The sequence below is a fragment of the Sphingobium sp. AP49 genome (genome assembly GCF_000281715.2).
Lineage (GTDB): Bacteria > Pseudomonadota > Alphaproteobacteria > Sphingomonadales > Sphingomonadaceae > Sphingobium.
In genome coordinates, this window is the sequence record NZ_CP124576.1 from 3475035 (window position 1) to 3588133 (window position 113099).

The following is a 113099-nucleotide window of genomic DNA, read 5'->3' on the forward strand; positions in this document are numbered from 1 at the left end:
GAAGGCGCCGCGATCTGCTGCGCGGGCATCCCCTCCTCTGGACGGGTCCGGCATAAGCCTTTGCGCTACGGTCGTCAAATCCGGCTCCGACATCATCTGTCCCGAATATCGACGCATATATCGCAGCGATAATCGCCACCCGCTTCCTTGCGGGCGCAACGGGCTTGGTCTAACGCTTGGCTACCACAGCGCATTCGCGCATTTCATCTTGATGTTCCGGGATATGGCATGACTGCAACCATCGCTCTGGTGGATGATGACAAGAATATCCTGACCTCGGTGTCGATCGCGCTCCAGACCGAAGGATTCGTGACGCGCATCTATTCGGATCCGGAAACCGCGCTGAAGGCGTTGATCGACAACCCGGCCGACCTGGCCGTCTTCGATATCAAAATGCCCCGTATGGACGGCCTGGAACTGCTGCGCCGCCTCCGCGAAAAAAGCCAGATGCCGGTCATTTTCCTGACATCCAAGGCGGACGAACTGGACGAAGCGCTGGGCCTCGCCATGGGTGCGGATGATTATATCTCCAAACCCTTCTCGCAACGGCTGCTGATCGCCCGTATCCGCGCCATCCTGCGCAGGGCAGAGGCCAGCCGCATGCCTGAAGCTGCCGACGAACCGCCCTCCGACCCGATCGTGCGTGGCCGTCTCGAAATGGATCCGCCTCGGCACAGGGTCAAATGGGATGGCAGCGACGTGACCTTGACGGTCACCGAATTCCTGATTCTGGAAACCCTCGCCACTCGCCCAGGCGTTGTGAAGAGTCGCAACCAGTTGATGGACGCCGCCTATCAGGACGACGTCTATGTCGACGATCGTACGATCGACAGCCACATCAAGCGCCTGCGGCGCAAGTTCCGCGAGGTAGATTCCAATTTCAACGCAATCGACACATTGTATGGCGCCGGATACCGATTCTCCGAAGAGTGAGGACGCGCCGCTCGCGGTGCGCTGGTCGGGGCGAATAAGCCTCACGCCGCGCATTCTGGCGGTCAACGTCTTCGCCCTCGCCTTGCTGGCGGGCGGCTTCTTCTATCTGGACAGCTACCGTACCCGTATCGTCGACGATCGGCTGGAACAGTCGGCGCGCGAGCTCAAGTTGCTGGCGATCGGCCTCGAAAATGCGCCGACCGATCGGCAGGATGCCCTCATCGCAGCCTATGCGCGACAGACGGGGGACCGGGTGCGCCGCTATGATTCAGGCGGTCGCCTGGTCGCCGACAGCTTCACCATGAATGCGCCACGCTATCGCCTGCGGCTGCCTTCGGAAGAAGAATGGCAGCGCCATGTCGCACGCTTCCTCGACAAGGCTATGGACCGGGTCGTATCTGCCGACCGCCCGCCCAACTTTGAAGAGCCTGCCATCGATCATGCCAGCGCCTGGCCCGAATTGTCGCTCGCGCGCAAGACCGGCCAGCCCCAGGCGATGAACCGCTACGCCCCCGACCGGACCTTCATGATCTCGGCGGCCGTGCCAGTACGGGATGGCACCGACCTGTTCGCCACCGAAAATGCGCGCGACATCACCCGTATCGTGCGCGCCGAACGGTTGCGTCTGGGAATCGTGCTCGCCGCAGCAGCCCTCGCATCCGTCCTGCTGTCCCTGTTTCTGGCCCGCACCATCGTACAGCCGCTCCAGCGACTCGCCCGTGCAGCCGTGCGCGTGCGACTGGGCCGGGCGCGCGAGGTTACGGTGCCGCGCCTGCCCGAACGGCGTGACGAGATCGGCATGCTGGCGCGCGCCCTGTCCGACATGAGCCATGCGCTGCGGCAGCGGATCGACGCGACCGATGCCTTCGCGGCCGATGTCAGCCACGAACTGAAGAATCCGATCGCCTCGCTACGCTCGGCGCTCGATGCCCTCGACCGGGTGGACAAGCCAGAATTGCGCGCGCAATTGATGGACATCGCCCAGGATGACGTTCGCCGCCTAGACCGCCTCGTCACTGACATTGCCGAAGCCTCGCGGATCGACGCGCAACTCTCGCGCACCCGTTTCGAGCCAATCGACCTTGGCCTGCTGATCGAACGCATGGTCCTGGCCCGCGAAGCGCGCGGCGTTCCGCGCGGCATCCGCCTGGCCTTCGCCCGCCCCCGCAAGGAAGTCGCGGTCGTCCTGGGCGAAGAACAGCGGCTCATGCGCGTGCTCGAAAATCTGATCGACAATGCGATCTCCTTCTCTCCTGATGACGGACTGGTCCAGATCATCGCGACCGTCGCGGACAATGAGGTGCTGGTCAGCGTCGAGGACGAAGGCCCGGGCGTGCCTGTATCAGAGCGCGAACATGTCTTTCGCCGTTTCCACAGCGTGCGCCCCGAAGGCGAAGCATTCGGCAAGCATAGCGGCCTCGGGCTCGCCATTGCCCGCTCGATCGTGGAAGGCCATCAGGGCAAGATCCGCATCGCCGATCGCGAGGATTCGCAGAGTGGGGCGCGTTTCATCGTCCGCCTGCCGATGGCGGTGGAGCGCGATCCCGGCATCATGTCGGAATAATCGCAAGGGCTTGTTCATCCCGCGGTGCGACAGTCACCGTCGCCACGACGGAAAAATCGGCGCAAATCGATTTCCACCATGGCGAACAACAGCTAGGAACAAGAGCGGGGGATAATGGTGCGCGCACTTTCATCAGAAACGCTTCACGCAACGACCGTGGCGATCGGGGGACGATCCGTCCTGCTCTATGGCGCCAGCGGCATGGGCAAATCCGATCTGGCGCTGCGACTGATCGATCGCGGCGCAATCCTGGTCAGCGACGATTATACGCTGCTCAAGCGCGTCGATGGCCGTTTGATCGCCACCTCTCCGGCCACCATTTCCGGCCGCATGGAAGTGCGCGGCATCGGCATCATCCCCATGCCCCATGTCAGCGAATCCCCGGTCGCCCTGCTGGTTGATCTGGCCGACGCTGTCGAACGCATGCCGATGACGCCGACCAGCCGCGCCATCGCCGGCGTCGAGGTACCGGTGATCGCCGTCGTCGCACGCGAAGCATCGGCGCCAATCAAGGTCGAACTGGCGCTCAAAGCGCTGAGCATGCGATGACGACCCCGGCACCCAAGACCATCCTTCTGGTGTCGGGCGTATCGGGCGCCGGCAAGACCACTGCGCTCAAGACATTGGAGGATATGGGCTGGGAGGTCGTGGACAACCTCCCGCTCGTCCTGCTCGACCGGTTGCTCGACACGCCTCTGCCCGCCGGCCATGCCGGCGAGGATGACCGGCCATTGGCATTGGGCATAGATGCACGCACCCGCGGCTTTGACGCCAACGCCATTGTCCGCCGGATCAAGGCGCTGCGTGAACGCCATGGCCATGACATCGAAACCCTGTTCCTCGACTGTTCCGGCGCAGAACTGGAACGGCGCTTTGCCGAAACGCGCCGCCGCCACCCGCTGGCACAGGACCGCCCGGCGGCCGACGGCATCGCCCGCGAACGCGAACTGACCGAACCGCTGCGTCGATGGGCGACCCAGTTGATCGACACCACCAGCCTGTCCACCAATGGCCTGCAGCAGGAAATGCGCGCCCTTTTCGCACGCGAACGCCTGTCCGATCCGGTGCTCACGATCCTGTCGTTCGGCTATAGCCGGGGCGTACCACGCAATGTCGACCTGATGTTCGACATGCGGTTCCTGCGCAATCCCTATTGGGACGAAACGCTGCGCGCCAAGACCGGGCTCGATGCGGATGTCTCCGCCTATATCATGGAAGACCCTGCCTATGATGAGGCGCTGGGCAAGATAGAGGATCTTCTCGTCACCCTGTTGCCGCGCTACGCGGAGGCTGGAAAGACCTACATCACCGTGGCCTTCGGCTGCACCGGCGGGCGCCACCGCTCGGTCCATATTGCCGAAACCGTCGCTAGATACTTGCAAGATGCGGGCTTTTCGCCCACCGTCTCGCACCGCAATATGGAATCAGCGCCCCAGGACAGTCTGGAGAAGCGCAGACCGGGAGGCCCGAAAGCAATATCATGACAAAGGTGGGCCGCGGAAGCAGATGATCGGACTCGTACTCGTCACCCATGGGTCGCTTGCGACGGAATTCGTCGTGGCCATGGAACATGTCGTGGGACCGCAACAGCAGATCGAAACGATCTGCATCGGGCCAGAGGATGACATGGAATTGCGCCGCGCGGACATCGCGGCTGCGGTCGCGCGCGTCAATGACGGCGCCGGCGTCATCCTGTTGACCGACCTGTTCGGCGGCACCCCCTCGAACCTGGCAATTTCCCTGCTCAAGGCGGGCGAGATCGAGGTGATCGCCGGCATCAACCTGCCGATGCTGATCCGCCTGGAAAGTGCCCGCAAGGTGATGGACGTGCGCGCTGCCGTCGCCGCCGCGCGCGAAGCCGGTCAGAAATATATCAGCGTGGCGTCGGAATTGCTGGGTAGCACATCATGAACGATATCAGCCGGGAAGTACGGATCAGCAACAAGCGCGGCCTTCATGCCCGTGCCAGCGCAAAATTCGTGACCCTGGCCAGCGGCCTGCCCGCGCAAATCACCGTCAGCAAGGATGGCAGTGCCGTCACCGGTACATCGATCATGGGCCTGATGATGCTGGGTGCCGCCATGGGCGACAGCATCACGATCAGCGCGGCCGGCCCCGACGCGCATGACAGCCTGCATCAGTTGGTCACGCTGGTCGAAGACAAGTTCGGCGAGGAATAGGCCGCTCATCCCGCCCGGCCCGCAGCCTGTCCATTGCGGCTTCCTTTTGCCTGTCCTTCGCAGTAAGCGACCGCTGATCGGAAGGAGCAGGATCCGCTGGAGGATCAGAGGGATAGCCCTATGCGCGACGCAAGACTGACCGACGAACCAGCCCGCATGGCTGCGCTGGAGCGCTATCAGGTGCTCGATACGCCGGCCGAACCCGCCTTTGACCGGATTACCCAGCTCGTCCGCGCCATATTGGGCGTACCCATCTGCGCCGTCTCGCTGATCGACAATGACCGCCAATGGTTCAAGTCGCACCCGGGGCTGGACGTCAGCGAAACACCGCGCGGCGTCGCCTTTTGCGATCATACGATCCGCGATCGCATTCCCATGATCGTCAATGATGCGAGCGCCGATCTGCGGTTCAGCGCCAATCCGCTGGTCACGGGCGATCCCAATATCCGCAGCTATGCCGGCGTGCCTCTTTCGACAGCCGACGGCTATAATATCGGCTCGCTCTGCGCCATCGATACGGTGCCGCGGATGTTCGATCCGGCGCAGATCGCGATCCTGGAAAATCTGGGCGGGCTGGTGGTCGAACAACTGGAACTGCGCCGCATCGCCGATCGCGATCATCTGAGCGGCGCGCTGACGCGGCGCGCCTTCCTGGCGGAGATCGACAAGCAGATCAGCCTGTTTCAGCGCCACCAGCGCCCGGCAAGCCTGTTGCTGCTCGACATCGACCATTTCAAGCAGGTCAACGACACGCATGGCCATCCCGCCGGCGACGTGGTGATCCGTGCCGTCGCCGAACGCTGCCGCCAGTTGAAGCGGCCGAGCGACATGTTCGGTCGACTGGGCGGCGAGGAGTTCGCGCTGCTGATGCCCGAAGCCGGCGCGCAGGAAGCCGGCGCTGCGGCACAGCGTTTCTGCGATGCCATCGCCGCGCTCGATATCCCCCATGCACCGCCCCTGCGCGTCACCGCCAGCTTTGGTATCGCCGACATCGGGCCGGACCGGACCAGCAGCGGCGCCTGGCTCGCCGCTGCCGACGCCGCCCTCTATGCCGCCAAGCATGGCGGCCGCAATCGCGTCGCCATTGCGAAATCCGATGGCGCCCAGCCCGACTGACACCGAAAGGCTGTCCTTTTCCCCATTCCCTCGATAGAGAGGCCGCTTCGTCCGCACTGGTCGCGGACCAGAAGGCAGGACGCAGCACGTGGCACGCGAAATCACCGGTTTTTCCAACCCGCTGGTCAAGCGCGTGCGCTCGCTGCGGGAAAAGAAATATCGCAAGGCCGAAGGGCTGTTCCTCGCCGAAGGGCTGCGCATCCTGACCGAAGCGCGCGAAGAAGGCGTGCTGCCCGAAATGCTCTTCCATGCGGGCTCCACCCATCCGCTCGCGCTCGACCTGATCGACGCGATCGAGGCGGACGGCGGCGACGTGATCGAAACCACGCCCGACATCCTCTCGAAGATCAGCGGCAAGGACAATGCCCAGGCGGTGGTCGGCGTCTATCGCGACCGGCTGACCCCGCTGGAAAAGCTGGATCGCAGCACGGCGGACATCTGGATCGTTGCCCAGTCGCTGCGCGATCCCGGCAATCTGGGCACCATCCTGCGTACCGGCGACGCGGTCGGTGCCGGCGGCCTGATCCTGATCGACGATTGCGTCGACCCCTTCTCGGTCGAATCGGTGCGTGCCAGCATGGGCGCCCTCTTCACCCAGTCGATCACCCAGGCGCGCTGGGGCGAATTCATGCACTGGCTGCGCCAGGGGCCGGGCGACCTCATCGGCACCAGCCTCAAGGCCACCCAGGATTATCAGGAGCCCCGCTATCAGAGCCCCAGCTTCCTGCTGGTCGGCAATGAGGCACAGGGCCTGCCCGAAAGCTATGAAGCCGAATGCGACCAGTTGGTGAAGATGCCCATGCTGGGCAAGGCCGACAGCCTCAATGCCGCCGTCGCCACGGCAGTCATGGCCTATGAGCTGCTGAACCAGAAACGAAAGACATCATAACCGTCATCCCGGCGCAGGCTGGGATCTCACTTTTCTTCAAGCAGACGAAAGAAGAGAGATGCCGACCTTCGCCGGCATGACGCAAAGGGGGCAAGACGACGTGACACAGACGAGCGGCATGGGCGCAATGTGGCGGCACAAGCGGGTGCTGGCGGCCAGCCTGATCGGCACGGCAGTCGAATTCTACGACTTCTACATCTACGCCACCGCCGCCAGCCTGATTTTCCCCTCGCTCTTCTTCCCGTCCTCCTCGCCCTCGGCGCAGTTGATGGCGTCCTATGGCAGCCTGGCCCTGGCCTTTCTCGCCCGGCCCGTCGGCGCTGCGGTGTTCGGGCATTATGGTGATCGCGTCGGGCGCAAGGCAACGCTGGTTGTCTCGTTGATGCTGATGGGCGGGTGCACGCTCCTGATCGGCTTTCTCCCCACCTATGCCATGATCGGCTTTTGGGCGCCGCTCATTCTCTGTCTACTACGCTTCGGCCAGGGCTTCGGCCTTGGCGGCGAATGGGGCGGGGCGGCGCTGCTGGCGGTCGAGAACGCGCCCGAAGGCTGGCGTGCCCGCTTCGGCATGTTCCCGCAACTGGGGGCGCCGGTCGGCTTCATCGCCGCCAATGGCCTGTTCCTGCTGCTGGGTGCCTTCCTCAGTGACGCCGAATTCTTCGCCTGGGGCTGGCGCCTGCCCTTCCTTGGCAGCTCCGTGCTGGTGATCCTCGGCCTCTGGGTGCGCCTGAAGCTTACCGAGACGCCCGAATTTGCCGCCGCACAGAAGGAAGCGCCACCACCCGCCGTACCGCTTGCCACCCTGCTCTCGACCCATCTGGGCGCGGCCATTGCCGGCACCTTCGCCTGCGCGGCCTGCTTTGCCGTCTATTATATCGCGACGGCCTTCGCGCTGGGCTATGGCACCACGGCGCTCAAGATCGACCGCGAGATATTCCTGGCAATCCAGCTCGGCGCGATCCTGTTCATGGCGTTCAGCATCGTGCTGGCCGGCTGGTGGTCCGACAAGACCACGCCAACCCGCGTTCTTGCATGGGGCTGCGCCGGCACGTTGGTCATGGGCGTCGCCTTCGGGCCGCTGATCGGCACCGCCACATTACTGCCGATCTTCGCCGCCCTCAGTTTCGCCCTGTTCGTGATGGGCTTCATCTACGGACCGCTCGGCGCGTATCTGCCCGCGCTCTTCCCGACCCAGCTGCGCTATACCGGCGCCTCCTTCGCTTTCAATCTGGGCGGCATATTGGGCGGCGCATTGGCGCCGATCGTCGCCACCTGGCTGATCGGCGCACAGGGCGTTACTCTGGTCGGCCTCTACATGTCCGCCGCTGCGCTGATCAGCCTTGCGGGCCTCTGGTGGACGAGCCGGCGATGAGTTTCCGCATCAGCACCAGCGGCACGCCGTTGTCCTGAAAGGGTTGGACGTCGACGAAGCCGAAGCTGCGATAGAGTGGTACGCCAGCCATCGTGGCCGATAGTTCCAATGCGCTAAAGCCTTCCGCCCCCGCCGCCTGCTCGCACAGGGACAGGATCAACGTGCCTACGCCTTTGCGGACATGGTCGGGATGGGTGTACATGGCCCGCACCCTGGCCGCTTCGGTCGCCGGGTCGAGCATCCGGTCGTTGCGGCCAGCACTATGATCGCCGCCATAGGCTGTCGCCCGCCGACTCCAGCCGCCGCAGCCTGCGATCGCATCGCCATCCTGGATCAGGAAATAGGTGCCGTCGGCGATCAGGCGACTGTCTAGGCCCATGAAGCCATGGCTGGCCTTGACCTGTTCGGGCGTCAGAAAGTCGTCCTGCAAGTGATCGATCGCCGCCGTCATCACGGCGGAAAGACCCGCTTCATCGTCGCTGGTCGCGATGCGGTGGTTCAGCCGGGATAATATGGTCATCAGCTCGACGATATCTGGTGCGCTATCAAGCGAAAATCAAAAAAAGGGGGACTGCCGGACCAAAGCCCCGCAGTCCCCTCCATTCCATCAGAACTTGAAGCTGACGCGGCCATACCAATAGCCGCCGTTGATGCCATAGGGCGACAGGGTAACCGGCGCGTCGAGCACGGCACCGCCGTCGATCGGCAGCCCGTCGGGACCATTGGGCACGGTATCCGTCTTCTTGTTGAAGAGGTTGTTGGCCCCAACGCTCAGCGTAATGCCCTGGGGCATCTCATAGCTGACTTCCAGATCGGTGATCGCCGCCGCACCGACCCCGACGGTCGGCGTGCCGCCATCATAGATCACGACCTGCGACGCCTTGCCATAGAAGGTTTCGCGCAGGTTGGCGCTGAAGCCGCCCATGGTGAACAGTGCCCCGGCGATGATCTTATATTTGGGCGACGCGTCCTCCAGGATGGAGCGCGCATCCGCCGCATAGAGATCCTCGTCGATCCGCAGCTTCGTGATCTTGGTCTCGTTATAGTTGGCCGACAGCGACCAGAGGATGCTCCCTTCGCCGATCGGCGTCGGATAGCTGGCGGTCACATCGACCCCGCGGGTGCGGGTATCCGCGCCGTTGGTGAAGAGGTTGACGCCGGCATCGCCGACCGAAAGCACATAGGGATCCAGCACATTGCCATGCGCCGCGATCGCGTCGAGCACCGCCTGGTTGGTCACCACGCCGCCAGTCAGACCCACGATCGAGCCGGTACCGACGATCCGGTTCTTCACCTTCACCTGATAGGCATCGATGGTGATGCTCAGCTTGTTGATCGGGCGAATGACCAGGCCGGCGCTGAAGTTGGTCGACGTTTCCGGCTTCAGGTCTTCATAGCCCAGCAGCTTGGCCGCGTCGGAGTTCGGCGGCAACTGCACATAGGCCGTGGTCGGTCCAACGTTGGTCGCGGAATAATAGGATTCGAGCAGCGAGGGCGCACGGAAACCGGTGCTGACCGTCCCGCGGACCGCGAACTGATCCGAAATATCGATGCGGCTGTTGATCTTCCACGTCCATTTGGTGCCGAAATCGCTGTAGTCCTCGTAGCGGACGGCGCCATCGACCTTCCAGATGTCGATCGGGTTGAGCGCGATGTCGGCATAGGCGGCGACATTGTGCCGCTTGTGCTTGCCCGCATCGGTCGCCAGGAAGCCCGGATAGGACTGGCCACCTTCAAAATAGGTCGACTCGAAATTGCCCTGGCCGATCTGGAAGGTGTTTTCGCGATATTCGGCGCCGAATGCCAGGTTCATCGGCGCAGCCAGGCCAAGCTCGATTTCCTTGGCGATGTCGATATTGTTGGTCCATTCCGACGCCTTCAGGAAACCGTCATAGAAGTTGGACGGGGTATAGCCGGTGTTGATGAACAGCGTGCGGTTGGCCGAATCCAGCGTGTAGAGCTTGGCATAATCCTGGCCATAGGTGGTGCTGATATCCCAGCGGAACCCGGCCGTCTCGCCCTTGATGCCACCGGTGTTGGAGAAATCATCCTCCTTGATCGCTTCGCGCGGATTGAAGCCATAGGCGCTGACCAGCAGGTCCTCGCCCGCTTCGCCCAGCGTATTGGACCGCGACACGCGCCAAGGCTGACGATAGTTCTCATAGGCGCTCGCCTCGCGGCGGCCATAGCTGCCAAAGGCATAGAGTTCGACGCCGCCGAAATCATGGCCGGCATTATAGACGATGGTGGTCAGGGTCGACCGCGCATCGCCGACGATCCGATTGGTATAGGGCGCGTTGGGCAGGCCGATCGCCGCCATCGCCTCATGGTCCGCACCCAGATCGTCGCGCAGGCTGCCATCCGCGTTATAGATACGCGAATCCACCCCGCCCCGCTGCGAGAAGCCGTGATAGCGGTGGAACATGGTGAAATTGGCATAGCTATCTTCGCCCAGATCCGGCGCGAAGGTGACGCTGCCCGAATAGGTCGTGCCATCGCCCTTATAATATTGGCCGCCGGTGAAGCTGCCCGAAATGCTGCCCTTGTCTTCCTTGAGGATGATGTTGATGACGCCGGCGATCGCATCCGAACCATATTGGGCGGCCGCGCCGTCTTCCAGCACTTCGATGCGGGCGATCGAACCGGGCGGGATCATGTCGAGATCGGGTGCCACGCCGCCCTGGAAAGGTCCGCCCAGCACATGCAGGTTGGCGGTGCCATGCCGGCGCTTGCCGTTGACCAGCACGAGCGCATGGTTGGGGCTCAGGCCGCGCAGGCGCGCCGACAGCGTCAGGTTGGCGGTATCGCCGCCAAAGGCTTCAGCCGTGAAGGAGGGCACCAGTTGGCCCAGCACCTGGTTCAGGTTGGGCTGCCCGACCTTTTCCAGCATCGCACTGTCGAGAACCTTGATCGGCGCGGCGCTTTCTGCGGCAGTCACGCCGGTCGCGCGCGTACCCGTGACGATGATGGCCGCACCGTTGTCCACGGCAGCGGCTTGCGGCGCACTATCCTGCGCAAAAACGGGAACAGAAGAACAGATTGCAACAGCAATCGCAGCACGAGAAACTAGACCCGTATACTTCATGAAACAGCCCCCTAATTTGTTTTTTTGACGGAGCCTCTCCTAGAAATAATATTGTTTTTACTACCCCTGTTCGATCCAATCATTTGACATAACCGCCCACGCCGCAAAGCCGTTCGGCCGCAACAGAGCAACATTTAGCAATGACTGGAAACGGAAGGCTGACATAAAACCGCCACATGCGAAAACGCATTTTGCGAGGGGCGGCGAAATCCTTTCGCATACGCAAAATGCGGCGACGTCAAAAAAGCGATCAACACATTGCAACACAACGAAAAAGGCGGCGACCCTGGGGGCCGCCGCCTGTTTCTTTTTTACAACTGTCAAGAACAGTTTTTGAAGGATTAACCTTCGGTACGCGTATCGCGACGTTCGGCGATGCGCGCGCGCTTGCCGGTGCGACCACGCAGATAATAGAGCTTCGCACGACGCACGATGCCGCGACGAACGACCGTGATCGAATCGATGTTGGGCGAATAGAGCGGGAACACGCGCTCCACGCCTTCGCCGAACGAAATCTTGCGAACGGTGAAGTTGCTGCCCATGCCCTTGTTGGAGCGGGCAATGCAGACGCCTTCATAGTTCTGAACGCGGCTACGCTCGCCTTCGATGACCTTCACGCCGACACGCAGCGTGTCACCGGGGCGGAAATCGGGGATATCCTTGGCGAGAGCGGCAATGTTTTCCGCCTCGATCTGCTGGATGATGTTCATGTAACGTCAGTCCTCAAGTCTTTTGCTGCGCACCAGAGGGCGACTGGTCCCGAACACCAATATGGCGTTCCCAAAGGTCCGGCCGCCTTAGCCGTGTATCTGCCTCCGCCTGTTGTTTCCGCCAGGCGGCGATCTTCGCATGATCCCCCGATCGCAACACTTGCGGGATCGTGCGCCCCTCCCATTCTACCGGTCGGGTATAATGCGGATATTCGAGCAAACCCGTTTCAAAGGATTCTTCGACACCGCTGGAAGCGGCGCCCATTACACCGGGAAGCAGGCGGATGCAAGCATCGAGCAGCATCAGCGCGCCCATTTCCCCGCCGGACAGAATGATGTCCCCCATCGATATCTGCTCGATCGGCCGGGCCTCGAAAATCCGCTCGTCAAACCCCTCGAACCGACCGCACAGCAGCGTCACGCCCGGGCCGTCGGCCAGCGCCCGCACCCGCGCCTGGGTGATCGGCGCCCCACGCGGCGTCATCGCAATCACCGGCAGGTCCGGCCGCCGTTCCAGCGCATGGTCGATACCACGCGCCAATATATCGGGCTTCAGCACCATGCCGGCCCCACCGCCTGCCGGCGTATCGTCGACAGTGCGATGCTTGTCGGTGGCAAAGCCACGCATCTGGATCGGATCGCACGACCATTTCCCTTCGGCCAGCGCCCGCCCAGCGAGCGACACGCCCAGCGGCCCCGGGAACATCTCGGGATAGAGGGTCAGGATCTGCGCGGCAAAGCTCATCGCCGGCGTGCTCGCAACCGCGCAGCGGACAGCCCGCCAATCAGGCAGAGCGCGCCACAGCCCAACATCACCAGGCCGATCATCCGCAACATGTCGGCAAATGGCCGCTCGGGGTGCAACATACCCGGCAACAGCACCAGAAGCGGCAAGGGGCAGACCAGCCCAATCGCCACCAGCACCTTCACCCAGCGCGGCCAGCTCAGACCGAACAGCCGCCAGCCCCCGGCCAGCATCATCAGCAGATAGATTGCGGTCAATATTTGCGCCATGACAGCGCGCCTAGAGCATTTTCATCGCAGGGGAAACAGCCGATAGCGGTCCGATCAGGGCGCCTTCACCTCCAGTTTCAGCTCCTGTATCTGCGCCGTCGCGGTCGGCGCCAGCAGCAGGCTGCCCGCCACCCTGCCCTTCTCGCAGGGCCAGGTGAACTTGCCCGCCAGATTGCCGGTCGCCGTCACCGGCGCGTCCACCTGGCAGGCTCCCACTTCGTCCTTCAATGCTGCCAGCCGCCTGCTCCAATGCTCGGCATCGACATCCATCAGAACATTCGTGGCCAGAGCCTCCTTTGCCGCCAGCACATCGCCTGTCGCATAGATGCGTCCCGCGCTGGCATAGGCTTGCGCCAGCAGCGGCGTCACCGGCACCGGTCGGGCGATCAGCGCCCCGGCCTTCTGCAATGCCACCGCGGCATCCCAAGCGGCGCTCGCCCCGCCATTATAGGTGCGGTTGGTGAAGACGAAGATGCCGACGCCATAATCGGGCATCAGCATCACATGGCTGCCATAGCCCGGATAACCGCCGCCATGGGCCAGGGTAAGGCCCAGGTCACAATCCTGCGCAATCCGCATGGCAAAGCCATAGGCAGCCGCCTGGCGGCACGCCGTCGGCCCGCTCCTGCCGTTGCGCTGGGCCACGCCCATGAAATTGCTGCCCTCCGCCAGCATCCGCACCGAAGCCCGGGATAGCGGCCCGCTCTCCGCATCGTCGCGCGGCGGCCAGGCCGACAACAGGAAGGCGACCCAGCGCGCATAGTCTTTGGCGCTGGTCTGCAGCCCGCCCATCGCACCGAATGCACCATCGGCCATGTCCGGCTCGCGCTTCCAGCGGCCATCCTCCCAGCGATAGCCCAGCGCCCGCCGCTCGACCGGCCATTCGCTGACCTGATAGCCGCTCGACGCCATGCCCAACGGCCCCAGCAGGCTTTGTTCAACATAGCGGCGATAGGCCATGCCGGATATATTGGCGACGATCCGCCCCAGCACGGCAAAGCCGAAATTGCTATATTCATAATGGGTGCCGGGTGCGCTGCTCATCGGCACGCCCTGCGCCAGCATCCTGGTAAAGTCCGCATCCGGCAGCGGCGTCTGTCGGTCGCCCCAGGGATTGTCGTCGACAAAGCCCGCGCTGTGGGTCAGCAAGTCGCGGATACGGATGCGCGGGCTATCCTTGGTGGCATAGGTCCAGCCGCGCATTTCCGGCACATATTTCTCGGCCAGATCGTCGAGCGAGAGCTTCCCCTCCTCGCGCAGCTTCAGGATCGACAGGGCGGTGAACGCCTTGGTCATTGACGCAATCCGGAACAGGCTGTCGGGCGTCACTGGGCGCTTTTGCACCAAATCTTGCACGCCAAAGCCCTTCACATGGACCAGCTTGCCGTCGGCGACGATGCCATAGACCAGGCCAGGCGCATGGCTGTCGGCCTGGAAATCCGCAAAGAGCCTGTCGATTTCAGGAATGGCAGCATCGATCTGCTTCGTGCCGGCCGCCCTGGCTCCGTCGGTCAGAGGCGCGGCCAGCAGAAGCAGACAGATAACAAGGCGCATCGATGATCCCCCAGCAGTGAAGGGACCAGAATGCCATCCAACCCCTTGATCGCAAGGGGCATCATTTGATTATTCGGTAAAAGCCGCCTCGATGACGGCGCCGTTCTCGTTCAGCACCACCGCGTGCATCGGCGCCATGAAGCGCTTGCCGGGCTTGCCCTCTAGCGACGGCCGCTGCACCTCGATGATGTCGCCGGCGCCGAAATTCTCGACCGCGACGATCTCGCCCAGCATCTCGCCGGTGCTGCTGGTGCAGGGAAGGCCGACCAGGTCGGCATGATAATATTCGCCCTCGGGCAAGGCCGGCAGGGCAGAACGTGGGACGGTCAGCGCCGTGCCGCGCATGGCTTCGGCCGCGCCGCGATCGCCAATCTCGGCAAAGCGGGCCACCGCGCCATTGGGGCCGGCGCGCACCGACTTCAACGTCAGTACGCGCCCGGCCGCATCGAAGCTCTTGTAGCTCTTCAGGGCGTCGGCCCCTTCGCCAAACAGCTTCAGACGGACTTCGCCCGCCACGCCATGGGCACCGATGATCGCGGCCAGGGTGACGGGCTTGTCGGTCAAGAGGATCAGCCCTCGGCCTGTTCGGCAGCAGCTTCCTCGGCGGGAGCCGCTTCTTCAGCCGGTGCTTCGGCAGGCGCCTTGGCAGCTTCTTCAGCGGCGATGCGGGCTTCTTCAGCCTCGGCAGCCTTGGCAGCGCGATCTTCAGCGCGATCCTTGGCCTTCTGACCCGGCTCAGCCTTGTTCGGATTGTTGCGGGCAGCGCGCTCCTTCACGCCGGCGGCGTCCAGGAAGCGGGCAACGCGGTCGGTCGGCTGGGCGCCAGCGGCAACCCAGTGCTTCGCACGCTCGACGTCCAGAACGACGCGCTTCTCGTCGCCCTTGGGCAGGACGGGGTTGTAGCTGCCGATACGCTCGATGAACTTGCCGTCACGCGGGGCGCGGCTGTCAGCCACGACGATGCGGTAATAGGGGCGCTTCTTGGAGCCGCCGCGCGACAGACGAATGGAGGTTGCCATGGAACTAGACCTTTCTACTCAAACCAAATTAGGAAAATTGCTTATTTCTTCATGAAATTCTGAAAGCCGGGGGGGAGCTTGGGCATGTTGCCGCCCAGGCCACCAAGGCCACCCAGACCCGACAGGTCGGGCGGACCGCCCTGCCCATCCGCGCCGCCCGGACCACCCAGGCCGCCAAGACCACCCAGGCCGCCAAGACCACCCATGCCACCGCCGCCGGTGAACATCTTGGCCAGCCCCTTGAGGCCGCCCATCTTGCGGATCTTCTTCATCGCCGTTTCCATTTCCTGATGCATTTTCAGGAGACGGTTGACGTCCTGCACGGTGCGGCCGGCGCCCTTGGCGATACGGATCTTGCGCTTGGCGTTGATCAGCGCGGGCTTCTCGCGCTCCTTGGGGGTCATCGACCCGATCATCGCATCCAGATGCAGCAGCGTCTTGTCGTTGGCGCCGCTATTGGCCATCGCCGCCTGCGCCTTCTTGAGGCCCGGCAGCATGCCTGCCAGTGCGCCCAGCCCGCCCATGCGGCGCATCTGGTTGAGCTGACTGCGCAGGTCGTTCATGTCGAACTGACCCTTGGCCATCTTCTTGGCCAGCTTGTCGGCTTCCTCGGCGTCGATCGTCTCGGCCGCCTTCTCGACCAGGCTGACGACATCGCCCATGCCCAGGATGCGCTGGGCAACGCGGGCCGGATGGAAGGGCTCGAGCGCATCCAGCTTTTCGCCGGTGCCGGCGAACTTGATCGGACGGCCGGTGACCGCGCGCATCGACAGCGCCGCGCCGCCACGGGCATCGCCATCCATACGGGTCAGCACGACGCCGGTCAGCGGCACTTGACTCGTGAAGCTGGTCGCCACGTTCACGGCGTCCTGGCCGGTCAGCGAGTCGACCACCAGCAGGATTTCCGCCGGGTTGGCGACGTCGGCAACCGCCTTCATCTCGTCCATCAGCGCCTGGTCGACATGCAGTCGGCCGGCGGTGTCGAGCATGACGACGTCGAAGCCCTGCAGCTTGGCCGACTGCAGCGCGCGCTTGGCGATGTCCACCGGCTGCTGGCCGGCGATGATCGGCAGGGTCGCGACATCGATCTGGGTACCAAGGACGGCCAGCTGCTCCTGCGCGGCCGGGCGCTGGACGTCGAGCGACGCCATCAGCACCTTCTTGCGCTCCCGATCCTTCAGGCGCTTGGCGATCTTCGCGGTCGAGGTGGTCTTGCCCGACCCCTGCAGGCCGACCATCATGATGACGGCGGGCGGGGTGACGTCGATCAGCAGGTCGCTGGTTTCCGCACCCAGCGTTTCGGTCAGCGTGTCGGAGACGATCTTGACGACCATCTGACCCGGCGTGACCGAGCGCAGCACATCGCTGCCGACGGCCTTTTCGGTCGCCTGGTCGACGAACTGGCGGACGACGGGCAGCGCCACATCGGCTTCCAGAAGCGCGATTCGCACCTCGCGCATCGCGGCACGGACATCGTCCTCCGTAAGCGCACCGCGCCCACGCAGCTTGTCGAATACCCCACCGAGACGATCGCTTAGCGAATCGAACATCATCACCTCAATTCGGGCACAAAACCCGGAAAATCCATGCAAAGACCCAAAACGACAAAATCGCCGGCGGGCGAAACCTCGCCGGCCAGCGTCCATTCAATATCCCTCTTGGATATCCTGGAGTCGTCAGGGTTCCAGAACAAGAGTCCCGGATGCAGGGCGGCCCTTAAGCCAAAGCGCCTCAAAGCGCAAGCCTGCTATCCTGCTGCCAGTGCGGCGGCCGCCCCGCCGATCAGCGCCGTCCGCCCCAGCGCCTCGACCAGCACCAGCCGCCCGGCAATGACGACCAGCCCCCAGCGATAGGCCGGATGCACTGCGCCGCGCAGGCCGATGTCGCCGCGCATCGCGATCGCGACATAAAGCAACTGCATCAGCGTCGCGCAACTGCCCGCCCATGGCCCCAATAGCGGCATCGGCAATATCCGGCCAAAGGCAGGCTCCAGCATGGCGATGGTGCCGCACAGCATCAGCCGCTTGTGCCAGTCACTGCGCCGCCGCAACAATATCCCCGCCAACGTCAGCGCACCAAAGGCCAGCATGTCGAGCGGCCCCAGCACCAGGAAAATGCCGGGCGCGAAGAAGGGCGGCGCGCGCCCCATCTGCACCGCCAGGATCGACGTCGCGACACCCCAGGGAATCATGAAACAGGCCAGCCCCGCCGCAACCCAGCCCAACTGCCGATGGATATCGGTTCGCCGCTGCGCGACCAACAATGCCTGCGCCAGGAATAGCAATGTCCAGGCCAATAGCGACGCGGCATGGACATGCACCCACCAGGGCACCGTCGCGACGTCCACATAGCCCCGCAGCGCAAAGCTGCCAAAGCCGCCGATCACCGTAACCGCGATCAGCACGGCCATGCCGGTGAAGATGCGCCGCTCGCGCGCCTGCCGCTCGATCACACCGATAGCCGTCGCCATTGCGTCAACCTCCCGCTCATTCGCAATATTAGCGCAGCGGTAGCGGCGGATATTGTAAGAAGTCGCCACATCCCGGCTCGACGCTTGCGCCGCCCTCCGCTTTGCGCCAGCAAACGCGCCATAGACCGTATAAAGGGGGAGCCATTTCATGAGTTGGACACGTCGCAAGCCAATGGAGGCGATGACGCCCCAGGGAGGCGGCCACAGCATGGCACGCACCCTGTCCTGGCCGCATCTGCTGGCGCTGGGCGTCGGCGCGATTGTCGGCACCGGCATTCTCACCCTGATCGGCGTCGGCGCCGACCGTGCCGGCCCCGCCGTCCTCGTCTCCTTCGCCATTGCCGGCGCGATCTGCGCCTGCGCTGCGCTTGCTTATGCCGAACTCTCGACCATGATGCCGGCAGCGGGCAGCGCCTACAGCTACTCCTACGTCGTGCTGGGCGAAGGCATTGCCTGGATCGTCGGCTGGAGCCTGATCCTCGAATATTCGCTGGTCGTCTCGACCGTGGCCGTCGGCTGGTCGGGCTATGCCGCCCCGCTCCTCACCCCGCTCGGCTTTCCCGAGGCGCTGACCAAGGGGCCGGAGCTTGGCGGCTTCATCAACATCCCCGCCATCTTCATCATTGGTGTCGTCGCCGCCCTGCTGATGTTCGGCACGCGCGAAAGCGCCCGGCTCAACACGCTGCTGGTGCTTATCAAGATCGCAACCCTCAGCCTGTTCGTCTGGGTCGCCCTGCCCGCCTTCGATGCCCAGCATCTCGAACCCTTCATGCCCTTCGGCTTTGCCAAGCATATGGGGCCTGACGGCATCGAGCGCGGCGTGATGGCGGCGGCCGCGATCATCTTCTTCGCCTTCTACGGCTTCGACGCGATCTCGACCGCGGCGGAGGAAGCCAAGAACCCGGACCGTGACCTCGCCATCGGCATCGTCGGCTCGCTGATCATCTGCACATTGATCTATGTGCTGGTCGCCGCTGCCGCCGTGGGCGCCATGCCCTTCACCCGCTTTGCCGACAGCCCCGAACCACTCGCGCTCATCCTGCGCGAAATGGGCCAGGGGCCGATCGCCCGGATCGTGGCGATCGCCGCCGTCATCGCCCTGCCGACAGTGCTGCTGGGCTTTCTCTACGGCCAGAGCCGCATCTTCCTGGTGATGGCGCGCGACGGCTTCCTGCCGCAATCGCTCGCCCGCATCTCTAAGCGCGGCACGCCCGCCCGCATCACCGCCGTCACCGCGATCCTGGTCGCGATCATCGCCGGCGTGCTGCCGATCGACCAGATCGCCGCGCTCGCCAATGCCGGTACGCTGATCGCCTTCACTGCCGTCGGGGCCTGCCTGCTGATCCTGCGCCGCCGCGCGCCGGACATGAAACGCCCCTTCCGCACCCCGGCGGCGACGCTGGTGGGCCTGGGCGCCGTGCTGGGCTGCACCTATCTGTTCTTCAGCCTGCCGATGAAGACCATCTATGCCTGCCTGATCTGGAACGCGATCGGCCTTGCCGTCTATTTCCTCTACGGCCAGAAACGGGCCACCGCAGTCCGCTGACGCGAAGCATCAACGCAAAGAAAAAGCCGCCCGTTGCGATAGCGACGGGCGGCTTTTTCATGAGCTTCGGCAGCCGCGATCAGTGCGCCGCCGACGTATCCACCGGCCCGCTCGGCTTGGGCGCCAGCCAGACGATCACCGCCGCCGCGAACAGGACCAGAGCCGAGATGAAGAAGACATAGTCGACCGAAATGGCGATCGCCTCCTGCTCGACGATGTTGGAGATGGTCTGGCGGATCTGCTCGGTCGTCATGCCCATGCCCGACAGCGCGCGCTGCGCATCGTCGGGCTGCAAGGTACCCGCCAGTTCGTTGCGCGACACGCGCTGGCTGTCGCTCCACCCGGTCAGCACCAGCGACGTCGCGATCGCGATCGCCATGGTCCGCAGGAAATTCTGCAGCCCGGCGGCCGACGCCGTCTCGCTCGGCGGTACCGACCCCAGGGTCAGCGTCGTCAGCGGGATCATGAAGAAGGGCATGGCAAAGCCCTGCACGAACTGCGGCAGCGCCAGCCCGAAGAAATCGATGCCGCTGGTCCAGTGCGCCCGCCACAGGGTCATGCAGCCCAGCCAGAAGACCGCGCCCGAAATCATGATACGCGGATCGACCTTGCCGGTGAAGCGCGCGGCAAAAGGCGCGCTCATCACCGCCGCCATCGCAGTAAAGGCGGTGACGATGCCGGACCAGGTCGCGGTATAGCCCATCGACATCTGCAACCATTGCGGGATGACGACGATACTGGAAAAATAGGCGCCAAAGGCCAGAGCAAGGGTGAAGACACCCGATGTGAAACCGATATGCCGGAACACCCGCAGATCGACGATCGGATGCTCTTCGGTCAGCTCCCAGATGATGAAGACGATGAAACCAATGCCGGCCAGGATCGCCAGCGTCAGGATCTTGGGATCGGAGAACCAGTCATGGTCACGGCCGATATCGAGCATGACCTGCAGGCAGCCGATCCAGAATACCAGGAGGAACAGGCCCATTTTGTCGATCGGTTGGTGCGCCGTCTCCGTCTCCACCGGCCGCAGCATCGCCATCGCCGCGAACACGCACAGCGCCGCGATCGGCAGGTTGATGAAGAAGATCCAGTGCCAGCTCCAATTGTCGCTGATATAGCCACCGACGATCGGCCCCATGGCTGGCCCCAGCAGCGTCGTCATCGCCCACAGGCCCATGGCACGCGGCCGCAGTTCGGGCGGGAAGATGCGCAGCAACAGCGTCTGCGACATCGGCATGATCGGCCCGCCGCAAATGCCCTGCCCCAGGCGGGCCGCGACGATCATGCCCAACGTGCTCGACAGGCCGCACATCATCGAGAAGAAGCCAAAGCCGATCATCGCCATGATGAAGGTGCGCACCACGCCGAAACGCAGCGCCAGCCAGCCGGTCAGCGGCACGCAGATCGCCTCCGCCACCGCATAGGATGTGATGATCCAGGTGCCCTGGTCGCCCGAAATACCCAGGTTACCGGCGATATGCGGCACCGATACGTTGGCGATGGTCAGGTCGAGCACGACCATGAAGTTGCTCAGCGCCAGCACCAGCCCGGCAAGCGTGCGGGTGCGTGGCGAGAGCAGATTATAGGTTTCGGGGCCGCTCACGCCTCTGCTCCCTTGCTAGGCCGGTTCACTCGCCGGCCAGGTCGATCTCGACTTCGGTGGACAGGCCCACGCGCAGCGGGTGTTCGGCCAGTTCCTTGGGATCGAGCGCAATGCGCACCGGCAGGCGCTGGACCACCTTGATCCAGTTGCCGGTCGCGTTCTGCGCCGGGATCAGCGACAGCGACGAACCGGTGCCGCCGGAGAAGCCGACGACCTTGCCATGATACACCACGTCGCCGCCATAAATGTCGGCCACGACCGTGGCGGGCATGCCCACCTTCACCTGGCGGAGCTGCCGTTCCTTGAAATTGGCGTCGACATAGACCTGCGACAGGGGAACGATGCTCATGATCGGGCTACCCTGTGCGACGCGCTGGCCGATCTGGACCGCGCGCTTGGTCACGACACCATCGATCGGCGCCCGGATAATCGAGCGATCCAGGTCGAGCTTCGCATTTTCCAGCTTTGCCTTGGCGGCCAGGACGGCAGGATCGGTATCCTCGGTCGAACCGCGGATCAGCGCGTCATTCGCCTCCAACTGCCCTTCGGCGGCGCCTTGGGTCGCCTGCGCCGTCTCGACGCCCGCGCGGGCCAGATCGAGTGCGGCCTTGGCGGCGGCATAGCTTTTGCGCGCGGTCGTCAGTTCGTCGCCCGACACGGCACCAGCCGGTGCCAGCGCCTCGCGCCGTTGCAGATCCACACGCGCCTTGTCGAAATCGGCCTGGGCCGTCGCCAGTTGCGCCCGCGCCTGCACGATATCGGCGCCGCGCGCCTTGACCTGCGCCGCCAGCGAACCGCTGGTCGCGCTGGTCTGACGAAAACGGCGACGCGCATCGGCCAGGTCGGCCTCGGCCTGCGCCACGGCGATCCGGGCATTGGTCGGGTCCAGCTTGACCAGGATATCGCCGCGCTTGACCGCCTGGGTGTCGCTGACATTCACCTCGATCGCCTGGGCGGAGATCAACGGCGTGACCTGCGCCACTTCAGCATTCACATAGGCGTTATCGGTGCTGACATGATTGCGGCCGATCAGGAAATAATAGGCGGCCCAGAGCAGGCCGACGATCAGCACGGCAAAGGCGAGACGAGTCAGCCAGGTCTTGCGGGCATTGCCACGCGCCTCGGTAATCTGATCGGCGTCTGCATTGTTCGGGGTGGCGGCTTCAGCCATTGGGACCATCCTTGGAGAGTGCGGCTCCGGCGGCGAAACCGCCACCCAGCGCGCGAATGAGGGCAACGTCGAGCGAGAAGGCACGGCTGTCGAGTTGGGCGACGACCTGACGGGCAGTCAGCAGCCTCTCCTGAACCACCAGCACCTGCAGATAGGTGGAAAGCCCGCCTTCATACCGCTTGCGCGCGATCGCATAGGCTTCTTCCGACGCAGTCAGCGCCGCATGGCTTTCGCGCAATCGATCGTCGAGCGCCTTCTGGCTGGTCACCGTATCGGCGACTTCGCGATAGGCATCGATGACCGTTCCGTCATAGGTCGCCACCGCCTCGTCATAGGTGGCGCGGGCACCGCGATACTGGCCCGACAGCGCACCCCCATGGAAAAGCGGCAGGCTGATCGCCGGACCGACATTGCCGTAGATCGAATCCTTCTTGAACAGATATTCCAGCCCCAGCGACTGGGCGCCGATCAGGCCGGAAATACTGATCGCCGGGAAGAAATCTGCCCGCGCGACCTTGATCCGGCTGGCAGCCGCCTCGACCCGGGCACGCGCAGCGGCCACATCGGGACGGCGCCCGACCAGGTCGGTGGTGATCCCTGCAGGCAGGCCACGCGCATTAAGGCTGGCGATTGCCGGGCGGGCGATGGTCAGGCCGCGATCCGGCCCGGCACCCAGCAGTGCGGCGATCTGGTTGCGGCGCAGCGCTATCTGCTCGTCGGCGGCGGCCAGGTTGGCGCGCGACGTTGCCACTTCCGATTCCGACTGGCGCAGGTCACCGCGCGTGTCCAGGCCGCTGCGCACCCGGTCATCCGTCAGCTTTTGCGTCGCAGTCCGGATGTCCAGCGCCGCTGCACTGGTATCGCGCTCGGCATAGAGGCGGGCCAGGTCGGCATAGGCATCGGCAATACCGGTCGACAGCATCAATCGCGCCTGCGCAACATCGATTTCGGCGGCCTGCCGCTCCGACGTCGCCGCTGCCAGCGCGGCCCGGTTCTTGCCCCATAGATCGATGTCAAAATTCAGCGACGCAGCGACCTGACCGCGATCCTGCCACCCCTTGGGTACGAATTCCTTGGGGAAACCGTTATTATAGCTCTGCTTGTCGAGCGTGGGCGAGCCTTGCGCGTCAAGGCTGGGCAGCAATGCCGCCCCGGCCTGCTGCGCCATGCCGGCCGCCTTGCGCAACCGCGCGGCAGCTGCGGCGACGTCGGGCGAACCGTTCAACCCTTCCTCGATCAATACGCCCAGTTGCGGATCGCCATAGCCTTTCCACCAGCCATCACCCGGCCACGCCGTAGCGGCGGCTGCCAGGCTTTGCTGCGCCGCGACAGCCTGAGGTGTGCGGACCTCGGGCTTGGGGCCTAGATCGGGAATAGAAGCACAGCCGGACAAAAGCAGCGCGGTGGCCGCCAGAACGCCGGTTCGAGCAGAAAAAGTGATGCGACTCACGGACATATCAAACCGTACCATCCAGTATGAAAATCGCGTTTGCCGCGCCGTCCTGCCCTTGTCAATATAAATAGCGTACTCTATGGTACAGTTTCATGACACGCTGTGGAAAGCCCTCTCTTCTCAGCCGCCGCGAGGCGCGCCGCCTTGACCGACGCGAGGCGATACTGGCCGTCGCGGCCCAGCATTTCCTGGAAAATGGCTATGCCGCGACCAGCATGTCGGGCATCGCGGCCATATTGGGGGGGTCCAAGGGCACGTTGTGGAATTATTTCCCTTCCAAGGAGGAATTATTTCGCGCCGTTCTCGAAAATGCGACCAGCGCCTATCGGGCACGTCTTTCGGAAATATTGGATCCGGGCGGAGAACTGGCCCCGACGTTGCGAAGGATCAGTTTCAGCCTGCTGGAGAAGGTGACCTCGCCCCAGGCCATCGCCCTTCACCGGCTGATCGCATCGGAAGGCAGCCGTTTTCCCGAGATCAGCCGCATTTTCTATGACATGGCGCCGCGCCATACCCGGATGCTGCTGGCGCGGTTTCTGGAAGGCGCGATGGACCGTGGACAATTGCGGCGTGCCGATCCGGAGGATGCGGCCCGGGTTCTGATGCGGCTGACCACATCGGGTTGCCACGAGTTGCTGCTGATCGGCCAGATCGACCAGGTCACCACTGCGCAGATGGACGTCGACGCTGAATTTGCAGCGGATATATTCCTGCGTGCCTATCGCCCGGAACAGGCGGCTCAGAACTGATCGTCGGCCGCCGGTCTCGGCTGCAGCAGATAGCCCTGCCCCTTCAACGTTCGCAACATGGGCCATTCAAAATCCCGGTCGAGTTTCGCCCGCAGGCGCGACACATGCACTTCGACGCTATTGGTACCGGGATCGAAATCGATCCGCCAAACCGCCTCGAGCAGACTCCGGCGACTGACGGCTTCGCCGGGGCGACGCGCCAGATATAATAGCAGGGCATATTCGCGGGCCAGGAGTGGAATGGACCGGCCGGCCCGCGCGACGGTACGATCTATCAGTGCGAATTCCAGGTCACCGACCTGCAATCGCGCCGGCTCGAAAGGCGCCATGGCAAGGCGCATAATCCGCGCGGTCGCCTCCTGCGGATCCATCCATGGTCCCACGACATCATGAATGCCGCGTTCAAATGCCAGCACGCGGGCGCCCGGATCATCCACGGCCTGCCACAGGATCACCGCATTGCCGGCCTTGACCAACGCGCCGCGCTCTCCCGCCAATGACGCGATCCGCAGCGCGAGGCCGCGTGCGGCAAGCGCCCGCGCCACCGGCACGAAATCCGCTTCCATTCCATGGCATTCGACCGTTCCCTGCACGCCCTATCTGCCGCCCGCTTGCTCCTGCGATCCGACCGCATCTGCAGGCGCAGAACAATCCATTTCATGTCCATTATGGATATTCTGCAGCGCGGTCCGACTCGCCCGGCGGATTAACGGGCTGCTGCTGCGCGTGCCTTGTTCCAGATGAGCAAGGCGCAGAACCGGGTCCGGCTGCACATCGGCGATCGCAGCCCAGGCCGTGTGACGCATCGCATCCTCATGATGTCGCCGGGCAAAGTCCTCGGCCAGATCGAGGGCGTTCCCCGTTCCGCTGCCGACGGCCAGTTCCAGCAGCATCTGCGAACTGGACAGGGTCATACATTCCGCGATGATGCCCTGGGCGACATCAAACCGATATTGTCGCCGCCATTCCTGCCCCGGCGTTGCGGCGAGGATGTTCAACGAGACCGACAAGGATTGCGCCGGATGCTGGACATGGACGTCGCGATTGGCGCGATAGAGCAGCATTCGCCCTTCCGACAGGCAATCACGCGCGATGAAGCGCAGCGCCACCGGCTCGCCCGCGATGCCGGTCACTGTGTCGCCATCATATTCATAATGGTCCGACGCATAGCCCGGCCCGAGATAGCCTATGGTGAGGAAGTCGAAGCCATGATCATGGGGGACATGATAGAGGAAGGCGGCCGTCCCGCTCGTCCGCACGACATGATCGCATGCCGCCGGCCAGAAGGCGGCACGCAACACATAATGGCGCGACGGCGGACGAAGCAGCAGGACCTGCGCGGAATAGGGATTGTCCCGCCGCTGCGCGATGCAGCGTGACTTGAGTTCGGCTATCGCCATGTCTGCCAGGAAATGCCGATTGCGCGCCAATGCCCGCAACATCACGCCGGCCTGGGCCAGCCCCTCTGCATCGCGCGGATCGAAGTCCGGCCCCTCGCACCAGTCAACCAGCCCATCGAGATCGAGCATCCGATCATCGGCCGGCGGATCGATCACCTGGGGCATGACACCGCCCTGGCCTGGGCCATGGTACGCCGCGCCATATCCCGGACCTTCTCTTCTGGATCACGCAGCGCCATCTTTTCCAGCGATGGCTGCGCGCGGGCCGTATCGAGTGCCAGATATTCACGCATCACGGCCCATCGCTGCCCGCCCAGCGGCGCATCCAGCGCCGCCTCGAACAGAGGCGCAGCATCGGTTCGCCGTTGCAGCCGCAAGAGCGACAGCAGCATGAGCAGGCGGGCATGTCCCTCATCCACCTGCGCGCGGACGGTCGGCATGCCGTCCGCCATGTCATACAGGCCCGCGACAACGGCGCCGGGCGGCGCAACCTGCGCCCGCAACAACAGCACCCTCCCTGATTCCGGCATGATCCTTACGGTCTCGCTCCGCTCATCTCGCTCGAACCAGCTGCCCGCAGCGCAGGCCACGACGCCCGTCGGCACCAGCCTGCCATCCCTCAACTGAAAATCCCGCCCCCGCAAAGGGCGCCCCAACGGCCGACACAGCGTATAACGGCCCGACAGGTGGACGCGATCAGGGTGCGCCGCCTCGTCCCGCGCAGGGTCGATGCAACTGGCGCTCACCCATATCCGCTCCGTCCGCGCCAGCACCAGATGGCGGGCGCCGCCACGCCGGCTGGCCCGCCAAGGCGGCATATGCTGCGGATCGACGGCCAGAGCGGCGCATTCCCGCACCAACAGCCCCTCCAGCCAGCCAATGTCCGCAATAAAGGGACGGATCAGCGCGACAGCCAGATCCAGCGGCGCAGCATCGGCCTGGGCCACCGCACCGGCCAGATCGTCGATCGTCATGATGGCCGGGTGATGATGGCAATGACCACATCCATCAGGCTGATGTCCAGCACATCGCCATCCTCAAGACTGAACAGGCTGGCGCCGTCATCCATGTCGGCGATATCATCTATCGCAAGCGGCACTATGTCCTGCGGCATCGTCATTCCCCTGTCGAAAACGCCTTAGATCCAGGACAGGCTATGGGCGATCCGGGCATGCGGCCAATTAAATCGATTTAATCGCGACGCCCCATATTAACCATTTCTTTGCAGGCTGTTCCTATCCTGACGGCCCGCAGGAGTTGGGACTCAATGCCGTTTTTCAAGCGCAATCGCATCCGTCATGCCGATCAAGACGCACGGGAAAAGGACGCGCAGCCGCCACGTCGGCTGCGTGCCCTGCTGATCGATGAAAATTCCACTGCGCGCGGCGTCATCGCCCGCCGCCTGTCCTATCTTAACTATGACGTCGCCGTGGCCGAAAATGGCTTTGTGGCACTTAATCTGCTGGTCACCCGCCCCGTCGACATCGTGTTGATCGACATGGACCTTGCCGTACTGCCCGCCATCGTGACGATGCAGAAGATCCGAGCCACCGCCCTTGTCCCGCATGCCTGCTTCGTCATGCTGGCCGGTCGCGCCGACGGCCAGTCGGTGGTCGAAGCGCTGGAGGCGGGCGCCGACGACCATATCGTCAAGCCGTTTGATTTCGACATATTGGACGCTCGCTTGCGTCATCTGTGCGCGCGGGCCGAGCGGCTCGGCACGCTCAGTCGCCATAATGCCGGACTGGATGCCCGCATTGCGCGCCGTGCGGTGGAACTGGGCGAAACCCGGGAGGCGCTGCGGGAGATGCAGGTTGATCGTGCCCGGCTCGTCTCCTCGATCCAGGCGCTGCAGGACGAAGTAGCGCGGCTCAATGCGTTGCGGAACTGATCCACAGGGTCAAGCCGGCCTCACGCGCGTCGGGCGCCCCGTCGGCCACAATACGCGCCGCATCGGCGCGCGCCCTGTCGAGGATCGCCGGCGCGACCGACGCATCATGATAGATCCGATCGGCCAGCGCCAGCATCCGGGCATCGCGCACCGTCAGATCATCCGGATCGGCGGACGACAGGCGAATATAATATAGCTCGGCATTGTCCGCCTCCGGACTCTCGGCCAGCCAGAAATCGACATCGGGATCAAATCCCAGCGGATCGATCGCCCCGCCCGGCGCCAGCGCCTTGCCGATCGCCTGCCGCCGCGCACCGGCATCGGGCCATAATTCGCGCAGTTGCCCGCGCGCCGCGAACAGCGCCCGGGCCAAGCCCCCCAGCCCGCTCGGCAACAACGCCTCGATCCGCTGCCGCAACGCTGCCGCCAGCCCCGCCGACGCGCCGCCCGTGCCGATCGCGATCAGCACCGGGTCGCGGTCGACGATCGCAGGCAGGGTAAAATCGCACAGATCGGGCCTGTCGGTCGCGTTGACCAGCACGCCTCGCATGCGCAATCGCGCCACCACGCCCTCGTCGCCATCCGCCACGATGGCGACCCGCGCCTCCCCGTCATCCTCGCCCACGACGCGGGCACCGGCACGCTCCAGCAAACGGCGTTTGGCGTCGGCCGCCTCCCCGCTTCCGGTCAGCATGACCGCCCGTCCTTCCAGACGCAGGAAGACGGGCAGGCTGTGCATCAGCCCGCGACCCAATCCGGAATGATATCGCCGTCGATCAGCGCCTGCACCGGCGGCCGTTCGCGCACGACCGCCCATTTGTCGCCCGATACCAGCACTTCGGGCGTCAGCGGCCGGCTATTATAGGTGCCAGCCATGGTCGCGCCATAAGCGCCGGCCGTCATGAAGGCGACCAGGTCGCCGGCCGCCACCACATCCATGTCGCGGCCCATGGCAAAGGTATCGCCGGTCTCGCACACCGGCCCGACCACGTTCGACGCGATCCGGTTGCCGTCGGGCGCCACCGCCCGGATATCGTGCCACGCATCATAGAGGCTGGGGCGCATCAGGTCGTTCATCGCCGCATCGACGATCACGAACGGCGCCTGCGCGCCCTGCTTGACGCGGATCACCTTCGACAGCAGCACGCCCGCATTGCCCACGATCACCCGCCCCGGCTCGAACATCAGCCGCACCGGCCAATCCCGGGTGATCCGCGTCACCATCGCGCCATAATCGGCCGGGCTCGGCGGCAGCGGCTGCGAAGGATTATAGGGCACGCCCAGGCCGCCGCCTAGGTCGGCGGTGCGGATGTCATGGCCGGCAGCGCGCAGCTGCTCGATCAGCGCGCCGACCTTGACGAAGGCCGCCTCCAGCGGCGCAAGGTCGGTCAGCTGGCTGCCGATATGGACGGCGACGCCCTGGACATCCAGCCCCGGCAGGTCACGCGCGGCGGCATAGCTTTCCAACGCCCGGTCATAGGGGATGCCGAACTTGTTCTCCGACTTGCCGGTCGAAATCTTGGCATGGGTGCCGGCGTCGACGTCGGGGTTGATGCGATAGGCGACAGGCGCCTTCTTCCCCATGGACAGGGCAACCTGCGACAGCATTTCGGCTTCCGGTTCGCTCTCCAGATTGAATTGATAGATGCCCTGTTCCAGCGCGATCCGCATTTCTGCGGCGGTCTTGCCGACGCCCGAAAAGACGATGCGGCCGGCCGGGATGCCCGCCGCCACCGCGCGCAGCAGCTCGCCACCAGACACCACGTCCGCGCCCAGCCCCAGCTTCGCCAGCGTCGCCAGCACGGCCGCATTGGGATTGGCCTTGACCGCAAAGGCGATCAGCGGATTGTCGAGTTGTGCCAAGCCTTCGCGGAACACGCTGACATGGCGTTCCAGCGTCGCGGTAGAATAGACATAGACCGGCGTCCCGACCTGCTGCGCAATCTCCGTCAGCGGCACCTGCTCCACCTGCATGGCGCCGTCTACATAATCAAAATGATCCAAGGTCTGATCCTTGCGGGAATAGGGACTATTATTGCGGCCGGCTTTCCGGCGGCAGATCGAATTCGTCATTGCCGCGCTGACGCGACTGGGTCAGCAATTCCACGTTGCGCTCGGGGCGCGCCTGGGTGCCGGGGTCGGTCAGGTCGGCGGCGGTCGGCGCGGTTGCCGCGCCCACCGGAATGGCGGGCAATTTCTGGCCCGCCACGGGTTTCAGTGATTCACGACCACCGCAGGAGGCGAGCGCCAGCGCCATTGCCCCGATCATCAGCCCGTTGCGGACATGCCGTGCCATCTGCCTCACTCCTGTGTCGCGCGCGCCGCGGCGATCCGCGCGCGCACCTGATCGGGCGCCGTGCCGCCATGGCTCTTGCGGCTGGCGACCGACGCGTCGACCGTCAATACCGCATAGATGCGATCGTCGATACGCGCATCGATAGCTTTCAGCGTATCGAGCGGCAGGTCGGCCAGCTGCACGCCGGCCTCCTCTGCCGCCGCCACGGCACGGCCCGTAATATGATGCGCCTCGCGGAAGGGAATGTCGCCCTCGCGCACCAGCCAGTCGGCCAGGTCCGTCGCGGTGGCGAAACCGCTTTCGGCCAGGCCCCGCATCCGGTCGGTGCGGAAGGTCACCGTCTCGATCATGCCGGTCATCGCCGCGATCGACAGGCCCAGCAGGTCGTGCGCCTCGAACACCGGCGGCTTGTCGTCCTGCATGTCCTTGGAATAGGCGAGCGGCAGGCCCTTCATCGTCACGCACAGCGCGGTCATGCAGCCCATGATGCGGCCGGCATGGCCGCGCACCAGTTCGGCCGCATCGGGATTGCGCTTCTGCGGCATGATCGAGCTGCCGGTCGAATAGGCGTCGGGCAGCTTGACGAAGCCAAAGGGCTGGCTCGCCCAGATGATGAACTCCTCGGCCAGGCGCGACAGATGCAGCGACGCCTGGGTCGCGGCCATCAGATAGTCGAGCGCGAAGTCGCGGTCGCTGACGCTGTCCAGGCTGTTGTCGGTCGGCTTGGCAAAGCCCAGCGCCGCCGCCGTCGCATGGCGATCGATCGGGAAGCCGGTGCCGGCCAGCGCGGCGGCGCCCAGCGGGCATTCGTCAAGGCGCGCGCGCGCATCGGCAAAGCGGCTGCGGTCGCGGCGCACCATTTCATAATAGGCCATCAGATGATGGCCCAGCGTCACCGGCTGCGCCGACTGGAGATGGGTAAAGCCCGGCATCACCGTGTCGGCATGGTCGGCTGCCCGCGCCAGCAGCGCCTGCTGCAACCCGGCCAGGCCCGCCATCACCTCGTCCATCGCGTCGCGGACCCACAGGCGAAAATCGGTCGCCACCTGATCGTTGCGGCTGCGCGCGGTGTGCAGGCGTCCCGCCGCCGGGCCGATCAACTCGGCCAGCCGCGACTCCGTGACCATGTGGATATCTTCCAGGTCCAGATTGACCGGAACGCCATTGGCTTCATATTCCGCCGCGATCCGGTTCAGCCCCTCGGTGATCGCCTGCGCATCCTCGCCATCGACGATGCCCTGCTTGGCCAGCATCGCGACATGCGCCTTGGATCCGGCGATATCCTGTTTCCACAAGCGCTTGTCGAAGGGGATGGAGGCATTTATCTCACGCATGATCGATGCCGGGCCGGCCGCGAACCGGCCACCCCACATGCTGTTGGAGCCTGCTTCCATGAAATCGTCCTTGCGCTCGGTAATGACACTGCTCCTGCTGGCTGGGCTGGCGGCCTGCGATAGGCAATCCCCGCCTGCGGGGCAAGCCAATGCGAGCGCCAGCGGCGAGGTGACGAGCGACGAGGCGCAGCCCGCCACCAAAGGCAGTGCCAAGGGCGAATTCAACTATATGATCGACCGCAGCAAGGCGGGCACCCCCGCCCCCAGCTTCGCCTTTGAAAATCCCGAAGGGGGCAAGGCGACCTTGCAGGACTTTGCCGGCCGGCCACTGCTCGTCAATCTCTGGGCGACCTGGTGCGCGCCCTGCGTCGCGGAGATGCCGACGCTCGATGCCCTCGCCGAGCAAAGTGACAGCGAAGGTGACAAGGGTCTGGCCGTATTGACGATCTCGCAGGACGTGCAGGGCCAGGCCGCGATCAAGCCCTTCTTCGCGAAGCACAAGCTGCCGCACCTCAAGGGCTGGACCGATCCGGAGAACAAGCTGGGCCTGGGCTATGCCACCGGCGTGTTGCCGACGACCGTGCTTTACGACGCCAAGGGCAAGGAAGTCGCCCGCGTCGTCGGCGCCATGGACTGGACCGGCGCGGAAGCACAGAAGCTGCTCGCAACAGCAAAAGGAAACTGAACAAATATAAAATAGTGGACCATGAACAACGAACGAGAATGAAAAATCCTCCATGCCAGTCGATTGCAAAATGCGTCACCAACTGCGCGCGATTGTCATTTGCAGATTCAACCAACGCACAAATAATCTAGAGAATCCCACACCAGAAACGTAGTAGAAATATTTCAAATTACGTCATATTTTTTGCAGTGCAATAGCGGTTATTTCACCAACGCTCGTTTTCCCCCTTGTCACGATAATGCATAACAGGGGGCATAGAATGACAAGATTATCCGCTCTTAAACTATCACTGATCGTCGCTTCGTCCTGGTCCGCTGCTGCAATTGCACAGGAAGCACCGCAGGAACCGCAGACCGACGAAGGCGCCGCCATCATCGTTACCGGTACCCGCGCCGTCGGCATGTCGGCCGCTGAATCCGCCGCACCGATCCAGGTGCTGAGCGAAGACGCGATCAGCCATGTCGGCCAGCCGAACATGAACCAGGTCCTCACCCAGATCGTGCCAAGCTTCACAGCGCAGACGCAGGGCACCGACATGTCCAGCTTCTCGCTGTCGGCCCGCCTGCGCGGCCTGTCGCCCAACCACACGCTTGTCCTGGTCAACGGCAAGCGTCGCCACGGCAACGGCATCCTTCAGGTTCTCGGCGCCTTCTCCGGCTCGGCCGCGCCCAGCATCGACCTCATTCCGCCAGACGCGATCAAGCAGGTCGAAGTGTTCCAGGAAGGCGCCGCCGCCGTCTATGGCACCGACGCGATCGCCGGCGTCATCAACTTCATCCTCAAGGACCAGACCGACGGCGGCACCTTCAAGGTCACCGGTGGTCAATATTATAACAGCGAAGGCGAACTCTTCTCCGCCTCGGGCAATGTCGGCTTCAAACTGGGTGAGGACGGCTATTTCGACCTGACCCTGTTCCACCGTCGCCAGGACTATACCACGACCGGCAAGGGCCAGGTCCAGGTTACCCAGCTCGACGGCACGCTCCAGCCCAACGCCCCGGCGCAATGGTCCAACCTGGCCGGCGACGCGCTGGCCAACATCAATGGCGGCCAGCCCAAGTCGACGCTGAACGTCGCCTTCTTTAACGCCGGCTATGATTTCGGCGGCGTCGAACTCTATGCCTTTGGTGACGTGTCCCGGCGCGAAGGCTGGGCCAAGCAGGGTTACCGCCATCCCAAGCGCGTCTGCTATGAAAGCGGCAATCTGGGCGGCAACGTCACCTCGGCGGCCTATAATCCCAATATCTGCTACAGCGACACCGGCACCTACGGCATGGTTCCGCTGCAGCATGTGATCGAAGACGAATACAGCTTCACCGTCGGCGCCAAGGGCGAACTGGGCAGCGACTGGAACTACGACCTCAGCGGCACCTATGGCTATCAGAAGAACGAGATCTGGACCGAGAAGTCGGCCCATCGCGAAGTCTGGCAGGAAAGCTATGCCGCAGCGCTCGCCGGCATCGGCACGCCCAACACCCCCGACAAGGCCTATGATGGCGGCTTCCGCCTGAGCCAGACCACGATCAACGCCGACATCCGCAAGGAATTCGACGTCGGCATGGCCGCTCCGCTGACCTTCGCCTTCGGCGGCGAATATCGCAAGGACATGTATGAAATCGTCCAGGGCGATTTCTACTCGACCTACAAGACCGGCGTTCAGTCCTTCCCGGGCTACAAGGCGACCGACGCGGGCCGCTTCACCCGCAATTCCAAGGCCGGTTACATCAACTTCATCGCCCAGCCGGTCGATGGCTGGAGCGTCGACCTTGCCGGTCGCTATGAAGATTATAGCGACTTTGGTGACACGCTGATCGGCAAGATCACCACCCGCTATGACTTCAGCAGCGCTTTCGCCATCCGCGGCACGGCCAGCACCGGCTTCCGCGCACCGACACTGGCCGAACAGAAATATTCGACCATCAACGTCGGTCCGACCAGCGCCGTCGCCCAGCTGCCCGCCGGTACCCCGGCTGCCCAGCTGCTCGGCTTCGGTCCGCTCGGCCCGGAAAAGTCGAAGAATTTCTCGGCTGGTTTCGTGGTCCGTCCGGTGCCCAAGCTGGCCGTCACGGTCGACGCCTACATGATCAAGATCAAGAACCGCATCACCGCAACTGCATCGCGTAACGCGGTCCAGGGTGGCGTGGTCCAGCCGGGTGCGGCCGCGATCTTCGACGCCCTGGCGGCGGCGGGCATCGTCCTCGATACCGCGCTTCAGACCGTCGGTGTGCAGAGCTTCACCAACGGCATCAATACCAAGACGACCGGCATCGACTTCTCGGCCTCCTATCCGGTGGCGCTGGACTTCGGCTCGCTCAACCTGTCGCTGAACGCCAACTACAACAAGACGAAGATCACCAACAACAAGGTCGGCTATCCGCTGTTCAACGCGGCATCGGAAAGCAATATCGAAGACTCGACGCCCGACTACAAGATCGTGTTCGGCGCCCTGTTCAAGAGCGGCCCGTTCAGCATGAACCTGCGTGAAACCTATTATGGCAAGACCAGCATGCTGATCCGGCCGGGCTTCACCGCACGCAACAGCAGCGGGGCGATCATCGTCCCCGAAGGCGGCTTCCTGATCCAGGACGGCGCCGGTGGTGCTGACCAGCTCTACTTCAACGGCGTGGTCAAGGCCGCCCCGATCACCGATCTGGAAGTGAGCTACGACTTCACCGATGCGGTCACCTTCTCGCTGGGTGCGAACAATCTGTTCAACCAGAAGCCTGAAGTGCCCAAGCTGCTGAAGGGCGTGACCGTACCGGTCGGCCAGTCGCCGTACATCAATGGCTCGGGCGCCTATGACAGCCCCTATGGCCATGGTCCTTACAGCACGGCGGGCGGCTACTACTACGCCCGTATCGACTTCAGGTTCTAAGCGCGTAAAAATGAAGGGCCGGTCCGCCAAGGACCGGCCCTTTTTTTGTGATCTTCGGGGGAGAAATACAGCATGACCGAGCGTCCGGACAATCTCAGCCGTCGCATGCTGATGCGCGGCGCCATGGGCGCGGCAGCGCTCGCCAGCGCGGCGCCCGCCCTCGCCCAGCGCGACCGCAAGGTGGCGATGAGCGATGATCCCAAGGCGATGGTCGCCACGCTGACCGACGGCATCTTCATCAACAGCAATGAAAATCCGCTCGGCCCCGCCCCCGCCGCGTTGCAGGCGCTGTCCGGGCTCGATCCGCTCGCCGGCCGCTATGGCATGGCCTTCGCATCGAAGCTGGAAAGCCTCTTCGCGCGCCAGAACGGCCTGTCGCCCGATCAGGTTCAGGTCCATCCCGGCTCCTTCATGCCATTGCGGTCGGTCGCGCTGACCTATTCGTCCAAGACCCGCCCGATCGCCTATTTCGAGCCGACCTTCGACCAGGGCTTCCTGGGCAAGGGCAACCAGCCGGTCACCCGCGCCGTCGCCCTGCCGCTGGCCGGCGACTTCACCGCCGACGTCCGCAAGCTGCTCGCCGCCGCGCCCGATGCCGGCGTCTATTATCTCTGCAATCCCAACAACCCGACCGGCCTGCCGATCCCGCGCGCCGACATCGAATGGCTGCTCGCCAACAAGCCGGCCGGCTCCGTGCTGCTCGTCGACGAAGCCTATATCCATTATAGCGATGCCCAGAGCTGCCTCGATCTGGTGGCGAAGGGCGCGGACGTGCTGGTCACCCGCACCTTCTCGAAAATCTACGGCCTGGCTGGCCTGCGCTGCGGCCTGATCGCCGGGCGCAAGGATCTGCTCGACGGCATGGCCGACTATGGCGTCAACATCACGCCGATGCCCGCCGTGGTCGCGGCCGAAGCCAGCCTGCTCGACCCGACCCTGCTCCCCCAGCGCAAGGCCTATAACAAGGCGGTGCGCGATGATCTCTTCGCCTGGCTCGATGCGCGCGGCCTCAAATATCTGCCCTCACAGACCAGTTTCGCGATGATCCATGTCGGTCGCCCCGGCGCCGATGTCACCGCCGCGCTGGCTAGGCAAAAGATCTTCATCGGCGGCCCGCGCAAGCATATGGACGACTGGGTCCGCGTCTCCTTCGGCACGCCGGCGGAGATGCAGGCGTTCAAGACCGCGCTCGCCCGGATCATGGCATGAGCCTCAGCCGGCGTCAGGCGCTGGGCGCAGCGCTTGCGATACCGGTCGCGGCGCAGGCCGCCCGCGCCGTCGCCGCACCGCCGTCGCTCCCTGATAAAGCCAGCTTCGCCGCCACTCCGGTCGCCTATCTCGACAGCGCCTCCACCCATCCGGTGAGCCTGGGCGCCAAAGCCGCCGCCGACGCCTATCTCGCCGGCCGCACGCTCGATCCCGTCGCCGCCGCACGCAAGCCGGTCGACCGCGCCGCGCTGATCGCGAAGTTCGCCGCGCTGATGGGCGCCGACGCGGACGAGATCACCTGGGTCCAGTCCACCACCATGGGCGAGCAGGCGGTGCTGCGCGCACTCGGTTTCCCGCATGATGGCGGCCGCGTCGTCACCGATACGCTCCATTTCTACGCCGCCTTCCCCATGTATCAGGAAATGGCGAAACAGGGCGTCGATGTCGCCTGGGTCCAGGCGCGCGAGGGCCGCATCGCGCCCGAGGACATGGCCCGCGCCATCACGCCGGGGACGAAACTGGTCAGCGTCTCGGCCGTCTCCACCTATAACGGCTTCCAGCATGACCTGAAGGCGATCAGCGCGATGGCGCACAAGGTCGGCGCGCTCGTCTATGCCGACATCATCCATGCCGCCGGCGCGATGCCGATCGACCTGCATGACAGCGGCGTCGATTTCGCCGCCTGCGCCACCTATAAATGGCTGATGGGCGATTTTGGCCTGGGCTTCCTCTATGTCCGGCGCGGCGTCGCGGACCGGCTGCCCCGCACCGAATATGGCTATTATGGCTTTGCCGCGCCCGGTGCGCCGCCCGGCATCGGGCTCTCGCCGCCGCAAACCCATATCTTCCCGCTCGATCCGCCCGGCGATGCGCCGACCAGCTATATCGCCCGGCCCGGCGCGCTGGGCCATTTCGGCACTGGCACCTATGCCCAGGCGATCAGCGCCATGCTCGATCATTCGATCAGCTATATCTCGGCCCTCACCGTCCCGGCGATCCAGGCCCATGCCCAGCGGCTGATCGGCCAGCTGCGCGACGAGCTGCCGCGCAAGGGCTATCGCCTCATCACCCCGTCCGACACCACCAGCCCGCTGCTGAGCTGCGTCCTGCCCAATGCCAAGGGCCTGCTCACCGACCCGCTGGCGCGGGCGCAGGTGCGCCTATCCGTCCACGACAACCATTTCCGCATCTCGCCATCAGTCTTCAACGATGACAAGGATGTCGAACGGCTGATCGCCGCCCTGCCCCGCGTCTGATCCTTTTCGGAGCCCTATGATGAAAAAGCTGCTCGCCCCTGCCCTGCTCGCTGCCCTGATGGTCGCCGCGCCCGCCGCCGCGCAGAAGCCGCTGCCGGCCAAGCTGCCCTTCTCGCCCGCGATCCGGGTCGGCGACATGCTCTATATGTCGGGCCAGATCGGCCAGGTGCCCGACGGCATGGACCCGCACAAGGAAGGGTTCGACGCGGCAGTGAAGAACGCGATGGATTCGATCGGCAAGATATTGAAGGATAATGGCCTCGACTTCGGCCATGTCGTCAAATGCACGGTGATGCTGGACGACATGGCCGACTGGCCGCGCTTCAACACCACCTATGTCAGCTATTTCGAGGGCAAGCGCCTGCCCACCCGCAGCGCCTTCGGCGCCGACGGCCTGGCGCTCGGCGCCCCGCTCGAAGTGGAATGCCTGGCCGCGTTCAAATAAGGCTTTCCCACCGTCTGCTTCGAGCTTTTCGAGAAGCGGAAGCGCGAGACCCGTATTTCTCGCCAAGCTCGAAACGAACGGTGGTAGAAGGCAGCGAACCGACAATACCGATGGCGGCGGGCTTAGGCCATTTTACGCCGCCAGCCTGCCCATTCAAAAATATATCCCGCCACCATCACCCCGATGGCAGCCATCCACAACCAATAACCGACGCCAAAGCCCTCGATGCCGGTGGCTACCCCACCTTCATTTGTCACGATGTCGCTCACCATCAGCGGAATAGAGGCGAAGAGCAACGCTACAAAGGCACTGCTCAGGCCGACCAGCCCATTTCGACGACGGCCATATTTCCAGCTGAGAAGCAGGATCGGATTGGCGAGCCACGACAGGTTCGCCCATCCTGCCAGGAAACCAATCGAACCAAAGACGAGGTACGAAATCCCCAGCCCGCAATGGCCCGCCGTGCAAACGCCGGGCAGCGGCAGGCAAGCGACAAACAGCGCAACGCTTGCCCATTTGAAATAAGCCATGCCCAGCGGCGACATATTGTCAGCCTATAGCCACGGCTTCCCGCACCACCAGCACCGGCACGCCATCACGCACCGGATAGGCAAGGCCGGCCGCATCCGACAGCAGCGCGTGGCGCGCCGCGTCCCAGCGCAGCGGCGTGCGCGTCACCGGGCAGACCAGCTTGGCCAGCAGCCAGGGGTCGATCGGGGTCGCCTCTTCGCTCATAATCTCGCTCACTGCATCGTCGCGCCGCCGTCGCGCTCGGCGCGGCCGACGATCTGCATCAGCTGGATGATCCGGTCGGCCCGCTCGCTCAGCGTGTCGGCCTCCAGCAGGGTCTGCTTGGCCGCCGGGTCGAACGGCGCGATCTGGGCAATGCCATTGACCAGCGCGGTATCGTCCAGCCGCGACACCGCCGTCCAGTCGACCGCATAGCCCAGCGCATCGGCGAAGCGGCGCGATTCCTGTTCCAGCGCCGCCCGCTCGACCATGTGCAGCGCCTCGTCCTCGGGCGGCGCCTGCTCGACCTCCGCCTCGATCTGGCGGAACAGGGTCGACACCTCCAGCTCGCGCACCAGCCGGAACCGGGCCAGCCCGGTCAGGATGATGTTGAACCGGCCATCGTCCAGCGCCTCGATATGGCTGATCCGCCCCAGGCAGCCGACGTCGAACAGCGGCGGCTTCTGCCCCTCGCTGCGCGGCTGGATCATGCCGATGCGCCGGTCGCGCGCCGACGCATCCTGCACCAGCGCGCGGTAGCGCGGCTCGAAGATATGCAGCGGCAGCTCCATGCCCGGCAGCAGCAAGGCACCGGACAGGGGAAAGATCGAGACGCGCGCGCGATTCACCGGCTCACCGATCCGTCAGGAAAACAGGATCTGCGACAGCTTGCGGCGCTGCGCCGACACCCACGGATCTTCCAGCCCGACCGCCTCGAACAGGGTCAGCAACTGGCTGCGCGCCGCGCCATCATTCCAGCCCCGGTCGCGGCGGACGATCTCCAGCAGCTGATCGGCCGCGCCATCGCGGTCGCCATTGCCCATCAGTCCGGTGGCCAGCTCGAAGCGCGCCGCATGATCGTCGGCATCGGCCGCCAGCCGCGCCTCGACCCCCGACAGGTCGGCCACGGGCCTGGCATTGCGGGCCAGCGCCAGCGCTGCCTTCGCGCGCTCGATCGCCTGATCCTTCTGCATCTCGGCGGGCAGTTCGGCGAGCAGCGCATCGGCCTCGTCCAGCTGCCCCAGCGCCACCAGCGCGCGCAGCAGGCCGCTCAGCACCTCGGCATTGTCCGGCGCGATGTCGGCAATCTGCTGGAACACCGACAGAGCGCGCTCCGCCTCGCCGCCGGCCAGCATCTCCTCGCCCATCGCGATCAGCGGCGCGATCTCTTCGGCCTGCGCCTTCTCGTCCGATTCGATCGGCAACTGGCTCAGCAACTGGTCGAGATATTGCTTCAACTGCCCCTCGGTCCGCGCCTGGCTCAGGTCCGCGACCGGCTGGCCCTGGAACACGGCATAGACGGTCGGGATCGACTGGACGCGGAACTGGCTGGCGATGAAGCCATTTTCATCGACATTCACCTTCACCAGCTTGACGCCCTTGCTGGCATAGTCGGCGCACACCTTCTCGATCACCGGCGCCAGCTGCTTGCACGGGCCGCACCATTCGGCCCAGAAGTCGACGATCACCAGGCTCGTGCGCGAAGGCTCCACCACATCCTGGCGAAACGCCTCCACGGCCGCCTTGTCGGCCTCGCTCAGTCCCAGGGTCGCCACGCTTCATTCTCCTGCAATGCGGTTAGTCGCCGCCGTCATACAGCGCCTTATGTGGGGCGTCACCCCTTGCCGACAAGGTCGCGGCCGCCCGCACCGTTACAGGAAATATTTGAGCCTGATCGCCTGCCGCACTGGCGCGCCGCTCACCACAAACTCGGCCGACCGGAAGCTGGGCGCGCCAAAGCGCAGCACCGGATTGCGCGAAAAGCCCACCCCCTCGCGCGGAATGCCGGCAAAGGTATCCAGCTTGCCATTGCCATTTTCGTCATGGATGATCGCGATCGCATAGTCGCCCGGCGCCAGATTGCCGAGCGGGATGGCATTGCCCGTCGTCGCCACGATCAGGTGGCGCTTGTCCGGGTCCTTGCTGCAATCGGGGAAATAATCGGCCGATCGCGCCACGCAGATCAGGATGCGCCCCTTGGCCGATCGCAGCCCCTCGGCCGTCATGCTGATCGGCTGGGCCAGGTCCACCGGCGCCGCCCCCGCCAGCCCTGCCATCACCACCACCGCAAACAATAGCCGACCGATCACGCCCGCTCCTTCCTAAATTCACCTAGCCCCCGGTCGGTGCCGCACAGCCGGTCCCAGACGCGAAAATAGAGGCCATAATTGCACCGATATTGTTCATGATGCCGCTGATGATGGCTGGCGGTGATCAGCCAGCGGCCGATCGGCCCGCGCACCATCCAGCGCGGAAACATCTCCCACCCCATATGGTTGGACACGCCCATGATCGTCATGATCGACAGCACCACGCCCAGCGCGCCGACATGGATCGGGATCAGGAAGACCAAAGCCGGGATCACCACCGCCCCGGTCAGCGCCTCCCAAGGATGAAAGCTCATCGCCGCCCAGGCGGTCGGCGGCCGGCTGGCATGATGGACGGCATGGGCGATGCGGAACAGCCGGGGCGCGTGCATCAACCGGTGCGTCCAGTAGAACCATGTGTCATGCGCGGCGAGATAGAGCAGCACCGACACCGGCAGATACCAGAGCGGATAGCGGCCCATATCCTCATAGATGCGCGTCCACCCCCGCGCCTGCCAGCCCCAGGCGACGACCCCGGCGGGAATGCCATAGATCGCCGCGGACGCCAGCGACCAGCCAATCTCCCGCCCGATCTGCCGCCCCTGCCCGCGATAGAGGCCCGGCTGCCGCACCCGCGTCGCCAGCGCAAAACCGCCACTGGCAATCAGATAGCGCACCCCGACGATCAGCGTCATCGCCAGCGCGGACAAGAGGATCGCAGCGACCATGGCGGGGCTATAGCGGTGATTGCTGGGGAGCGGAAGCGGAGGGGTGTGCGGGCGAGTATGGCGCCTATGCAAGCCGTTCAACTGCGATCTCGCCCATGCCTAAAAGCGGGCATTTCTATGTTGAGCAGGTTTGGGACAAGACTGCCATTCCGAGGGCTTCCTCAAGATGGCTGCTTTCCGCCTCACACCGGAGTTCGGAAAGACAGCGTGTAGCGGCAGGGAGCAAGCATAAATCATCGTTGAGGCAGCACAAGACCCACAGCAATTTGGCCTTCCTAAATAACATAACGGAATAATGAAGCTGCCTAGCAAAATCTCACGGTATAGCAGAGCATTGCGCCTGATGATGGACCGCTATTACGCCGGCGTGATCGTCCTGTAAATGTCGGCTGATAGATGAAAGTGCTAGATCTTCAAAGTGATCTATGCTCACCGCTTTCTTAACCCCCACATTTCGCAGCATCGCTCTGACCAATATCAGAATAGCATGCTGGAAGCAGTGCCCCACCAAATGATGCAACTCAAATACTTTTTGTGGCAGAATTCTTGGCTTGCGCAATCTGGTTTTTACGTTCGCATCAGCTGCCAATTTCATGAGTTCGGCTTGATCGATCTTTGGAAATGCTGTCACCGGATCTGCTTTTATCACACGTCCCGGCGCGTTTCGCGGCAGTACGGATGATCCAGCGCTCAGGGCCAAAAAATCCGACTTGATAGCGCGCTGGACGTCGCTGCAGAGCTTTTCACAACCTGCGACCAGAGCAGCGTCCGCAGTGGCAGGAAGCGTGGTCAAGCGAGCGAGTGATTTCACCATGGAACTGAGAAATTCTGGGCTGAAGGCGTCATTTTCCCAGCTATACCCGTGGGAATAAAGCACCCTACTGTCAGCAATTTCGTGCCCTAACAACCCGTCATAATCACGATCCATTGCAGCGATTGCGTTGGAAATATCATCATCAATGATCTGCCGCGCCAATGCCTCAACGACTGGCTTTCCACCTCTTGGAAGAAAAACAATTTTCAGGTCTGGCCTATATTTTCTTAAAACCCCATCCCAGAATATAGAATCAGCTGACCTATCATGATCCTGATCTCCACCCTCTACGTAACAGGTATAGCTAGCGCCGTAGAACAGCGCACGATTTTGCTGCCCAGCTGTCGTCCGCTCGAACATTTTAATCGACCAAATCTTCCATTCGAAACACATTATCCTGATATACATTTACGATGTCAGGCGAGTGAGTCGCAAAGATGACTTGCGCGTTAGGATTTATCTTTAACAGTGCCGGAACCAAGTCCTCCTGCCACTCGACGTGCATAGAAAGTTCCGGCTCATCCGCCATGAAGATATAATGCCTCTGCTCTTGAAGAAGAGTTTCTGAAAGAAATATCAAAAGCTGCTTCTCACCGCTAGACAACTTACTCAGTTCGAGTGGAGAATCATCTGCCCCATTCACTACTATCTGATTGCTATTATTTGTCAGAAGTTTTTTTCTGAACAACATCTCAGATGCGACTTTTTCGAAATTATATTTTGGTCCGTATATAAGCTCTTTTGAATTTTCCAATATTTGCCACTGCTCAACAAGCGCATGCAGTCGAAGAACATCAATAGCCACTTGATAGTCCCTCACTGGGATGCCGACTTCTGTTGATCTAAAGGCGGACTTCGCCCTGCTCAGTAGCTTAAAATGCCTATCCATCTGAGAATAGTACTCATTTGGCTCCATATTAAAGTCAGAAAATATCGAGTGAAGAGCATCCCTCTCACTTATTTCATCTATCCTAGCCACATCCCGTTCACGGATCTTACGATCAGTAGCCAAGAAGGAAAGAAACCACTCCTTCTGGAATTCCTGTGTTTTTTCGCTTACCTGCCTATCCAGACGAGAGAAGTATCGAGTAAGAGAATTAGAGAGATCGTCTAGTTTACGATCAACATCTGGTCGAGTATCATCCTCCCATTCATCATCTCGTTGAATTTTATCCGCACCTCTTTGCAACGATAGCCAAGTGGTCTGATAAATTGACGAGAGCGTGTCGCGAAGGCTCGCTCTTGGCTTCTCCGCAGCGGGACCGACCCCGTCAGATTTTGCTATGATCGGTCTACGCACTCTTGCTCGCGCAAAAACGTACTCTTCGGGAGCATCGGTAGAATTTTGGGCAACTCTGAAAATGATCTTTGGCTGCCCATCATCAGTTGCTTCTTTAATGATCGTAAGCTTTGGCTTCGCTCTCCGCCGATGCTTTTTGAATGTGTATTCAATGCGATCGAAATTAGATTCCCTCAGGGTCGGCAAATCCATCGCCAGTCCAGCGTGAATCATGTTAATGAGGGTGGTTTTACCAGTCCCATTTCGTCCGATTAAGAAGTTTGCATCTGGCTGAAGGTCAAGTTCGATCGGCCTAACTTGGCCACGAAATCCTCGAATAACGATCCGCTCTAAACGGTACATTTCTGACGAGACCCCTAGTCGTTTTAAAATGTTTGCTATGCTCTCCTAACGATTAGCGCGCGCAAAAAATAGCCTTTTCCGTTTTGACGAACAGCCCGACCGAAGAGGCTTCAATCACTGTTTCCGAGAGGGGATAGCGATAGAAAGTGATCGATATCAGCCCGTCCGCTTCTTCGTAACGGAAAGTAGGCGATAGCCATATGTCGGCAAGACCAGCTTTCCTACTCGCACAATTTCTGATCTATCCTCCACGGTGGAGCAACCAACCCACCCCTGCGCACGCACCCATGCGCCCCCACCCCCGCAAACCAACAGGCGCGCGGCCGTGACCCTGATGGCGCGTCGCCGTGACCCGGATGTGATCCAACAGACGCGTCGGCGGCGCGGGGCAGGCGCGAAAACGGCGAAAAACGCCGATATCGTCGCGTCACGACACTGTGAACTTCGCGATGTGACCCTGGAGCGACCCAGGAGTGACCCTGAAACCGCCCTTGATCGGGCGCGGCGGTCAGGTGCGGGGGCGGGCCTGGCGGTAGCTGCCCAGCACGCGTACCCATTTGGTGTGGAATTCCAGCTCGGCGAGCGCGCGGTCGACCGCCGGGTCGCCCGGCATCCCTTCGATATCGCAGTAGAATTCGGTCGCGGCAAAGCTGGCGCCGCGCTGGTAGCTTTCCAGCTTGGTCATGTTGACGCCATTGGTCGCAAAGCCGCCCATCGCCTTGTAGAGCGCGGCCGGGATATTCTTCACCTCGAACAGGAAGGTGGTCATGACCGGGCCGACGCCCGCCGCCGGTGCCTTGGGCTCGCGCGCCAGCACCAGGAAGCGGGTCATATTGTCGTCGCTATCCTCGATATTCTCGGCGATCAGGCGCAGGCCATAGATTTCGGCGGCCAGATAGGGGGCGATCGCCCCCTCGCCCGGCGCCCGCGTCTCCGCCACCAGCGCGGCGGCGCCGGCGGTGTCGGCATAGGCGACCGGCTGGATGCCGCGCTCGCGCAGATAATGGCGGCACTGGCCCAGCGCCTGCGGATGGCTGATCGCGCTCTTCACCGGCACCGTGTCGGGCGCCATCAGGCAGTGGCGGATGCGCAGGAAATATTCGTCGACGATGTGCAGCCCGGATTCGGGCAGCAGGAAATGCATGTCGGCGACGCGGCCGTGCAGGCTGTTCTCGATCGGAATGATCGCCCGGGCGGCAAGGCCGTTGCGCACCGCGTCGATCGCATCCTCGAACGCAAAGCTGGGCAGCGGCACGCAATCGGGGGCGTAGCCAAGCGCGGCCAGGTGCGAATTGGCACCGGGGGCGCCCTGATAGGCGACGGCGCGCGCCGGATCGGCAGCGGCCTTTTGCGACATGTCGGCGACCAGCGCGCGAGCGGGGGCGGGATAATTTTCCATGCGTGCCTGCGCGCTTAGGCAGTTGGGGGATCGCGCGCAAGCATCGGCGGGGCGGCACCGCTCGAAAAGCGCCACGGCGGGTTGCACCCCGGCCTATCCCCCATTATGGCAAGTGCTTAAGTGGGGGAGCGCACGACAGCCTCCATAACAAAGATGCGAGGGAAATCTGCGGATGGGCGATCGATTCAACACCGTTGCAGGGTGGGCGTTGTTTGCAGGCATCATCGCGCTGGGTGGCGCGATCGTCAGTTCCAAATATTTCCACGATGAACGGCCCGAAAAGATGGGCTATGCGATCGAGGGCGTCGAGGTGGAAGGCGAAGGTGGCGGCGACAGCGGCCCCGGCCTCAACACCCTGCTCGCCAGCGCGGATGTCGCGGCCGGCGAAAAAGTGTTCGCGAAATGCGCCGCCTGCCACACCGTCAACCAGGGCGGCGCCAACGGCATCGGCCCCAATCTCTATGCCACGGTCGGCGAGGCGATCGGCCAGGGCAAGGGCGGTTTCGCCTTCTCCGAAGCGCTCAAGAGCAAGGGCGGCGAATGGAGCTTCGACAATCTCGACCATTGGCTGAAAAGTCCGCGTGAATTTGCCCCCGGCACCAAGATGACCTTTGCGGGCCTTGGCAATCCGGCCGATCGCGCCAACCTGATCGCCTGGCTCAACACCCAGGGGTCCAACCTCCCCCTGCCCGCCGCCGATGCCGCGCCCGCCGCTGCCGACAATGCCGCCCCGGCCGAAGGCGGCGACAATGCCGCCAACGCGACCGAGGCCCCGGCCGAGAACGCGGCGCAGTAAATTTCGGATAGGGCGCAGCCGGTGGCTTCGGCTATCGGCCGCGCACCGCCGTCACGCCGCGCTTTGCATCCAGTGCCACGACCAGATCGGCCCGCCCCGGCATTTCCGCCAATATATGCCGCGTCAGCCGCTCATAATGCTGGATGAAGCGGGCGACCTGCGCATCGTTCATCACCGCACTGCCGCCGCCGGCGGAGCGCAACTCCGCCTCCTGCTGCGTCCGCCAGCCCTGCACCACGTCGAACCCCGGCGCCGCCAGCAGCGCCAGCGCATCGATCCGGCCGAACAGCGTCTGATAGTCCCCCGCCAGCGCATCATTGACGAAGCGCCGCCAGCGCCCGTCGCCATCCTCATCCCGCTCCAGCGCGTTGACCGGAGCGTCCAGTTCACCAGCCGCCTGCGCCCGCGCGCCCACGCACCAGCCCTCCAGGATCAGCAACCGCAGCCCCGCCGCAGCCTCCGGCCACTCTCTTTCGGGCAAGCGATCATCCACCGCCTTGTCGAACCGCGGCAAACGCACCGCCCGCCCCGCCGCCAGCGCGTCCAGAACCCGCAACCCCAGCGCGACATCATGCGTCCCCGGCACGCCCCGCGTCCGCAGCAGCGGATGCACAGTCCCGCCGAGCGCCTCCCGCTCGGCCTTCGTCAGATAGAGATCGTCGATCGAAAGGATCGCGCTCGCCACGCCCCGCGCGCGCATGCGCGCCAGCAGCCCCTGCGCCAATGTGCTCTTGCCACTGCCCTGCGCCCCGCACAGGCCCAGAACGGTCAGCCCATCCTTCTCTTCCAGCAGACGCAGTGCCAGGCGATCGACCGCATCGAGCGCCGACGCCGCCATGGTCAGAGTTGCGCGACCAGCAGCTTGTCGATCTTGCGTCCGTCCATGTCGACAATCTCGAAGCGCCAGCCCTGATTCTCGGCATAGTCGCCGACTTCGGGCAGGCGCTTGAGCAGCCACAGCACATGGCCCGCGACCGTTGCATAATCGCGGTCTTCGGACAGGTCGATGCCGATCTTCTCGGCCAGCTGGTCGATCGGCATCTGGCCCGACACCAGCAGGCTGCCATCCTCGCGCTCGACCACATCGGGTTCGTCATAGACGTCGCGGTCGGACGCGAAATGGCCGGCAATGGCGGACAGCAGGTCGGCCGGGGTCACGATCCCCTCGAAATGCCCATATTCGTCATGCACCATCACCATCGGCACGTCGGACTTGCGCAGCACTTCCAGCGCATCCATCGCGTCAACCTGGTCGGGCACGACCTCCGCCTTCCGCAGCAGCGTCTCGACATGCAGCGCCTCGCCCCGGAATAACGCGGTCATGATGTCGCGCGCCTGGACGATGCCAATAATGTCCTCCACCGACCCGCGCCCCACCGGCAGGCGGGTATGCGGCGTTTCCAGCAGGCGCAGGCGGATCGTCGCTTCATCGGCGTTGATGTCGATCCAGTCGACATCCATGCGCTGGGTCATCACCTCGCGCACCGGCCGGTCGGCCAGCCGCACCACGCCGGAGATGATCGCCCGCTCGCTTTCCTCGATCACGCCCGACCGGCTCGCCTCGGCCACGATCAGGTGCAGTTCCTCGACGGTCACATGATGTTCGGATTCGCGATCGAGGCCCAGCAACCGGAAGATCAGGCTGCTCGACTTGTCGAGCACCCAGACGACCGGCGCGGTCAGCTTCGCCAGCCATAGCATCGGTGTCGCCACCAGCGCGGCAATCGGCTCGGGCTGGCGCAGCGCGAACTGCTTGGGCACCAGTTCGCCGATGATCAGAGAGGCATAGGTGGTGAGGCCGATGACCAGGGCAAAGCCCATATTTTCCGCCATATTGGGCGCCAGGCCCAGCGCCTGCAGCCGCTCGCCGGTCGGCCCGCCCAGGCTGGCGCCCGAATAGGCGCCCGAAATGATGCCGATCAGGGTGATGCCGATCTGCACCGTGGACAGGAATTTGCCCGGGTCCGCCGCCAGCGCCAGCGCCGACTTCGCGCCCCGCTTGCCCGCCTTCTCCATCGCCTGCAGCCGTGGCTTGCGCGCGGACACGATGGCCAGCTCCGACATCGCGAAGACGCCGTTCAGCGCGACCAGCGCCAGGATGATGATGAGGTCTACCCAGGGGAAGGGCGTCGAAGCGGGAGGGGGGATCGTGGCCATGGTGGTCTCCTCCCCTATAACCTTTATTCTTTCGTTTTCACAACCATCGCATCATCTACAGTTCAGTTCACTTGTGGAACAATAGCCGGACTGGGTTATTAGGGAGGCATCCATCCATGACGGATGCCATAGACAAGGGAATAAAATGATGCGGATTTCTCAGCGGATCATGGTCGCGGCCGGCCTCGCCGCGATGCTGGCCACCACCGCCTGCACGACCGATCCGGAAACCGGACAGAAGCGCATGTCGAAGGCAGCCATCGGCGGCATCGGCGGCGCGCTGGGCGGCTATCTGCTGGGCGATCTGGTCGGCGGCCGGCATGATCGCACCGAAAAGATCCTGGGCGCCGGCATCGGCGCGATCGCGGGTGCCGGCATCGGTTCCTATATGGACGAACAGGAACGCAAGCTGCGCCAGGAAACGGCGGGCAGCGGCGTCGACGTGATTCGCCAAGGCGACGACCTGCTGCTGCGCATGCCATCGGGCATCACCTTCGCCTTCAACGACGCCAGCGTCCAGCCGCAATTCCGTCCTACGCTGGACGATGTCGCCTCGGTCCTGGCGCAATATCCCAAGACCTATATCGATGTGTATGGCCATACCGACAGCGATGGCGCCGACGCCTATAACCAGACCTTGTCGGAACGCCGCGCCCAGTCGGTCGCCAACTATCTGAGCAGCCACGGCGTCCAGTCGGCGCGTATTGCGACGCGTGGTTTCGGTGAGACTCAGCCGATCGCCTCCAACGCGACCGAAGAAGGCAAGGCCGCCAACCGCCGCGTCGAAATCAAGATTTCGCCGGTCACCGAATCAGACGTCCGCAGTTGACCGTAAATCGGGCCGTCTTCGGACGGCCCGAACCCCAAGGCCCTGCCTATTCCGCGACGCTCCGCAGCTGATATTTCACGCCCATGGCCTGGGCCAGGTTACGCAGCCGGCGCTCGACCGCCTCGCCATACAGGTCGGCATCCTCATCGCGCAGATACAGGTCGATCCGATCGCCGCTGCGTTCCAGCCGTGACACGGCCAGCGGCCCTTCCACCCCACCGGACAGGCGCTGGGCCAGGCGAATGGCAAGGCCCCAGAGCGTGGCCCGACGCAGCGTGCCCGGATCCGCGATCCGGTCCAACCCCGGCGGCGCGTCCATGCCCCCACCAAAATGGGTATGCAGCGCCTGCCCCAGCATCGCCCGTTCGGTCGCGGTGATCCCTACCCAATTGCTGTGCAACGCGATCTCGACCCCGCGTTCCGCACGAAAGTCGGGATTGGCGCGCCAACCAACATCGGCCAGCAGACAGGCCGCCCGACGAATGCGGCGAGCCGCCGAACCATCATCGGGGAAGAGCGGCGCGATCCAGCGATCGATCCGGTCGCCATGACCGCGAAAGCGCGCCTGGGCCTCGCCTTCGGCCTCCGCTGCGACCAGCAGGGGGTCATGGGCGCGAATATCCTCGGGCAGGTCCTCGTACAGCAACCCCTCGCGCAGGCCATAGGCCGAAACGACAAGGCGTGTGGACCTGAGCTGGCGCACCACCACCGACAGCAGCGCGGCGGCATCGGGCAATGTCGGCACGCGGGAGCCCGTCATCGCCGGAATCTGCTTCAACCGGGCCTTGTCGACATGGGAAACGATGCGGGTCAGTTGCTCGGCCCGTGCCGCGCTCATCTCATATTGATGGACGACCGGCAGGGGAAAATGGGTCAGCTGCATATCGAATCGGGCCAGCGAGCGCCACGATCCGCCGACCAGGTAGAAGGGCAGGTTCGGCTCGGCCCGCCAGCCCGCCTTCTCCAGCATCTTGCGGACCTGCCGCTCCAGCTCGCGCGGTCCCTTGGCCCGGATCTGGGGCAGGCGCAGCACGCCCAGCGGCAGGGATATGGTCTGCTCTACCGTGCCGTTACGCACCCGCGCCAGTTCCAGGCTGCCGCCACCCAGATCGCCGACGATGCCATCTGCATCGGGAATGCCCGACAGCACGCCCATGGCCGCGCCGATCGCCTCCTGCGCGCCGGACAGCAGTTCGACGCTCAGGCCCATCGCCTCGGTCCGGGCGATGAACGCGCTGCCATTGGTTGCATCGCGCACGGCCGCCGTGGCGACGCAGCGCACATCCTTGACCCGCATTTCCTGGCACAAATGGGCAAAGCGGCCGACCGCACGCAGCCCGCGCTCCATGGCTTCCGGCTCGATTGCACCGGTCTTGGCCAGCGACGCGCCAAGGCCGGCCATCACCTTCTCGTTGAAGAGGATGAACGGGATGCGCCGCGGCCCGTCATAGACCACCAGACGCACGCTGTTGGACCCGATGTCGATGATCGCCGATCGTGCAGTGGCGGGTTCGGGCGATGTCGCCATGGTTTCGGCCATGGCGCGCACGCGGCTGAGCATCGAGTTCATATCGCGATCAGACCCGGCCACGCAGGCGCAGCGTCGGAACCGCGCCATGCTCCTGCGCTGCCCCCCGTCCCGACAGCGACGGATTGGTCATGAAATAGCGGTGCAGGTTGAATGGCCGGTCGCCCGGCTCCAGCCGGCTATAGTGGCCTTCGCTGTCGAGCGACCAGCTCTGTTCGGTGTCGATCAGGTTGGCGACCATCACCTGGTCCAGAATCTGGTCATGCACGGTCGGATTTTCGACCGGCAGCAGGAACTCGACCCGGCGGTCGAAATTGCGCGGCATCCAGTCGGCCGAACTGATGAACACCTTCGCGCCATTGTTGGGCAGCGCCTTGCCATTGCCGAACACGGTGATGCGGCTATGCTCCAGGAACCGGCCCACGACCGACTTCACCCTTATATGTTCCGACATGCCCGGTACCCCGGGGCGCAGGCAGCATATGCCGCGCACGATCAGGTCGATCTGCACCCCGGCATTGCTGGCGGCATAGAGCTTCTCGATGATCGCCGGGTCGACCAGGCTGTTCATCTTGGCCCAGATGGTGCCCGGACGGCCGGCACGGACATGATCGATCTCCGCATCGATCAGTTCGCACAAACGGTTGCGCAGGTCGCGCGGGCTCATCACCAGCTTCTCCAACTGGCGCGGCTCGACATAGCCGGTGATATAGTTGAACAGCGCAGCGGCATCGCGGCCATAGGCCGGATCGGCGGTGAAGAAGCTGAGGTCGGTGTAGATACGCGCGGTGATCGGATGATAATTGCCGGTACCGAAATGGCAGTAGGTGCGCACCGCGTCCCCTTCGCGCCGCACGACCATCGACACCTTGGCATGGGTCTTCCAGTCGATGAAGCCATAGACGACCTGCACGCCGGCGCGTTCCAGCGCATCGGCCCACATGAGGTTCTGCTCCTCGTCGAACCGCGCCTTCAGTTCGACCACGGCGGTCACCGACTTGCCGGCTTCGGCCGCGTCGATCAGCGCGCGGATGATCGCCGACTGCTTGCCGGCACGATAGAGGGTCTGCTTGATCGCGACCACGTCCGGGTCGGACGCCGCTTGCTTCAGGAAGGCGATGACGACGTCGAACGCCTCATAGGGATGGTGGACGACGATGTCCTTGGCCCGGATCGCGGCGAAACAGTCGCCGCCATATTCGCGGATACGATCCGGGAAGCGCGCGGCATAGGGCTCGAACTTCAGGTCCGGCCGGTCCTCGTCGACGATGCCGCTCAGGTCGCCGATGCCGACGAACCCCTCGACCTCGACGATGATCGCCTCATGCCCCTGCAGCATGTCCTGCAGCATCTCCTCGACCGGCTCGGGGATGCGCTCCTCTATCTCCATGCGGATGACGCGGCCGCGCCGGCGGCGCTTGATCGCGCTGCGGAAATAGCGGACCAGATCCTCCGCCTCTTCCTCGATCTCGATGTCGCTATCGCGGATGATGCGGAACACGCCGCTGTTGCGGACGCGATAGCCGGGAAACAGATCGCCCGAAAACCGGCGGATCACTGCCTCCAGCGCCATGTAACGCGCCGGATCGCCGGGCAGACGGACGAACCGGGCGAGAGAGGACGGGATCATCACCAGTTCGCGGATCGGCTGCTTGTCCGACAGGCGTTCCAGGTCGAAGACGATCGACAGGCCCTGGTTGGGGATGAAGGGAAAGGGATGCGCCGGATCGAGCGCCTGGGGCGTCAGGATCGGAAAGATCTGGGTCAGGAAATGATCGCGTAGCCATGTTTCGCAATCGTCGCCCAGCGGGCTGGACGGGCCGATCACCTCGATCCCGACCTGCGCCAGTTCACCGTGCAGCGCGCCCCACACCTTCTGCTGCGCCTGCATCAGGCTGGCAGTGGTGTCGGTGATCGCGCTCAACTGCTGCATCGGCGTCAGCCCGTCGGCGGACCGCATGTCCAGCTCCTGCAGTTGCTGCCCCTTGAGGCCAGCTACCCGGACGGAAAAAAACTCGTCCAGATTGGCGCCTGATATCGACAGGAAGCGCAGCCGCTCCAGCAAGGGATGCGCGCGGTTCATCGCCTCTTCGAGCACCCGCTGGTTGAAGGCCAGCCAGGACTGCTCCCGATTGAAATAGCGGTCGCTGGGCAGCGTCATGCTGGCGGTCGGATCAGCTTCGGCCAAGGGTCACTCACGCTGCTCAGGGGAAGGATCAATCGGGACTATAGGCAAAAAGCCGGCCGATTGCAGGACTTCTTTCGCCAGTGCGACGGAAATCTTACGACCCGATGACAAGGCCGCCTCGTCCAGCAACCGTGTCACCCCGACGATCGCGCCATAATTGGGCTCGACCCGGCGCATCAGCCAGTCGGGTACATCGGTCGCATAATTGGCACCGGACGCCGCCAGCAGCCGTTCGATCAGCGCGCGCGCCAGCGCCGGATCGGGCTCCTCGATCGCCACATGCGGCGCGGCGGCCAGGCGCGATCGCAGGTCGGGCAGCGCCACCGTCCACTGGATCGGCGGCGTCCGGCCGATCATCAGCAACGGGCGCTGCTCGGTCTGCGCCTCGTTCCAGGCATGAAACAGCATATGCTCGTCCTGGCCCTGCGCATCGTCGATCACGCTGCCGCCGCTCATCGCGACGAATTGACGGCCCAGGGTCGATCGGCCGGACAGCGGCGGCCCGGTCAGCACGCTCACCGACAAGGGCCAGTCCCGCCAGCGTTCCAGATGGGCGACGGCCAACTGATTGGCCGCGCTCACCAGGAAGTCCTCGCCCCGGCCCCGCCGTTCAAAGGGCAGGCTGATCTGGCTCATGGTTGTCCTGCGGGCGCCTGTCGGCGCGTGATGCGCATCGTGTTGCCTGATACCGCCACATTATAGCCGCGCGCCTGCAACCCGGTACGCAGCGCATCGGCCGCCCCCTCGAAACTGACCTGCATGACCGATGTCCCGCCCAGCGCCAGGCTGCTGGTCGACGCCGACCGCACGCCCGGAATGCCACGTACCGCCGATTCGCCAGCGCTGACCGACCCGACGTCGGGCGTGTCGAACTGGATCGCGAAGCTGGCGACACTGCCCGCGGTCGGCAGCGGCACATCGACCGCCTCGACCGGCGCTTCGATCGCATTCTCGATCGCCAGCGCATTGGGATCGACCGGTTCCTCGATTACCAGCGACGGATCTGGACGCAGACGGCCGTCATTGAGCGCGCGAATATAAAGCTCGTCGATCCGGCGGGCGCCCTCGTCCAGCATCTGGGGAATGCCGCTGTCGTTCGACGCGCGCAGCGCGAAACTGCCGATCAGGCTGTTGTCCGGGCCATAGCGGGCGGTGAAATTGGCCGTGACCGGGCCACCGGGCCATTGCCGGTCCAGCCGCACGATCGGGACGATGACGTCGGCGGCGCCATATTGGTCCAGCAGCACCCGCCACCACAACCGCCCGCGCCGCCCGGTCTGCCCGGCATTGAGCAGGATCGGGTCGGCGACGGAGCCTGCGACGCGGACATAGTCGATCGCGCTGTCGCCGGTGCGGTATCGCGCCCAGGCCTTCTGCCATTCATTGATCCGCTCATAGGATACCGCCGATCCGCCGTCCCACATCACCGGGATCAGCAGCAGCGGCGGCGACCGCATCACATTGCCGGAAACGCCCAGCAACTGCCCGGTCCGCGCGCGGTCGAACAATATGCCCAGCGTCGCGACATAGCGCTTCGGCCCGGCCTGCTCATATTCGACCTCGATGCCGGAAATCATCGCTTCCAGTTGCGAATCGGACAGGGCGGGCGCACCCGCACCGCCATGGGTCCGGCTCCACAACATCCGCCAGGCCTGGCGCTGCGCCATCCGCCAGCCGGCATAGCGCGCGGCGTCGGCACTGCCGGCCTGGACGTCGACCTTGACCCCGCGCACCTCGAAATCGCCGCCACTGGCGATCGGCGGGACACCGCGTTCGCCCTCCATCTGGGCGAACAGGGCGGCGCCGAGAAGGCCGATTCCCACCGCGCCGGCGATCTGCGCCGGGCGGGACAGGGCGTGGAGGGCAAGCACTGGCGGAAGCGACAGGCGACGAAGAGTCTTGGCAAGGATCACGGGCGTCCTTTTGGCGAGTTTAGCCCCGCATGCCAAGCGCCAACCCATCCAGCCTTCCGTTTTCGGCGCTATTGTTCTAGGGCGCTGGCCCATGAGCGAGAACGAATCCTACAGCTACGCCAAGGCCGGCGTCGACATCGCCGCGGGCAACGCCCTTGTCCGTGCCATCGCCCCCCTGGCCAAGGCCACCCGTCGCCCCGGCGCGGACGCCGAACTGGGCGGCTTCGGCGGCTTCTTCGACCTCAAGGCGGCGGGCTATGACGACCCGTTGCTGGTCGCGGCCAATGACGGCGTGGGCACCAAGCTCAAGCTCGCGATCGACCATGACCGCCATGACGGCGTCGGCATCGACCTGGTCGCGATGTGCGCCAACGACCTGATCGTGCAGGGCGCCGAGCCGCTCTTCTTCCTCGACTATTATGCCACCGGCAAGCTGGAGTCGGGCGTCGCCGAGCGCGTCATCGCCGGCATCGCCGATGGGTGTCGCCAGGCCGGCTGCGCGCTGATCGGTGGCGAAACCGCCGAAATGCCCGGCATGTACAGCGACGGCGACTATGACCTGGCCGGTTTCTGCGTCGGCGCGGTGGAGCGCTCCAAGGTCTTGACCGGCAACAAGGTGAAGGCCGGCGACGTCCTCATCGGCCTTGGCTCCTCGGGCGTCCATTCCAACGGCTTCTCGCTGGTCCGTCGTCTCGCCGCCGACAAGGGCTGGAAGCTCGATCGTCCGGCGATCTTCGACAATGAAGTGCTGCTGATCGACGCGCTGATGGCGCCGACGAAGATCTACGTGAAGAGCCTGCTGCCGCTGGTCCGCGCCGGCATGATCAATGCGCTCGCACATATCACCGGCGGCGGCCTGCTGGAAAATATCCCGCGCGTCCTGCCCGACGGCACCCATGCCACGGTCGATGCCGACGCCTGGGAACAGCCGCGCCTGATGGCCTTCCTCCAGGCCCAGGGCCATATCGAGCCGCAGGAAATGGCGCGGACCTTCAACTGTGGTATCGGCATGATCCTGGCCGTGGACGAGGCACACATCGCCGGCGTCACCCAGGCGCTGACCGATGCGGGCGAAACCGTGCTGCGCGTCGGCACCGTCAGCGAAGGCGACAAGGGCTGCACCGTCAAGGGCAGCGCCGGCACCTGGAGCGCCAAGGCCGACTGGTCGGCCACGCATCTGGGCTGACAAAAAGAACCGTTCGTGCTGAGTAGGGACTGAGCCCTTCGACTGCCTGCTTGCAGCAGGCGCTCAGGGTAAACTTCACACATGGTGAAGTCGAAGGCCCGTATCGAAGCATCCCGCCCAAGCGCGAACATCCTTCGATACGCCGCTTCGACAAGCTCAGCGGCTACTCAGGACGAACGGAGTTTTGAAATGACCAAAGCAAAGATCGGCGTCCTGATTTCCGGCCGTGGCTCGAACATGGCGGCTCTGCTCTATGCGGCCAAGGCTGACGACTGCCCCTATGAAATCGTGCTGGTCGCCGCCAACGATCCCGATGCCCCCGGCCTGGCGCTCGCCGCGGCCGAGGGCATCGCCACCTTCGGTCAGAGCCACAAGGGGCTGAAGCGCGCGGAGTTCGACGCGGTCATCGACGCGCAGTTGCGCCAGGCCGGCGTCCAATATGTCGCGCTCGCCGGCTATATGCGCCTGCTCTCGCCCGAATTCGTGTCCGGCTGGGAAGACCGGATGCTCAACATCCATCCCAGCCTGCTGCCCAAATATAAGGGCCTCGACACCCACCAGCGCGCGATCGATGCGGGCGACAGCCATGCCGGCTGCTCGGTCCATATCGTCACGGCCGAACTGGACGATGGCCCGGTGCTGGGCCAGACCCCGGTGGCGATCCTGCCCGGCGACACCGCCGACAGCCTCGCCGCCCGTATCCTGATCGCCGAACATCAGCTCTATTCGCGCACGCTCGCCGATTTCGTCACCCGCGAGCGCCATCCCGACTGGCTGCTGAACAAGGTGCGCGAAGCCGCGCTGGCGCTGCCGCAGGCGGACGAGATCGTGTCGCACGGCATGCCCTGCTTCGGCATCGTCAAGGGCAAGAAATTCGCCTATTTCACCCGCGACCATCATGGCGACGGCATCATCGCCGTGCTGGTGAAAACCACCGCGCCGGAAGAACAGGCCACCCTGATCGAGGCCGACCCGGACCGCTATTACCGCCCCGCCTATTTCGGCAATGACTGGGTCGGCATCCGCCTTGACCTGGGCGATACCGACTGGGACCATATCGGCGAGCGGCTGCACGCCAGCTGGCGCCAGATCGCGCCGCGCAAGCTGCTCGGCCTGATGGACATCGCCGACCAGTTCTAGCACCCGTTCCGCTCTGGATGGTTGGCGTCCCCTTCAGTCCAAGGCGCAACCGCTGGAAGGCGGGGCGCGCGATATGGCGCCCGCGCACATCTTGGGACCCGACGTTATCGCCAGCCGAGAAGCTGTCGGCATTGACGTCGCGCGTGGGACGATCCCCCTTTGATCGCCGTTCATCAGACCGACCGGTGTCAGGCCGTCCCATAACCGTCTGGCCGCTCCTGGGAAGGGAAAGCCGCCCTTCTTCCATCGACCAAAGTCCGTCATTCAGAATAACCGGAGTGATTCCCGATTGCGGACATTCGCGCGTTGGATAAAAGCGAGGAATGACAGAGCATTCCTCCTCCGCTTTTGGCCGTGTTGTCGAAAAAATCGCGAGCAGGATCGCAGTTATCGGGGCAATCTGTATTTCTGTGGCGCTTGCCTCAGTGCCATTAGGATTGGAACATAGCATACCGCTCTACATAGCTGCGGGAGCGATGTTTCTCATCGCCCAGCTTTTCATTGTGCGCTGGATGTTCGGTAAGGGGATGAGATCGACCAAGGATTTAGGGTTTGGGTCGAACAGGCAGGCCCTAAAATATGGACTATTCATGAAAGGGCTAGATTGGCGTCTTTCTGCGGTCGCTGTTTACGGATTGCTTGCTTCTCTCGTCCTTGGCTTTCTTGGCATAGGACAATTCGTATCGGGAGCAATGCTGCTTTCATTTGCAACTTTTGGGGCAGTTACCCAAGCTATGCGGCTCAACCGCTTTTGGCCAGCAGACGCCAAAACCTGACAGTCCGCTCCCCACCCATTTCGGCCACTCGATAGCGCGTGAATGCGGCTGCGCTGCCTAGGACTCGTGCTTGTGCAGCCACTTCAGAAACGGGATCGCGACCAGGGTGTTGATCGCCGCCGCCAGGATAATCGCCGCCGGGGCCAGCTTCGCTTCCGCAAAACTGGTGGTCGCTATGCCGATGGCGACGCCGGGGTGGCGGGCGGCCGAGGCCAGCGCGAGCACGATCCTGTTGTCGCGGCTGTCGCCGGCCAGACACCAACCCGCGCCCAGGCCGACCAGACTCATCACGACCAGCGCAACCAGCGTCCCGTCGCCAAGCAATTTGCCGATCGCCGGGGCCAGCGCGACCAGCAGGGCCAGCACACCGATCGCGAACAGGATGTTTGCGACCTTGCTCAATGGCCCAGCAACCGCCGCGGCCCGCCCCTCCCCCAGCACCCGCTGGCCAAGCACGCCCAGCAGCAGCGGCAGGGCAATGGTTAGCCCCAGCGTGACTGCCATGCCGCTGCGCGACACCTGTGTCTCCACGCCGTAGATCGCACCGGTCAGGGACAGGCCGATCGGTGCCAATATCAATGATGCCAGCGCCGCAGCCACCAGCAGGCCGGTAATATACGCAGCATCTCCGCCCGCCTTGACCTGCTTGCGGGGGAGCAGCGGCGGAACGGGCGAAAAGGCCAGCGCGACGAGCGCGATCTTCACCGCCCCCTTGAGGTCGAAGATATTCGCCATCAGGATCGCAGCGGCGGGCACCAGGATGAACATCGCGACCATCGCCCGCAGGCCGAGGCGCCATTCACGAAACAGATACAGAAAGTCCCCGGCGCGCGCGCGCAACGCAAGGGAGAAGACCGTGAGCATCACGCTCAGCAGCACGAGCAATTTCATGGCCTGCACAAGCGTCATGTCGGTCTCCGATCTGGTTTCACAAGCGGCCGGTCTGGATGCTGCCCATATCCCTGCTCGAACGGATGGCCCGGCCCCGCAGACTGAAAAATCTGCCGCATTAGTGCAGGGCGGACCGGATTTTACCATCGGGGAGATTCCGGTGGTTATTGCGGGAAACCCCCTGCTCCTGGTCCGCCGCTCAGAGGGGCGAGCCACCATGATGGCGATGGCCGGTTTGGGCGCAGCAAAGATGCACGGCTCAAATCCGCTACCACCTTGCCCGCAAGGGTGGCCCGACCGAGGACGCTGGAACCAGATCCCTGCCCGGTTGCGCGCGCCGTCAAACGGCGTCCGGATCGCAAAAAGCCGTCCCTATCCGCACCGCGCTCCTGTCCTACACGCATTTTTCCTGATCTATCCTGTCGGATGGAACAGCCCCTCCCCAATCCGCCCGCCGCGCCAGCCCGGCCCCGTACCCCGCGCCGCCAATGGACACCCGATCGTCAGCGCCGCTTCCTCGCCGCGCTGCTCGAAACCGGCAATGTCAGCCATGCCGCGCAACTGGTCGGCATGTCCCGCTCCAGCGCGCACCGGCTGCGCGATCGGCTGGCCGGCACCGGCTTCGACCGAAGCTGGACCAGTGCACTGGCGCTCCACGCCGCCCGCCGGGCCGATCCGCTCGCGCCGATCCGCCCGCACAGGGGGCCGATCGGCCGATAAATGTCGCGTCCCTGTCGCCTGACTGTCGCGTCGCTGTCGCTTCGGTGTGGCGTCCCAGTCGCCTCCGTGTCGCTTGCATGTCGCGTCACCGGCGCGTCACAGGCGCGCTTCCGCCAAAATCGCCCGGAAATCGCGACGCAGAACGGTGTGAACTTTCAACTGTCGCGTCGTTCAAGACCTTGATCCTTTCAGGTCGAAACGGCCTGAAAGGTGAATCAGGGTCGCCAATCGGGGAACGCCCCTTCCCTTCCCCCGCTTCGATCCCCATAGAGATCAGCCATGACCGACCAGCCTGCGCAAGCCGCCATCGAGATCCGCGACCTGACCAAGGTCTATAAGGGCGGCAAGCGCGCGCTCGACGGGATCAACCTCTCCATCCCGCGCGGCCAGATCTATGGCCTGCTCGGCCCCAATGGCGCGGGCAAGTCGACCACGATCAACATCCTCGCGGGCCTCGTCAACAAGACCAGCGGATCGGCCAGCATCTGGGGCTTCGACATCGACGCCAATCCGCGCAATGCGAAGAACAGCATCGGCATCGTGCCGCAGGAGATCGTCTTCGATCCCTTCTTCACGCCCTTCGAGACGCTGGAGAACCAGGCCGGCTATTATGGCGTGCCCAAGGACAGGCGCCGCTCGATGGAGTTGCTGCGCGCGGTCCATCTGGAGGACAAGGCCAATGCCTATGCCCGCACCCTGTCGGGCGGCATGAAGCGCCGGCTGCTGGTGGCCAAGGCGATGGTTCATTCGCCGCCGATCCTGGTGCTGGACGAACCCACCGCCGGCGTCGACGTACAATTGCGCCAGCAGCTCTGGGCCTATGTGAAGGAATTGAACGCCATGGGGGTGACGATCGTCCTCACCACCCATTATCTCGAAGAGGCCGAGGAGCTGTGCGACCGCATCGGCATCATCAACCATGGCCGGGTCATCACCGACAAGCCGACCCGCGAACTGATCGCGATGGCGCAGGAAAAGGTGGTGCAGGTCACCGTCGACCGCGACATCACCGCCCCGCCCAGCGATCCCAGCTTCGAGAAGGTCGAACTGACCGACGAACGCACCCTCACCATCACCTATATGAAGAACCGCGCCAATGCCGGCCAGGTGCTGAGCGCGGTGCAGGCCGGCGGCCTCGCCATCGTCGACGTCGTGACCCGTGACCCCGACCTGGAGGATGTCTTCCTCAACCTGACGGCGGCTGCGTGAGCGAAGCCTGACCGCCGTTCCATCGCGCGAGGCAGCCATCCCGCTCCAGGATGATGTCGGCGCCCTGCCGCTGCAGCAGCGGCACTATCGACGGATCGCAGCTGGCCAGGATCGTGTCCGGCGCGGCGCTCGCAATGCCATCCATCTTGCCGACATGCGCGACACTGCGTCCCTGCTGCCGGGCGACCATCGCATAGAAGCGCAACTCGGGCGCATAATGGGGATCGTCCGGTATATTGATCCCCGGTTCGATCAGCAGTACCGGCGCCCGCACCCCGGACAGCGCGTCCAGCAGCGCCCCATATCGCGTCCGTGGATAATGTTCGCGCGGCGCCAGCACCCGCTCGCACGCATCGATCGCCTGCATGGCGCCCAGGGCAAGCAGCGCCACCGGCACCAGCCGCGCGATCCACAGGCTGCGCGGCGCCAATCGTCCCGCCCTCACCGATCGCGTCATCCAAAGGAACAGCGCATGCACCGCCAGCGCGGCGGCGATGGCCAGGAACGGATAGGCCGACAGATAATAATGGGCCAGCTTCGTGCCGCTCATCGTGACCACCGCCAGCTGCCCCACGGCAATGCACAGGGCAAACAACAGCGCCAGCCGCACCCGCCCCCGGGCGAACGGCAGGGCCAGGGGCGCCAGCAGGGTCAGCGTCCCCAGGCTGAACAGGCCCCTGGCAAAGGTCGTATCCAGATAATACCAGGGCGGACCGCTATTGTTGATCGATGCCGGATTGTTGAAGCGGCCGCTGACATCATTGAAGAGCATCGCATGCAGAAACCCCGGCGCCGCCGCTTCTCGCAGGAACAGGAACAGCAGCATCGGCAGCCCCGCCAGCAACGCCGCGACCCAATAGCGGGGCGTCTCGAACAGCCGGTGCCAGCGGCGGACCAGGACCAGATAGAGCAGCAGGCCAGCGCCCGGTATCCCGCCCGCCAACCCCTTGGTCATCAGCGCGCCTGCCGCCATCACCCCGGCCAGCAGCAGCCAGCCGCGCGGCGGCGGCGACCGATGTACGGCGAAGAACAGCAGCAGCAGATACGCGGTGGTAAAAAAGCAGAGCAGCGCGTCGAAATCAGCCGTTCGCGCCCCATGCTCGCCAAAGAAGCCGACGCTGGTCGCCAACGCCATGCCGCCAAAGGCAGCGATCGCCACCGAAGAGGTGATCCGGCGCAGAAAAAGCATGACCAGCAGCAGCGTGCCGAGCGCAGCCATGAGCGACGGCAAGCGAAGTGCAAATTCCGTCGGCCCGAACATGGCCATGCTGCCCGTCATCAGCCAGACCAGCATGGGCGGCTTGGTATTCCAGAGGTCGGGCACGAAATCATAGGTCGTGACCAGGCCGATCCCGCTATGGCGCATCTCCATGGCGCTGATGATGATCCGCCCCTCATCCCAGATGATGATCGGTATCGGGCGACCGACGAGCACCAGCAAAAGCCCAACGGTCGCCATGACCGCCGCCCAGAATGCCGCCTGCTGGAAACGCCCATTCCCACCCCGGACAGCCACCATCATCTCTCGCCCCCGTGCCATGGAGCTGACATGGAAGCATTGGGTAAAAATCCGGCTAACCACCATGTCGATTGCGCAACGCCAACATTTTGCGGCCCCGCCAACATCCTCTGTCCTACCGGGCAGGAAGCCGCTATGGCCCCGACTTCCACATGCGATATTCGGCCTGTGCGCATATTGCACTGGCCGATGGCTGATTGCGCTTTGATTGCCCAACCCGCCACCGGAGGGGACAAGGTCTAGAAATGCCCACCATCACCTATGACGTCGTCATCATCGGTTCCGGCGCCGCCGGGCTGACAGCAGCCATCAACCTCGCGCAGGACCGCAAGGTGGTGGTACTCGCCAAGGGCGCGCTCGATGGCGGTTCGACCAACTGGGCGCAGGGCGGCATTGCTGCGGTACTCGACGCGGGTGACAGTTTTGCGGCGCATGTCCATGACACGATGGTCGCGGGCGCGGGCCTCAACGATCAGGACACGGTCGAGTTCGTGGTGTCCGAAGCGCCTGCCGCGATCGATCGCCTTGCCGAACTGGGCGTTCCCTTCAACGGTGGCGAGAAGTTCGGCGAACGCTGGCACTTGACCCGCGAGGGCGGCCACAGCCACCGCCGCATCGTCCATGTCGACGATGCCACCGGCCATGCGGTGCAGGTCGCGCTGCTCAAGGCCGCACGCGCCAATCCCAACATCACCCTGATGGAGGATATGGTCGCGGTCGATCTCATCACATCGCGCCATGGCGAGCGCTATTCCGGCGACGGCCATGTCTGGGGTGTCTATGCCTTCAACAAGCTGACCGGCCATGTCGACGCGATCCTCGGCCGCGCAACCATCCTCTGCACCGGCGGCGCGGGCCGTACCTATCTCTTCTCCACGGCGCCGCGCGGCGCGACGGGCGACGGCATCGCCATGGCCTGGCGCGCGGGCTGTCGCGTGTCGAACATGGAGATGAACCAATTCCACCCGACCTGCCTCTACAATCTGGAGGTCAAGAATTTCCTGATTACCGAGGCCGTGCGCGGCGAAGGCGGGCATTTGAAGCTCCCCCCCGGCGCGCCGGGCGGCGGCGAGCGCTTCATGCCCCGCTTCGATTCCCGCGCCGAACTGGCGCCGCGCGACGTGGTGGCGCGGGCCATCGACCATGAGATCAAGCGGCTCGGCCTCGACTATGTCCATCTCGACATCAGCCATAAGCCGCCCGAGTTCGTGAAGCAGCATTTCCCGACCATCTATGCCCGGCTGCTCGATCTCGACATCGACATCACGAAGGAACCGATCCCCGTCGTCCCGGCGCAGCATTATACCTGCGGCGGCGTCATCATCGACCTGGACGGCCGCACCGATCTGCCCGGCCTCTATGCCGCCGGCGAAGTGACCGAAAGCGGCCTGCACGGCGCCAATCGCCTGGCCTCCAACTCGCTGCTCGAATGTTTCGTCTTCGGCGAGGCGGCGGCGAAGCATATCCGGACGAACTGGGACGATCTGCCCACCCCGCCGCCGATCCGGCCCTGGGACGAAAGCCGCGTCACCAATGGCGACGAGGAAGTCATCGTCCAGCATAACTGGAAGGAAATCCGCCGCTTCATGTGGGACTATGTCGGCATCGTCCGCACCACCAAGCGGCTGGAGCGCGCCCAGCATCGCATCGACCTGCTGTCGAAGGAAGTCGATGAATATTACGGCAATTTCCGCGTCACGCCGGATCTGATCGAACTGCGCAACCTGCTGGAAGTCGCCCGGCTAGTGGTCCGCTCGGCCCTCCATCGCAAGGAAAGCCGCGGCCTCCACTACACGCTCGACTATCCCGAAACGCTGGCCGATGCCATCGACACGGTGCTGGCGCCCTGAGCCAAAAAAGAGGCGCGGCTTTGGCCAGCCGCGCCTTTGAAGGGAGGAGGAGCAAACGCCTAGGCGTCGTCTCGCCGACCACCCTAGCGCCGGCATCGACCGGCGCTTTGATCCAGATCAAAGCCCCTTGAGGAAATTGCCCAGCGCCGCATTGAAGCGGGTCGGCTGGTCGGTCATCACGACATGGCCGCTCGGTCCGATCGGCAACAGCTTTGCGTCCTTCTTCGCCGCATAGGCGGCACGGAAACGCCGGGTAATTTCGACCGACTGGGCCTGGTCGGCACCAACGGCATAGACCACCGACATCGGCACCCCGATCCGGGCGAGCTGGGGACCAAGATCGGTATTGGCCAGATCGCGCAATGCGGTGGCGATCACCTCCGGATTGCTGCCTTCCGCCCCCGGTGCCTGCGCGACGATTTGCGCCAGATAGCGGCGCCCGGCCGCAGTGCCGGTGAAATATTGGCTCAGCTGGTCGGCAAGATAGCCCATGCCATTGGCGGTGCCGCCGACCATCGCCGCGCCCGCCGGCAGCATGTCGACCACCATCACCCGGCCCGCCACGCCCTTGACCCCCTGCATCATCGCCAGCGTGCCGCCCATGCTGTGCCCGACCACCGCCGGCCGCTTCAGCCCGGCCGCAGCGATATAGCGGGCAATCTCGTCCGCCACCGGCTGCACCACCGGCCCGCTGCCATTGGCGTCAGCCGCCAGCCCCGCAAAGCCGCGCACCTGCACCAGATGCCAGCGATAGCCCGGTACTTGGCCGGTCACGCCGTTCCAGATGCCCGGACCACTGGCGAGGCCAGGGATCAACAATACGTCCCGGCCGCTGCCGCGCACCGTCACCATGATCCGCCGCGAGGCAAAGCCCGCCGCCAGCGCCGGCATTGCCCATCCCGCCGCGAGCGCGCCTGCGCCCCGCAGCAACGCCCTTCGATCCATCAGTCCATCCATCATCTGCCCGCTATTGCCGCCCTGCCGCTGAACCGCAACTGAGCGCAGTTCCTCCGTTCAGACTCCTTACATCGCAAATCCGGAATCATTCGTCGCATCCATCTTGCCACTGGCGGCCCGAGCCGCGCCTTATGGCGGCTTGAAGTGCGGGGTTTCTGATGCGTTTTGATAATGGCTGGCGTGCGTCGTCACGCCTTCTGCTTGCGGTTATTGCCTTGTCCGCCTGTGTCGGCGCGCCGCCTCAACCCAGTGCGCAGGCCAGCAGCACGCGGCCCAGCAATCCGCCGCGCCCGACGGTGCAGCCCACGACCAATACATGGCCGATCAAGCAGGTCGCCAACCCGCCCCCACCCTATAAGGATATCGACCAGCGCGAGCAGCCTTCGCCCGCCCTCGTCAGCGTGATCCAGAATCTGGGCCAAAGCTTCCGGGGCAAGGTCGGCATCGCGGTACGCCGGGTCAATTCCGACTGGACCGTCGCCTATAATGGCAGCGCCCTCTTCCCGCAGCAGAGCGTGTCGAAACTGTGGGTGTCGATGACCTTCCTCGACGCGGTCGATCGCGGCAAGATCCGCCTGTCGGATTCGACCACGATCACGAAGAAGGATCTGACCCTGTTCCACCAGCCCAGCGCAGCGATGGTCGGCGCGACCGGCTGGACCACCACCTATTCCGACCTGATGCGCCGCGCGATGACGCAGAGCGACAATACTGCCAACGACACACTTCTGCGCGCCGTCGGCGGGCCGGATGCGGTGCGCGGCTATCTGGCCCGCCGCCACATCGCCAATATCCGCTTCGGCCCGGGCGAACGGCTGCTGCAATCCACCACCGCCGGTCTCGACTGGCGGCAGGATTATTCGATCGGCCGCAATTTCTATGCCGCCCGCGCGCAACTGCCGATGTCGGTGCGACAAAAGGCACTCGACAATTATCTCGCCAGCCCGCCGGATGGCGCAGCCCCTGCGTCAATCGTCGAAGCGCTCGCCAAGCTGAAGGAAGGCGACATGCTGTCCTCGGCTTCGGCACGCCTGCTGATGGGAATCATGGAGGAAGCCAAGACCGGGCCGCAGCGGATCAAGGGCGGCGTGCCGCATAGCTGGTCCTATCTGCACAAGACCGGTACGGGCCAGGATCTGCCGCCACGTTCGACCGGCTTCAACGATGTCGGCATCATGACTGCACCGGACGGCACCAGCTACGCCGTGGCCGTGATGATCGGCAGCACGACGGTGTCGATCCCGGAACGCTGGCAGTTGATGCAGGCGGTCGCCAAGGCCGTCGTCGCCAATCACGAGAAGCGCTGACGATCAGAAGCGCCTGACCACACCGACATAGAGTTCGGCGTCCGGGCTGTCATGATTGAGGCCCAGATTGGCGCCGAGGTCGAACTGCATGTCGTCGCCGCTTTGCCAGCCCAGCGACAGGCCGGCCAGCGCCTGCATCGCATGGCCGTCCGGATCCTCGTCGCGCATCAACGACGCTTCGATCGATCCGGACAGCTCGTCGCTGATCTCGAAGCCAAGCCCGGCGACGCTGCCATAGGCCAGATGCCGGCCATCGCCATCCTCATCGACCGCCGCATCAACCTCCGGCGTGGCCTGGAGCGTCAGGCCATGGCCCAGGTCATAGCTGATCGGCACCAGCAGCCCGGCGCCCCAATCGCCGTCACCGATCGCATCGCCGCCAGTCGGAAGGCTGGCATAGGGCATGACCGCGATCGAGAAGCCCGAACCATCGGGATTGCGCAGATTCTGCCGCAGCGCGACACGCATGTCGCCGATGCCACTGTCCGTCTCCACCGCGCCGGTTACCCGATCGCGCGTGCGCACATGGCCAAAGGCGGTCCAGCCCAGTTGCGCTTCCATGCTGTCGGTCAGGCCGATGCGCAGCAGTGCGTCGCCGAAGTTCACGGTGTCGGTGCGACTTTCCGCATCCTGTTCGCGGGTCCAGTCGCCCAGCCCCAGCTCGACCTGCACCTTGCCCGGCGCCATGGTGCAGGGTGGTGTATCGAGACCGGGACGGTCAGCGCAAAATTCTCGCGTTTCCTGCGCGAAGGCCGCGCCGCCATGCGCCGCTATCCCCACCAATATCGCCACGCCCCATGTCCGCATGTCCAGCCCTCCCTCTCCCAACCCGTTTCCAGCGCAACGAAACGGACAGGAAGCAGCAAATATCCCGCGCTGGCCTTTACTGTCCCGCTGCGGCACTAAGTCCCTATGCCGCGCTCCTTTTCCTCGCTGCTCGACCGCGTGACGCCGCGCACCATCGATGAGCTGGAATGCGCGTTGTCGGTACTGGGCGCGATCCTGCTCGCCCATCTGCTTGGCGCCACCCATGTCTCCTGGGCCGCCTTTGCCGGCTATATGGTGATGCGCGGCCATGCCGCCGAGACATTGGCACGCGGGGTGCTGCGGATCGTCGGCACGGTCGCGGGCGGCCTGATCGCGCTGGGCAGCGCGCCCTTCATTGTCGGTTACTGGCCGGCCGCTGCAGCAGCGCTAGCGCTGATGGGGACGATCAGCCTCTATGCCGCGATCACCTCCCGCCGCTCCTATGCCTGGCTGTTCTTCGGCCTGACCTATGCCATGGTCGTGCTCGACAAGATCGAGCATCCCGCGATCGCCCTGCCCGAATTCGTCCAGACCCGCGTGCTCGAAACGCTGGCCGGCATCGCCGCCAGCCTGATCGTCAGCCTTGCCTCCACCCTGACCCTGCGCCGCCGCTGGCCGGCCAAGCGCACCCCGGCCGCGACCGGCGCGGGCTGGCACGGGGATTCGTTGCGCCATGCGCTGCAGGCCGGCGTGGCACTGGCCCTGCTGGTGGCGCTCAATGCCTGGATCCCGGTGCCCGCGCTGGCGCAGGGGGCGATCATGATCATGGCGGTGATGCTGCTGCCGGTCACCGGCATCGGGTCGAGCGGCCTGGCCCCGGTCAGCCAGCGCATCCTGCAACGCATGATCGGCTGCATCGGCGGCGCCTTGTTCGCCGCCTTCTTCCTGGTCGCCGGCGCCGACAATATGCCGCTGCTGCTCGGCGCCACCGCGATCGGCGTGATGCTGGGCCGGCATCTGGAAAATGGCGATCCGACCCATCGCTATGTCGGCACCCAGTTCACCCTGGCGGTGCTGGTGATGCTGGTGCCCGACCGTTATGACCGGCTGGTGCTGGAGCCGGGCGTCGAGCGGCTGATGGCGATCTTCATCGGCATGGCCGTGCTGATGCCGGTGCTGCTGGTCGGCCATATGCTGCGCGGCCAGCGCGCCGACGAAGCGACGGCCCAGACCAGCGGCGAGAGCGGCGACGTATAAGCGTCGGGCACTGGAGCGGCGGGCCAATCCCCGCTATCCCCTGCCCCATGTCTCAGCAGAATCATCTCTATCTGGTCGACGGCAGCGGTTATATCTTCCGCGCCTATCACCAGCTTCCGCCGCTCACCAACCAGCATGGCCAGCCGGTCGGTGCGGTCTATGGCTATACCACGATGCTGTGGAAGCTGGCCGAGGAACTGGGCAAGGCGGAGGGGCCGACCCATCTGGCGGTCGTGCTGGACAAGGGCAGCCACACCTTCCGCAACGACATGTACGACCAGTATAAGGCGAACCGACCGCCCGCGCCCGAGGATCTGGTGCCCCAGTTCCCGATGATCCGCGACGCCACCCGCGCTTTCTCGCTCCCCTGCATCGAGGAAGCCGGGTATGAGGCGGACGACATCATCGCCAGCTATACCCAAGCCGCCGTGCGCGCCGGCTGGCATGTCACCATCGTCAGTTCCGACAAGGATCTGATGCAGCTGATCCAGCCCGGCGTCGACATGTACGACACGATGAAGAATGAGCGACGCGGTGCCGACTATGTGATGGGCAAGTTCGGCGTGCTGCCCGAGCAGTTGGGCGACGTGCTGGCGCTGATGGGCGACAGCGTCGACAATGTGCCGGGCGTGCCGGGCATCGGACCGAAAACCGCGGCCAAGCTGATCGGCGAATATCACGACCTGGAGCATGTGTTGGAGGCTGCTCCAGCAATGAAGAAGTCGAAGATGCAGGAAAACCTCATCGCCCATGCCGACATGGCCCGGCTGTCGCGCAAGCTGGTGGCGCTGCATGACAGCATGGATCTGCCCGAGCCGCTGGACGATCTGGCGCTCAAGGGTATTCCCAAGGAACCGCTGCAGGCCTTCCTGTCGCATCATGGCTTCAAGACCCTGCTCAACCGCCTGGGCACGCCGGCCGCTGCGGTCGCCGTCGCCAGTGCCGCCGCGGCAACCAGCGCCGACGCTCCGCCCCCGCCGCCGGTCGAGGTGGAGCATCCGCCGATCGACTGCGCCCTGTATGAAACCGTCACCACGGTCGAGGCGCTGCAGGTGTGGATCGCCGAAGCGCAGGCTCTAGGCGTGGTCGCGGTCGATACCGAGACCGATGCGCTCGATAGCATGGAATCGGGCCTGGTCGGCATCAGCCTGTCCACTGGACCCGGCCGCGCCTGCTACATCCCGCTCGCCCATCGCTCCGCCGACGACATGTTCGGCGAGGTGCCGCAGCAGATCCCGCTCGACGACGCGATCCGGTTGCTCAAGCCGCTGCTCGCCGACGATGCGGTTCTCAAGGTCGGCCATAATATCAAATATGACCTCAACGTCCTCGCCCGGGTCGGGCTGGAGGTGACGCCGATCGACGATTCGATGGTGATGAGCTTCGACCTGGATGCCGGCAAGTCGCTGGGCGGCCATGGCATGGACGAGGCCGCGAGCGTTCACCTCAATCACACATGCATCAGCTTCAAGGAAGTGACCGGCACCGGCAAGAAGGCGATCAGCTTCGCCCATGTGCCGCTCGACAAGGCGACCGCCTATGCCGCCGAGGATGCCGAGGTCACCTGGCGGCTGTGGCACAAGCTGTCGGGGCGGCTGGCCGCCGAGCAGGTCACGCGGGTCTACCAGCTGGTCGACCGGCCGCTGATCCCGGTGGTCGCAGGCATGGAGCGGCAGGGCATCAAGGTCGACCGCGAAGCCCTGTCACGCCTCTCGGGCAGCTTCTCCCAGTCGATCGCCGGTCTGGAAGCCGAAATCCACGAACTGGCCGGCCACGCCTTCACCATCGGATCGCCGCAGCAGCTCGGCGTCGTCCTGTTCGATGAAATGGGCCTCAAAGGCGGCAAGAAGGGCAAGAGCGGCACCTACTCCACCGACGTCACCGTGCTGGAGAAGCTCAAGGCCGAAGGCTCGGCCATTTGCGGGCTGGTGCTGGAATGGCGCCAGCTTTCCAAGCTCAAGTCGACCTATACCGACGCGCTGCAGCAGCAGATCAACCGCGATACCGGCCGGGTCCATACCAGTTACTCGCTGACCGGCGCCCAGACCGGCCGCCTGTCCTCGACCGATCCCAACCTGCAGAATATCCCGATCCGCACCGAAATCGGCCGACAGATCCGCCATGCCTTCGTCGCCGAACCCGGCAATGTCATCCTGGCGGCGGACTATAGCCAGATCGAGCTGCGGCTGGCCGCGCACATGGCCGACGTCCCCGCGCTCAAGGATGCGTTCGAGCAGGGCGAGGATATTCATAACCGCACGGCCATGGAATTGTTCGGCGAGGTCAATCGCGACACGCGCGGCCGCGCCAAGACGATCAACTTCGCGATCCTCTACGGCATTTCGCGCTGGGGCCTGGCCGGTCGGCTGGAAATCAGCGCCGACGAGGCGCAGGACATGATCAGCCGCTATTATGAGCGCTTCCCCGGCATCAGCGTCTATATCAACGAGACGCTGGAAAAGGCACGCGCCAACGGCTTCACCGAAACCCTGTTCGGTCGCAAGACCTGGTTCCCGCGGATCAAGGCGGCGGTCCAGCACGAACGGCAGGGCGCCGAACGCGCGGCGATCAACGCGCCGATCCAGGGCACCAGCGCCGACATCATCAAGCGGGCGATGGCCCGCATGGGCCCGGCGCTCGAAGCCTCGGGCCTGCCGCGCGTGCGCATGCTGCTGCAGGTGCATGACGAACTGGTGTTCGAACTGCCCGAAGCCGATGTCGAGGCAGCCAGCAAGGTGATCCGCCAGGTTATGGAAAGCGCCGCCGAACCGATGGTCAGCCTGTCCGTGCCGCTGGGCGTGGAAATCGGCACCGGTCCGAGTTGGGGCGCGGCGCATTGATGCTCGGGCGGAGAATCTAAGATCCCAACATCTGCTGGCGTGACCGGGCTGTGCCCCTCCACTCCCCGTCATGCCAGCGAAGGCTGGCATCTCACTTTTCTTTCTGCTCGCTGGCTCAATCCATGTGCAGCGTGTAGAACAGGTCTGCCCATTTCGGGTTGATGCTCTCGACCAGCCGAACTTTCCATTCGCGCTTCCACGCCTTCATCGCCTTTTCTCGTGCGATGGCATCGATGATCGTTGCATGCCGCTCGGCATAGACCAGTCGATCCAGACCATAGCGGCGACAGAAATCCGAGCCGGTGCCATCGCGGTGCTGCATGGTGCGATGCGGCAGGCTGGATGTCACGCCAATATACAGCACGCCATAAGCACGGTTCGTCATGATATAGATCCAGCCGCCCGTCATAACGGTAATGCTGCGCCGAAAGGCAGTGGGATGCCAGCCTTCGCTGGCATGACGAAGGTAGAAAACGGCGCCTAATTTCCGTCATCCCAGCGAAGGCTGGGATCTCTCTTTTTAAGCTCTCAACGAAAAAGGCCGGCCCCATCGGGACCGGCCTTTTCTCAATCGAACAGCTCTTCCAGAAAGCTCTTCCTGCGTTTCTTCGGATAGCCGCGTCCGTCGTCGCGCCCATCCTGACGATGGTCGCGGTCGGGGCGGTAGCTCATCTGCGGCGCGGCGGGAGCCGGGGCCGGCTGAGCGGAGCGCTCGATGATCTTGTCGAGTTCGCCCCGGTCCAGCCAGACTCCGCGACATTGCGGGCAATAGTCGATCTCCACCCCCTGCCGGTCGCTCATGTGGAGCCCCACATGGCAGACCGGGCAGAGCATGGCCGACACGGTGGCCTGATCCCGCATGCTTATTCGCGCTCGCCGGTCAGGCTGAGCAGCATCTGGAACAGGTTGACGAAGTTGAGGTACAGCGACAGCGCGCCCATCACCTGCATCTTCTGCGCCACCTCATGGCCGGCATAGTAGAAATATTCCGACTTGATGCGCTGCACGTCCCAGGCGGTGAGGCCAGTGAAGACCACCACGCCGATGATCGAGATGACCATCGCCATGGCCGACGAGCCGATGAAGATGTTGATCAGGCTGGCGACGACGATGCCGATCAGGCCCATCAGCAGGAAGCTGCCCATCTTGGTCAGGTCACGCTGGGTGGTATAGCCCCAGAGCGCCATGGCGAGGAACATCACCGCCGCCGAGAAGAAGGCCTGGGCGATGCTGCCGCCGGTGAAGACCAGGAAGACGCTGCCCAGCGACACGCCCATCACCGCCGCAAAGGCGTAGAAGGCGGTACGTGCGCCAGCCGTCGTCATCTTGTCGATGCGGAAGCTGAAGAAGAAGACAAAGGCCAGCGGCGCGAAGATCGCGACCCACTTCAGCGGCGTGCCATAGATGGCGGCGGCCAGCGCGGGGGTATTGCCGACCAGGGCGGCGACCAGGCCGGTGATGACCAGGCCGATGCCCATGTTGCGGAAGACGCCGAGCATGTGCGCGCGCAGGCCAGCATCGGTCTGCGCCGTCTGGCTGGCACCATAGCCCGGCATGCGTACGGGATTGTTCACGGCTTCACTCACTCCATCATAAAAGACATGGTTCGAGTGAGCCCGGTGCGGTCTCCTGCGGCAAAAAGAGGGGGGAATTGCCACAAAACCTGCACCGGGCGCACCCGATGCGGTCCGACATCGCGACCTGGATCAAGGGGGAAGAGATCCATGTCGCCAGAGGGGCCCGGTCCGCACAGCCAATATCGGATGCGCCGAACGATCGTGCAAGACGCCGCCCCTCCAGCAACAATTTATTACATTTGCCGCGCCGCGCCGACGCTGCGGATGAAGGTCCAGACCGCCGATGCGAAGGGCGGCTGCCGCTCGTCCTTCCACTCGTCGACATGGTCGTACATCCGCGTCACCCCCTCCATCATCGCCGGCGTGGCGATGGCGGTGAAGGGGGCGAGCAGCGCCTGCCATTCGTCGTAAAAGGCCCCTGCCGCCGCGCTCGCCGGATCGAGCGGCAGCGCCGCCTCGATCCGGGCGGTCAGGTCCGCCCATTGCGCGCTATAGGCCGCCTGATCGAAATCGGCCGGCATCCTGGGCATCGTCTCGGCAAAATCGGCCTCGGCCTGGGCGCTGATATAGCGGCCACTGACCGCCTTCCATTCTTCTTGCATGGTCATGCTTTCTCCACTGCGGATCAGCGAGCAAAGGGTCGCGGCATCGAGCGGCTCGCCACAGTCGATGCGGGACAAGGCGGTTTCCAGATGGCTGCGCGCCTGCGCCAGTTCCTGCGCCTGCGCGTCGATCGCCGCGATCTGCGCGCGCAGCAGCGCGCCAAGGTCGATCGGCCGGCCGTCGAACAATGTCTTGATCTGGGCAAGGCTCAGCCCCGCACGCTTGAGCGCCAGCAATTCGTGCAGCCGCGCCAGTTCAGCCGGGCCGAACAGACGCCGCCCCGACGCGGTCCGCAGCGGCGCGACCAGCCCGCGCGCCTCATAGAAACGCAGCGCCCGGCTGGTGAGGCCGGTGGCGCGGGCGACGGCGGCAATATCCAATATATCGGTCATGCCCCTTGCTACCGCTTGACCCAAGGTCAAGTTCAAGCATTTTTTTGAGGGGTACGCCCCGTTGACGATCGCCCCGTCTCGCGACATGGCTGACGCCATGAGCCAAGACCAGCATAGCGACGCGCCCCTGCGCCTGTTCAACAGCCTGACCCGGTCGATCGAGCCGTTCGCGCCGATCGAGCCCAACCATGCGCGCGTCTATAGCTGCGGCCCGACCGTCTATAATTATGCCCATATCGGCAATCTGCGCGCCTATGTGTTCGTCGACACGCTGCGCCGGACCCTGCTCTGGAAGGGGCTGGACGTCACCCAGATCATCAACATCACCGATGTCGGCCATCTGACGTCGGATGCCGACGCCGGCGACGACAAGATGGAGGCCGCCGCCCGCGCCAGCGCCAAGAGCATCTGGGACATCGCGGCCCATTACACCGAAGCGTTCAAGGCGAATATCGCCGACCTCAACATCATGGCGCCCAGCGAATGGACGGTCGCGACCGATTATGTGCCGCAGATGATCGAATTTGCGCAGAAAATCGCCGCCTCCCATTGCTACGAACTGGAGAGCGGCCTCTATTTCGACAGCTCGACCGTGCCCAATTATGGCGCGCTGGCCGGCGGTCGCGACGATGCGGCCCATGCCCGCATCGACCCGGTAGCGGGCAAGCGCAACCCCAGCGACTTCGCCATCTGGCGCAAGTCGCCGCCGGGCGAGCAGCGCCAGATGGAATGGGACAGCCCCTGGGGTAAGGGCGCGCCGGGCTGGCACCTGGAATGCTCGGTCATGAGCCAGGCCCGCCTCGGCCAGCCGTTCGATATCCATACCGGCGGCATCGACCATCGCGAAATCCATCACCCCAACGAGATCGCCCAGAACCAGGCCTATTGCGGCTGCACCGATGCTCAGCCGGACTTCACCGGCGCGCGCTGGTGGATGCACAATAATTTCCTGGTCGACCGGCAGGGCAAGATGAGCAAGTCGAAGGGCGGCTTCACCACTCTCTTCAGCCTGGTCGACGCCGGCGTACATCCGATCGCCTATCGCCTGCTGTGCCTGGGCGCCCATTATCGCAGCGAGTTGGAGTTCAGCGCAGACAATCTGGCCGCCGCGCTGACCCGCCTCAAGCGGCTGGTCATGGGCGTCGAGGGGCTGAAAAGCCGGGCCGAGGGGATCACCTGGCAGTCGGTGACGCTCGCCTATCTGCGCGCCAATCTCCACCCCAAGCTGGTCCCGCTGCTGGAGCAGTTCGACGCCGCGATCGCCGACGACCTGATGACGCCGCGCGCCTTGCCCCTGCTGGAGGAAGCTACGGCCATGAAGAAGGTGCCGGTGGACGAGAAGCTGTGCCTGATCGCCGCCTTCGACCAGGCGCTGGGCCTGCGCCTGCTGGACCTGACCCGTGCCGAACTGCGGGTGCAGCCCAAGGATGCGCAGATCACGCCGGAAGAGATCGAAGCCGAACTGGAACGCCGCACCGCCGCCCGTGCCGAAAAGGATTTCGCCCTGTCGGACGAGATCCGCGACGCACTGATCGCGCGCGGGGTCGAGGTGATGGACGGCGATCCGCTGCGCTGGGACTGGCGCCTGACGCTGAGCTGATGGCTTGACGCCGTCCCGGGTTCGACCCAAGACGGTGCCGGGTCGAGAAAAGTGGGGCAAGAATGAGCGTTTCCAGGCGCGGACTCGCGCTGCTGCTGGCGGTTGCCGGCCCTGCCCTGCTGCCCGTTTCCGCCGCACCAGCGCCCGCTTTCCGCACCGATGATCCGCGCTTTGCCCGGCTCTACGCGCTGGAGGAGAAGGCAGACGCGCTGTTCGAGAGCGACGATTATGCCCTGTCCATGTCGCAGCAGACCCGCGACGCCTGGGTCGCGCTGGAAACGGCGGCATCGCACAGCAAGGTGCAGGGTCAGACCCATCCGCTGGCGGGCGTCGCGCTCATCAACCTGTCATCGATGGACCAGATCGATGGCCGGAACCCGGACGCGCTGGCCCATGCGGAGCGCGGCCTTGCCCTGCTGTCGCCCTTCCGTGACGCCTATCCGATCTACTGGATGCAGGGCCTGTCGATCAAAGGCTATGTCCAGGTCACGCTGAACCAGGTCGGCGCCGGGGTCGAGACGCTGGCCGAGGCGAGCCGCTTTATCGACGGCTATTTCGCGCGCACACCGCCCAAGGCGCTGGATGAATCGGCGATGATGCTGAAGTCCAACATCGCCTTTGCCCATGCCCAGGCGCTCTCCCGCCTCGGCCGCAATGCCGAAGCGGTCGAAGCGCAGCGCCGCAGCATGGAGGCGCGGGTCGCGGCCAGCGGTCAGAACAGCGCCGACGCGGTCGGCGCCTATTATATGTACAGCCAGATGCTTTCGCGCGCCGACCGCGATGCCGAGGCGGAAATCTACGCCCGGCTGGCGGTCGATACCGCAACCGACCATGTCGATCGTAAGCACCCCAATTATGCCCGTGCACTCGAAGCGCTCGGCCTGCTGCTGTCGCGCACCGGACGGCGGACCGAGAGCCTGGACTATCTGGAACGATCGATCGCGATCAAGCGCGAGACGATCGGTACGAAGAGCCTCTATTTCCATTTCGCGTTGCAAAATCTCGGCAACCTGCTGTTGCCGCTGGAGCGCTATGACGAGGCGGAGCCTCTCTTTCTGGAGGCGGAACGCGGCTTTCGCGCGATCGAAGGCGACAACAGCCCGCAATCGGCTCGCGCCCTGGCCTTTGCCGGTGTCGCCGCCGCCGCCCAGGGCCATGATGCCGTCGCGATCGAACGATTGCAGACCGCCCTCACCCGGGTTCGGAGCGGCGACAGCGACGAACGGGAGATGGGCCAGCGCATCTATCCCTTCCTCATCCCCGCGCTGATCGAAAGCGGCCGGCTGGACGAGGCGCGCACGGCCGCCGCCGATTATGCCGCCCAGACCCGCCAGCTCGACAATATGCCCGGCTTCGCGATCGCCAATGCCGGGATGCTATCGGCCTGGGCCAATGGCGGCGATACGGTCGACGCGGCCTGCCGCATGATCGCAGTGCTGCGCACCAGCGTCAGCCTGCAGGATGGCCTGGATGAAGATCAGCGCGCGGCGCTCGACACGGTGCTGACGATCGCGGCCCGGGCACAGGACTCTTCGCTGGCGCTCGATGCGATGTCCATCCTCGCCGGATCACGAATTGCCGAGGCCAATCGCCTGGTTGCGCAACGCATGGTGGACAATCCTGCGCTCGCCGGGCGGGTCCGGGATCTTCAGGATGACAGCCGCGCGCTCCAGGCTGCGGACAGCGCGCTGCTCAAGGCGCTGGCGATCGACCAGGAAGTGGACGCCGCGCGCAGGAACCGCGCCACGATCGCGAACAGGGTGGCAAGCGAACGCACCGCCATGGCCCGCGACTATCCCCGCTGGATCGAGGCCCGAGGCGCCGTCCATCCCGATCTGGCAACGCTGCGTGCCGGCCTTGCCAAGGATGAGGCCGTGCTCGCGGTGATGCCCGCCTTCGGCCATGTCTATCTCCTCGCCGTCGGCCGCGACCGGAGCGCTATCGTCCATACCCAGGACAGCCGTGCCGCGCTTGTGGCGATGATCGACCGCCTGCGCCTTTCGATGAGCGCAACCGGCTTCGATCAGGACGGCGCCCATGCCCTCTATCGCGCACTTTTCCCGGCGGACATATTGGCCATACTGGGCCAGGCGCATAGCCTGCGGATCGTCCCGACCGGCGCCTTTGCCTCCCTGCCCTTTGCCATGCTGCCGCAACAACCCGTGCGGCAGGTGGACAGCCGCACGCCCTGGCTGGTCCGCCGCTTCGCCTTGGAGATCGAAACCGGCTTTTCCACCAAAGCCTCCCAGCGGCTGGCAGCGCATGCCGGGCATCTGCTGGGCGTCGGCGCCCCTGCGCCCTTCCCGTCTGCGGACGACCAACCGGCAGGCAAGCCCGCGCTGTTGGCGGCTGGCCAATATTATCGGGGCGGCGCAGCAGATATTACCGCCCTGTCGCGCCTTCCCTCCCTGCCGGGTTCGGCACAGGAATTGCGCGCCGTGGCGCGTCGCTTCGGGCCGGACCGCACGACCCTGCTGATCGGAAAGGAAGCAAGTGAAGCGACGCTGCGCGATGCCGATCTCAGCCGCTATTCCGTGATGCTGTTCGCGACCCATGGGCTGGTCAGTGGCCAGATGGACGGGCTCACCGAACCGGCCCTGGTCCTGTCCCCACCCGCACCGGATAGCAAGGATGACGGCCTGCTGACCGCTTCGGAAGTGGCGCAGATGCGGATCGGGGCCGACTGGGTGATCCTGTCGGCCTGCAACACGGCGGCCGGCAACATGGTCCAGGCGCCGGCCTATTCGGGACTGGCGCAGGCATTCCGCTATGCCGGCGCAGGATCGCTGCTGGTATCGCACTGGCCGGTGCGCGACGACGCCGGCGCCATCATCACGCTGGAGACGATCAAGGCCAGCCGCAACGGCCGGTCGCGACCGGTCGCGCTGCAACGCGCGATGTTGAAGCTGATCCGGTCGGGCAAGCCCGATGCAGTGCAGCCCTATGTCTGGGCGCCCTTCATCCTCGTCGGGCAATAGCCGCCACCGGATCGACCCGGTTGGCCAGCGGCCGCCCGGCCTCGAAGTCGCTGATATTGGCCATCGTCGTCCCGGCAATGCTGGCCAATGCTTCCTCGGTCAGGAAGGCCTGATGCCCGGTGACCAGGACATTGGGGAAGGTCAGCAACCGCTGGAACACATCGTCCTCGACGATCTCGTTGGACAGATCCTCGAAGAACAGATCAGCCTCCTGTTCATAGACGTCGAGGGCGACGCCGCCGATCTTGCGGGACTTGAGGCCCGCGACCAGCGCCGCCGTGTCGATCAGCGCGCCCCGGCTAGTGTTGACGACCACCAGTCCATCGCGCGCCCGATCGATCGCATCACCATTGATGATGTGCCGCGTATCCGGCGTCAGCGGGCAATGAAGCGACACGATGTCAACCTGCTCCAGCAAGTCGCGCGGCGGCAGGTAGCGCACGCCCATGGCGACCAGCTCCGCATCTTCGACCATGTCGCTCGCCAGCACCTCGCATCCAAAGCCCAGCCGCAGCGTGCGCGCAACCAGCGCCCCGATCCGCCCGGTGCCGATCACGCCGGCCACCCGGCCATGCAGGTTGCGGCCGATCAGCCCATCGAGCGCGAAATTATTCTCCCGCACCCGCGCCCAGGCGCGATGGATGCGGCGATCCAGCGCCATCAACAGGGCAATGGTGAATTCGGCAACGGCATGGGGCGAATAGGCCGGCACGCGGACCACCGTCATGCCAAGATTGGCAGCGGCAATCAGGTCGACATTATTATAGCCCGCGCAGCGCAGCGCGATCAGGCGCGTGCCACCCGCCGCCAGTTGCGCCAGCACGGCCGCATCCAGCCGATCGTTGACGAAGACGCAGACCGCCTCGAACCCATCGCCCAGGCTGGCGGTATCCGCATCCAGCCGAGGCTCCAGGAAATGCAGTTCATGCCCCGGATTGGCAGCCGACAGGAAGTGCCGGTCATAGCCCTTTGTGCCAAAGATCGCGACGCGCATGGCAGACATAGTGCCCGCCTGCCCGATGGCGTCAAGCCAGATCACGACTGAGCCGGACCGTGCCCGGCCTGCGCCGACCGGGTTGGACAGGATCGACGCAAGCCGCCACGTTGCTACGCATCCACAACAACCAAGCCGTGAGTGCACCATATCCATGCAAGCGTTTCTGCTAGCAATCGCGGCGGCTGCATCAAATAGCCCCGCCCCGGCCGCGCCGCCCGCTGATGCCGGCATCTACATGTTCGAGACCGGGGAAAGCCTGCGCATCAAGTGCCGCAACAAGGCACCGGAATATCGGCTGGCCTGTACCGCCTATATTGTCGGTGCGGTCGATGGCATCCGCAAGGAAATGTTCCTGGGCCGCGCCCGGTCAGCCTGCTGGCCCGGCCGCATTCCCGCCGACGAGGCCCAGCGCGTCGTGCTGGCCTATCTCGATCGCTATCCGGACCAGCGCAAGGCGCCGGCTTCGGTGCTGATCAGCATCGCCCTCAACGATCGCTTTCCCTGTCAGAAATAAACCCGGTCGATCAGACTGATCGATAGTATCCTTGCGCGGAAGACGGCCAACACCGCTATAAACTTGCCCTGCAGGGCGGTTGCGCGTAGATGCGGCGCCTATTTTTTTGACGTGAAGGAGACTCGACGTGGCGGCGAAGTGGACGCCGGAAAGCTGGCGGGAGCATAAGGGCATCCAGATGCCCTTTTATCGGGATCAGGAGGCGCTTGCCTCGGTAGAGGCCCAGCTTGGCCAGTTTCCGCCGCTCGTCTTTGCGGGCGAGGCGCGCAATCTGAAGACCGATCTTGGGCGGGTCGCCAATGGCGAGGCCTTCCTGTTGCAGGGCGGCGATTGCGCCGAGAGCTTCGCCGAGTTCCATCCGAACAATATTCGCGACACGTTCCGCGTGCTGCTGCAGATGGCGGTCGTCCTGACCTTCGCCTCGAAGCTGCCGGTGGTAAAGGTCGGCCGCATGGCGGGCCAGTTCGCCAAGCCCCGCTCGGCCGATACCGAGACGATTGGCGGCGTCGAACTGCCCAGCTATCGCGGCGACAATGTCAACGACATCGCCTTCACGCCCGAAGCGCGCGAGCCCGATCCGCAGCGGATGATCCGCGCCTATAACCAGTCGGCGGCGACGCTGAACCTGGTCCGCGCCTTTTCGACCGGCGGCTATGCCAGCCTCGACCGGGTGCATGGCTGGATGCTGGATTTCATGGGCCGCAGCCCCTGGGCCACGAAGTTCGAGGCGATGGCCGACCAGATCGGCCAGGCGCTCGACTTCATGCGGGCCTGTGGGCTGGACGCCGACAGCGTGCCCCAGCTTGGCGGCACCAGCTTCTACACCAGCCATGAGGCGCTGCTGCTGCCGTTTGAGCAGGCGCTGACCCGTCAAGATAGCCTGACCGGCGACTGGTATGACACGTCGGCGCACATGCTGTGGATCGGCGATCGCACCCGCTTCGAAGGGTCATCGCATGTCGAATATCTGCGCGGTATCGGCAACCCGATCGGCATGAAGTGCGGCCCCAGCCTGGAGCCGGACGAACTGCTGCGCCTGCTCGACCTCTTGAACCCGAAGCGGGAAGCCGGGCGCATCACGCTCATCACCCGCTATGGCCATGACAAGATCGAGGCCGGCCTGCCCAAGCTGGTGCGGGCGGTGAAGCGCGAGGGCCATTCGGTGGTCTGGTCCTGCGACCCGATGCACGGCAATGTCATCAAGGCGGCCAATGGCTACAAGACGCGGCCGTTCGAGCGCATCCTGGCCGAAGTGCGCGGCTTCTTTGCCGTGCATCGCGCCGAAGGGACGTTCGGCGGCGGCATCCATGCCGAAATGACCGGCCAGAATGTCACCGAATGCACCGGCGGTGCGATCGCGATCACCGACGAAGGCCTGGCCGATCGCTATCACACCCATTGCGATCCGCGCCTCAACGCGGCGCAGAGCCTGGAACTGGCTTTCCTGTTGGCAGAAATGCTGAACGAGGAACTGAAGGAACGCCGCGCCGCGGCCTGACGAAAAAGGAACCGGCCCCTCCGAATCGCAAGGAGGGGCCGGTTCATCCGGCCTCCGCCCCCCTTCTTCAGCCGGGTTCCGCGATCGGATCGAACTCCAGATGCAGGTGCCGCAGCGCCCGCAAAATATAGGTGGGTTCATAATCGAAATGCAGCGCCTCGCCCGCCCCATGATGGGCCGGAGACAGGCGGATATTGCCCATACGCGCCAATAGCCGTTCGATGCTGACCGCCACCTCGCGCCGAGCCAGCGGCGCGCCGATACAGGTATGGGCACCCCGACCAAAGGCCAGATGCTCCTTGGCGCGCGGCCGATCCATGTCGAACATGGCCGGATTGTCGAACCGACGCGGATCGCGATTGGCGGCCATGTGCGACATCAGGATCGTCGTCCCCGCCTTGATCTCGACCCCCGCCAGTTCGGTCGTCCGGGTACAGATGCGCCCACCGCTCTTCACCGATCCGTCATAACGCAGCACCTCCTCCAGGAAATTGGGGATGCGCTTGGCATCGGCGCGCAACTGCGCCTGGATATCGGGCCGAATGGCAATGATGCGGAAAGCGTTGGCCAACAACCGGTTGGTCGTGTCCTGCCCCGCGCCGAACAGGAAGGCCGCCATCGCCGTCAGGTCGACCAGGGTCGGCGTCGTTCCATCGGGGAATTTCGCCAGCGCCAGCGTCGTCAATATGTCCTTCTTGTCGGTATCCGTACCCAGCATTCGGCGTATCGGCAGGACCGCCGGATGATTCAGGAAGCGGCGCCAGGCGATGTACCGGAACATATGCTTGCCAAGGCCAACCAGCGGATTGTGCTTCAGATCCTCGGGCGATCCGTCGATCGGAGCGGGCACCGCCCCTTCCAGCAGGACGCGGAAGGCGGCCCGTCCCTTTTGCGGGATGCCCAGCAGGTCGGCGATCACCAGCGTTGCATAGGGGCCGCCATATTGGCGTACCAGATCGACCTTCCCATCGCCCGCAAACTCATCGATCAGTCCGTCCGCCGTACTGTATAGCGACGACTCCAGCGCCTTCAATCGGCTGGGCGTAAACAGGCTGCCGACCACCGAGCGCAACTTGGCATGGCGAGTACCGCTCTCGGTCACGATCTGGTCGGCAAAGGCGATTTTTGGCCGAGCCGCTTCCAGAGCCGCCGCAATATCATCGCCTTCCGGCGTGAAAGGCAGGTCCGTCAGCGGCCCGGTCACGGCATTGATGCTGGAAAAATGCTCGGTATCGAGCATCACCTGGATGGTTTCCTCATAGCCGGTCACCGCCACCACATTGCGGTGCGGCAGTCGTGTCACCGGTCCCTGCGTGCGCAGAAAGTCGAAATAGGCATGGGGATCATCAACCAGCCCCACATCCGTGTAAAAATCCGCCTTGGCGTAATCGAGCATGGTTGCACCTTTATGATATACATTGGATCATATCACGCCCGACACCACTGTCAACGACGGTAAAATGGTAAAGCAAATCGCAGGGCTTTGGCGGTAGAAGGGGGCGATATGCACGGGGCAGCTCCACAAAACAGCCTGGCGGTCGGCACGGGTCGCTATCGTCGCGATATCGATGGGTTGCGCGCCATCGCCATCCTGCCAGTGCTGCTCTTCCACGCCCATGTTACCGGTTTTTCCGGTGGCTATGTCGGCGTCGACATCTTCTTCGTGATCTCCGGCTTCCTCATCACCAGCATCATCGCACGCGAGGTGGATGAAGGCCGCTTCTCGCTCGTCCATTTCTACGAACGCCGCTTCCGCCGGATCATGCCGGCGCTCAGCCTGATGATCCTTGCCGTGCTGGCGGCGGCCTGCTGGCTCTATCTGCCCGGCGATATCGAAGGGGTGCCAAAATCGGCGCTCGCCGCCACGCTGTTCGCCTCCAACATCTGGTTCTTCACCGACACCGGCTATTTCGCCGGCGGCGCCGATGTGAAGCCGCTGCTCCACACCTGGTCGCTGGCGGTCGAGGAGCAATTCTATATCGGCTTCCCGATCCTGCTGATGCTGGTCGCCCGCTTCGCCGCCCGCTGGCGCAGCCTGATCGTCGGCGCGATCACCGCCCTGTCGCTCGTCCTCGCCATCCTGCTCCAACGCGACACCAGCGGCTTCACCTTCTATCTCCTCCCCACCCGCGCCTGGGAATTGTTCGCCGGCGCGTTGCTGGCGCTCGGCGCCATACCCGCCGTGCGAGCGCTTTGGCTGCGCGAAGCGCTTGCGTGGAGCGGCCTTGCATCTGTCGCCTTCGCCGTCATCTTCTACACGCGCGAGACCATCTTTCCCGGCATCACCGCCCTGCCGCCGGTGCTGGGTGCCGTGCTGCTGCTCCATAGCGCACCGGGCACCAGCGCCGGACGGCTGCTCAGCCTGCCGCCGCTGGTCGGGGTCGGCCTCATCTCCTATTCCCTCTACCTCTGGCACTGGCCGCTGATCGTCTTCACCGAATATGCGACAGATGCCACGCTGGCCGGCTGGACGGCCGCGACGGTGGTTGCCGCATCCTGCATCGCAGCGGCCCTGTCCTGGCGCTTCGTCGAACGCCCCTTCCGCGATGCCCGCCGCATCCCTGCCCGGCGTATTTTCCAGTTCACCGGCGCGGCCATGGCCCTGTTCTGCACCCTGTCTCTGGCGCTGATGACCATGGGTGGCTGGCCTGGTCGCTTTACCCCACAAGTGCTGCGGCTGGCCGCTGGTCGCACCGACATCAGCCCCGAGCGCAAGGCCTGTCACGACACATTCGCACGCGGCGCCCCGCCCTGCGTTCTCGGTGCGAAGGTCCGTCCCGATGCGCTGCTCTGGGGGGACAGCCATGGTGTCGAGATAGCCTATGCGCTGTCCCTGAAGGCCCGGGCAGAGGGCCGCGCCCTGATCGAGCGGACGACGTCGAGCTGTCCGCCGGTGCTGCGCTATGATGCGCCCAAGGATGCCCGTTGCGCCCGTGCCAACCAGGCCGCCTTCGCTGCGATCCGGGCCGATCCGGCCATCCGCCATATCTATCTCGCCGCCTTCTGGGCCAATGGCGAATTTGACGACCCCGTCTTCGTCGCCAAGCTGGACGGCACGATCCGCGCGCTACAGGCCTCGGGAAAGGCTGTTACCCTGATCGGTCCCGTGCCGCCCCAGCCCTTCGACGTACCACGGCATTTGGCGCATCTTGCACGCAGGGGCCGGCTCGACCTTGCACAGGGCGTCGATCCGGCCACGATCCAAGCGCGCACCCGCAATCTCAATGCCCTTTTCCGGCGCTGGCAGGCCCGGGGCGTGCACCTGATCGACCCGATGACCAGGCTCTGCGATGCGCGTCAGTGCGCGATCATGCACGCGGGCAAGCCGCTCTATTTCGATTCCCATCATCTGAGCGTCAGCGGTGCGCGGATGGTGGTCGGCGACTAATCTATCGGGCCTGTCTATTCCGCCGCCATCGCATAGCCGCTGCGCGGCAGTTCATCCGCCAGCGCCTCGACCATCGCCGCCACTACCCCTTGCATCCGCGCAAGCCCCGGTCCGGGCCGGTCAAGCGTCACATCAAGATAAAGCGCGCGATCAATCTCCACCTGCAGGGCGTGCAAGCCGAATTCGGGTCGTCCATGCCGGTCGATCAGATGATCGCCGGCATAGGGATGGTTCTGCGCAACGATTATGCCATGGCTCGCGGCAACATCGGCCGCCAGCGTCACCAGCCGGGCCGCCGCACCACGTCCAAATCGATCGCCCAGCACCATCCCGGGCGCGGACTGTCCCGCCGCTGGCGGCGGCAGCGGCGGCATGGAATGCAGGTCGATCAGGATTGCGTGCCCATGGATTTCCCGCGCGCTGCTCAACAACTGCGCCAGCGTCGCGTGATAGGGGCGGTGGATGGTCTCGATCCGCCGCTGGACCTCGGCCCAGGGCAGCGGCCGTTGCCACAGATCGTTCACACCGGGCAAGCGTCGGGGAATGAGCCCCAGCCCCCCACGCAGCTTGGCGCTGCTCTGCAACGGCAGGTCACGGGGCAATCCCGTGACCATGGCCGGATCGATTTCACGTTCATGACGGTTGAGATCGATCGACGCGCGCGATGCGCGTGCGATCACGACACTATATCCGCGCGCGATCAGCGGGACCGCCAACATGTCTACCCAGCGATCCTCCAATCGGCGTAGCACATCGGGGCGGACCCGCGCTTCGGCCAACAATTCGGGTGGATAATCGCGGCCGGCATGGGGCACGGACAGGATGACCGGAGTGATGGGCTGGAGGGAGCCATGACGGTCATACGCAACCGCGCTTTGCGCCGGCAGGCACTGGCCGGGATGATCCAATGGCGCTCCTTTCACCGGCCGCGCCAAAAATGGTTAGTCGGCTGGATAATATTTACACCTTGTCGCATATATCAGCATGGCATGCCACCCCGGGGGGAAGGGCATAGGGCCGACACAGGGCGGCATACGGGATAATTGGGGTCAATGGTTCGAATCCTGCTGGCGGAAGACGACGAGAGCATGCGCAGCTATCTGGCGCGCGCCCTGGAAAAGTCGGGTTATGATGTGGTGGCGGTCGCGACCGGTACCGAAGCGGTGCCGCATATCGAATCGGACCGATTCGACCTGCTGCTGACCGACATCGTTATGCCCGAAATGGATGGGATCGAACTGGCCCAGCACACCGCATCGGTGGCGCCGGATACGCGGATCATGTTCATTACCGGCTTTGCGGCAGTCACTTTGAAGGCAGGCAAGGCAGTGCCACAGGCGAAAGTGCTATCGAAGCCTTTTCACCTGCGCGATCTGGTGCTGGAAGTCGAACGGATGTTCGGCAGCGAGACGTTGAGCGGCCTTAGCTAGCCGCTTCCGCCTCGCCCGGCGCCTGCCCCAGCGGCGGCAGCGGCTTGCCGGCCATGGCGGCCGCGAAACGCTCGCGATCGAGCCCCTTTTCCCACGCCGACACCACCACCGTTGCAACGGCGTTGCCGACGAAGTTGGTGAGGCTGCGGCATTCGCTCATGAAACGGTCGACGCCCAGGATCAGCGTCATCCCCGCGACAGGCACCGATGGAACGATGGAAAGCGTCGCCGCCAGGGTGATGAAACCGGCGCCGGTGACACCGGCCGCGCCCTTGGACGACAGCATAGCCACCAGCAACAGCAGCAACTGCTCTTCCAGGCTCAGATGCACATTGGTGGCCTGTGCGATGAACAGCGCCGCCAGCGTCATGTAGATGTTGGTCCCGTCGAGGTTGAAGCTGTAGCCGGTCGGCACGACCAGCCCGACCACCGACTTGCGGCAACCGGCCTGTTCCATCTTTTCGATCAGGCTGGGCAGCGCGGCTTCCGACGATGACGTCCCGAGCACCAGCAGCAGTTCGGCGCGCAGATAGCGGATCAGGTGCAGGATATTGAAGCCCGCGAACCAGGCGACCGTGCCCAGTACCACCAGCACGAACAGGATCGAGGTCAGATAGAAAGTCGCGACCAGCCCCGCGAGATTGGCGAGCGTGCCCACGCCATATTTGGCGACGGTGAAGGCCATCGCGCCGAATGCGCCCAGGGGCGCCGCCTTCATCAGGAAAGAGACCAGCTTGAAGATCGCCAGGCTGGCAGATTCGAGCACCGTCATCAGTGGCTCGGCCTTTTCCCCGATCATGCTGAGCGCAATGCCGAACAGGATCGCGACGAACAGCACCTGCAGGATATTGTGGCCGTCCGCCACCGCCGACACCAGGGTCGCGGGAATGACGTTGAGCAGGAAGGCGACCAGCGTGCGATCATGCGCCTGCTGGGCATAATCGGCAATCTTGCTGGCATCCAGGCTGGCGGGATCGATGTTGAGGCCCGCCCCCGGCTGCACGACATTGGCGATGATGAGGCCGACGATCAGCGCCAGGGTGGAGAAGGTCAGGAAATAGGCGAAAGCCTTGGCCGCGACCCGGCCGATGGCGCCTAGTTCCTTCATGCCGGCAATGCCGGTGACGATCGTCAGGAAGATGACCGGCGCGATGATCATGCGCACCAGCGCGATGAAGGCATCGCCCAGCGGCTTCATCGCCTCGCCCGTCGCGGGGAAATAATGCCCCAGCAGCACACCCAGGGAGATCGCCACAAGTACCTGGAAATACAGATGGCGATAGAAGGGCAGCGGCCGAACCGGCTCCGTCGGCGTCGATGGCGTTGGCAGCATGATGGTTTCGCGTCCCCCTTATTGGCATCGCAGCATATGGCCTCTCCGCCCCCTGTCCAGCCGACTTGGAAAATCTTTCTGAGCGAAGTGCGATTTACCGCTTGCGCGAGTCACCGCCCCCCGTTATTGGCCCCCTCCACGGCGGGCGTGTAGCTCAGTGGTAGAGCACTGTGTTGACATCGCAGGGGTCGCAAGTTCAATCCTTGCCACGCCCACCATGACAAAGCCCGTCACCTGATTTTCAGGTGGCGGGCTTTCTCTTTTCCACCATCAGCGATCCCATCTATGGCACTGGACAACGACTGGAGGGATTGCTGATGACGCCGCAATGCGTGTCCATGGCTGGACGACAAGTGCTGTTCGTGATGGCCGTGCAGGCCGAATATGGCCCCCACCTGCAGGATCGCTTCGTTCCGCTGATGACCGGCGTCGGCCCGGTCGAAGCCGCCATCGCAACCAGCATCACCCTTGATCGCATGGCGCAGGCCAATGCCCTGCCCGATCTGGTCGTCTCGCTGGGCTCAGCGGGATCGCGGATCGGGACATTGGGTGATGTCTATCAGGTCGCCAGCGTGGCCTGGCGGGACATGGATGCCTCGCGCCTGGGCTTTATCAAGGGCGTGACGCCCTTTGTCGATCACCCGGTCCATCTGCCGCTCGAAACCCCGCTGGAATTGCGGGCGCTGCGCCTTTCGACCGGTGCCGACATCGTGGGCGGGGACGGCTATGCAGCGATCGACGCGGAGATGGTGGATATGGAGACATTTGCCGTGGCGCGCGCCTGCGCACGCTTCGGCGTGCCATTGATGGGCCTGCGCGGCATTTCGGACGGTCCGGGCGAACTCAACGACATGCTCGGCTGGACTCAATTGCTGGCACTGATCGACGAGCGGCTGGCGCATGCCGTCGACAATTTGCCCCAGGCGCTGGCCGGCTGGGCAAGGGCTGCAGAATAAGAGATCAGCAGCTTCCCGGTACCACCGCAGCATCACGCGGCCAGGATAGTTCATAGGTCACCAGGAAGCCATCATGGTCGGACAGTTCCGGCCCGCTCGGCCCGCCGTCGAACATGGCCTCTACCCGAACCGGCCGGACCGATACCCGGTCGCCCGGCCAGAAAAATTGCAGATCCTGTGTGTCCATCCAGGGTTCGTCGCCATCCCAGGACATGCGCACATCACAGCCAGATGCCGGATCAGCGCAGACCCGATGGACCAGATCGAGCGACTGGTAACGCGAGAAATTATCCCAGCGCGGTTCGGAATGGCGCATGTTGAAATCGCCACCGAAGATCAGCGGATAGGCATCATCATGGCTGGCATCGATGAAGGCGGAGGCTTCGAGCGCCTGGCGGTCGTGCGCTTCCAGATTGCGCCTTTCCGGCGCGCGGGAGGCGCCGCGCGAGTTCATGTGCGTGTCATAGATGTCGATCGGCGTGGGGACACCGGGAATGGCGATGCGGGCCAGCACGATCCCCTTGTTCGACAGGCAGTCGAAGCCCGCACAGGATTTGCGGCCATAGGCCCGCCTTTGCGTCAGGATAATCGGATAGCGCGATGCGACCGCCAGCCCGCTGCCCGAAAAATGGATGCCGATCTCGCCCCGGTCGATATGCGATTTCCCCGGCAGTTTTTCCTTCGTCGATCCCCGCGCCTTGGTCGTCCGTTGCGGACCGGCGGTGATGGCGGGATAGCCGGTGTCGGCCACGGCCTGCTTGGCCGCGCCGCTGAACATTTCCTGGAACAGGACGACATCAGGCGCCTTCCCGGCAGCACGCAGTTCGGCGAGCCGCGCGGCAATCTGATGCAATGATGGCCCTCTACCGCTGCGCGCCGGCCAGCCCAGCCCTTCGATATTGAACGTCAGCACCGAAAGACGGGTGGTGATGCGACCGGCATCGGGCGCAGCCAGCGGCGGCGCTATGGCTGCGGCACAGGACAGGTCGCGATAGGGCGCCGGCGTCGCGCAGGCCGTCAGGAGCAGCGGCAGCAGGACAGCGGGCCAGCAGCGGGAAGAGCGGGGAATTGCGATCATGGCCTCCTCACCGTCGGACCGCAGCATGATCGCGCGAAATGGCGCCGGTCGCAACCGGCACATGAGGCAGCCTAGTCGCCCTCGAACACCAGGATCGCACGGGAGGGAACACCGTCCTGTTCCAGCGCGGCGAGACCACCCAGATCCGGCAGGTCGATCGCGAACAGCGCCATCAGCACGCTCGCCCCCTGTTCGCGCAGCAGCCGCGCGGCCGCCTGCGCGGTACCGCCGGTGGCGATCAGGTCGTCGACCAACAGCACGCGGGCACCTTCGGGCACCTGCCCTTCATGCAGTTCGAGGCGATCGGTGCCATATTCCAGCACATAGTCGATGCCAACGGTCTTGCCCGGCAGCTTGCCCTTCTTGCGGACCGGAACGAAGCCCTTGCCCAGCTTCAGCGCCAGTGCCGCGCCCAGGATGAAGCCGCGCGCCTCCACGCCGACGATCAGGTCGGGGTCGAGCGGCCCTGCTACCTTTGCCATCTGGTCGATCAGTTCGGCAAGACCCGGCCCGTCGGCCAGCAGCGTCGTGATGTCGCGAAACTGGATGCCCGGCTTGGGGAAGTCGGGGATGGTGCGGACCAGCGCGGTCAGACTATCGATGCTCATGGTTGAAGCCCCATAAGGAAAGGGCGCGCTCCCGACAAGGAAGCGCGCCCCGTTCTTTCATGCCATCGGGCGGAAGAGCGGTCAGGCCGCCTTCTTCTTGTCCGCCCAGATATTCTGATAAGCCATATAGGCAAGGCCCGTGGCGATCAGCAGGAAGAGGATCGTCGCCACGCCCGCGCGCCGGCGATTTTCCAGCTTCGGCTCGGCCGTCCAGCTAAGGAAAGCAGCCACGTCCTGCGACATCTGGTCGACCGTCGGCTTGGTCCCGTCGCCATAGGTCACCTGACCATCGGCCGACAGCGGCGGCGCCATGGCCAGGTTCAGGTTGGCGAAATAGGGGTTGAAGTGCAGCCCCTCGGGCGTCTTGGCATCCGGGAACTCCTTGAGCAGTTCGGCCGGCTGGTTCTGGAAGCCCGTCAGCAGCGAATAGACATAGGCAGAGCCATGGTGGCGCGCCTTGGTCATCAGCGACAAGTCTGGCGGGATCGCATTATTGTTCGCCGCCGCCGCCGCGACATTGTTCGCGAAGGGCTTGGGGAAATAATCCGCCGGGATCGGATCACGGGTCGAAGCCTCGCCAGTGGCGGGGTCGACATCCGGGGTCTTGATCGCCCAGTTCTTGGCGATCGCCTTGATCTCCGCTTCATTATAGCCAATGCCGGCCAGGTCGCGGAAGGCGACGAACTTCAAGCTGTGGCAGGCCGAACAGACCTCCTTGAACACCTGGAAGCCGCGCTGGAGCTGCTGATTGTCATAGCGCCCCAGCGGCCCGTCGAACGAGAAGGAAACATGCTTGGGGTCACGGTGGAACTCATGCTCCACCGTCTTGGCCGGAGGCTCCACCACGTAGGAATAGGCACCCACGAGGAAGGAGATGAGCAGCCAGCCGGCGAAGAAGAGGCCGACAAGGAATGCGCCGATGCGTACCATGCTTGTCTTCCCCCTTATTCGGCCGGGACTGCGGCGGGTTCGCCGTCAGCCTTGGCATATTTGGCCAGCACCGCCTCGGTGATCGAGGTTGGCAGCGGCAGCGGCTTTTCGAAGCGCGCGATGAGCGGCAGGATGATCAGGAAATGGGCGAAATAATAGGCCGCCGCGACCTGAGAGATCATCACATAGGGTTCCGCCGCCGGCGCACCGCCGCAATAGCCCAGGATCAGCACGTCGATGACGAGGATGATGAAGAACTTCTTGAACAGCGGACGATAGCTGCCCGACCGCACCGGCGAGGTGTCGAGCCAGGGCAGGAAGAAGAGCAGCAGGATCGATGCGAACATCGCCAGCACGCCCAGCAGCTTGGCCGGCACGAAGAAGAAGTCGACGGTGAAGGCGCGCAGGATCGCGTAGAAGGGCCAGAAATACCATTCAGGCACGATATGCGCCGGGGTCGAAAGCGGGTTCGCCTCGATATAATTGTCCGGGTGGCCCAGATAATTGGGCGCGAAGAACAGCAGGATCGCGAACAGGATCAAGAAGATGCCCGCCCCGAAACCGTCCTTTGCGGTATAATAGGGATGGAAGGGCACAGTATCCTGCGGTCCCTTCACCTCGACACCGGTCGGGTTGGAGGAGCCGGGAATGTGCAGCGCCCAGATATGCAGGATCACCACCGCCGCGATCACGAAGGGCAGCAGGAAGTGAAGCGAGAAGAAGCGGTTAAGCGAGGCGTTGCCGGGAGCGAAACCGCCCAGCAGCCAGGTCTGGATCGGCTCGCCCACCACCGGGATCGCGCCGAACAGGCCGGTGATGACCTTGGCGCCCCAATAGCTCATCTGACCCCAGGGCAGGACATAGCCCATGAAGGCGGTCGCCATCATCAGCAGGAAGATGACGAGGCCGAGCAGCCAGACCATCTCGCGCGGCGCCTTGTAGCTACCGAAATAGAGGCCGCGGAAAATATGGAGATAGACGACGATGAAGAAGAAGCTGGCGCCGTTGGCATGCGCATAGCGCATCAGCCACCCAGCATTCACGTCGCGCATCGTCTGTTCGACGGTGCCGAAGGCGACCAGCGTATTGGCGCCATAATGCATCGCCATGACCACGCCGGTGACGATCTGGATCACCAGCGCCAGCCCGGCGAGGACGCCGAAATTCCAGAAATAATTGAGGTTGCGCGGCACCGGATAGCCGGCCCCGACGGCGTTGTAGACGAGGCGCGGCAGCGGCAGCTTCTCGTCGATCCACTGCGTCAGCGGATGCTTGGGGGTATAATGTTCAGCCCATGGAAAGCTCATGATGGTCCCCCTCAACCCACAAGAATGGCAGTGTCGGAAGTGAAGCTATACTTCGGCACTTCCAGATTCTTGGGGGCAGGCCCCTTACGGATGCGCGCGGCCGTGTCATAGGACGAGCCGTGGCAGGGGCAGAAATAACCGCCGAATTCGCCGCGATTCTCGCCCTCGCCCGCGCCCAGCGGCACGCAGCCCAGATGGGTGCAGACGCCCATGGTGATCAGCCACTGCTTCTTGCCGTCGACGGTCCGCTCTTCCAGCGTCTGCGGATCGCGCAGCGTGGACGGGTCGACCTTGTCGGCCTCGGCGATTTCCTTTTCGGTAAGCTGGCGCACGAACAGCGGCTGCGACCGGAAGGTCGTCTTGATCGCCATGCCGGGCTGGATCGCGGAAAGATCGACCGGTGTGGTCGCGAGCGCCAACACGTCGGCGCTGGGGTTCATCTGATCGATGAGCGGCAGGACGACGCCGACAGCGCCTACCCCCGCGAAGCTCACCGCAGCGACATTGATGAAATCACGGCGACGGACTCCGTCTTCGCCGGATAGACCCTGCCCGTCAACTTGTTCTGAGTTCGCCATGCACCTCTACCCTTGCAAGACTTCCCTATTCACGCCGGAATGCCTTGAGTGACCATAATTATCAAGGGAGTTAGGGTCATACCCCGCCTCCCCCCGGCGTGGGTTGTGGGCCTGATAGCCGGACTGCAAGCGCTTTGCCAACCGCAAAGTCGCGCGGGCTATGACAAATCGCCGCGCTGCATTATGCGGCTGCCATGCGTATCGCTCTCTACCAACCCGAGATTGCCGGCAATGTGGGTGCCATCCTGCGCCTGGCCGCCTGTTTTTCCGTCCCGGTCGACATCATCATGCCTACCGGATTCGCCTTTTCCGATGCTCGCCTGAAGCGCGCGGCGATGGATTATGGCGAGGCGGCCGAGGTCGTGCGCCACGCCAATTTCGAGGCATTCGATGCAGAAAGACGCGCCGCTGGCCGTCGCCTGCTGCTGATGAGCAGCCATGCGTCGCAGCGACTGCCCGACGTGACATTTCGCAGTGACGATGTCTTGCTGATGGGATCGGAGAGCGCGGGCGTGCCCGATCATGTCCGCGATCTGGCCGATATTCGCGTGCGCATTCCGATGGCACCGGGTTTCCGGTCGCTCAACATCGCCGTTTCCACGGGCATCGCCGTTGCCGAGGCCCTTCGCCAGACCGGGAGCTTCCCCGCATGACGCCTGACATCCGCTTTCCCTTGAACCCGCAGCAGCAGGCCGCCCGCAACTGGTTCGAATCGCTGCGCGACCGGATCTGCGCCGAGTTCGAGGCGATCGAACGCGAAGCCGGCAGCGACGCCCGCTTCACCTACACCCCTTGGGACCGTGAGGCCGAAGGCGTCGCTCCCGGTGAGGGCGGTGGCGGCGTGCGCGGCGTGATGAAGGGCAAGGTCTTCGAGAAGGTCGGCGTCAATATCTCCACCGTTACCGGCGATCTTGCCCCCGGCTTTGCCCAGACCATTCATGGCGCGGCCGACAATCCCGCTTTCTTCGCCACCGGCATCAGCCTGGTCGCCCATATGGCCAATCCGCATGTGCCCGCCGTCCATATGAACACCCGCTTCCTCAACACCACCAAAAACTGGTTCGGCGGTGGCGCGGACCTCAACCCGCCCATGCCGCGCGAGGAAGACACGGCCGATTTCCATGCCGTGCTGCAGGGCGCCTGTGACGCCCATGACCCGACTTATTATCCGCGCTTCAAGAAATGGGCGGACGAGTATTTCTTCATCCCCCATCGCGGCGTGCATCGCGGCGTCGGCGGCATCTTCTACGACCATCTCGAATGCACCGACAATGCCGCGTTCGACGCGAATTTCGCCTTCACCCGCGATGTCGGCGACGCTTTCCTGACCGCCTTCCCGCCGATCGTGCGGCGGCGGATGAACGAGGCGTGGAGCGAGGAGGAGTATCGCACCATGCTGGAATGGCGCGGTCGCTATGCCGAATTCAACCTGGTCCATGACCGCGGTACGCTGTTCGGGCTCAAGACCGGCGGCAATATCGACGCGATCCTGATGAGCCTGCCGCCGATGGCGAGCTGGAGCTGAAATCATGGCCCTGACCCCGGTCGATCCGCGCGAGATCGCGACCATCGTCACCCATCTGGAAATGCGCGAGCGACCGAAACCCGCGCCGATCCCGCCCGCGCCGCTGCGACTGGTGCCGTGGAAGACGCCGGACCTGGCCGCCTATCGCACGCTGTTCCGACGCGTGGGCGAACCCTGGCTCTGGTTCTCACGGCTGGTAATGCCGGACGGTCAACTGGCGGCGATCCTGCATAACCCAGCCGTCGAGATCTATGCCGTCACCGACCCGCGCGGGATCGAGGTCGGCCTGCTGGAACTGGATTTCCGCAATCCATCGGAATGCGAGCTGGCCTTTTTCGGACTGGTGCCTTCGCTCAATGGCCAGGGCTTTGGCAAATGGCTAATGGGGCAGGCCAAGTCGCTCGCCTGGCGCAAGGGAGTGGAACGCTTCTGGGTTCACACCTGCACGCTCGACAGCCCGGCCGCGCTTGGCTTCTACATCAAGGCGGGTTTCATCCCCTATGGCCGGGAGATCGAGACCTTTGCCGATCCCCGCCTGCTGGGCCTGCTGCCAGCCGAGGCGGCGCCGCAGATCCCGATGTTCGGTCAGCCCGCCGACGCTTGACGATAGATGCGGGAAAGCATCACCAGCATATAGACCTGAATCACGGTCGAGACGGCCGCAGCCGCAATCCCGCCCACCAGTTGGGCGGCCCCAGGCCCTCCGACCAGACCCGCAATCGCGCCGAAGATCGTCTGGGCCGCCATGCTGGCGATCGCGGACACGATCGTCAGCAGCATGATGAAGCCCAGCAACCGCCAGGCGCACCCCCGCGTCAGCGCCCACGCATGACGAAGCGACTGGATGACGCCCTGATTGCCGTCGATCACCGCCGGATTGAGCAGCATCAGGCGGATGCTGGCGAAAAGCGCCACACCACCGACGAGAATGCCCAATAAGGCGCCGGCAGCATTGCCCAGCGGCGGAGCGATAAGGCCAAGCAGCACCGCCACTACAATCGACGCCAGCACCAGCGCCGCCAACAGGAACATCGCCAGCAAAGCCGTACCAAGCAGGACCGGGAGGCGCGCCAGACCAAGGCGCAATGCCTCGCCCACGCTGATCCCCGGGCGCAACGCCAGGGCAAACAGGGTGAGCGACCCGAACCAGATAAGGACGACGCCCAGCAGACTCGCCAGGGCAAAACCCGGAGGAATGTCGGGCAAGCCAGTACGCTTGGGATCGATCATCCACTCGGCCAGTTGCGGTGGCGTCATTTCCTGCAGGATCAGCCCGGGCAACGCGACAAACAGCAACGCCACCGGGAAGAGCAGCGCTGCTTCCCGCGCGACGAAGGCGACCGCTTCCTCCCACGCCTTGCCGATCGAAATTGTCGCCATATCTATGTTGCCTGCCCTGTGGTGCGAAATGCGGTGGAGACTTGATCGCTCGCCCGCGCCAAGTCAAGGAAGCCCCATGATCGATCCCCTTCCCTTTCCCGACGTCGAATGGCGTGTCGAACCCCGCCTGACGGCTTATCCGCAGGCATTGTCCGAGATGGAGACGCGGGCCGCCGCTATCTATGAAGGCGAAGCGCGCGAACGGGTCTGGCTCCTGGAACATCCGCCGCTCTATACCGCCGGGACCAGCGCCGATCCCGCCGAGTTGATCGACCCGCGCTTCCCTGTCCACGACGCCGGCCGTGGCGGCCGCTATACCTATCATGGGCCGGGCCAGCGCATCGGCTATCTCAACATCGACCTGCGCGAACGTGGCAAGGATGTACGCAATTTCGTCCATCATCTGGAAGGCTGGATGATCGATGCACTTGCCGACCTCGGCATCGCAGCACGCCGCGCGGAAGGGCGCATCGGCATCTGGACCGACGATCGCGATGGGCGCGAGGCAAAGATCGGGGCGCTCGGCATCCGGGTGCGGCGCTGGGTCACGCTGCATGGCTTTTCCATCAACGTCGATCCCGATCTATCGCATTTCGGCGGCATCGTGCCGTGCGGTATCGCGGAATTTCCCGTGACCAGCATCGCAGCCTTGGGCGGCGACACATCCATGGCAGCGCTCGACGCCGCGCTCAAGGCGCATTTCCCGGCCTTCCTCGCCCGTCTGCGCCGCTGCGGGTCGGTTGATGGCACGGGGCTTGAGCAATGCGGGACCGGCAGCTAGGGTCCGCGACTTCGCCGGGTGGGGGGCCGCCGGGCACGCTGAACCACGAGATGGAGACCCGGATGCGCGTTGACGCAAGGACGATTCTGACTGCTGCCCTGTTGATTGGCTGCGCCCCCCTGGCTGGGTGCGGCGGTGGCGACAAGACCGGCAACACTGTGCAGATGAAGGATATGGAAGTCGTTGACGGCACCGCTACCGATGCGATGACCGATCTCGACGGCGTCCAGAGCGAGGGCACCAGCCTGGCCTTGCCGGAAAACCGGACTGCAGCAGCCCCTGCCGCCGCCGCGAAGCCAGCCGCCAACGCAGCCGCGACCCCGGCAAGCGATGATGAGGAAGTCGTATCCGACCAGTGAGCGTTTCCCCGTTCACTTCCGATACAGGCGCGCTATAGATGATTTCCGATATTGGGGGCGGCGCAACGCGGCATCGCCATCCCGTCTGAGAGGGTGAGTTCATGAAGTTCCGTTTCCCGTCGCGTCAGGCATTGTCCGCCCTGACGATCGCGATCGCGTCCGTTACCGCTGCTCAGCCGGCCGCCGCACAATTTTTCTGGTCGCCGCCCGACATGTCGGCGCCGCCGCTGACCGACGAAGCCGCCGCAACCGCGCTGGGCCTGCCCGGCGCCAATGCGGACGAGATCAAGGCCGGCCTTGCCTGGAACCTGCGCGCCGCGATCAATGTCGCGGCATTGCAGTGCCAGTTCGAGCCGACGCTGCTCGCCATCAGCAATTATAATGCGATGATTGCGCATCATGATGCTGAACTGGATTCGGCGCAGGCCACGCTGCTTGCCTATTTCCAGCGCACCGTGGGCAAGGGGCGCCCGGGCCAGTCGGCTTCGGACATGTATAATACCCGCATCTATTCGGGCTATTCCACCGTGCAGGCGCAGCGCGGCTTTTGCCAGGCTGCGGCCGCCGTCGGTCGCCAGGCGATCTTTGCCGATCGCGGCCAGTTGAACATGGTGGCACGCCAGGGCCTGCCGTCGATCAAGAAGTCGCTCGTGCTGGCAGGCGAGCAATATTATGGCGATCCGGGCTGGAACTATTCGCTGGCGCTGCCATCCTTCGACCCCAAATGCTGGAAGAAGGGGGTACTGGAACCGGTGTGCCATCAACAGTGGAACAGCAAGACCGGCAATCCTTAAGGCTTGCCCATGGCGGTGGCAGTGCGCTGCACTTCCACCGCTAACGACCAGCCCTAGCGCAGTCCCAGATATTTATGCGCCTGCACGGTCAGGCGCCAATTCGGCCGGGCCATAACCAGATCGATGGCAGCGCGCGCATTGGCGACCGCATCTGCATCGTCGAGGGGCTGCACCAGTAAATTGGCGAACGCCCAGCCTTCCATGGCCTCCACATCCGCGAGGCTATGGCCACCGTCCGGTTGCGGCCAGACCAGCTTCAGTTCGTCACCCTGATGCTGGACCACCTCGCTGCCCGCCTTGGGGCTGATGCAAATCCAGTCGATGCCGGGATGGGCCGGCAGGGTACCATTGCTCTCGATCGCGATGGTGAAACCGCGGGCGTGCAGCGCGTCGATCAGGGCGTCGTCCACCTGCAACATCGGTTCGCCGCCGGTCAGCACGATATAGCGCCCGGCCTCCCCTTCTCCCCAGAAGGCCAGCGCAGCGTCTGCCAGACCGTCGGCATCGGCGAACTTGCCGCCGCCTGCGCCATCGGTTCCGACGAAATCCGTATCGCAAAACCGGCACACTGCCTGGGCGCGGTCCTGTTCCCGCCCGCTCCACAGATTGCAGCCGGCAAAGCGCAGGAATACGGCGCGACGTCCAGCCTGGACGCCTTCACCCTGAAGCGTGAGGAACATTTCCTTGACCGCATAGGTCATGGGCGATGGCCTTCAGGGATGCACGGCATAGACGGTGGGATCGGGCAGGCCCGCCTCCTCAAAGCCCTTGGCCCGCAGACGGCAGCTATCGCACAGGCCGCAATGCTTGCCATCAGGCGTGGGATCATAGCAGGACCAGCTGAGCCCCGCATCCAGGCCAAGCCGATAGGCTTCGCGCACGATATCGGCCTTGCTCATATGCTGGAGCGGCGCATTGATCCGGATCGGATGACCTTCCACGCCGGCCTTGGTGGCAAGTCCGGCCATGGTCTGGAAGGCATCGATAAATTCGGGACGGCAATCGGGATAGCCCGAATAATCCAGCGCGTTTACGCCGATATAGATGTCGTTTGCGGCCGCCACCTCGGCCAGGCCCAGCGTCAACGACAGGAAGATCGTATTGCGTGCCGGCACATAGGTGACCGGAATGTCGTCGCCCACGCCGCCCTTCGGCACGGCGATGTCTGCGGTCAGCGCCGACCCGCCAAAGGCGGTCAGATCAAGCGGCAACACGATATGCGACATCGCATTGAGCGCGTTGGCGACCTTGGCTGCGGCACGCAGTTCCACGCGATGGCGCTGATTATAATCGATCGTCAGGGCGAGGATGCGATATCCCGCTTCCCGAGCGAGTCCGCCCGCGACCATTGAATCCAGCCCGCCAGACAGCAGGACCACGGCGAATTTTCCATTCTGTGCGACCATGGCGTTGCGCTACCCTCGCGCGCGCCGCAGCGCAAGGGGCCGCCGGTCAGTGACAGGCGCCGACATGGCGTCCTTCGACCATGTTGGAGAAGGGCGCGCCATCCCTGATCCCCTGCGATCGTATCTGGATGAGGCGCGGCGTTTCAACGCGCAGGTCGGTGCGCGCATTACCGGCCGGGCCGCAATCGAAGGTCACCGTGGCGGCAGCAGGCGCGTCGTTGACCACGAACGGCTTGCAGCCGGGGCCGGCATTGGCAGGCTCCAGCAACTGATGCGGCATCGTCACGCACAGGCGGCGGGCCGGCGCGGACGGATCGTCGCGCAGGCGCAATTCCCACTCGCCCGTTTCCAGCTTGGCGAGTGCAGCCAGTTGCGGGGCGTTCGCCGCCGCGGCCCAGCTTGCCATCATCATTGCCGCCGCGGCGCCCAGCGCCTGCAGCCCCAGCCTTGCCATCTTGCGTCCAGACCTTGTCATCGGCGCCGGGGAGCGGCGCCATGCTTCATCCTGTTGTGCCGCGCAATTGCGGCAATTTGATAGCGCGGGACGAACGGCCGTGCCGCAATTGCCCCGCGCCGGCTTTCAATGGGTAACGAAACTGTCCAGCGCGAGCGGGAACAGCCGCGAGCAGAAGGCGCAATCGACGCCGATAATGCCCTTCTCGTCCGCCATCGCCACCCGTTCGTCCGCCGGGAAGCGGCCGATCACATCGCGAATATGGGCAAGGTCACAGCGACAGCCCTTGGTGAGCGCCGTCGTCTCGGTGACGCGCACCTCCTCTTCCTCATGGAACAGGCGCCAGGCGATGTCGGTCAGCGGCAGGTCGAGATCGGTCAGTTCCTCGTCGCGCAGCGTGCCGGCCAGCGCCTGCACATGTTCCCATTCGGGATGATCGTGGCGCACATGCAGGCGCTCGCGCCCCACCTCGCCCTCGGGCAGATGCTGCAGCAGCAGGCCCGCCGCGACGCAACCCTCGCCCGGTTCATGCCGGGTTGCGATCTGGACGATGCTGGGGATCTGTTCGGACTGGAAGAAATAATGCTCCGCCGCCTCGGCCAGCGACGAACCGTCCAGCGGCACGATGCCCTGATAACGCTCGCCGGTCGCCGCCTGGTCGAAGGTAATCGCCAGATAGCCCTTGCCGAACAGGCCGAACAGGGTCGGATCACTGCCGATTTCCGCCAGCCGTTCGGCATCGAACTTGGCATAGCCGCGCAGTTCGCCACCCTTGTAATCGGCCACCAGCAGGCTGACGACGCCATTTTCGGTCTGCGCCTGCAGGGTCAACTGGCCGCCGGCATCCTTGAGCAGGCTGCCGAGCAGCGCCCCCAGCACCAGCGAGGAGGCCAGCACGCGTTCGATTGCGGGCGGATAGGCATGGGCGGACAGCACCTGGTTCAGCACCGGCCCCAGCCGCACGAAACGGCCGCGCACATGGCGCGAGGGGATGGTGAAGCCAAGGGCCTGATCGACATTGGAACTGGTCACGATATTTCCTTCCGATCCACCCGCCCCGAAAGCCGCGAGAGCCTGCCCTCCGCTTTCCAGCACAGGACAGGCCCCGAGATTTTTCAGGGCGAACGGAAAATTTCGCCCGAATATAGGGTGAGCTTACAGCTTTCCAAGCGCCCAGAGCAGCACCGACTTCTGGGCATGGATGCGGTTTTCCGCCTCATCCCAGATCAGCGATTGCGGACCGTCGATCACCGCCTCGACCACTTCCTCGCCACGATGGGCAGGCAGGCAGTGGAGGAACTTGGCATCCGGCTTGGCCCCGGCCATCAGCGCAGGCGTGACCTGATAGGGCATCATGGCCGCCAGCTTCTCCTCGGCATGGGCCTGGCCCATCGATATCCAGGTGTCCGTCACGACAACATCGGCGCCGGCCACCGCCTCGACGGCATCGCGTGTAAGGGTAATGGTCGAACCAGCGCGACGCGCAGCGTCGGCAAATGCCGGATCGGGATCATATCCCTCCGGAATGCCCATGCGGACATCGAACTTCAGCAACCCGGCTGCCTCGACAATCGAATGGAGGACATTGTTGCCATCGCCCAGCCAGGCCCATTGGCTGCCTGGCAAGGCCAGTCCATGTTCGACCACGGTCAGCAGGTCCGCGACGATCTGGCAGGGATGCGACAGGTCAGTGAGGCCATTGATGACCGGAACGCTGGCATATTCCGCCATTTCCTCGATCTTGGCGTGATCGTCAGTGCGGATCATGATCGCATCGCACATACGGCTGAGCACGCGCGCTGTATCAGCAACCGTCTCGCCACGGCCAAGCTGGCTGGTGGCGCCATCGAGAATCAGCGCATTGCCGCCAAGCTGACGAATTGCCATGTCGAAGCTGACACGGGTGCGCGTGCTGTTTTTCTCGAAGATCATCGCCAGCGTGTGGCCGGCAAGCGGCGCGTCGGCATCGACCCAGCCCTTGGGCTTGCCCGCGCGCGCCGCCTTGCGGTCGATGGCGTCGGCGATCATCGCGGCGATCGCGTCGCCGCCCGCGTCGGTGAGATTCAGAAAATGCTTGGTCATTGGAAGTTTTCCCCGCTTCCAACCACCGTTCGTCCTGAGTAGCCATTGCGCGAAGTCGAAATGGCGTATCGAAGGATGCTTCGATACGGGGCTTTCGACTTTGCTCAGCCCCTACTCAGCACGAACGGGGCAATATATGGTCAGGCCGCCTTGGCGTCCGCGAAGCTCCGCGCACCGGCGGAAATCTTCTCGATGCACTCGGCGATATGGCTTTCGTCGATGACGAGCGGCGGCAGGATGCGCAGCACATTCTGGCCCGCCGACACCGACAGGAATCCGTGATGGTCGCGCAGATGGCCGACAAAGGCGCGCGCATCATAGGCGTCCTTCATCTTGACGCCCAACATCAGCCCCATGCCGCGCACATCCTCGAACATGTCGTCATGATTGGGGATCAGCTGTTCCAGAGCGGATCGCAGACGCGCGCCCATGGCATTTACATGGTCGAGGAAGCCCTCCGCCAGCACTTCCTCGATCACGGTCAGGCCGACCGCCATCGCCAACGGATTACCGCCATAGGTCGTGCCATGCGTGCCAAAAACCATGCCCTTGGCCGCATCCTCAGTGGCGAGGCAGGCGCCAAGCGGGAAGCCTCCGCCGATACCCTTGGCCACCGCCATGATATCCGGCGTGATGCCATATTGCTCATGGGCAAAGAAGGTGCCGGTGCGCGCATAGCCACACTGAACCTCATCCAGGATCAGCAACAGGCCATGCTCGTCACACGCCTGGCGCAAGCCGGTCAGAAAGGCCTGCGTCGCGGGCGTGACACCACCTTCACCCTGCACCGGCTCCAGCAGGAAGCCGGCAGTATTGTCATCGATCTGTGCCAGCGCGGCATCGAGATCGTTGAACGGCACCACTGCGAATCCAGGCAGCAGCGGCTCGAAGCCATCGCGCATCTTGGGCTGACTGGTGGCCGAGATCGTGCCGAGCGTACGCCCATGGAACGCATTGTCGAAACTGATGATCTTATGCCGATGGGCATTGCCGTTTGCATAATGATAACGCCGCGCCGTCTTGATGGCGCACTCGACCGCTTCCGCGCCCGAATTGGTGAAGAACACCGTATCGGCAAAGGTACTGTCGACCAGCTTCTCCGCGAACTTCTCGCCCAACGGCATGCCATAGAGATTAGACACGTGCATCAGCGTCGCGGCCTGATCGGCGATCGTCTTCACCAGCTTGGGATGGCCGTGGCCGAGCAGATTGACCGCGATGCCGCTGGCGAAATCAAGATAGCGCTCGCCGCGTTCGCCGATCAGATAACAGCCCTCGCCTCGGACCGGACGCACATCGCACCGGGGGTATACGGGCATGAGCGGCGTAATCGACATGTGTCTTCCCTTCCTGGTCTGGAAATGCGTCCAATGGACCGTAGATAAAACGCAAAAAGGCGGCCCCCGCCGGGCCGCCCTTGTGCGAGTGCCGCCTATACAGGCCACCGATTGGGGGTGCAACCCCGCAACGGGAGGCCAGTCGGCGAACGATGGCCCTAGGACGCGATCTGGCCCCAGGCCTCGGCGATCTCGCCTATCATGGCACGGGCCTGGTCAACCGGCTGGGCGTCGCGCTGCTTGGCCCCGACCAGCAGCAGGCGCCGGCTTTCGCGATAGATCTGGGCAAGGCCAGTCGCAATGTCACCGCCCTTGTCGAAGTCCAGGCTGGCTTCCAGCGCGAACAGGATCGACATGGCGCGCGCCTGCTTGTCGGATACCTTGATCCGGTCGCCATTGCGTTCGGCGAGCGCCGCCGCATCCAGCGCGATCAGCAGTTCGTCGAACAGGATCTTGACCAGCGCATGGGGCGTCGCACCCTCGATCCGGCTGCCCGAATGCACCGCCGCATAGCGCCGTGCCGCCGCCGATCCCGCATAGCCCTGATTGTAGAACATCGATCAAAATCCCCGATTAACTGTCGCTCTTGTTCCAGGCATCGATCTGCTGCTGGAGGTAGCTCTGTGTTGCGTTGAGGGCAGACAATTTCGTCTGCATGGCGGAGTAGATGGAAGTCAGGCGCGTTTCATAATCGGCCATGTCCTCATCCAGCTTTTCCAACTGTTCGGTCAGATCGTCGGCCAGCGTTTCATACCGTGCCTGCGCCAGCTTGAGCGAACCATTGTCCAGTTCCAGATTGTCGCGCACCGTGTCCATCAGCTTGGACAGGCCCGGATTGTCCGCCGTCGGCATCGTCGGATTGAGCATCTTGGTGATGCCTTCGGGATCGGCCGCCATCGCCTTGTCGAGCGCATCCGTATCCAGCGTCAGCGTGCCGTCGCGATTGGTCGCGATGCCGATATCCGACAGCGTCTTGTAATTACCCGTCGCGGCGAGCTGGGTCGACGTGATCTTCGACAGTTGCGTCTTCATATCGCGAACCGCACCGACCCCGTTCAGGACGCCTGCGGTCGACGAATCCGTTCCCGTCGACGTGGCCGTGTTCAACGCGCCCATCAGCGTGTTGTAGGCGTCGACATACTCCTTCAGCAGATCCTTCATCGTCGCCGTTGGCTGGCTCATCGACAGGTTCACCGTGCTGGTCGGATCAGCCTTGGTCAATTCAATCCGCAGATAGGGAATCGCATCGTCGATCGTGTTGCTGGCATATTCATAGTCGGTGCCGTCGAGCGTGATCTTGGCATTGGCCGGGTCCGAGGTGGAGGTCATCGCGCTGCTGTTGAGACCGGCCAGAATACTGGTCGAATCGGTGGCGGATGTGGTCACCGTGAAGTCGTTGGCGGCACCGGTCTCGCCCTTGAACACCAGGCGCGTCCCCTTGGCATCGGTGACGACGCTGGCGGTCACGCCGATATTGGCGGCGTTGATCGCCGATGCCAGGCCCGAAAAACTGTTGTTCGTGCTCGAACCGACGGTGATCGTCGCAGTCTTCCCGGCAGCCGTGGTGATTGTCATCGTCCCTGCGCCCACCGCCGTGCTGCCGGTCGCGCCGGTGGCCTGCGTCGAGGCATAGACGCGCGCACTGGCCAACGACTTGACCACCATCTGCGCCGGCAGGCCGCTCGGCGTACCGCCGGTCAGCAGGCTGACCGAAGCTAGGCCGCTATTACTGGAATTAGGCGTTCCCTTGTAGTCCGCGCCAGCCAGCACGCTGCTCAGCGCATCGGCGAACGTGTCGAGCGAACTGACGGCGGACGCCAGCGCCGAAATACGGGCATTGTTGGTGGTCTGCTGGGTCGTGATCGCGCTCTGACGCGGATCGCGGGTCGCACTCACCAGGCTGGTGACGAGCGCGGACGTATCGATGCCCGAGTTCGCACCCAGCGCCGAGAGGATGCTGCTGCCAACTGATGTCGTCGTCGTCGCCATTCGTCGTCCTTTCAGGAAGAGAGAACGGCCGTAGCGAGAAGATGTTTAGGAATGATTTTCAAGGAAATACAACTGATCGAAACAAGCCGTTCCGTGTCAGATTGCATTGGCCAGGATTTGGTCCACCGTGCCACGCTTGACATGCGCCTGGGCGGCATGGGCATAGATCGCCTTGTCGGCGATCCGCTGGGCGAGGGCCGCCGCCTGCTCCACCGCCTCACGCGTGGCCGGTGGCAGCGGCACGAAGATGAAGGGGGCCGGGATCATGGCTTGCACCGATGCCGCCGCCTCATCCACCGACATGGTCCCATTTCCCGACCGCATGTCGGCCAGGATATCGGCGATCTGGGCATGCACCTTGGCATATTCCGCCGCGCCGGCGGCATCCTCATCCAGGGTGACGAGATCGATTACCGGGGAGGCGATGCCTGAGCGGTCGACGCCATATCCTGTCCGGAAGTCGACGATCCTGCATTGACGGGCTGAACGGCCGCCACGGCGGCGGGCGCGCGCGGGGCGGCCCTATCCACTGGCGAAATCTCGCTACGCGAAAAATACTCGTTCATGACGCACCATCCTAATGCGTCCCCATGAAAAGAGTACGGATGAACGCGGCTAAACTTTAGTTCACCATCGTAACGATCGTCAATTTTATTTCAACTGATGGAAATACCATCATATTTTCTTGCCATCCGGATCAAAGCGCAAGTCTTCGGGGATAGTGATAAAGGGTCGGTCCATTTCGCTGGCCATGCGATTTTCGATCCGGAAGACGAACGCCAATATGGTCGCAACTGCCATATAGAGGCCTTCATTGACGATCTGCCCCGTGCGCGAGGTGAAATAGACCGCACGCGCCAGTTCGGGATATTGCAACACGGTTACGCCATGGGCTTCGGCCAGTTCCCGGATCGAGGCGGCAATCGCATCGCAGCCCCGCGCGACAACCACCGGTGCGGCATCCATGCCCGGCCGATAGCGCAGTGCGACAGCAAAATGGGTCGGATTAGTCAGGATGACGCTGGCTTCCGTCACCGCCTTGCGGGTCGATCCGTTGAGCACTTCAAACTGACGGCGGCGAATCTGGCCCTTGAGTTCAGGCGAGCCCTCGCTCTCCTTATGCTCATCCTTGATATCCTGCTTGGACATGCCGAGCCGCTTGGCGCGCTGCATGATCTGTGCCGGCACGTCGATGCCCGCGATGAGGAACAGGCCGCCGGCCATGACGAGGCAAACGAGGATGAACATATTGCCAAGGTCCGCGATCGCCGGCGCCACCCCCGTCTTGCCGAGCGCGAAGATCGCGGTCAGCCGGTCCCAGATCATCCACAGGCCGATCGATCCCAGCAGGCCAACCTTGGCGATCGACTTGACCAGTTCGATCAGCCCCTGGGTACCAAACATGCGCTTGAGACCGGATGCCGGATTCATCTTGGATGCCTTGGGGGTGAAGGCCCCCGGCCGGAAGCCGAGCGACCCCAGCAAGGCCGGCGCCGCGATCGCGGCCAGAAAGGTCGCCAGCAAAACGCCACCGACCGGCAGCGCGATGCCGGTCAACAGACCGACGCCGCGGGTGACCGGCGCGAAGTTCACAATGTCATCACGCTTGAAACGGAGCGCGTCGACCAGCATGTCCGCCAGCGCCTCGACAAAGCCGGGTCCTGCCACCGCCAGCCAGCCGATGCCAGCCATCACCACCAGCGCCGTCGCCAGTTCGCGTGACTGAAGGATATCGCCGTCCTTGGCGGCATCCTGCAATTTCTTCTGTGTCGGTTTTTCGGTCTTTTCGCCGCCCTCGGATCCGCCCGCCATCGCTCAGCGCCCTTCCGAAATGAAACGGGCCTGCTCCAGCCCGGCCTTCAGGGCGATGGTGATGCCTTCGCCCATCACCGGAACCGCGACCGCCAACAGGATCAGGCCCGCCATGACCGCCATCGGCATGCCGACGGCGAACAGGTTAAGCGATGGCGCCGTCCGCGCCAACATGCCCATGACGATCTGGACCAGCACCAGCGCAAAGGCCACCGGCAGCGCGATCGTGACCCCCGCCCCCAGCAGCGAGCCGCCAAATTCGACCAGATGCCACACCGCATCATTGCTCAGCATCGCGCCACCGGGGGGCAGTGCCTGATAGCTCTGCACCACGAAACTGACGAGCAGCAGATGCCCATCCATCGCCAGCAGCAGGAAGGTGGAGAGGATCGAGAGGAACTGGCCGACCGCCTGCGTCCCCTGGCCCGAAGCCGGGTCGACCATCGAGGCGAAGCCCAGGCCCATGGTATTGCCGATCGCCTCGCCCGCGACGAAGGCGGCCGAATAGCCAATCTGCACGGCAAAGCCCATGGCAAGACCGGCCATCACCTCGCCCGACACCAGCAGGATGCCCTCGAAACTGGCGACCCCGTCATGGGGCAGCTGGATCGCGACGCTGTTGAGCGCCGCCATGCCGAGCGCCAGCGACAGGATGAGGCGTAATTGGAGGGGCATTGCGGGCGCGCCGAACACCGGGGCCGCAAGGAATGCGGCGCCCGGGCGGATCATGGCGATCAGCCAGATCCACAATTGCGTTTCGACGCCCGTAAAGCCCGGTGCGATCATTGCAGCAGGTCCGGAATCCGCTCGAATATTTCACGCGTGAAATCGGCGATCAGCACCATGATCGATCCGCCGAACAGGGTCAGCATAGCGCCCACGACCAGGATCTTGGGAATGAAGCTGAGCGTCTGTTCGTTGATCGACGTGGCCGCCTGCACCATGCCGATCAGCACGCCCGCGATCAGCGCGGGCAGCAGGATCGGCGCGGCCGCCAGCGCGGTGATCCACAGCGCATGCTGTGCCAGGCCCATGAAGAAATCGGCATTCTCCATCGCCCGCGCCCTATGTCGCGAAGGAGCCGGCGAGCGACCCCATGGTAAGCGCCCAGCCATCGACCAGCACGAACAGCAGCAGCTTGAACGGCATGGAAATGATCGTCGGCGACAACATCATCATGCCCAGCGCCATCAGCGTCGATGCCACCACCAGATCGATGATGAGGAAGGGCAGGAAGATCATGAAACCGATCTGGAACGCGGTCTTGAGTTCGCTGGTGACGAAGGCCGGCAGCAGGATGGTGAAGGGAATATCATCGGCCGTGCGGAAAGCCGGCGCCTTGGCCATGTTGGCGAACAGCTTGAGATCGGTCTCGCGCGTCTGCTTGGCCATGAAGCCGTGCAGCACCTTGCCGGTGCGGCCAACCGCCTCCTCGATGCTGATCTGCCCCTTGCCATAGGGATCGAAGGCCAGGCCGTTGATCTGGTCGATCGCGGGCCGCATCACGAACAGCGAGAGGAACAGGGCGAGGCCGACCAGCACCTGGTTGGGCGGCGTCTGTTGCAGCCCCAGTGCCTGGCGCAGCAGCGACAGCACGATGATGATCCGGGTAAAACTGGTCATCATGAGGATCAGCGACGGCAGGACCGTCAGCAGGCTCATGAGGATCAATATCTGCAGCGACAGCGACAGCGAGCGGCCGTCGCCCGATACCTGACCCAATGCGCGGGTCAGCGCCCCGCCATTGTCGACCGGCGCCGGCGGCACCGGCACGGCCTGTGCCAGCGCAGGATCAACCAGCAGCAGTCCAGCGGTCAGCAAGGCGCCGCCGATCAGCCAATATCTACCGCGCACGATAGGTGTCGCCTTCCGCGATCTTCTCGATCCGGCCGCGCGTGACCGACAGCAGTATCTTCTTGCCCTCGAACTCGACCACCGCCAGCTTGCCAAAGGTGCCCAGCGGCATCGCTTCCAGCAATTTGAGCGCGCGATCATTCTGGCCGATCATCATGCCGGGCTGATATTTGCGCCACAGCCACAGCGCGCCAAAGGCCATGCCGCCCACCAGGGGCAGCAGGATCAACAGTTTGACGAAATACCAGAACATGCACGCGCCCCGCGTTTAAGGTTAATGCGTCATCCGATCCGCAAGAATGCGTCGCAAGGCAAGCGTAAAAGCAGGCCGTGCGATCAGCCGCGCCTCTCGACCCCCGCCAGGCGGGTTTCGGTTGCCGCGATATCGACGATACGGATGCCATAACGGCCGTTCACGGTCACCACCTCGCCCTTCGCGATCAGCGCGCCGTTGACCATGATGTCGAGCAGCTCGTCGGCCTGCCGATCCAGCTCGACAATGCTGCCCTCGGCCAGGTCCATCACCTCGGCAAGGCGGAGCGAGGTCGATCCGACCTCCACCGACATGCGCACCGGAATGTCGGCCAGCAGCTTGAACTGGCGGTTGTTCGCCATGCGACTGGCGCTGTCTTCCCCGCGCGGGTCCATCATCGGGGCTTCGGTCATGTCGCTCATTGTTCTGGTCCCTGTGCAAGCTTTTCAATCTGGAAGGCGGCACGGCCATCCTGTTCGCCGATCGTGCCGTGCGCGACGATGCGGTCGCCGACGATCAGCGGCAGGCTGCGGCCGATCGTCACGGGTATGATGTCGCCGGTCTTGAGCTGCATCAGCTCGGCCAGCGAAAGATTGGGGCGGGCCAGCACGGTGCGTGCCGGCAGGCGAATGTCGCGCATACGGCGGGCGACGCGGGCCTGCCACACGGGGTCGACATGCTCCTCGTCGCTGGCGACCTTGCTGCCCATCAGTGCCTCGACACCGCGCAGCGCCGCAAGCGGAAAGACCAGATCGATCGGCCATTCGCGATCGCGGTCGAGGCTCACCATGAAGCGCTGCAGCACCATCTGGTCGCCAGGCTGCGCAGCAGCGGCGAAGCCGATGCCCGTCTCGCGCAGGATCAACCCCGGTTCGAGCGGCAGCACCTCGGCCCAACATTCCACAAGGCGGGCCAGAATCGTTTCGGTAAGCCGGCTGATCAGCCGATCCTCCGTCGGCGTGAACTCCCCCCGCGCCGGCAGCGGTCGGTTGCCGATCCCGCCATAGAAGCAGTCGACCAGCGTCGAGATCATCGAAGCGTCGATACGCAGCAGCACCTGCCCCTTGAGCGGCAGAAAGCGATAGACGGACAAGCTGCAAAAGGCGGGGACGCCAGCCGACCAGGCGCCGAATTCCAGCACCTGCGCATCCTGGCTCGCCACATGTGGCCGGATGCCCGATATCGGTTCGATCAGCGCGCGGATGCGCCGGCCGAGCTTTTCGCCCAGCCGGTCCAATCCCGACAGCATGACCGGTGCCTGCGCTTCCCCACGCCCAAAGGCGAAGGATTGAACGTGATTCATGTTGGTCCCCTGCCCTGGGCCGGGGGACTTCCCAGCTTTCAGGCAACCCTATTGAATAACGAAATTGGTAAAATAAACGTTATCAACGCCACCATAGCCCGTCTTCTGCTTCAAAACATCGTTGATTATGGTCTTGATCTTGCCCTGCAGCGCCTGCTTGCCCTGGGGCGTGACGAGCACCTCCTCGGGCTGCTCCGCCAGCATCATGAGCATCTGACTGCGAATCGCCATCTCATGCGCCTTGATCGCAGCGATCACGCGATAATCATAATAGGTCGACACGGCGACCGTGATCTGGGCGAAGGCATCCGTGTCGGACATGTTCGATGTAAAGGGCGCCTGGAGTTGGAAGTAGGTTGCCTGATAGGCCGCCGGATTGGCCGGCGCCGGCAGATCGATGCCCTTGCCCGGTGCGTGGCCAGCTGCGGGCGCATGAACCGCGCCGGCAGCGGCTTCATGGCCACCGCCTTCGCCACCGCCGCCCTCGCCGGCCCAGCCATGCGCTGTGGCCACGGCCTGCGCATCCTCGCCCAGCAGCACCAGAACCGGCTTGCTGGGATCTTCCTTGGGGCCTTCCGCCTTTGGGCTGAAGAATCCTGCCGCATACAGGCCGCCCGCGGCACCGGCGCCGCCCACCACCATGGCGATCGCGACCAGCAGGATGAGCTTCATGCCGCCGCCCTTCTTCTTCGCCTTGGGTTCATCGCTCATCGTTCACGTCCCCTGGAATATTGTGTCCCGGCCGTCAGGCATAGCGCGCGCGGCGGACGTCACCGGCGCTATCGCCGGCGTCACCATGGTTAAGAACGGCCGGATCGCCGCCGCTTTTATGGCCAGGGCCATTATTTTCGCGGCCCTGCCAGCGGCCCTGCGACGAGGACTGGCCCATCGACTGGCCCGCCATCTGACCGCCATTCTGCCAGGCGCCTTGCTGCCCGGACTGCCCTTGCTGGGCAGAGGATTGCTGGCCGCCCGACTGGCTGTCGGCACGCTGCGCCTCCGCCACATGCGGCGCCCGTTCCACCTTGACCTCGCTGATCCGCACGGCCGCCAGGCCGGCATCCAGCTTCAGTCGGTCGCTGTCCTGACGCAGCGCAATTTCCGCAGCCTCGCTAGCGACCGTCAGGCTGACGGCGGCACCATCACTGCCCTGGCGAATATCGACCTGAACCGGGCCAAGCTGGTCGGCGTTGATCTGGAAACGGCCCTGCGCGCCATTGGCCGAAAGACCGGCAATGTCGCGCGCCAAGCCATCGATCCACTGTCCCGACACGCCCAGATCGACGACCTGCTGGCCAAGGCTGGCGGACAGGTCGACCGTCGGCATGGCGGCCGGTGCGGTGTTCGCGCCCTGCGCCGCAGCGGCCAGGGGCGCCGCGACCGTGGTGCCATGATGTGCGGACGGGGTCGGCATGGCCAGCGACGGATCAACGGCTCGGGTCGCTTCGTTCCTGTCCCCTACGGCAGGCGCAGGATCGGCGGCATCGCGCGACGGCATCGCACGCCGGTTCATATGATCGCGCACCAATTGCAGCAGCGACAGCGCCTCTGCCCGGACGGGTGCGGCAATGGTCGCTGCAGGTTCAATGGCTGACGCTGGTTCGACGACCGATGCCGGTTCGGCGGCCTGATTCACCGCAACCGGAATTGGCATGCCCTGATCGCCCGGCGTCGCCTTCGAGCCGTCAACACCCGGAGGCACCGGAGGCTCCGATCGATCGGTCTGCGCCACGACCTGCTCGCTTGCATCGACAGACGGCAGCGGCGGCGCAGCAGATGGGGCAACAGATGGTGCGGCCAACGGTACAGCCAATGGTACAGGCGCATCATCAACGGCATCGACGCTGGCCGTCGGCCGATCGGTAGGCAGCGCCGCCTGGCTGGTCGAACGCTGCGCAGGCGGCTGGGCCTTACCGGCCGCTACGGCGATTGGATCGCCCTTTTTATTAGGCTCGGCCTCGGCGCTCGGGTCGCTCGGCGTCAAACCATCCTCTACCTGGACGACGTTGCTCGGGACAGGACGCAAGGGCTGCGACGCGGGCTCGCCGGCTTCTTCCACCGAAGCCACCATAACCGGCGGGTCGACGGCGACCGGTACCACGGGCATGGACATGGGCATGGGCGGCACAGCCATGGCAGCGGCGGCAAGGTCGGATGGCATCGCCGGTGCGGCAACGGATATCTCTGCATCCTTATGCTCGTCATCCTGCCCATCCGCGTCGACCACATTGTCCGTCATATCCGCTTCCGCCATGGCCGGGTACGAAGGGGCCTGGGATTGGGGCAGCGAAAGTGACGGCGAAGATGACAGGTGCAACGGCATCTCATCGGCCGACGCAGATGGAATCGAAGATGCCGGCGCATCGATCGGTGCCTGCGGCAGGGGGGAAGCGCTGCAGGCAAGGATGGGGCAATCGCGTCCCGGACGGGCGCCGCGGCATCAGGCTGCGCAGGCACCATTCGGGTGTCAATTTCGGTGTCATGTTCGACGGTCGGCTGCGCACCGGATATCGCCGGCAAAGGCAATGTCGGGTTAGGCGCCGTAACCAGCGTCGCGTCGGAAAGTGGCTGGGATATCTCGACATTCTCGATATCACTGTCGGAAACGACCTGCGCCGGCGCGTCGCCCTGCGGCAACACTGGTGGTGAAACGGTCACGGGCACATCCATGACCGCGACTTCGCCCGGCATGGCCGGGACCGGCGTCGCAGAGGCCAATGGCTGGGTATGCAGGTTCCGCTGCGCCAGATAGTCCGCCGTGTCCGTCATCACCGGCAAAGCAGCAGTTTCGGGCGGCTGCACCATCGCCTCCGCCTCGCCTTCCCCGGTCGCCGTCGACGCGACGTCTCCCTGTCCGGGAGCGGGCGCCGCATCCTTCGCACCGTCGGCATCGCTGAGCATCGCGGCAAAGTCCATGGCGCCTTCGACAACGTCGGCTGCGCCCGTCGCCGCAGTGGCCGCCAGGGGCGTGG

At 64.2% G+C, this 113099-nt stretch carries 114 protein-coding genes and 1 tRNA gene (1 of these 115 only partly in view); 42 read left to right on the forward strand and 73 right to left on the reverse strand.

The genetic code is table 11. From position 1 onward, the window contains the following. Positions 1-228: 228 nt before the first annotated feature. The 9 genes from PMI04_RS16610 to PMI04_RS16650 all read left to right on the forward strand — a co-directional run bounded on the left by PMI04_RS16610 (position 229) and on the right by PMI04_RS16650 (position 8054). The gene (locus tag PMI04_RS16610) at positions 229-933 is read left to right on the forward strand and encodes a response regulator transcription factor (protein ID WP_007714313.1); all 705 of its coding nucleotides are present in this window, start codon (positions 229-231) and stop codon (positions 931-933) included. Next, positions 902-2497: an ATP-binding protein gene (locus tag PMI04_RS16615; protein ID WP_007714310.1), complete on the forward strand. Its 1596-nt coding sequence runs from the start codon at positions 902-904 to the stop codon at positions 2495-2497. The genes PMI04_RS16610 and PMI04_RS16615 overlap by 32 nt, the downstream gene beginning before the upstream one ends. Positions 2498-2611: 114 nt before the next feature. Beyond that, on the forward strand, positions 2612-3046 hold the full coding sequence (locus tag PMI04_RS16620) for an HPr kinase/phosphatase C-terminal domain-containing protein (RefSeq protein WP_007714309.1): 435 nt from the start codon (positions 2612-2614) through the stop codon (positions 3044-3046). Further along, positions 3043-3981, forward strand: coding sequence for an RNase adapter RapZ (gene rapZ / locus PMI04_RS16625; RefSeq protein ID WP_007714307.1), 939 nt, complete (start codon positions 3043-3045; stop codon positions 3979-3981). The genes PMI04_RS16620 and rapZ overlap by 4 nt, the downstream gene beginning before the upstream one ends. Positions 3982-4003: 22 nt before the next feature. Next, positions 4004-4408, forward strand: a complete 405-nt coding sequence (locus PMI04_RS16630; RefSeq protein ID WP_004208084.1) for a PTS sugar transporter subunit IIA — start codon at positions 4004-4006, stop codon at positions 4406-4408. Next, a complete protein-coding gene (locus PMI04_RS16635) occupies positions 4405-4677 on the forward strand; it encodes an HPr family phosphocarrier protein (protein WP_007714304.1) in 273 nt (90 codons plus the stop codon). The genes PMI04_RS16630 and PMI04_RS16635 overlap by 4 nt, the downstream gene beginning before the upstream one ends. Positions 4678-4797: 120 nt before the next feature. Continuing rightward, positions 4798-5793, forward strand: a complete 996-nt coding sequence (locus tag PMI04_RS16640) for a sensor domain-containing diguanylate cyclase (RefSeq protein WP_007714301.1) — start codon at positions 4798-4800, stop codon at positions 5791-5793. An 88-nt stretch (positions 5794-5881) separates the two neighbouring features. Next, positions 5882-6682: an RNA methyltransferase gene (locus PMI04_RS16645; protein WP_007714299.1), complete on the forward strand. Its 801-nt coding sequence runs from the start codon at positions 5882-5884 to the stop codon at positions 6680-6682. A 58-nt stretch (positions 6683-6740) separates the two neighbouring features. Beyond that, on the forward strand, positions 6741-8054 hold the full coding sequence (locus PMI04_RS16650) for an MFS transporter (RefSeq protein WP_007714298.1): 1314 nt from the start codon (positions 6741-6743) through the stop codon (positions 8052-8054). Here PMI04_RS16650 and PMI04_RS16655 read toward each other — a convergent pair. From PMI04_RS16655 to PMI04_RS16700, 10 genes are all read right to left on the reverse strand, one after another. Beyond that, positions 8017-8574: a GNAT family N-acetyltransferase gene (locus PMI04_RS16655; protein ID WP_007714296.1), complete on the reverse strand. Its 558-nt coding sequence runs from the start codon at positions 8572-8574 to the stop codon at positions 8017-8019. The two genes, PMI04_RS16650 and PMI04_RS16655, sit on opposite strands and share 38 nt — an antisense overlap. 87 nt (positions 8575-8661) lie before the next feature. Beyond that, on the reverse strand, positions 8662-11040 hold the full coding sequence (locus tag PMI04_RS16660; protein WP_238536001.1) for a TonB-dependent receptor: 2379 nt from the start codon (positions 11038-11040) through the stop codon (positions 8662-8664). A gap of 440 nt (positions 11041-11480) precedes the next feature. Then, the gene (gene rplS / locus PMI04_RS16665) at positions 11481-11849 is read right to left on the reverse strand and encodes a 50S ribosomal protein L19 (RefSeq protein WP_007714292.1); all 369 of its coding nucleotides are present in this window, start codon (positions 11847-11849) and stop codon (positions 11481-11483) included. A gap of 13 nt (positions 11850-11862) precedes the next feature. After that, complete coding sequence (gene trmD / locus PMI04_RS16670) at positions 11863-12594, reverse strand: tRNA (guanosine(37)-N1)-methyltransferase TrmD (RefSeq protein ID WP_007714291.1); 732 nt, start codon at positions 12592-12594, stop codon at positions 11863-11865. Further along, positions 12591-12863, reverse strand: a complete 273-nt coding sequence (locus PMI04_RS16675) for a hypothetical protein (protein ID WP_007714290.1) — start codon at positions 12861-12863, stop codon at positions 12591-12593. The genes trmD and PMI04_RS16675 overlap by 4 nt, the downstream gene beginning before the upstream one ends. Positions 12864-12917: 54 nt before the next feature. Continuing rightward, positions 12918-14417 (reverse strand): serine hydrolase domain-containing protein, encoded by a 1500-nt coding sequence (locus PMI04_RS16680; protein WP_007714289.1) that lies wholly within the window; start codon positions 14415-14417, stop codon positions 12918-12920. 69 nt (positions 14418-14486) lie between these two features. Next, on the reverse strand, positions 14487-14981 hold the full coding sequence (gene rimM, locus PMI04_RS16685) for a ribosome maturation factor RimM (protein ID WP_007714288.1): 495 nt from the start codon (positions 14979-14981) through the stop codon (positions 14487-14489). A gap of 5 nt (positions 14982-14986) precedes the next feature. Beyond that, positions 14987-15436, reverse strand: a complete 450-nt coding sequence (gene rpsP / locus PMI04_RS16690) for a 30S ribosomal protein S16 (RefSeq protein ID WP_007714287.1) — start codon at positions 15434-15436, stop codon at positions 14987-14989. A 41-nt stretch (positions 15437-15477) separates the two neighbouring features. After that, on the reverse strand, positions 15478-16989 hold the full coding sequence (gene ffh, locus PMI04_RS16695) for a signal recognition particle protein (protein ID WP_037487261.1): 1512 nt from the start codon (positions 16987-16989) through the stop codon (positions 15478-15480). A gap of 194 nt (positions 16990-17183) precedes the next feature. Next, positions 17184-17906 (reverse strand): hypothetical protein, encoded by a 723-nt coding sequence (locus tag PMI04_RS16700; RefSeq protein ID WP_007714284.1) that lies wholly within the window; start codon positions 17904-17906, stop codon positions 17184-17186. Positions 17907-18054: 148 nt separating this feature from the next. On the opposite strand from PMI04_RS16700, the gene PMI04_RS16705 reads away from it, so the two are divergent. Further along, a complete protein-coding gene (locus tag PMI04_RS16705; RefSeq protein ID WP_007714281.1) occupies positions 18055-19452 on the forward strand; it encodes an amino acid permease in 1398 nt (465 codons plus the stop codon). 79 nt (positions 19453-19531) lie between these two features. Here PMI04_RS16705 and PMI04_RS16710 read toward each other — a convergent pair whose 3' ends face one another. The 3 genes from PMI04_RS16710 to PMI04_RS16720 are packed head-to-tail and all read right to left on the reverse strand — an operon-like array spanning position 19532 to position 23685. Continuing rightward, positions 19532-21058, reverse strand: coding sequence for a DHA2 family efflux MFS transporter permease subunit (locus PMI04_RS16710; protein WP_007714279.1), 1527 nt, complete (start codon positions 21056-21058; stop codon positions 19532-19534). Between the two features lie 25 nt (positions 21059-21083). Next, a complete protein-coding gene (locus tag PMI04_RS16715) occupies positions 21084-22229 on the reverse strand; it encodes an EmrA/EmrK family multidrug efflux transporter periplasmic adaptor subunit (protein ID WP_007714276.1) in 1146 nt (381 codons plus the stop codon). Then, on the reverse strand, positions 22222-23685 hold the full coding sequence (locus tag PMI04_RS16720; protein ID WP_007714273.1) for an efflux transporter outer membrane subunit: 1464 nt from the start codon (positions 23683-23685) through the stop codon (positions 22222-22224). Before PMI04_RS16720 ends, PMI04_RS16715 begins: the two co-directional genes overlap by 8 nt. A gap of 89 nt (positions 23686-23774) precedes the next feature. On the opposite strand from PMI04_RS16720, the gene PMI04_RS16725 reads away from it, so the two are divergent. Then, on the forward strand, positions 23775-24431 hold the full coding sequence (locus tag PMI04_RS16725) for a TetR/AcrR family transcriptional regulator (RefSeq protein WP_007714270.1): 657 nt from the start codon (positions 23775-23777) through the stop codon (positions 24429-24431). On the opposite strand, the gene PMI04_RS16730 is transcribed toward PMI04_RS16725, so the two are convergent. The 4 genes from PMI04_RS16730 to PMI04_RS16745 are packed head-to-tail and all read right to left on the reverse strand — an operon-like array spanning position 24422 to position 26945. Further along, complete coding sequence (locus PMI04_RS16730; protein ID WP_007714267.1) at positions 24422-24997, reverse strand: response regulator transcription factor; 576 nt, start codon at positions 24995-24997, stop codon at positions 24422-24424. The two genes, PMI04_RS16725 and PMI04_RS16730, sit on opposite strands and share 10 nt — an antisense overlap. 30 nt (positions 24998-25027) lie before the next feature. Further along, positions 25028-25996 carry a hypothetical protein gene (locus PMI04_RS16735; RefSeq protein ID WP_007714264.1) on the reverse strand — a complete coding sequence of 323 codons (969 nt, stop codon included), beginning with the start codon at positions 25994-25996 and terminating at the stop codon, positions 25028-25030. Continuing rightward, on the reverse strand, positions 25984-26805 hold the full coding sequence (locus tag PMI04_RS16740) for a hypothetical protein (RefSeq protein WP_007714261.1): 822 nt from the start codon (positions 26803-26805) through the stop codon (positions 25984-25986). Before PMI04_RS16740 ends, PMI04_RS16735 begins: the two co-directional genes overlap by 13 nt. Further along, positions 26802-26945: a hypothetical protein gene (locus tag PMI04_RS16745; RefSeq protein WP_007714258.1), complete on the reverse strand. Its 144-nt coding sequence runs from the start codon at positions 26943-26945 to the stop codon at positions 26802-26804. Before PMI04_RS16745 ends, PMI04_RS16740 begins: the two co-directional genes overlap by 4 nt. Before the next feature lie 153 nt (positions 26946-27098). Between PMI04_RS16745 and PMI04_RS16750 the strand changes: the two genes are divergently transcribed. Further along, a complete protein-coding gene (locus tag PMI04_RS16750) occupies positions 27099-27722 on the forward strand; it encodes a response regulator (protein WP_007714255.1) in 624 nt (207 codons plus the stop codon). Here PMI04_RS16750 and PMI04_RS16755 read toward each other — a convergent pair. The 4 genes from PMI04_RS16755 to argH are packed head-to-tail and all read right to left on the reverse strand — an operon-like array spanning position 27703 to position 31391. Continuing rightward, positions 27703-28461 carry a siroheme synthase gene (locus PMI04_RS16755; RefSeq protein ID WP_007714252.1) on the reverse strand — a complete coding sequence of 253 codons (759 nt, stop codon included), beginning with the start codon at positions 28459-28461 and terminating at the stop codon, positions 27703-27705. The genes PMI04_RS16750 and PMI04_RS16755 overlap by 20 nt on opposite strands. Continuing rightward, positions 28461-29726: a diaminopimelate decarboxylase gene (lysA, locus tag PMI04_RS16760; protein WP_007714250.1), complete on the reverse strand. Its 1266-nt coding sequence runs from the start codon at positions 29724-29726 to the stop codon at positions 28461-28463. Before lysA ends, PMI04_RS16755 begins: the two co-directional genes overlap by 1 nt. A gap of 28 nt (positions 29727-29754) precedes the next feature. Further along, the gene (locus PMI04_RS16765) at positions 29755-30018 is read right to left on the reverse strand and encodes a hypothetical protein (protein ID WP_007714248.1); all 264 of its coding nucleotides are present in this window, start codon (positions 30016-30018) and stop codon (positions 29755-29757) included. 5 nt (positions 30019-30023) lie between these two features. Then, positions 30024-31391, reverse strand: coding sequence for an argininosuccinate lyase (gene argH / locus PMI04_RS16770; RefSeq protein ID WP_007714246.1), 1368 nt, complete (start codon positions 31389-31391; stop codon positions 30024-30026). Positions 31392-31434: 43 nt separating this feature from the next. On the opposite strand from argH, the gene PMI04_RS16775 reads away from it, so the two are divergent. The 5 genes from PMI04_RS16775 to PMI04_RS16795 all read left to right on the forward strand — a co-directional run bounded on the left by PMI04_RS16775 (position 31435) and on the right by PMI04_RS16795 (position 37822). After that, positions 31435-32037 (forward strand): TlpA disulfide reductase family protein, encoded by a 603-nt coding sequence (locus tag PMI04_RS16775; RefSeq protein ID WP_037487257.1) that lies wholly within the window; start codon positions 31435-31437, stop codon positions 32035-32037. Between the two features lie 259 nt (positions 32038-32296). Beyond that, a complete protein-coding gene (locus tag PMI04_RS16780) occupies positions 32297-34912 on the forward strand; it encodes a TonB-dependent receptor (protein ID WP_007714242.1) in 2616 nt (871 codons plus the stop codon). A gap of 72 nt (positions 34913-34984) precedes the next feature. After that, positions 34985-36121: an aminotransferase class I/II-fold pyridoxal phosphate-dependent enzyme gene (locus tag PMI04_RS16785; protein WP_007714241.1), complete on the forward strand. Its 1137-nt coding sequence runs from the start codon at positions 34985-34987 to the stop codon at positions 36119-36121. Then, positions 36118-37377, forward strand: coding sequence for an aminotransferase class V-fold PLP-dependent enzyme (locus tag PMI04_RS16790; RefSeq protein ID WP_007714239.1), 1260 nt, complete (start codon positions 36118-36120; stop codon positions 37375-37377). Before PMI04_RS16785 ends, PMI04_RS16790 begins: the two co-directional genes overlap by 4 nt. Positions 37378-37396: 19 nt before the next feature. Beyond that, positions 37397-37822 carry a RidA family protein gene (locus tag PMI04_RS16795; protein WP_007714238.1) on the forward strand — a complete coding sequence of 142 codons (426 nt, stop codon included), beginning with the start codon at positions 37397-37399 and terminating at the stop codon, positions 37820-37822. 122 nt (positions 37823-37944) lie between these two features. On the opposite strand, the gene PMI04_RS16800 is transcribed toward PMI04_RS16795, so the two are convergent. The 9 genes from PMI04_RS16800 to PMI04_RS16840 form a co-directional block, all read right to left on the reverse strand. Continuing rightward, positions 37945-38367 carry a hypothetical protein gene (locus tag PMI04_RS16800; RefSeq protein ID WP_007714237.1) on the reverse strand — a complete coding sequence of 141 codons (423 nt, stop codon included), beginning with the start codon at positions 38365-38367 and terminating at the stop codon, positions 37945-37947. A 4-nt stretch (positions 38368-38371) separates the two neighbouring features. After that, complete coding sequence (locus PMI04_RS16805; protein WP_007714235.1) at positions 38372-38557, reverse strand: Trm112 family protein; 186 nt, start codon at positions 38555-38557, stop codon at positions 38372-38374. 8 nt (positions 38558-38565) lie between these two features. Then, on the reverse strand, positions 38566-39180 hold the full coding sequence (locus PMI04_RS16810) for an LON peptidase substrate-binding domain-containing protein (protein ID WP_007714233.1): 615 nt from the start codon (positions 39178-39180) through the stop codon (positions 38566-38568). 15 nt (positions 39181-39195) lie between these two features. Further along, positions 39196-40107: a tetratricopeptide repeat protein gene (locus tag PMI04_RS16815; protein ID WP_007714231.1), complete on the reverse strand. Its 912-nt coding sequence runs from the start codon at positions 40105-40107 to the stop codon at positions 39196-39198. 96 nt (positions 40108-40203) lie between these two features. After that, positions 40204-40641 (reverse strand): DUF2141 domain-containing protein, encoded by a 438-nt coding sequence (locus PMI04_RS16820; RefSeq protein ID WP_007714228.1) that lies wholly within the window; start codon positions 40639-40641, stop codon positions 40204-40206. After that, positions 40638-41366, reverse strand: a complete 729-nt coding sequence (locus tag PMI04_RS16825; protein WP_007714226.1) for a sterol desaturase family protein — start codon at positions 41364-41366, stop codon at positions 40638-40640. Before PMI04_RS16825 ends, PMI04_RS16820 begins: the two co-directional genes overlap by 4 nt. Positions 41367-41682: 316 nt before the next feature. Further along, positions 41683-42573 carry a DUF4435 domain-containing protein gene (locus PMI04_RS16830; RefSeq protein ID WP_007714224.1) on the reverse strand — a complete coding sequence of 297 codons (891 nt, stop codon included), beginning with the start codon at positions 42571-42573 and terminating at the stop codon, positions 41683-41685. After that, positions 42542-43822, reverse strand: a complete 1281-nt coding sequence (locus tag PMI04_RS16835; protein WP_081491043.1) for an AAA family ATPase — start codon at positions 43820-43822, stop codon at positions 42542-42544. Before PMI04_RS16835 ends, PMI04_RS16830 begins: the two co-directional genes overlap by 32 nt. A gap of 508 nt (positions 43823-44330) precedes the next feature. Further along, entirely contained in the window at positions 44331-45221 is an 891-nt protein-coding gene (locus tag PMI04_RS16840) for a prephenate dehydratase (protein ID WP_004211109.1), read from the reverse strand. A gap of 172 nt (positions 45222-45393) precedes the next feature. On the opposite strand from PMI04_RS16840, the gene PMI04_RS16845 reads away from it, so the two are divergent. Beyond that, the gene (locus PMI04_RS16845; protein WP_007714217.1) at positions 45394-46017 is read left to right on the forward strand and encodes a cytochrome c family protein; all 624 of its coding nucleotides are present in this window, start codon (positions 45394-45396) and stop codon (positions 46015-46017) included. Positions 46018-46048: 31 nt separating this feature from the next. On the opposite strand, the gene PMI04_RS16850 is transcribed toward PMI04_RS16845, so the two are convergent. Then, the gene (locus PMI04_RS16850; protein ID WP_007714214.1) at positions 46049-46855 is read right to left on the reverse strand and encodes a hypothetical protein; all 807 of its coding nucleotides are present in this window, start codon (positions 46853-46855) and stop codon (positions 46049-46051) included. A gap of 2 nt (positions 46856-46857) precedes the next feature. Then, a complete protein-coding gene (locus tag PMI04_RS16855) occupies positions 46858-48174 on the reverse strand; it encodes a hemolysin family protein (RefSeq protein ID WP_007714210.1) in 1317 nt (438 codons plus the stop codon). Between the two features lie 148 nt (positions 48175-48322). Here PMI04_RS16855 and PMI04_RS16860 point away from each other — a divergent pair, with 148 nt between their 5' ends. Beyond that, positions 48323-49003 carry an OmpA family protein gene (locus PMI04_RS16860; RefSeq protein WP_007714207.1) on the forward strand — a complete coding sequence of 227 codons (681 nt, stop codon included), beginning with the start codon at positions 48323-48325 and terminating at the stop codon, positions 49001-49003. A gap of 46 nt (positions 49004-49049) precedes the next feature. On the opposite strand, the gene PMI04_RS16865 is transcribed toward PMI04_RS16860, so the two are convergent. The 4 genes from PMI04_RS16865 to PMI04_RS16880 are packed head-to-tail and all read right to left on the reverse strand — an operon-like array spanning position 49050 to position 54632. Beyond that, positions 49050-50573 (reverse strand): Ppx/GppA family phosphatase, encoded by a 1524-nt coding sequence (locus PMI04_RS16865; protein ID WP_037487277.1) that lies wholly within the window; start codon positions 50571-50573, stop codon positions 49050-49052. 7 nt (positions 50574-50580) lie between these two features. Further along, complete coding sequence (locus tag PMI04_RS16870) at positions 50581-52719, reverse strand: RNA degradosome polyphosphate kinase (protein WP_007714202.1); 2139 nt, start codon at positions 52717-52719, stop codon at positions 50581-50583. Between the two features lie 3 nt (positions 52720-52722). Then, positions 52723-53355: a hypothetical protein gene (locus tag PMI04_RS16875; protein ID WP_007714198.1), complete on the reverse strand. Its 633-nt coding sequence runs from the start codon at positions 53353-53355 to the stop codon at positions 52723-52725. Then, positions 53352-54632: a hypothetical protein gene (locus tag PMI04_RS16880; protein WP_007714195.1), complete on the reverse strand. Its 1281-nt coding sequence runs from the start codon at positions 54630-54632 to the stop codon at positions 53352-53354. The genes PMI04_RS16875 and PMI04_RS16880 overlap by 4 nt, the downstream gene beginning before the upstream one ends. 91 nt (positions 54633-54723) lie before the next feature. Between PMI04_RS16880 and purM the strand changes: the two genes are divergently transcribed. The 3 genes from purM to PMI04_RS16895 all read left to right on the forward strand — a co-directional run bounded on the left by purM (position 54724) and on the right by PMI04_RS16895 (position 57734). Beyond that, positions 54724-55818: a phosphoribosylformylglycinamidine cyclo-ligase gene (gene purM / locus PMI04_RS16885; protein ID WP_007714192.1), complete on the forward strand. Its 1095-nt coding sequence runs from the start codon at positions 54724-54726 to the stop codon at positions 55816-55818. 189 nt (positions 55819-56007) lie between these two features. After that, complete coding sequence (gene purN, locus PMI04_RS16890) at positions 56008-56958, forward strand: phosphoribosylglycinamide formyltransferase (protein ID WP_007714183.1); 951 nt, start codon at positions 56008-56010, stop codon at positions 56956-56958. A gap of 323 nt (positions 56959-57281) precedes the next feature. Further along, positions 57282-57734 carry a hypothetical protein gene (locus PMI04_RS16895; RefSeq protein WP_037487245.1) on the forward strand — a complete coding sequence of 151 codons (453 nt, stop codon included), beginning with the start codon at positions 57282-57284 and terminating at the stop codon, positions 57732-57734. A gap of 57 nt (positions 57735-57791) precedes the next feature. Here PMI04_RS16895 and PMI04_RS16900 read toward each other — a convergent pair whose 3' ends face one another. Continuing rightward, positions 57792-58643 carry a hypothetical protein gene (locus tag PMI04_RS16900; RefSeq protein ID WP_007714169.1) on the reverse strand — a complete coding sequence of 284 codons (852 nt, stop codon included), beginning with the start codon at positions 58641-58643 and terminating at the stop codon, positions 57792-57794. A gap of 408 nt (positions 58644-59051) precedes the next feature. Here PMI04_RS16900 and PMI04_RS16905 point away from each other — a divergent pair, with 408 nt between their 5' ends. Continuing rightward, entirely contained in the window at positions 59052-59345 is a 294-nt protein-coding gene (locus PMI04_RS16905) for a hypothetical protein (protein ID WP_007714166.1), read from the forward strand. Positions 59346-59624: 279 nt separating this feature from the next. Beyond that, positions 59625-60554, forward strand: a complete 930-nt coding sequence (locus tag PMI04_RS16910) for an ABC transporter ATP-binding protein (RefSeq protein ID WP_007714163.1) — start codon at positions 59625-59627, stop codon at positions 60552-60554. Here PMI04_RS16910 and PMI04_RS16915 read toward each other — a convergent pair. Beyond that, positions 60532-62076, reverse strand: a complete 1545-nt coding sequence (locus tag PMI04_RS16915) for a glycosyltransferase family 39 protein (protein ID WP_238536000.1) — start codon at positions 62074-62076, stop codon at positions 60532-60534. The two genes, PMI04_RS16910 and PMI04_RS16915, sit on opposite strands and share 23 nt — an antisense overlap. 242 nt (positions 62077-62318) lie before the next feature. Here PMI04_RS16915 and nadB point away from each other — a divergent pair, with 242 nt between their 5' ends. Continuing rightward, a complete protein-coding gene (gene nadB / locus PMI04_RS16920) occupies positions 62319-63923 on the forward strand; it encodes an L-aspartate oxidase (protein WP_007714157.1) in 1605 nt (534 codons plus the stop codon). Between the two features lie 117 nt (positions 63924-64040). On the opposite strand, the gene PMI04_RS16925 is transcribed toward nadB, so the two are convergent. Then, positions 64041-64883, reverse strand: a complete 843-nt coding sequence (locus tag PMI04_RS16925; protein WP_037487241.1) for an alpha/beta hydrolase — start codon at positions 64881-64883, stop codon at positions 64041-64043. Between the two features lie 155 nt (positions 64884-65038). Here PMI04_RS16925 and PMI04_RS16930 point away from each other — a divergent pair, with 155 nt between their 5' ends. Beyond that, the gene (locus PMI04_RS16930) at positions 65039-66187 is read left to right on the forward strand and encodes a serine hydrolase (RefSeq protein WP_007714151.1); all 1149 of its coding nucleotides are present in this window, start codon (positions 65039-65041) and stop codon (positions 66185-66187) included. 3 nt (positions 66188-66190) lie between these two features. On the opposite strand, the gene PMI04_RS16935 is transcribed toward PMI04_RS16930, so the two are convergent. After that, complete coding sequence (locus PMI04_RS16935) at positions 66191-66994, reverse strand: transporter (protein WP_007714147.1); 804 nt, start codon at positions 66992-66994, stop codon at positions 66191-66193. A 105-nt stretch (positions 66995-67099) separates the two neighbouring features. On the opposite strand from PMI04_RS16935, the gene PMI04_RS16940 reads away from it, so the two are divergent. Both PMI04_RS16940 and polA read left to right on the forward strand, forming a co-directional pair. Further along, entirely contained in the window at positions 67100-68191 is a 1092-nt protein-coding gene (locus tag PMI04_RS16940; RefSeq protein WP_007714144.1) for an FUSC family protein, read from the forward strand. A 47-nt stretch (positions 68192-68238) separates the two neighbouring features. Next, positions 68239-71031 carry a DNA polymerase I gene (polA, locus tag PMI04_RS16945; protein WP_007714141.1) on the forward strand — a complete coding sequence of 931 codons (2793 nt, stop codon included), beginning with the start codon at positions 68239-68241 and terminating at the stop codon, positions 71029-71031. A 115-nt stretch (positions 71032-71146) separates the two neighbouring features. Here polA and PMI04_RS16950 read toward each other — a convergent pair whose 3' ends face one another. From PMI04_RS16950 to PMI04_RS16965, 4 genes are all read right to left on the reverse strand, one after another. Beyond that, on the reverse strand, positions 71147-71440 hold the full coding sequence (locus tag PMI04_RS16950) for a GIY-YIG nuclease family protein (RefSeq protein ID WP_007714137.1): 294 nt from the start codon (positions 71438-71440) through the stop codon (positions 71147-71149). A gap of 158 nt (positions 71441-71598) precedes the next feature. After that, the gene (locus PMI04_RS16955; protein ID WP_007714133.1) at positions 71599-71892 is read right to left on the reverse strand and encodes a zf-TFIIB domain-containing protein; all 294 of its coding nucleotides are present in this window, start codon (positions 71890-71892) and stop codon (positions 71599-71601) included. Positions 71893-71894: 2 nt separating this feature from the next. Then, positions 71895-72587 carry a Bax inhibitor-1/YccA family protein gene (locus PMI04_RS16960; protein WP_037487239.1) on the reverse strand — a complete coding sequence of 231 codons (693 nt, stop codon included), beginning with the start codon at positions 72585-72587 and terminating at the stop codon, positions 71895-71897. A 254-nt stretch (positions 72588-72841) separates the two neighbouring features. Further along, positions 72842-73603: a MerR family transcriptional regulator gene (locus tag PMI04_RS16965; protein WP_007714126.1), complete on the reverse strand. Its 762-nt coding sequence runs from the start codon at positions 73601-73603 to the stop codon at positions 72842-72844. Between the two features lie 85 nt (positions 73604-73688). On the opposite strand from PMI04_RS16965, the gene cysS reads away from it, so the two are divergent. Both cysS and PMI04_RS16975 read left to right on the forward strand, forming a co-directional pair. Further along, the gene (gene cysS / locus PMI04_RS16970; protein ID WP_037487236.1) at positions 73689-75203 is read left to right on the forward strand and encodes a cysteine--tRNA ligase; all 1515 of its coding nucleotides are present in this window, start codon (positions 73689-73691) and stop codon (positions 75201-75203) included. A gap of 62 nt (positions 75204-75265) precedes the next feature. Further along, positions 75266-78181 carry a CHAT domain-containing tetratricopeptide repeat protein gene (locus tag PMI04_RS16975; protein ID WP_007714114.1) on the forward strand — a complete coding sequence of 972 codons (2916 nt, stop codon included), beginning with the start codon at positions 75266-75268 and terminating at the stop codon, positions 78179-78181. Here the strand turns inward: PMI04_RS16975 and PMI04_RS16980 are convergent. After that, a complete protein-coding gene (locus PMI04_RS16980) occupies positions 78162-79175 on the reverse strand; it encodes a 2-hydroxyacid dehydrogenase (protein WP_037487234.1) in 1014 nt (337 codons plus the stop codon). The genes PMI04_RS16975 and PMI04_RS16980 overlap by 20 nt on opposite strands. A gap of 238 nt (positions 79176-79413) precedes the next feature. Here PMI04_RS16980 and PMI04_RS16985 point away from each other — a divergent pair, with 238 nt between their 5' ends. After that, entirely contained in the window at positions 79414-79692 is a 279-nt protein-coding gene (locus tag PMI04_RS16985) for a Rap1a/Tai family immunity protein (protein WP_283184805.1), read from the forward strand. 127 nt (positions 79693-79819) lie between these two features. Continuing rightward, entirely contained in the window at positions 79820-81190 is a 1371-nt protein-coding gene (locus tag PMI04_RS16990) for a class II 3-deoxy-7-phosphoheptulonate synthase (protein ID WP_007714102.1), read from the forward strand. Positions 81191-81257: 67 nt separating this feature from the next. On the opposite strand, the gene PMI04_RS16995 is transcribed toward PMI04_RS16990, so the two are convergent. Then, the gene (locus PMI04_RS16995; RefSeq protein ID WP_007714099.1) at positions 81258-82586 is read right to left on the reverse strand and encodes a cytochrome P450; all 1329 of its coding nucleotides are present in this window, start codon (positions 82584-82586) and stop codon (positions 81258-81260) included. Between the two features lie 108 nt (positions 82587-82694). Here PMI04_RS16995 and PMI04_RS17000 point away from each other — a divergent pair, with 108 nt between their 5' ends. Continuing rightward, complete coding sequence (locus tag PMI04_RS17000; protein ID WP_007714096.1) at positions 82695-84578, forward strand: acyltransferase family protein; 1884 nt, start codon at positions 82695-82697, stop codon at positions 84576-84578. Positions 84579-84592: 14 nt separating this feature from the next. Here PMI04_RS17000 and PMI04_RS17005 read toward each other — a convergent pair whose 3' ends face one another. Continuing rightward, a complete protein-coding gene (locus PMI04_RS17005) occupies positions 84593-85486 on the reverse strand; it encodes an N-formylglutamate amidohydrolase (protein WP_007714092.1) in 894 nt (297 codons plus the stop codon). 144 nt (positions 85487-85630) lie between these two features. Between PMI04_RS17005 and PMI04_RS17010 the strand changes: the two genes are divergently transcribed. Next, a complete protein-coding gene (locus PMI04_RS17010) occupies positions 85631-86008 on the forward strand; it encodes a cell cycle two-component system response regulator CpdR (RefSeq protein ID WP_007714089.1) in 378 nt (125 codons plus the stop codon). Here PMI04_RS17010 and PMI04_RS17015 read toward each other — a convergent pair. Then, positions 86001-87341 carry a dicarboxylate/amino acid:cation symporter gene (locus PMI04_RS17015; protein WP_007714087.1) on the reverse strand — a complete coding sequence of 447 codons (1341 nt, stop codon included), beginning with the start codon at positions 87339-87341 and terminating at the stop codon, positions 86001-86003. The genes PMI04_RS17010 and PMI04_RS17015 overlap by 8 nt on opposite strands. Before the next feature lie 143 nt (positions 87342-87484). Between PMI04_RS17015 and PMI04_RS17020 the strand changes: the two genes are divergently transcribed. Then, positions 87485-87559, forward strand: a tRNA-Val gene (locus PMI04_RS17020). A gap of 99 nt (positions 87560-87658) precedes the next feature. Continuing rightward, positions 87659-88297, forward strand: coding sequence for a 5'-methylthioadenosine/S-adenosylhomocysteine nucleosidase (locus PMI04_RS17025; protein WP_007714085.1), 639 nt, complete (start codon positions 87659-87661; stop codon positions 88295-88297). A gap of 4 nt (positions 88298-88301) precedes the next feature. Here the strand turns inward: PMI04_RS17025 and PMI04_RS17030 are convergent, their stop codons facing one another. From PMI04_RS17030 to petA, 5 genes are all read right to left on the reverse strand, one after another. Further along, a complete protein-coding gene (locus PMI04_RS17030) occupies positions 88302-89375 on the reverse strand; it encodes an endonuclease/exonuclease/phosphatase family protein (RefSeq protein WP_037487268.1) in 1074 nt (357 codons plus the stop codon). A 71-nt stretch (positions 89376-89446) separates the two neighbouring features. Then, on the reverse strand, positions 89447-89983 hold the full coding sequence (locus PMI04_RS17035; RefSeq protein ID WP_007714080.1) for an adenine phosphoribosyltransferase: 537 nt from the start codon (positions 89981-89983) through the stop codon (positions 89447-89449). 81 nt (positions 89984-90064) lie between these two features. Next, positions 90065-90913, reverse strand: coding sequence for a cytochrome c1 (locus PMI04_RS17040; RefSeq protein WP_007714078.1), 849 nt, complete (start codon positions 90911-90913; stop codon positions 90065-90067). Between the two features lie 14 nt (positions 90914-90927). Next, on the reverse strand, positions 90928-92220 hold the full coding sequence (locus PMI04_RS17045) for a cytochrome b/b6 (protein WP_007714076.1): 1293 nt from the start codon (positions 92218-92220) through the stop codon (positions 90928-90930). 11 nt (positions 92221-92231) lie between these two features. After that, the gene (gene petA / locus PMI04_RS17050) at positions 92232-92798 is read right to left on the reverse strand and encodes a ubiquinol-cytochrome c reductase iron-sulfur subunit (RefSeq protein ID WP_007714074.1); all 567 of its coding nucleotides are present in this window, start codon (positions 92796-92798) and stop codon (positions 92232-92234) included. Positions 92799-92992: 194 nt separating this feature from the next. Between petA and PMI04_RS17055 the strand changes: the two genes are divergently transcribed. Genes PMI04_RS17055 through PMI04_RS17065 form a run of 3 tightly spaced genes read left to right on the forward strand, consistent with a single transcriptional unit; the run spans position 92993 to position 94927 of the window. Continuing rightward, on the forward strand, positions 92993-93451 hold the full coding sequence (locus PMI04_RS17055) for a tRNA (cytidine(34)-2'-O)-methyltransferase (RefSeq protein ID WP_007714071.1): 459 nt from the start codon (positions 92993-92995) through the stop codon (positions 93449-93451). Next, entirely contained in the window at positions 93448-94323 is an 876-nt protein-coding gene (gene hemF, locus PMI04_RS17060) for an oxygen-dependent coproporphyrinogen oxidase (RefSeq protein WP_007714070.1), read from the forward strand. The genes PMI04_RS17055 and hemF overlap by 4 nt, the downstream gene beginning before the upstream one ends. Positions 94324-94327: 4 nt before the next feature. Beyond that, entirely contained in the window at positions 94328-94927 is a 600-nt protein-coding gene (locus tag PMI04_RS17065; protein ID WP_007714069.1) for a GNAT family N-acetyltransferase, read from the forward strand. Here the strand turns inward: PMI04_RS17065 and PMI04_RS17070 are convergent. Beyond that, positions 94909-95703 carry a hypothetical protein gene (locus PMI04_RS17070; RefSeq protein ID WP_007714068.1) on the reverse strand — a complete coding sequence of 265 codons (795 nt, stop codon included), beginning with the start codon at positions 95701-95703 and terminating at the stop codon, positions 94909-94911. The two genes, PMI04_RS17065 and PMI04_RS17070, sit on opposite strands and share 19 nt — an antisense overlap. Before the next feature lie 76 nt (positions 95704-95779). On the opposite strand from PMI04_RS17070, the gene lipB reads away from it, so the two are divergent. The 3 genes from lipB (at position 95780) to PMI04_RS17085 (ending at position 97637) form a co-directional block, all read left to right on the forward strand. Beyond that, positions 95780-96484, forward strand: a complete 705-nt coding sequence (gene lipB / locus PMI04_RS17075; RefSeq protein ID WP_007714067.1) for a lipoyl(octanoyl) transferase LipB — start codon at positions 95780-95782, stop codon at positions 96482-96484. 62 nt (positions 96485-96546) lie between these two features. Continuing rightward, positions 96547-96843, forward strand: coding sequence for a hypothetical protein (locus PMI04_RS17080; protein ID WP_007714066.1), 297 nt, complete (start codon positions 96547-96549; stop codon positions 96841-96843). A 101-nt stretch (positions 96844-96944) separates the two neighbouring features. Further along, positions 96945-97637 (forward strand): hypothetical protein, encoded by a 693-nt coding sequence (locus PMI04_RS17085; RefSeq protein WP_007714064.1) that lies wholly within the window; start codon positions 96945-96947, stop codon positions 97635-97637. A gap of 53 nt (positions 97638-97690) precedes the next feature. Here PMI04_RS17085 and queE read toward each other — a convergent pair whose 3' ends face one another. From queE to PMI04_RS17180, 19 genes are all read right to left on the reverse strand, one after another. Further along, positions 97691-98338, reverse strand: a complete 648-nt coding sequence (gene queE, locus PMI04_RS17090; RefSeq protein ID WP_007714062.1) for a 7-carboxy-7-deazaguanine synthase — start codon at positions 98336-98338, stop codon at positions 97691-97693. A gap of 12 nt (positions 98339-98350) precedes the next feature. Beyond that, entirely contained in the window at positions 98351-99043 is a 693-nt protein-coding gene (queC, locus tag PMI04_RS17095; protein WP_007714059.1) for a 7-cyano-7-deazaguanine synthase QueC, read from the reverse strand. Between the two features lie 46 nt (positions 99044-99089). Next, a complete protein-coding gene (locus tag PMI04_RS17100) occupies positions 99090-99497 on the reverse strand; it encodes a hypothetical protein (RefSeq protein ID WP_007714056.1) in 408 nt (135 codons plus the stop codon). A 126-nt stretch (positions 99498-99623) separates the two neighbouring features. Next, positions 99624-100529, reverse strand: a complete 906-nt coding sequence (locus PMI04_RS17105) for an Hsp33 family molecular chaperone HslO (protein WP_007714053.1) — start codon at positions 100527-100529, stop codon at positions 99624-99626. A 123-nt stretch (positions 100530-100652) separates the two neighbouring features. Further along, entirely contained in the window at positions 100653-101579 is a 927-nt protein-coding gene (gene argF / locus PMI04_RS17110) for an ornithine carbamoyltransferase (RefSeq protein ID WP_007714051.1), read from the reverse strand. A 140-nt stretch (positions 101580-101719) separates the two neighbouring features. Then, entirely contained in the window at positions 101720-102916 is a 1197-nt protein-coding gene (locus PMI04_RS17115) for an aspartate aminotransferase family protein (RefSeq protein WP_007714049.1), read from the reverse strand. 158 nt (positions 102917-103074) lie between these two features. After that, positions 103075-103473, reverse strand: coding sequence for a flagellar protein FliS (locus PMI04_RS17120; RefSeq protein WP_007714047.1), 399 nt, complete (start codon positions 103471-103473; stop codon positions 103075-103077). Between the two features lie 16 nt (positions 103474-103489). Continuing rightward, a complete protein-coding gene (gene fliD, locus PMI04_RS17125) occupies positions 103490-104905 on the reverse strand; it encodes a flagellar filament capping protein FliD (protein WP_007714045.1) in 1416 nt (471 codons plus the stop codon). Between the two features lie 96 nt (positions 104906-105001). After that, positions 105002-105262: a hypothetical protein gene (locus tag PMI04_RS17130; RefSeq protein WP_283184806.1), complete on the reverse strand. Its 261-nt coding sequence runs from the start codon at positions 105260-105262 to the stop codon at positions 105002-105004. 318 nt (positions 105263-105580) lie between these two features. Then, positions 105581-106717, reverse strand: coding sequence for a flagellar type III secretion system protein FlhB (locus PMI04_RS17135; RefSeq protein ID WP_007714041.1), 1137 nt, complete (start codon positions 106715-106717; stop codon positions 105581-105583). Positions 106718-106720: 3 nt separating this feature from the next. Next, a complete protein-coding gene (gene fliR / locus PMI04_RS17140) occupies positions 106721-107503 on the reverse strand; it encodes a flagellar biosynthetic protein FliR (RefSeq protein WP_007714039.1) in 783 nt (260 codons plus the stop codon). After that, positions 107500-107772 (reverse strand): flagellar biosynthesis protein FliQ, encoded by a 273-nt coding sequence (fliQ, locus tag PMI04_RS17145; RefSeq protein WP_007714037.1) that lies wholly within the window; start codon positions 107770-107772, stop codon positions 107500-107502. Before fliQ ends, fliR begins: the two co-directional genes overlap by 4 nt. 10 nt (positions 107773-107782) lie before the next feature. Further along, a complete protein-coding gene (fliP, locus tag PMI04_RS17150) occupies positions 107783-108517 on the reverse strand; it encodes a flagellar type III secretion system pore protein FliP (RefSeq protein ID WP_274517626.1) in 735 nt (244 codons plus the stop codon). Between the two features lie 43 nt (positions 108518-108560). Next, complete coding sequence (locus tag PMI04_RS17155; protein WP_007714033.1) at positions 108561-108824, reverse strand: flagellar biosynthetic protein FliO; 264 nt, start codon at positions 108822-108824, stop codon at positions 108561-108563. 83 nt (positions 108825-108907) lie between these two features. Beyond that, on the reverse strand, positions 108908-109246 hold the full coding sequence (fliN, locus tag PMI04_RS17160) for a flagellar motor switch protein FliN (RefSeq protein WP_007714031.1): 339 nt from the start codon (positions 109244-109246) through the stop codon (positions 108908-108910). Beyond that, positions 109243-110127 (reverse strand): FliM/FliN family flagellar motor switch protein, encoded by an 885-nt coding sequence (locus PMI04_RS17165; RefSeq protein ID WP_037487232.1) that lies wholly within the window; start codon positions 110125-110127, stop codon positions 109243-109245. The genes fliN and PMI04_RS17165 overlap by 4 nt, the downstream gene beginning before the upstream one ends. A 48-nt stretch (positions 110128-110175) precedes the next feature. Next, a complete protein-coding gene (locus tag PMI04_RS17170) occupies positions 110176-110838 on the reverse strand; it encodes a flagellar basal body-associated FliL family protein (protein ID WP_007714028.1) in 663 nt (220 codons plus the stop codon). Positions 110839-110872: 34 nt separating this feature from the next. After that, complete coding sequence (locus PMI04_RS17175; protein WP_283184807.1) at positions 110873-112366, reverse strand: flagellar hook-length control protein FliK; 1494 nt, start codon at positions 112364-112366, stop codon at positions 110873-110875. Further along, positions 112363-113099, reverse strand: partial view of a hypothetical protein gene (locus PMI04_RS17180; RefSeq protein WP_283184808.1) — the 3' portion only. 40 nt of this gene lie beyond the right edge of the window; the window shows 737 of its 777 coding nt (coding positions 41-777); its start codon lies beyond the right edge, outside the window; the stop codon is at positions 112363-112365. Before PMI04_RS17180 ends, PMI04_RS17175 begins: the two co-directional genes overlap by 4 nt.

Bases quoted from the DNA above. Each gene is read 5' to 3' on its own strand.
- PMI04_RS16730 (WP_007714267.1), bottom strand. From the start codon at position 24,997: ATGGAAGCGGATTTCGTGCCGGTGGCGCGGGCGCTTGCCGCACGCGGC.
- trmD (WP_007714291.1), bottom strand. From the start codon at position 12,594: ATGAGCTTTGCCGCGCAGATCCTGACCCTCTATCCCGAGATGTTCCCG.
- PMI04_RS16775 (WP_037487257.1), top strand. From the start codon at position 31,435: ATGACACTGCTCCTGCTGGCTGGGCTGGCGGCCTGCGATAGGCAATCC.
- PMI04_RS16785 (WP_007714241.1), top strand. From the start codon at position 34,985: ATGACCGAGCGTCCGGACAATCTCAGCCGTCGCATGCTGATGCGCGGC.
- PMI04_RS16935 (WP_007714147.1), bottom strand. From the start codon at position 66,994: ATGCGGACATGGGGCGTGGCGATATTGGTGGGGATAGCGGCGCATGGC.
- PMI04_RS16630 (WP_004208084.1), top strand. From the start codon at position 4,004: ATGATCGGACTCGTACTCGTCACCCATGGGTCGCTTGCGACGGAATTC.
- PMI04_RS17100 (WP_007714056.1), bottom strand. From the start codon at position 99,497: ATGGCAAGGCTGGGGCTGCAGGCGCTGGGCGCCGCGGCGGCAATGATG.
- nadB (WP_007714157.1), top strand. From the start codon at position 62,319: ATGCCCACCATCACCTATGACGTCGTCATCATCGGTTCCGGCGCCGCC.
- PMI04_RS17010 (WP_007714089.1), top strand. From the start codon at position 85,631: ATGGTTCGAATCCTGCTGGCGGAAGACGACGAGAGCATGCGCAGCTAT.
- cysS (WP_037487236.1), top strand. From the start codon at position 73,689: ATGGCTGACGCCATGAGCCAAGACCAGCATAGCGACGCGCCCCTGCGC.
- PMI04_RS17170 (WP_007714028.1), bottom strand. From the start codon at position 110,838: ATGAGCGATGAACCCAAGGCGAAGAAGAAGGGCGGCGGCATGAAGCTC.
- PMI04_RS16640 (WP_007714301.1), top strand. From the start codon at position 4,798: ATGCGCGACGCAAGACTGACCGACGAACCAGCCCGCATGGCTGCGCTG.
- PMI04_RS16950 (WP_007714137.1), bottom strand. From the start codon at position 71,440: ATGACGGGCGGCTGGATCTATATCATGACGAACCGTGCTTATGGCGTG.
- PMI04_RS17085 (WP_007714064.1), top strand. From the start codon at position 96,945: ATGAAGTTCCGTTTCCCGTCGCGTCAGGCATTGTCCGCCCTGACGATC.
- PMI04_RS16925 (WP_037487241.1), bottom strand. From the start codon at position 64,883: ATGATGGATGGACTGATGGATCGAAGGGCGTTGCTGCGGGGCGCAGGC.
- PMI04_RS17120 (WP_007714047.1), bottom strand. From the start codon at position 103,473: ATGTTCTACAATCAGGGCTATGCGGGATCGGCGGCGGCACGGCGCTAT.
- PMI04_RS16790 (WP_007714239.1), top strand. From the start codon at position 36,118: ATGAGCCTCAGCCGGCGTCAGGCGCTGGGCGCAGCGCTTGCGATACCG.
- PMI04_RS16905 (WP_007714166.1), top strand. From the start codon at position 59,052: ATGGAACAGCCCCTCCCCAATCCGCCCGCCGCGCCAGCCCGGCCCCGT.
- PMI04_RS16940 (WP_007714144.1), top strand. From the start codon at position 67,100: ATGCCGCGCTCCTTTTCCTCGCTGCTCGACCGCGTGACGCCGCGCACC.
- lipB (WP_007714067.1), top strand. From the start codon at position 95,780: ATGATCGATCCCCTTCCCTTTCCCGACGTCGAATGGCGTGTCGAACCC.
- rpsP (WP_007714287.1), bottom strand. From the start codon at position 15,436: ATGGCAACCTCCATTCGTCTGTCGCGCGGCGGCTCCAAGAAGCGCCCC.
- PMI04_RS17015 (WP_007714087.1), bottom strand. From the start codon at position 87,341: ATGCTGCCAACGCCATCGACGCCGACGGAGCCGGTTCGGCCGCTGCCC.
- PMI04_RS17000 (WP_007714096.1), top strand. From the start codon at position 82,695: ATGCACGGGGCAGCTCCACAAAACAGCCTGGCGGTCGGCACGGGTCGC.
- hemF (WP_007714070.1), top strand. From the start codon at position 93,448: ATGACGCCTGACATCCGCTTTCCCTTGAACCCGCAGCAGCAGGCCGCC.
- PMI04_RS17115 (WP_007714049.1), bottom strand. From the start codon at position 102,916: ATGTCGATTACGCCGCTCATGCCCGTATACCCCCGGTGCGATGTGCGT.
- PMI04_RS16735 (WP_007714264.1), bottom strand. From the start codon at position 25,996: ATGCCCCAGGTGATCGATCCGCCGGCCGATGATCGGATGCTCGATCTC.
- PMI04_RS16875 (WP_007714198.1), bottom strand. From the start codon at position 53,355: ATGAGCCAGATCAGCCTGCCCTTTGAACGGCGGGGCCGGGGCGAGGAC.
- PMI04_RS16840 (WP_004211109.1), bottom strand. From the start codon at position 45,221: ATGGAAAATTATCCCGCCCCCGCTCGCGCGCTGGTCGCCGACATGTCG.
- PMI04_RS16610 (WP_007714313.1), top strand. From the start codon at position 229: ATGACTGCAACCATCGCTCTGGTGGATGATGACAAGAATATCCTGACC.
- PMI04_RS17055 (WP_007714071.1), top strand. From the start codon at position 92,993: ATGCGTATCGCTCTCTACCAACCCGAGATTGCCGGCAATGTGGGTGCC.
- PMI04_RS16910 (WP_007714163.1), top strand. From the start codon at position 59,625: ATGACCGACCAGCCTGCGCAAGCCGCCATCGAGATCCGCGACCTGACC.
- PMI04_RS16860 (WP_007714207.1), top strand. From the start codon at position 48,323: ATGCGGATTTCTCAGCGGATCATGGTCGCGGCCGGCCTCGCCGCGATG.
- PMI04_RS16650 (WP_007714298.1), top strand. From the start codon at position 6,741: ATGCCGACCTTCGCCGGCATGACGCAAAGGGGGCAAGACGACGTGACA.
- PMI04_RS16965 (WP_007714126.1), bottom strand. From the start codon at position 73,603: ATGACCGATATATTGGATATTGCCGCCGTCGCCCGCGCCACCGGCCTC.
- PMI04_RS16720 (WP_007714273.1), bottom strand. From the start codon at position 23,685: ATGTCCGTGAGTCGCATCACTTTTTCTGCTCGAACCGGCGTTCTGGCG.
- argH (WP_007714246.1), bottom strand. From the start codon at position 31,391: ATGTGGGGTGGCCGGTTCGCGGCCGGCCCGGCATCGATCATGCGTGAG.
- PMI04_RS16845 (WP_007714217.1), top strand. From the start codon at position 45,394: ATGGGCGATCGATTCAACACCGTTGCAGGGTGGGCGTTGTTTGCAGGC.
- PMI04_RS17025 (WP_007714085.1), top strand. From the start codon at position 87,659: ATGACGCCGCAATGCGTGTCCATGGCTGGACGACAAGTGCTGTTCGTG.
- PMI04_RS16850 (WP_007714214.1), bottom strand. From the start codon at position 46,855: ATGGCGGCGTCGGCGCTCGATGCGGTCGATCGCCTGGCACTGCGTCTG.
- PMI04_RS16725 (WP_007714270.1), top strand. From the start codon at position 23,775: ATGACACGCTGTGGAAAGCCCTCTCTTCTCAGCCGCCGCGAGGCGCGC.
- PMI04_RS16765 (WP_007714248.1), bottom strand. From the start codon at position 30,018: ATGGCACGGCATGTCCGCAACGGGCTGATGATCGGGGCAATGGCGCTG.
- polA (WP_007714141.1), top strand. From the start codon at position 68,239: ATGTCTCAGCAGAATCATCTCTATCTGGTCGACGGCAGCGGTTATATC.
- fliD (WP_007714045.1), bottom strand. From the start codon at position 104,905: ATGGCGACGACGACGACATCAGTTGGCAGCAGCATCCTCTCGGCGCTG.
- PMI04_RS17040 (WP_007714078.1), bottom strand. From the start codon at position 90,913: ATGGTACGCATCGGCGCATTCCTTGTCGGCCTCTTCTTCGCCGGCTGG.
- PMI04_RS17175 (WP_283184807.1), bottom strand. From the start codon at position 112,366: ATGACGGACAATGTGGTCGACGCGGATGGGCAGGATGACGAGCATAAG.
- PMI04_RS17135 (WP_007714041.1), bottom strand. From the start codon at position 106,717: ATGGCGGGCGGATCCGAGGGCGGCGAAAAGACCGAAAAACCGACACAG.
- PMI04_RS16955 (WP_007714133.1), bottom strand. From the start codon at position 71,892: ATGCGGGATCAGGCCACCGTGTCGGCCATGCTCTGCCCGGTCTGCCAT.
- PMI04_RS17030 (WP_037487268.1), bottom strand. From the start codon at position 89,375: ATGATCGCAATTCCCCGCTCTTCCCGCTGCTGGCCCGCTGTCCTGCTG.
- PMI04_RS16680 (WP_007714289.1), bottom strand. From the start codon at position 14,417: ATGCGCCTTGTTATCTGTCTGCTTCTGCTGGCCGCGCCTCTGACCGAC.
- PMI04_RS16830 (WP_007714224.1), bottom strand. From the start codon at position 42,573: ATGTGTTTCGAATGGAAGATTTGGTCGATTAAAATGTTCGAGCGGACG.
- purN (WP_007714183.1), top strand. From the start codon at position 56,008: ATGACCAAAGCAAAGATCGGCGTCCTGATTTCCGGCCGTGGCTCGAAC.
- queC (WP_007714059.1), bottom strand. From the start codon at position 99,043: ATGGTCGCACAGAATGGAAAATTCGCCGTGGTCCTGCTGTCTGGCGGG.
- PMI04_RS17070 (WP_007714068.1), bottom strand. From the start codon at position 95,703: ATGGCGACAATTTCGATCGGCAAGGCGTGGGAGGAAGCGGTCGCCTTC.
- ffh (WP_037487261.1), bottom strand. From the start codon at position 16,989: ATGATGTTCGATTCGCTAAGCGATCGTCTCGGTGGGGTATTCGACAAG.
- PMI04_RS17065 (WP_007714069.1), top strand. From the start codon at position 94,328: ATGGCCCTGACCCCGGTCGATCCGCGCGAGATCGCGACCATCGTCACC.
- fliN (WP_007714031.1), bottom strand. From the start codon at position 109,246: ATGAGCGACATGACCGAAGCCCCGATGATGGACCCGCGCGGGGAAGAC.
- PMI04_RS16985 (WP_283184805.1), top strand. From the start codon at position 79,414: ATGTTCGAGACCGGGGAAAGCCTGCGCATCAAGTGCCGCAACAAGGCA.
- PMI04_RS16795 (WP_007714238.1), top strand. From the start codon at position 37,397: ATGAAAAAGCTGCTCGCCCCTGCCCTGCTCGCTGCCCTGATGGTCGCC.
- PMI04_RS16915 (WP_238536000.1), bottom strand. From the start codon at position 62,076: ATGATGGTGGCTGTCCGGGGTGGGAATGGGCGTTTCCAGCAGGCGGCA.
- PMI04_RS16960 (WP_037487239.1), bottom strand. From the start codon at position 72,587: ATGCCGGGCTATGGTGCCAGCCAGACGGCGCAGACCGATGCTGGCCTG.
- PMI04_RS16700 (WP_007714284.1), bottom strand. From the start codon at position 17,906: ATGGCGACGGCTATCGGTGTGATCGAGCGGCAGGCGCGCGAGCGGCGC.
- PMI04_RS16800 (WP_007714237.1), bottom strand. From the start codon at position 38,367: ATGTCGCCGCTGGGCATGGCTTATTTCAAATGGGCAAGCGTTGCGCTG.
- PMI04_RS16855 (WP_007714210.1), bottom strand. From the start codon at position 48,174: ATGGCCACGATCCCCCCTCCCGCTTCGACGCCCTTCCCCTGGGTAGAC.
- PMI04_RS16975 (WP_007714114.1), top strand. From the start codon at position 75,266: ATGAGCGTTTCCAGGCGCGGACTCGCGCTGCTGCTGGCGGTTGCCGGC.
- PMI04_RS16980 (WP_037487234.1), bottom strand. From the start codon at position 79,175: ATGCGCGTCGCGATCTTTGGCACAAAGGGCTATGACCGGCACTTCCTG.
- PMI04_RS16835 (WP_081491043.1), bottom strand. From the start codon at position 43,822: ATGTACCGTTTAGAGCGGATCGTTATTCGAGGATTTCGTGGCCAAGTT.
- PMI04_RS16675 (WP_007714290.1), bottom strand. From the start codon at position 12,863: ATGGCGCAAATATTGACCGCAATCTATCTGCTGATGATGCTGGCCGGG.
- PMI04_RS16740 (WP_007714261.1), bottom strand. From the start codon at position 26,805: ATGACGATCGACGATCTGGCCGGTGCGGTGGCCCAGGCCGATGCTGCG.
- PMI04_RS16745 (WP_007714258.1), bottom strand. From the start codon at position 26,945: ATGCCGCAGGACATAGTGCCGCTTGCGATAGATGATATCGCCGACATG.
- PMI04_RS17035 (WP_007714080.1), bottom strand. From the start codon at position 89,983: ATGAGCATCGATAGTCTGACCGCGCTGGTCCGCACCATCCCCGACTTC.
- PMI04_RS16655 (WP_007714296.1), bottom strand. From the start codon at position 8,574: ATGACCATATTATCCCGGCTGAACCACCGCATCGCGACCAGCGACGAT.
- PMI04_RS16930 (WP_007714151.1), top strand. From the start codon at position 65,039: ATGCGTTTTGATAATGGCTGGCGTGCGTCGTCACGCCTTCTGCTTGCG.
- PMI04_RS16615 (WP_007714310.1), top strand. From the start codon at position 902: ATGGCGCCGGATACCGATTCTCCGAAGAGTGAGGACGCGCCGCTCGCG.
- purM (WP_007714192.1), top strand. From the start codon at position 54,724: ATGAGCGAGAACGAATCCTACAGCTACGCCAAGGCCGGCGTCGACATC.
- PMI04_RS16995 (WP_007714099.1), bottom strand. From the start codon at position 82,586: ATGCTCGATTACGCCAAGGCGGATTTTTACACGGATGTGGGGCTGGTT.
- fliQ (WP_007714037.1), bottom strand. From the start codon at position 107,772: ATGGAGAATGCCGATTTCTTCATGGGCCTGGCACAGCATGCGCTGTGG.
- PMI04_RS16900 (WP_007714169.1), bottom strand. From the start codon at position 58,643: ATGACGCTTGTGCAGGCCATGAAATTGCTCGTGCTGCTGAGCGTGATG.
- PMI04_RS16825 (WP_007714226.1), bottom strand. From the start codon at position 41,366: ATGGTCGCTGCGATCCTCTTGTCCGCGCTGGCGATGACGCTGATCGTC.
- rapZ (WP_007714307.1), top strand. From the start codon at position 3,043: ATGACGACCCCGGCACCCAAGACCATCCTTCTGGTGTCGGGCGTATCG.
- fliR (WP_007714039.1), bottom strand. From the start codon at position 107,503: ATGATCGCACCGGGCTTTACGGGCGTCGAAACGCAATTGTGGATCTGG.
- PMI04_RS17080 (WP_007714066.1), top strand. From the start codon at position 96,547: ATGCGCGTTGACGCAAGGACGATTCTGACTGCTGCCCTGTTGATTGGC.
- PMI04_RS16620 (WP_007714309.1), top strand. From the start codon at position 2,612: ATGGTGCGCGCACTTTCATCAGAAACGCTTCACGCAACGACCGTGGCG.
- PMI04_RS16780 (WP_007714242.1), top strand. From the start codon at position 32,297: ATGACAAGATTATCCGCTCTTAAACTATCACTGATCGTCGCTTCGTCC.
- PMI04_RS16750 (WP_007714255.1), top strand. From the start codon at position 27,099: ATGCCGTTTTTCAAGCGCAATCGCATCCGTCATGCCGATCAAGACGCA.
- PMI04_RS17155 (WP_007714033.1), bottom strand. From the start codon at position 108,824: ATGTTCTGGTATTTCGTCAAACTGTTGATCCTGCTGCCCCTGGTGGGC.
- PMI04_RS16805 (WP_007714235.1), bottom strand. From the start codon at position 38,557: ATGAGCGAAGAGGCGACCCCGATCGACCCCTGGCTGCTGGCCAAGCTG.
- PMI04_RS16895 (WP_037487245.1), top strand. From the start codon at position 57,282: ATGACAGAGCATTCCTCCTCCGCTTTTGGCCGTGTTGTCGAAAAAATC.
- PMI04_RS17045 (WP_007714076.1), bottom strand. From the start codon at position 92,220: ATGAGCTTTCCATGGGCTGAACATTATACCCCCAAGCATCCGCTGACG.
- PMI04_RS16715 (WP_007714276.1), bottom strand. From the start codon at position 22,229: ATGGCTGAAGCCGCCACCCCGAACAATGCAGACGCCGATCAGATTACC.
- PMI04_RS16755 (WP_007714252.1), bottom strand. From the start codon at position 28,461: ATGCACAGCCTGCCCGTCTTCCTGCGTCTGGAAGGACGGGCGGTCATG.
- argF (WP_007714051.1), bottom strand. From the start codon at position 101,579: ATGACCAAGCATTTTCTGAATCTCACCGACGCGGGCGGCGACGCGATC.
- petA (WP_007714074.1), bottom strand. From the start codon at position 92,798: ATGGCGAACTCAGAACAAGTTGACGGGCAGGGTCTATCCGGCGAAGAC.
- PMI04_RS16865 (WP_037487277.1), bottom strand. From the start codon at position 50,573: ATGAACTCGATGCTCAGCCGCGTGCGCGCCATGGCCGAAACCATGGCG.
- PMI04_RS16635 (WP_007714304.1), top strand. From the start codon at position 4,405: ATGAACGATATCAGCCGGGAAGTACGGATCAGCAACAAGCGCGGCCTT.
- queE (WP_007714062.1), bottom strand. From the start codon at position 98,338: ATGACCTATGCGGTCAAGGAAATGTTCCTCACGCTTCAGGGTGAAGGC.
- PMI04_RS16705 (WP_007714281.1), top strand. From the start codon at position 18,055: ATGAGTTGGACACGTCGCAAGCCAATGGAGGCGATGACGCCCCAGGGA.
- PMI04_RS17165 (WP_037487232.1), bottom strand. From the start codon at position 110,127: ATGAATCACGTTCAATCCTTCGCCTTTGGGCGTGGGGAAGCGCAGGCA.
- rplS (WP_007714292.1), bottom strand. From the start codon at position 11,849: ATGAACATCATCCAGCAGATCGAGGCGGAAAACATTGCCGCTCTCGCC.